Origin of the sequence: Glaciihabitans sp. dw_435 (assembly GCF_018449675.1) — a bacterium.
GTDB lineage: Bacteria > Actinomycetota > Actinomycetes > Actinomycetales > Microbacteriaceae > Glaciihabitans.
Genome location: NZ_JAAVUZ010000004.1, coordinates 1 through 113,216, shown reverse-complemented (window position 1 = coordinate 113,216; position 113,216 = coordinate 1). Strand labels below are relative to the sequence as shown.

General features: G+C 65.9%; 115 protein-coding genes, 2 tRNA genes and 1 riboswitch (1 of these 118 running past the window's edge). Of the genes, 48 read left to right on the top strand and 69 right to left on the bottom strand.

What is annotated here, in order from left to right; genetic code table 11:
- A protein-coding gene (locus HB677_RS07415) for an FAD-binding dehydrogenase (RefSeq protein WP_213815049.1) crosses the window boundary here: on the top strand, positions 1-700 show its final stretch. 959 nt of this gene lie to the left of the window's left edge; only the last 700 of its 1,659 coding nucleotides appear in the window; its start codon lies off the left edge, out of view; it ends in the stop codon at positions 698-700.
- 39 nt (positions 701-739) lie between these two features.
- Here the strand turns inward: HB677_RS07415 and HB677_RS07410 are convergent, their stop codons facing one another.
- Together HB677_RS07410 and HB677_RS07405 are read right to left on the bottom strand one after the other, a co-directional pair.
- Positions 740-2,119 (bottom strand): MFS transporter, encoded by a 1,380-nt coding sequence (locus HB677_RS07410; RefSeq protein WP_255546335.1) that lies wholly within the window; start codon positions 2,117-2,119, stop codon positions 740-742.
- A gap of 32 nt (positions 2,120-2,151) precedes the next feature.
- Positions 2,152-3,075 carry a LysR family transcriptional regulator ArgP gene (locus HB677_RS07405; protein ID WP_213815048.1) on the bottom strand — a complete coding sequence of 308 codons (924 nt, stop codon included), beginning with the start codon at positions 3,073-3,075 and terminating at the stop codon, positions 2,152-2,154.
- A gap of 68 nt (positions 3,076-3,143) precedes the next feature.
- On the opposite strand from HB677_RS07405, the gene HB677_RS07400 reads away from it, so the two are divergent.
- Positions 3,144-3,773, top strand: a complete 630-nt coding sequence (locus HB677_RS07400) for a LysE/ArgO family amino acid transporter (RefSeq protein WP_213815047.1) — start codon at positions 3,144-3,146, stop codon at positions 3,771-3,773.
- A 24-nt stretch (positions 3,774-3,797) separates the two neighbouring features.
- Here HB677_RS07400 and HB677_RS07395 read toward each other — a convergent pair whose 3' ends face one another.
- Positions 3,798-4,475 carry a hypothetical protein gene (locus HB677_RS07395; RefSeq protein WP_213815046.1) on the bottom strand — a complete coding sequence of 226 codons (678 nt, stop codon included), beginning with the start codon at positions 4,473-4,475 and terminating at the stop codon, positions 3,798-3,800.
- Positions 4,476-4,496: 21 nt separating this feature from the next.
- Here HB677_RS07395 and HB677_RS07390 point away from each other — a divergent pair, with 21 nt between their 5' ends.
- The 3 genes from HB677_RS07390 to HB677_RS07380 all read left to right on the top strand — a co-directional run bounded on the left by HB677_RS07390 (position 4,497) and on the right by HB677_RS07380 (position 6,212).
- Positions 4,497-5,366, top strand: a complete 870-nt coding sequence (locus tag HB677_RS07390; RefSeq protein WP_213815045.1) for an acyl-CoA thioesterase II — start codon at positions 4,497-4,499, stop codon at positions 5,364-5,366.
- A complete protein-coding gene (locus tag HB677_RS07385; protein ID WP_213815044.1) occupies positions 5,363-6,016 on the top strand; it encodes a hypothetical protein in 654 nt (217 codons plus the stop codon). The genes HB677_RS07390 and HB677_RS07385 overlap by 4 nt, the downstream gene beginning before the upstream one ends.
- Before the next feature lie 73 nt (positions 6,017-6,089).
- A complete protein-coding gene (locus HB677_RS07380; protein ID WP_213815043.1) occupies positions 6,090-6,212 on the top strand; it encodes a ribosomal protein bL36 in 123 nt (40 codons plus the stop codon).
- A gap of 96 nt (positions 6,213-6,308) precedes the next feature.
- Here the strand turns inward: HB677_RS07380 and HB677_RS07375 are convergent, their stop codons facing one another.
- The 7 genes from HB677_RS07375 to msrA form a co-directional block, all read right to left on the bottom strand.
- Entirely contained in the window at positions 6,309-6,551 is a 243-nt protein-coding gene (locus HB677_RS07375; protein WP_213815042.1) for a hypothetical protein, read from the bottom strand.
- Positions 6,552-6,720: 169 nt separating this feature from the next.
- Complete coding sequence (locus HB677_RS07370) at positions 6,721-7,197, bottom strand: thioesterase family protein (protein ID WP_213815041.1); 477 nt, start codon at positions 7,195-7,197, stop codon at positions 6,721-6,723.
- A 94-nt stretch (positions 7,198-7,291) separates the two neighbouring features.
- On the bottom strand, positions 7,292-8,974 hold the full coding sequence (gene ettA, locus HB677_RS07365; RefSeq protein WP_213815040.1) for an energy-dependent translational throttle protein EttA: 1,683 nt from the start codon (positions 8,972-8,974) through the stop codon (positions 7,292-7,294).
- 2 nt (positions 8,975-8,976) lie between these two features.
- The gene (locus HB677_RS07360) at positions 8,977-9,468 is read right to left on the bottom strand and encodes a hypothetical protein (RefSeq protein ID WP_213815039.1); all 492 of its coding nucleotides are present in this window, start codon (positions 9,466-9,468) and stop codon (positions 8,977-8,979) included.
- A gap of 81 nt (positions 9,469-9,549) precedes the next feature.
- A complete protein-coding gene (locus HB677_RS07355; RefSeq protein ID WP_213815038.1) occupies positions 9,550-10,083 on the bottom strand; it encodes a single-stranded DNA-binding protein in 534 nt (177 codons plus the stop codon).
- 201 nt (positions 10,084-10,284) lie between these two features.
- Positions 10,285-10,500 (bottom strand): methyltransferase, encoded by a 216-nt coding sequence (locus HB677_RS07350; protein ID WP_255546332.1) that lies wholly within the window; start codon positions 10,498-10,500, stop codon positions 10,285-10,287.
- Positions 10,501-10,557: 57 nt separating this feature from the next.
- Positions 10,558-11,085, bottom strand: a complete 528-nt coding sequence (msrA, locus tag HB677_RS07345) for a peptide-methionine (S)-S-oxide reductase MsrA (protein WP_213815037.1) — start codon at positions 11,083-11,085, stop codon at positions 10,558-10,560.
- A gap of 109 nt (positions 11,086-11,194) precedes the next feature.
- On the opposite strand from msrA, the gene HB677_RS07340 reads away from it, so the two are divergent.
- The 4 genes from HB677_RS07340 to HB677_RS07325 all read left to right on the top strand — a co-directional run bounded on the left by HB677_RS07340 (position 11,195) and on the right by HB677_RS07325 (position 14,012).
- Positions 11,195-12,202, top strand: a complete 1,008-nt coding sequence (locus HB677_RS07340; protein ID WP_213815036.1) for an aldo/keto reductase — start codon at positions 11,195-11,197, stop codon at positions 12,200-12,202.
- 97 nt (positions 12,203-12,299) lie between these two features.
- Positions 12,300-12,551 (top strand): hypothetical protein, encoded by a 252-nt coding sequence (locus tag HB677_RS07335; RefSeq protein ID WP_213815035.1) that lies wholly within the window; start codon positions 12,300-12,302, stop codon positions 12,549-12,551.
- 72 nt (positions 12,552-12,623) lie between these two features.
- The gene (locus tag HB677_RS07330; protein WP_213815034.1) at positions 12,624-13,589 is read left to right on the top strand and encodes a hypothetical protein; all 966 of its coding nucleotides are present in this window, start codon (positions 12,624-12,626) and stop codon (positions 13,587-13,589) included.
- A gap of 231 nt (positions 13,590-13,820) precedes the next feature.
- Positions 13,821-14,012, top strand: coding sequence for a hypothetical protein (locus tag HB677_RS07325; RefSeq protein ID WP_213815033.1), 192 nt, complete (start codon positions 13,821-13,823; stop codon positions 14,010-14,012).
- A 23-nt stretch (positions 14,013-14,035) separates the two neighbouring features.
- On the opposite strand, the gene HB677_RS07320 is transcribed toward HB677_RS07325, so the two are convergent.
- From HB677_RS07320 to HB677_RS07295, 6 genes are all read right to left on the bottom strand, one after another.
- A tRNA-Arg gene (locus tag HB677_RS07320) sits at positions 14,036-14,108 on the bottom strand.
- Between the two features lie 23 nt (positions 14,109-14,131).
- On the bottom strand, positions 14,132-14,386 hold the full coding sequence (locus HB677_RS07315) for a DUF1272 domain-containing protein (protein ID WP_255546392.1): 255 nt from the start codon (positions 14,384-14,386) through the stop codon (positions 14,132-14,134).
- Positions 14,387-14,435: 49 nt separating this feature from the next.
- A complete protein-coding gene (locus tag HB677_RS07310; protein ID WP_213815031.1) occupies positions 14,436-15,401 on the bottom strand; it encodes a carboxypeptidase-like regulatory domain-containing protein in 966 nt (321 codons plus the stop codon).
- A 170-nt stretch (positions 15,402-15,571) separates the two neighbouring features.
- Entirely contained in the window at positions 15,572-15,832 is a 261-nt protein-coding gene (locus HB677_RS07305) for a thioredoxin family protein (RefSeq protein WP_213815030.1), read from the bottom strand.
- 37 nt (positions 15,833-15,869) lie between these two features.
- Positions 15,870-16,145, bottom strand: coding sequence for an oligoribonuclease (locus tag HB677_RS07300; RefSeq protein ID WP_213815029.1), 276 nt, complete (start codon positions 16,143-16,145; stop codon positions 15,870-15,872).
- A 38-nt stretch (positions 16,146-16,183) separates the two neighbouring features.
- Positions 16,184-16,396 carry an SCO4848 family membrane protein gene (locus HB677_RS07295; RefSeq protein WP_213815028.1) on the bottom strand — a complete coding sequence of 71 codons (213 nt, stop codon included), beginning with the start codon at positions 16,394-16,396 and terminating at the stop codon, positions 16,184-16,186.
- 39 nt (positions 16,397-16,435) lie between these two features.
- Between HB677_RS07295 and HB677_RS07290 the strand changes: the two genes are divergently transcribed.
- The 3 genes from HB677_RS07290 to HB677_RS07280 all read left to right on the top strand — a co-directional run bounded on the left by HB677_RS07290 (position 16,436) and on the right by HB677_RS07280 (position 17,625).
- On the top strand, positions 16,436-16,864 hold the full coding sequence (locus tag HB677_RS07290; protein WP_213815027.1) for a MarR family transcriptional regulator: 429 nt from the start codon (positions 16,436-16,438) through the stop codon (positions 16,862-16,864).
- A 32-nt stretch (positions 16,865-16,896) separates the two neighbouring features.
- Positions 16,897-17,517: an oligoribonuclease gene (gene orn / locus HB677_RS07285; RefSeq protein ID WP_213815026.1), complete on the top strand. Its 621-nt coding sequence runs from the start codon at positions 16,897-16,899 to the stop codon at positions 17,515-17,517.
- Positions 17,518-17,549: 32 nt separating this feature from the next.
- Positions 17,550-17,625 (top strand) — tRNA-His (locus HB677_RS07280).
- 45 nt (positions 17,626-17,670) lie between these two features.
- Here the strand turns inward: HB677_RS07280 and HB677_RS07275 are convergent.
- Positions 17,671-18,399, bottom strand: coding sequence for an ATP-binding cassette domain-containing protein (locus tag HB677_RS07275; protein WP_213815025.1), 729 nt, complete (start codon positions 18,397-18,399; stop codon positions 17,671-17,673).
- Positions 18,400-18,433: 34 nt separating this feature from the next.
- Here HB677_RS07275 and clpS point away from each other — a divergent pair, with 34 nt between their 5' ends.
- Genes clpS through HB677_RS07260 form a run of 3 tightly spaced genes read left to right on the top strand, consistent with a single transcriptional unit; the run spans position 18,434 to position 19,589 of the window.
- Complete coding sequence (gene clpS, locus HB677_RS07270; protein ID WP_374193796.1) at positions 18,434-18,736, top strand: ATP-dependent Clp protease adapter ClpS; 303 nt, start codon at positions 18,434-18,436, stop codon at positions 18,734-18,736.
- Positions 18,733-19,221 carry a DUF2017 domain-containing protein gene (locus HB677_RS07265; RefSeq protein WP_213815023.1) on the top strand — a complete coding sequence of 163 codons (489 nt, stop codon included), beginning with the start codon at positions 18,733-18,735 and terminating at the stop codon, positions 19,219-19,221. Before clpS ends, HB677_RS07265 begins: the two co-directional genes overlap by 4 nt.
- Positions 19,218-19,589 carry a metallopeptidase family protein gene (locus HB677_RS07260; RefSeq protein ID WP_255546331.1) on the top strand — a complete coding sequence of 124 codons (372 nt, stop codon included), beginning with the start codon at positions 19,218-19,220 and terminating at the stop codon, positions 19,587-19,589. The genes HB677_RS07265 and HB677_RS07260 overlap by 4 nt, the downstream gene beginning before the upstream one ends.
- Before the next feature lie 6 nt (positions 19,590-19,595).
- Here HB677_RS07260 and HB677_RS18815 read toward each other — a convergent pair whose 3' ends face one another.
- The 7 genes from HB677_RS18815 to HB677_RS07225 all read right to left on the bottom strand — a co-directional run bounded on the left by HB677_RS18815 (position 19,596) and on the right by HB677_RS07225 (position 26,074).
- The gene (locus HB677_RS18815) at positions 19,596-20,480 is read right to left on the bottom strand and encodes a rhodanese-like domain-containing protein (protein WP_213815022.1); all 885 of its coding nucleotides are present in this window, start codon (positions 20,478-20,480) and stop codon (positions 19,596-19,598) included.
- A complete protein-coding gene (locus HB677_RS07250; protein ID WP_213815243.1) occupies positions 20,477-21,031 on the bottom strand; it encodes an ATP-binding protein in 555 nt (184 codons plus the stop codon). The genes HB677_RS18815 and HB677_RS07250 overlap by 4 nt, the downstream gene beginning before the upstream one ends.
- Before the next feature lie 5 nt (positions 21,032-21,036).
- Positions 21,037-22,083: an ABC transporter ATP-binding protein gene (locus HB677_RS07245; RefSeq protein ID WP_307852512.1), complete on the bottom strand. Its 1,047-nt coding sequence runs from the start codon at positions 22,081-22,083 to the stop codon at positions 21,037-21,039.
- The gene (locus tag HB677_RS07240) at positions 22,083-23,753 is read right to left on the bottom strand and encodes an ABC transporter permease (protein ID WP_374193794.1); all 1,671 of its coding nucleotides are present in this window, start codon (positions 23,751-23,753) and stop codon (positions 22,083-22,085) included. Before HB677_RS07240 ends, HB677_RS07245 begins: the two co-directional genes overlap by 1 nt.
- A complete protein-coding gene (locus HB677_RS07235; protein WP_307852511.1) occupies positions 23,750-24,865 on the bottom strand; it encodes a thiamine ABC transporter substrate-binding protein in 1,116 nt (371 codons plus the stop codon). Before HB677_RS07235 ends, HB677_RS07240 begins: the two co-directional genes overlap by 4 nt.
- Before the next feature lie 38 nt (positions 24,866-24,903).
- A riboswitch (TPP riboswitch) is annotated at positions 24,904-25,014 on the bottom strand.
- Positions 25,015-25,055: 41 nt separating this feature from the next.
- Positions 25,056-25,499 (bottom strand): nitroreductase family deazaflavin-dependent oxidoreductase, encoded by a 444-nt coding sequence (locus tag HB677_RS07230; RefSeq protein WP_213815021.1) that lies wholly within the window; start codon positions 25,497-25,499, stop codon positions 25,056-25,058.
- A 14-nt stretch (positions 25,500-25,513) separates the two neighbouring features.
- A complete protein-coding gene (locus HB677_RS07225; RefSeq protein WP_213815020.1) occupies positions 25,514-26,074 on the bottom strand; it encodes a DUF1697 domain-containing protein in 561 nt (186 codons plus the stop codon).
- A 174-nt stretch (positions 26,075-26,248) separates the two neighbouring features.
- Here HB677_RS07225 and glgX (HB677_RS07220) point away from each other — a divergent pair, with 174 nt between their 5' ends.
- The 6 genes from glgX (HB677_RS07220) (at position 26,249) to HB677_RS07195 (ending at position 34,104) form a co-directional block, all read left to right on the top strand.
- On the top strand, positions 26,249-28,450 hold the full coding sequence (gene glgX, locus HB677_RS07220; protein ID WP_213815019.1) for a glycogen debranching protein GlgX: 2,202 nt from the start codon (positions 26,249-26,251) through the stop codon (positions 28,448-28,450).
- A gap of 2 nt (positions 28,451-28,452) precedes the next feature.
- Positions 28,453-30,765 carry a malto-oligosyltrehalose synthase gene (gene treY / locus HB677_RS07215; protein ID WP_213815018.1) on the top strand — a complete coding sequence of 771 codons (2,313 nt, stop codon included), beginning with the start codon at positions 28,453-28,455 and terminating at the stop codon, positions 30,763-30,765.
- Positions 30,762-32,516 carry a malto-oligosyltrehalose trehalohydrolase gene (treZ, locus tag HB677_RS07210; protein WP_213815017.1) on the top strand — a complete coding sequence of 585 codons (1,755 nt, stop codon included), beginning with the start codon at positions 30,762-30,764 and terminating at the stop codon, positions 32,514-32,516. Before treY ends, treZ begins: the two co-directional genes overlap by 4 nt.
- Positions 32,517-32,657: 141 nt before the next feature.
- Positions 32,658-32,882, top strand: a complete 225-nt coding sequence (locus tag HB677_RS07205; protein WP_213815016.1) for a hypothetical protein — start codon at positions 32,658-32,660, stop codon at positions 32,880-32,882.
- Positions 32,883-33,200: 318 nt separating this feature from the next.
- Positions 33,201-33,662: an SRPBCC family protein gene (locus HB677_RS07200; RefSeq protein ID WP_213815015.1), complete on the top strand. Its 462-nt coding sequence runs from the start codon at positions 33,201-33,203 to the stop codon at positions 33,660-33,662.
- Positions 33,663-33,828: 166 nt separating this feature from the next.
- Entirely contained in the window at positions 33,829-34,104 is a 276-nt protein-coding gene (locus HB677_RS07195) for an ATP-dependent DNA ligase (protein ID WP_218624553.1), read from the top strand.
- Between the two features lie 47 nt (positions 34,105-34,151).
- Here HB677_RS07195 and HB677_RS07190 read toward each other — a convergent pair whose 3' ends face one another.
- Both HB677_RS07190 and HB677_RS07185 read right to left on the bottom strand, forming a co-directional pair.
- A complete protein-coding gene (locus tag HB677_RS07190) occupies positions 34,152-35,597 on the bottom strand; it encodes an NAD(P)/FAD-dependent oxidoreductase (RefSeq protein ID WP_213815013.1) in 1,446 nt (481 codons plus the stop codon).
- A gap of 58 nt (positions 35,598-35,655) precedes the next feature.
- Entirely contained in the window at positions 35,656-36,555 is a 900-nt protein-coding gene (locus tag HB677_RS07185; protein WP_213815012.1) for an oxygenase MpaB family protein, read from the bottom strand.
- A gap of 114 nt (positions 36,556-36,669) precedes the next feature.
- Between HB677_RS07185 and HB677_RS07180 the strand changes: the two genes are divergently transcribed.
- On the top strand, positions 36,670-37,686 hold the full coding sequence (locus HB677_RS07180) for a magnesium and cobalt transport protein CorA (RefSeq protein ID WP_213815011.1): 1,017 nt from the start codon (positions 36,670-36,672) through the stop codon (positions 37,684-37,686).
- Between the two features lie 34 nt (positions 37,687-37,720).
- Here the strand turns inward: HB677_RS07180 and HB677_RS07175 are convergent, their stop codons facing one another.
- A complete protein-coding gene (locus HB677_RS07175) occupies positions 37,721-38,368 on the bottom strand; it encodes a hypothetical protein (protein WP_213815010.1) in 648 nt (215 codons plus the stop codon).
- Between the two features lie 65 nt (positions 38,369-38,433).
- Complete coding sequence (locus tag HB677_RS07170) at positions 38,434-38,925, bottom strand: DUF427 domain-containing protein (RefSeq protein ID WP_213815009.1); 492 nt, start codon at positions 38,923-38,925, stop codon at positions 38,434-38,436.
- 117 nt (positions 38,926-39,042) lie between these two features.
- Here HB677_RS07170 and HB677_RS07165 point away from each other — a divergent pair, with 117 nt between their 5' ends.
- The 4 genes from HB677_RS07165 to HB677_RS07150 are packed head-to-tail and all read left to right on the top strand — an operon-like array spanning position 39,043 to position 41,221.
- Positions 39,043-39,456: a YtxH domain-containing protein gene (locus tag HB677_RS07165; protein ID WP_213815008.1), complete on the top strand. Its 414-nt coding sequence runs from the start codon at positions 39,043-39,045 to the stop codon at positions 39,454-39,456.
- A 4-nt stretch (positions 39,457-39,460) separates the two neighbouring features.
- The gene (locus HB677_RS07160; protein ID WP_307852510.1) at positions 39,461-39,874 is read left to right on the top strand and encodes a phage holin family protein; all 414 of its coding nucleotides are present in this window, start codon (positions 39,461-39,463) and stop codon (positions 39,872-39,874) included.
- Complete coding sequence (locus tag HB677_RS07155; RefSeq protein ID WP_213815006.1) at positions 39,871-40,149, top strand: DUF3618 domain-containing protein; 279 nt, start codon at positions 39,871-39,873, stop codon at positions 40,147-40,149. Before HB677_RS07160 ends, HB677_RS07155 begins: the two co-directional genes overlap by 4 nt.
- A complete protein-coding gene (locus HB677_RS07150) occupies positions 40,118-41,221 on the top strand; it encodes a YihY/virulence factor BrkB family protein (RefSeq protein WP_213815005.1) in 1,104 nt (367 codons plus the stop codon). The genes HB677_RS07155 and HB677_RS07150 overlap by 32 nt, the downstream gene beginning before the upstream one ends.
- A gap of 26 nt (positions 41,222-41,247) precedes the next feature.
- Here HB677_RS07150 and HB677_RS07145 read toward each other — a convergent pair whose 3' ends face one another.
- From HB677_RS07145 to HB677_RS07120, 6 genes are all read right to left on the bottom strand, one after another.
- Positions 41,248-41,928: an HAD family hydrolase gene (locus HB677_RS07145; protein WP_213815004.1), complete on the bottom strand. Its 681-nt coding sequence runs from the start codon at positions 41,926-41,928 to the stop codon at positions 41,248-41,250.
- Positions 41,929-41,997: 69 nt separating this feature from the next.
- Positions 41,998-42,174 (bottom strand): PspC domain-containing protein, encoded by a 177-nt coding sequence (locus HB677_RS07140; RefSeq protein WP_213815003.1) that lies wholly within the window; start codon positions 42,172-42,174, stop codon positions 41,998-42,000.
- 66 nt (positions 42,175-42,240) lie between these two features.
- Positions 42,241-42,537, bottom strand: coding sequence for a hypothetical protein (locus HB677_RS07135; protein ID WP_213815002.1), 297 nt, complete (start codon positions 42,535-42,537; stop codon positions 42,241-42,243).
- Positions 42,538-42,583: 46 nt separating this feature from the next.
- Positions 42,584-43,432: a DUF3097 domain-containing protein gene (locus HB677_RS07130; protein ID WP_213815001.1), complete on the bottom strand. Its 849-nt coding sequence runs from the start codon at positions 43,430-43,432 to the stop codon at positions 42,584-42,586.
- 62 nt (positions 43,433-43,494) lie between these two features.
- Positions 43,495-43,815: a hypothetical protein gene (locus tag HB677_RS07125; RefSeq protein WP_213815000.1), complete on the bottom strand. Its 321-nt coding sequence runs from the start codon at positions 43,813-43,815 to the stop codon at positions 43,495-43,497.
- 48 nt (positions 43,816-43,863) lie between these two features.
- Positions 43,864-45,672 carry an APC family permease gene (locus HB677_RS07120; RefSeq protein ID WP_213814999.1) on the bottom strand — a complete coding sequence of 603 codons (1,809 nt, stop codon included), beginning with the start codon at positions 45,670-45,672 and terminating at the stop codon, positions 43,864-43,866.
- Positions 45,673-46,462: 790 nt separating this feature from the next.
- On the opposite strand from HB677_RS07120, the gene HB677_RS07115 reads away from it, so the two are divergent.
- Both HB677_RS07115 and HB677_RS07110 read left to right on the top strand, forming a co-directional pair.
- Positions 46,463-46,984, top strand: a complete 522-nt coding sequence (locus HB677_RS07115) for a hypothetical protein (protein ID WP_213814998.1) — start codon at positions 46,463-46,465, stop codon at positions 46,982-46,984.
- Positions 46,985-47,294: 310 nt separating this feature from the next.
- Positions 47,295-48,101: a hypothetical protein gene (locus tag HB677_RS07110; protein ID WP_213814997.1), complete on the top strand. Its 807-nt coding sequence runs from the start codon at positions 47,295-47,297 to the stop codon at positions 48,099-48,101.
- A gap of 3 nt (positions 48,102-48,104) precedes the next feature.
- Here HB677_RS07110 and HB677_RS07105 read toward each other — a convergent pair whose 3' ends face one another.
- The 3 genes from HB677_RS07105 to HB677_RS07095 are packed head-to-tail and all read right to left on the bottom strand — an operon-like array spanning position 48,105 to position 50,499.
- Complete coding sequence (locus HB677_RS07105) at positions 48,105-48,800, bottom strand: response regulator transcription factor (protein ID WP_213814996.1); 696 nt, start codon at positions 48,798-48,800, stop codon at positions 48,105-48,107.
- Complete coding sequence (locus HB677_RS18810; RefSeq protein WP_213814995.1) at positions 48,797-49,942, bottom strand: sensor histidine kinase; 1,146 nt, start codon at positions 49,940-49,942, stop codon at positions 48,797-48,799. The genes HB677_RS07105 and HB677_RS18810 overlap by 4 nt, the downstream gene beginning before the upstream one ends.
- Before the next feature lie 26 nt (positions 49,943-49,968).
- A complete protein-coding gene (locus tag HB677_RS07095; protein ID WP_213814994.1) occupies positions 49,969-50,499 on the bottom strand; it encodes a hypothetical protein in 531 nt (176 codons plus the stop codon).
- Positions 50,500-50,659: 160 nt separating this feature from the next.
- Between HB677_RS07095 and HB677_RS07090 the strand changes: the two genes are divergently transcribed.
- Entirely contained in the window at positions 50,660-52,240 is a 1,581-nt protein-coding gene (locus tag HB677_RS07090) for a sodium:proton antiporter (RefSeq protein ID WP_307852509.1), read from the top strand.
- A gap of 42 nt (positions 52,241-52,282) precedes the next feature.
- Here HB677_RS07090 and HB677_RS07085 read toward each other — a convergent pair whose 3' ends face one another.
- The 4 genes from HB677_RS07085 to HB677_RS07070 form a co-directional block, all read right to left on the bottom strand.
- Complete coding sequence (locus HB677_RS07085) at positions 52,283-53,899, bottom strand: sugar porter family MFS transporter (protein WP_307852508.1); 1,617 nt, start codon at positions 53,897-53,899, stop codon at positions 52,283-52,285.
- A gap of 294 nt (positions 53,900-54,193) precedes the next feature.
- Positions 54,194-55,348, bottom strand: a complete 1,155-nt coding sequence (locus HB677_RS07080) for a ScyD/ScyE family protein (protein WP_213814991.1) — start codon at positions 55,346-55,348, stop codon at positions 54,194-54,196.
- A gap of 248 nt (positions 55,349-55,596) precedes the next feature.
- Positions 55,597-56,724: a winged helix DNA-binding domain-containing protein gene (locus HB677_RS07075; protein ID WP_213814990.1), complete on the bottom strand. Its 1,128-nt coding sequence runs from the start codon at positions 56,722-56,724 to the stop codon at positions 55,597-55,599.
- Positions 56,721-57,503 (bottom strand): alpha/beta fold hydrolase, encoded by a 783-nt coding sequence (locus HB677_RS07070; protein WP_213814989.1) that lies wholly within the window; start codon positions 57,501-57,503, stop codon positions 56,721-56,723. Before HB677_RS07070 ends, HB677_RS07075 begins: the two co-directional genes overlap by 4 nt.
- A gap of 171 nt (positions 57,504-57,674) precedes the next feature.
- On the opposite strand from HB677_RS07070, the gene HB677_RS07065 reads away from it, so the two are divergent.
- Entirely contained in the window at positions 57,675-59,111 is a 1,437-nt protein-coding gene (locus tag HB677_RS07065) for an MDR family MFS transporter (protein ID WP_213815239.1), read from the top strand.
- Between the two features lie 84 nt (positions 59,112-59,195).
- Here the strand turns inward: HB677_RS07065 and HB677_RS07060 are convergent, their stop codons facing one another.
- Entirely contained in the window at positions 59,196-60,029 is an 834-nt protein-coding gene (locus HB677_RS07060) for an aldo/keto reductase (RefSeq protein ID WP_213814988.1), read from the bottom strand.
- Between the two features lie 107 nt (positions 60,030-60,136).
- Positions 60,137-62,056, bottom strand: coding sequence for a prolyl oligopeptidase family serine peptidase (locus tag HB677_RS07055; protein WP_213814987.1), 1,920 nt, complete (start codon positions 62,054-62,056; stop codon positions 60,137-60,139).
- A 50-nt stretch (positions 62,057-62,106) separates the two neighbouring features.
- Between HB677_RS07055 and HB677_RS07050 the strand changes: the two genes are divergently transcribed.
- The 7 genes from HB677_RS07050 (at position 62,107) to HB677_RS07020 (ending at position 66,886) form a co-directional block, all read left to right on the top strand.
- Positions 62,107-62,529 carry a DUF1761 domain-containing protein gene (locus tag HB677_RS07050; RefSeq protein ID WP_213814986.1) on the top strand — a complete coding sequence of 141 codons (423 nt, stop codon included), beginning with the start codon at positions 62,107-62,109 and terminating at the stop codon, positions 62,527-62,529.
- 77 nt (positions 62,530-62,606) lie between these two features.
- Positions 62,607-62,939: a YciI family protein gene (locus HB677_RS07045; protein ID WP_213814985.1), complete on the top strand. Its 333-nt coding sequence runs from the start codon at positions 62,607-62,609 to the stop codon at positions 62,937-62,939.
- Positions 62,940-62,951: 12 nt separating this feature from the next.
- Entirely contained in the window at positions 62,952-63,419 is a 468-nt protein-coding gene (locus tag HB677_RS07040) for an NUDIX domain-containing protein (RefSeq protein WP_213814984.1), read from the top strand.
- Positions 63,420-63,462: 43 nt separating this feature from the next.
- On the top strand, positions 63,463-64,008 hold the full coding sequence (locus HB677_RS07035; protein WP_213814983.1) for a hypothetical protein: 546 nt from the start codon (positions 63,463-63,465) through the stop codon (positions 64,006-64,008).
- A 48-nt stretch (positions 64,009-64,056) separates the two neighbouring features.
- Positions 64,057-64,440, top strand: coding sequence for a YciI family protein (locus tag HB677_RS07030; protein ID WP_213814982.1), 384 nt, complete (start codon positions 64,057-64,059; stop codon positions 64,438-64,440).
- Positions 64,441-64,561: 121 nt separating this feature from the next.
- Positions 64,562-66,028: an MFS transporter gene (locus tag HB677_RS07025; protein ID WP_213814981.1), complete on the top strand. Its 1,467-nt coding sequence runs from the start codon at positions 64,562-64,564 to the stop codon at positions 66,026-66,028.
- A gap of 69 nt (positions 66,029-66,097) precedes the next feature.
- Positions 66,098-66,886 (top strand): alpha/beta fold hydrolase, encoded by a 789-nt coding sequence (locus HB677_RS07020; RefSeq protein ID WP_213814980.1) that lies wholly within the window; start codon positions 66,098-66,100, stop codon positions 66,884-66,886.
- A gap of 18 nt (positions 66,887-66,904) precedes the next feature.
- Here the strand turns inward: HB677_RS07020 and HB677_RS18670 are convergent, their stop codons facing one another.
- From HB677_RS18670 to HB677_RS06990, 6 genes are all read right to left on the bottom strand, one after another.
- The gene (locus HB677_RS18670; RefSeq protein ID WP_213814979.1) at positions 66,905-67,651 is read right to left on the bottom strand and encodes a DUF2510 domain-containing protein; all 747 of its coding nucleotides are present in this window, start codon (positions 67,649-67,651) and stop codon (positions 66,905-66,907) included.
- Between the two features lie 81 nt (positions 67,652-67,732).
- A complete protein-coding gene (locus tag HB677_RS07010) occupies positions 67,733-68,956 on the bottom strand; it encodes an MFS transporter (protein ID WP_213814978.1) in 1,224 nt (407 codons plus the stop codon).
- Positions 68,953-69,597 carry a GntR family transcriptional regulator gene (locus tag HB677_RS07005; RefSeq protein WP_213814977.1) on the bottom strand — a complete coding sequence of 215 codons (645 nt, stop codon included), beginning with the start codon at positions 69,595-69,597 and terminating at the stop codon, positions 68,953-68,955. The genes HB677_RS07010 and HB677_RS07005 overlap by 4 nt, the downstream gene beginning before the upstream one ends.
- 39 nt (positions 69,598-69,636) lie before the next feature.
- Positions 69,637-71,580 (bottom strand): hypothetical protein, encoded by a 1,944-nt coding sequence (locus tag HB677_RS07000; RefSeq protein ID WP_213814976.1) that lies wholly within the window; start codon positions 71,578-71,580, stop codon positions 69,637-69,639.
- A gap of 74 nt (positions 71,581-71,654) precedes the next feature.
- Positions 71,655-73,412 carry a glycoside hydrolase family 15 protein gene (locus HB677_RS06995; protein WP_307852531.1) on the bottom strand — a complete coding sequence of 586 codons (1,758 nt, stop codon included), beginning with the start codon at positions 73,410-73,412 and terminating at the stop codon, positions 71,655-71,657.
- Between the two features lie 62 nt (positions 73,413-73,474).
- Complete coding sequence (locus HB677_RS06990; protein ID WP_213814975.1) at positions 73,475-74,353, bottom strand: SMP-30/gluconolactonase/LRE family protein; 879 nt, start codon at positions 74,351-74,353, stop codon at positions 73,475-73,477.
- A gap of 59 nt (positions 74,354-74,412) precedes the next feature.
- On the opposite strand from HB677_RS06990, the gene HB677_RS06985 reads away from it, so the two are divergent.
- A complete protein-coding gene (locus HB677_RS06985) occupies positions 74,413-75,228 on the top strand; it encodes an SDR family NAD(P)-dependent oxidoreductase (protein WP_255546327.1) in 816 nt (271 codons plus the stop codon).
- Positions 75,229-75,393: 165 nt separating this feature from the next.
- Complete coding sequence (locus HB677_RS06980; protein WP_213814974.1) at positions 75,394-76,254, top strand: hypothetical protein; 861 nt, start codon at positions 75,394-75,396, stop codon at positions 76,252-76,254.
- Here HB677_RS06980 and HB677_RS06975 read toward each other — a convergent pair.
- Together HB677_RS06975 and HB677_RS06970 are read right to left on the bottom strand one after the other, a co-directional pair.
- Positions 76,138-77,709 carry a transporter gene (locus HB677_RS06975; RefSeq protein WP_213814973.1) on the bottom strand — a complete coding sequence of 524 codons (1,572 nt, stop codon included), beginning with the start codon at positions 77,707-77,709 and terminating at the stop codon, positions 76,138-76,140. The genes HB677_RS06980 and HB677_RS06975 overlap by 117 nt on opposite strands.
- Positions 77,691-78,464: an ABC transporter ATP-binding protein gene (locus tag HB677_RS06970; protein ID WP_213814972.1), complete on the bottom strand. Its 774-nt coding sequence runs from the start codon at positions 78,462-78,464 to the stop codon at positions 77,691-77,693. Before HB677_RS06970 ends, HB677_RS06975 begins: the two co-directional genes overlap by 19 nt.
- Before the next feature lie 182 nt (positions 78,465-78,646).
- On the opposite strand from HB677_RS06970, the gene HB677_RS06965 reads away from it, so the two are divergent.
- Positions 78,647-79,453 carry a dienelactone hydrolase family protein gene (locus tag HB677_RS06965; protein WP_213814971.1) on the top strand — a complete coding sequence of 269 codons (807 nt, stop codon included), beginning with the start codon at positions 78,647-78,649 and terminating at the stop codon, positions 79,451-79,453.
- A 69-nt stretch (positions 79,454-79,522) separates the two neighbouring features.
- Positions 79,523-81,427, top strand: a complete 1,905-nt coding sequence (locus tag HB677_RS06960) for a polysaccharide pyruvyl transferase family protein (protein ID WP_213814970.1) — start codon at positions 79,523-79,525, stop codon at positions 81,425-81,427.
- 31 nt (positions 81,428-81,458) lie between these two features.
- On the opposite strand, the gene HB677_RS06955 is transcribed toward HB677_RS06960, so the two are convergent.
- From HB677_RS06955 to ligA, 10 genes are all read right to left on the bottom strand, one after another.
- Entirely contained in the window at positions 81,459-82,076 is a 618-nt protein-coding gene (locus HB677_RS06955) for a DinB family protein (RefSeq protein ID WP_213814969.1), read from the bottom strand.
- A 48-nt stretch (positions 82,077-82,124) separates the two neighbouring features.
- The gene (gene pnuC, locus HB677_RS06950) at positions 82,125-82,811 is read right to left on the bottom strand and encodes a nicotinamide riboside transporter PnuC (RefSeq protein ID WP_213814968.1); all 687 of its coding nucleotides are present in this window, start codon (positions 82,809-82,811) and stop codon (positions 82,125-82,127) included.
- Positions 82,812-82,897: 86 nt separating this feature from the next.
- Complete coding sequence (locus HB677_RS06945) at positions 82,898-84,013, bottom strand: AI-2E family transporter (RefSeq protein ID WP_213814967.1); 1,116 nt, start codon at positions 84,011-84,013, stop codon at positions 82,898-82,900.
- A gap of 43 nt (positions 84,014-84,056) precedes the next feature.
- Positions 84,057-84,353: a hypothetical protein gene (locus HB677_RS06940; RefSeq protein WP_213814966.1), complete on the bottom strand. Its 297-nt coding sequence runs from the start codon at positions 84,351-84,353 to the stop codon at positions 84,057-84,059.
- Positions 84,354-84,356: 3 nt separating this feature from the next.
- Complete coding sequence (locus HB677_RS06935) at positions 84,357-84,632, bottom strand: hypothetical protein (RefSeq protein WP_213814965.1); 276 nt, start codon at positions 84,630-84,632, stop codon at positions 84,357-84,359.
- Between the two features lie 3 nt (positions 84,633-84,635).
- Complete coding sequence (gene gatB / locus HB677_RS06930; protein ID WP_213814964.1) at positions 84,636-86,192, bottom strand: Asp-tRNA(Asn)/Glu-tRNA(Gln) amidotransferase subunit GatB; 1,557 nt, start codon at positions 86,190-86,192, stop codon at positions 84,636-84,638.
- Positions 86,192-87,730, bottom strand: coding sequence for an Asp-tRNA(Asn)/Glu-tRNA(Gln) amidotransferase subunit GatA (gene gatA, locus HB677_RS06925; RefSeq protein WP_213814963.1), 1,539 nt, complete (start codon positions 87,728-87,730; stop codon positions 86,192-86,194). Before gatA ends, gatB begins: the two co-directional genes overlap by 1 nt.
- Positions 87,727-88,026, bottom strand: coding sequence for an Asp-tRNA(Asn)/Glu-tRNA(Gln) amidotransferase subunit GatC (gatC, locus tag HB677_RS06920; protein WP_213814962.1), 300 nt, complete (start codon positions 88,024-88,026; stop codon positions 87,727-87,729). The genes gatA and gatC overlap by 4 nt, the downstream gene beginning before the upstream one ends.
- Positions 88,027-88,609: 583 nt before the next feature.
- On the bottom strand, positions 88,610-89,857 hold the full coding sequence (locus HB677_RS06915; RefSeq protein ID WP_213814961.1) for an alpha/beta hydrolase: 1,248 nt from the start codon (positions 89,855-89,857) through the stop codon (positions 88,610-88,612).
- A 370-nt stretch (positions 89,858-90,227) separates the two neighbouring features.
- Positions 90,228-92,546 carry an NAD-dependent DNA ligase LigA gene (ligA, locus tag HB677_RS06910; RefSeq protein WP_213814960.1) on the bottom strand — a complete coding sequence of 773 codons (2,319 nt, stop codon included), beginning with the start codon at positions 92,544-92,546 and terminating at the stop codon, positions 90,228-90,230.
- 87 nt (positions 92,547-92,633) lie between these two features.
- Here ligA and HB677_RS18365 point away from each other — a divergent pair, with 87 nt between their 5' ends.
- On the top strand, positions 92,634-93,293 hold the full coding sequence (locus HB677_RS18365) for a DUF4870 domain-containing protein (protein WP_255546326.1): 660 nt from the start codon (positions 92,634-92,636) through the stop codon (positions 93,291-93,293).
- 20 nt (positions 93,294-93,313) lie between these two features.
- On the opposite strand, the gene mnmA is transcribed toward HB677_RS18365, so the two are convergent.
- From mnmA to HB677_RS06890, 3 genes are all read right to left on the bottom strand, one after another.
- Positions 93,314-94,462, bottom strand: a complete 1,149-nt coding sequence (gene mnmA, locus HB677_RS06900) for a tRNA 2-thiouridine(34) synthase MnmA (protein ID WP_213814959.1) — start codon at positions 94,460-94,462, stop codon at positions 93,314-93,316.
- 89 nt (positions 94,463-94,551) lie between these two features.
- On the bottom strand, positions 94,552-95,136 hold the full coding sequence (locus HB677_RS06895) for a hypothetical protein (protein ID WP_213814958.1): 585 nt from the start codon (positions 95,134-95,136) through the stop codon (positions 94,552-94,554).
- A gap of 16 nt (positions 95,137-95,152) precedes the next feature.
- Entirely contained in the window at positions 95,153-96,334 is a 1,182-nt protein-coding gene (locus HB677_RS06890) for a cysteine desulfurase family protein (RefSeq protein WP_213814957.1), read from the bottom strand.
- Positions 96,335-96,412: 78 nt separating this feature from the next.
- Between HB677_RS06890 and glgX (HB677_RS06885) the strand changes: the two genes are divergently transcribed.
- Together glgX (HB677_RS06885) and ybaK are read left to right on the top strand one after the other, a co-directional pair.
- Complete coding sequence (gene glgX / locus HB677_RS06885; RefSeq protein ID WP_213814956.1) at positions 96,413-98,461, top strand: glycogen debranching protein GlgX; 2,049 nt, start codon at positions 96,413-96,415, stop codon at positions 98,459-98,461.
- 34 nt (positions 98,462-98,495) lie between these two features.
- Entirely contained in the window at positions 98,496-98,972 is a 477-nt protein-coding gene (gene ybaK, locus HB677_RS06880) for a Cys-tRNA(Pro) deacylase (RefSeq protein ID WP_213814955.1), read from the top strand.
- Between the two features lie 28 nt (positions 98,973-99,000).
- On the opposite strand, the gene HB677_RS06875 is transcribed toward ybaK, so the two are convergent.
- From HB677_RS06875 to glgP, 3 genes are all read right to left on the bottom strand, one after another.
- On the bottom strand, positions 99,001-99,435 hold the full coding sequence (locus HB677_RS06875; protein WP_213814954.1) for a hypothetical protein: 435 nt from the start codon (positions 99,433-99,435) through the stop codon (positions 99,001-99,003).
- Positions 99,436-99,513: 78 nt separating this feature from the next.
- A complete protein-coding gene (locus tag HB677_RS06870; protein ID WP_213814953.1) occupies positions 99,514-100,008 on the bottom strand; it encodes a hypothetical protein in 495 nt (164 codons plus the stop codon).
- A complete protein-coding gene (glgP, locus tag HB677_RS06865; RefSeq protein WP_213814952.1) occupies positions 100,005-102,560 on the bottom strand; it encodes an alpha-glucan family phosphorylase in 2,556 nt (851 codons plus the stop codon). The genes HB677_RS06870 and glgP overlap by 4 nt, the downstream gene beginning before the upstream one ends.
- Positions 102,561-102,643: 83 nt before the next feature.
- Between glgP and HB677_RS06860 the strand changes: the two genes are divergently transcribed.
- Both HB677_RS06860 and glgB read left to right on the top strand, forming a co-directional pair.
- Positions 102,644-104,695, top strand: a complete 2,052-nt coding sequence (locus HB677_RS06860; RefSeq protein WP_374193792.1) for an alpha-1,4-glucan--maltose-1-phosphate maltosyltransferase — start codon at positions 102,644-102,646, stop codon at positions 104,693-104,695.
- Positions 104,695-106,905, top strand: coding sequence for a 1,4-alpha-glucan branching protein GlgB (gene glgB, locus HB677_RS06855; RefSeq protein ID WP_213814951.1), 2,211 nt, complete (start codon positions 104,695-104,697; stop codon positions 106,903-106,905). The genes HB677_RS06860 and glgB overlap by 1 nt, the downstream gene beginning before the upstream one ends.
- Before the next feature lie 76 nt (positions 106,906-106,981).
- Here glgB and HB677_RS06850 read toward each other — a convergent pair whose 3' ends face one another.
- Positions 106,982-107,887, bottom strand: a complete 906-nt coding sequence (locus tag HB677_RS06850) for a co-chaperone YbbN (protein ID WP_213814950.1) — start codon at positions 107,885-107,887, stop codon at positions 106,982-106,984.
- Complete coding sequence (locus HB677_RS06845) at positions 107,884-109,656, bottom strand: hypothetical protein (RefSeq protein WP_213814949.1); 1,773 nt, start codon at positions 109,654-109,656, stop codon at positions 107,884-107,886. Before HB677_RS06845 ends, HB677_RS06850 begins: the two co-directional genes overlap by 4 nt.
- Before the next feature lie 266 nt (positions 109,657-109,922).
- Here HB677_RS06845 and HB677_RS06840 point away from each other — a divergent pair, with 266 nt between their 5' ends.
- Together HB677_RS06840 and HB677_RS06835 are read left to right on the top strand one after the other, a co-directional pair.
- Positions 109,923-112,139, top strand: a complete 2,217-nt coding sequence (locus HB677_RS06840) for a hypothetical protein (RefSeq protein WP_213814948.1) — start codon at positions 109,923-109,925, stop codon at positions 112,137-112,139.
- Positions 112,140-112,171: 32 nt separating this feature from the next.
- Positions 112,172-113,216: AI-2E family transporter (locus HB677_RS06835; RefSeq protein ID WP_213814947.1), on the top strand; the 1,045-nt coding region annotated here is incomplete at its 3' end.

Here is a 113,216-nt window from a genome sequence, read left to right as displayed (position 1 = left end):
CCCGGGGTTCGACACCCTCGGCACCCTCGAGCATCTGCGGCACACCGGGTATGACCACAGCTGGTTCATCCTCACCCAGAAGATCATCGAGAAGGAGTTCGCGCTGTCCGGCAGCGAGCAGAACCCGGACCTCACCGGCAGGGACCTGCGCCTGCTGGCCGCCCGGGTTCGCGCGGGCGCTCCTGGTCCGGTCGAGGCCTTCAAAGACCGCGGTGCCGATTTTGTCGTCGCCGATACCCTCGACGAGCTGTTCGCCGGCATGCAGGGGCTCTCCCCCGAGGTCACCATCGACACCGCCCGCGTGCGCACCGAGATCGAAGCGCACGACAGGGAGATTGCGAACTCGTTCTCCAAGGACGCACAGATCACCGCCGTGCGTCAGGCGCGCACGTACCTCGGCGACAAGATCATCCGCGTAGCCACTCCGCACCGGTTCCTCGACCCGGCGGCCGGCCCGCTGATAGCGGTCAAGCTGCACGTGCTCACCCGCAAGAGCCTCGGAGGCATCGAGACCGATCTCGCTGCGCGCGCGCTCGGCGCCGATGGCGAGCCCATCCCGGGCCTGTACGCCGTGGGTGAGGCGAGCGGCTTCGGCGGCGGAGGCATCCACGGCTATCGCGCGCTCGAAGGCACCTTCCTGGGCGGATGCCTCTTCACCGGACGCACAGCGGGACGATCGGCGGCGGCCCTCGGTGGGTGACGCGCGGGACAGCGGATGCCCCGGGCGGGAGCTTCGGCGCTAGCGGTCGTGAACCCGACCCGCCACGAGAAACGCACTCACACCGAGCAGCGCGGAGAGGATGAAGGATCCCGTATAGGCGACGGTGCCGCCGGCGGAGGTCAGTACCGCAAAGACGGCGCCCGTGGCCGCGAGAGCGAGAGCGGCCCCGATGGAGTCGGCGATGAGGAGGGCCGATGACGTGAAGCCCTGGGCTTCCGGGGACGAGAGGCGAAGCACGCGGCCGCTCTGGCGGGGCGCCAGCATGCCCATGCCGCCGCCGGCCAGCGCCCAGCCGAGAATCGACACCAACGGCGACAAATCCCAGAGCGAGGTCAGCGCAGACGCGACGATCGCCAGCACGACGAGGGAGGACCCCAGCCGCATGCTCCCACGGTCGGACAGGAGATGCGGGTACTTGCCCTGCGCCCAGGACGCCGCCGCCCAGGTCACGCCGGAGGTGGTAAGTGCCAGTCCCGCGAGGGATGGGGACAGCCCGAAGTGACCGGTGAGGAGGTAGGGCAGATACACCTCCGCCGACATGTAGGCGCCCGAGATGAGTCCGCGAACGGCGATCACCACCGGCAGACCCGGCCGGGCGGTGAGGGTGCCCGCCGGAAGAAGCGGTCGCACGGCAACGGCGGCGATCACGAACGACCCCACGACGCACACCCACATGAGCGCCCCGGTCAGCTGAGCCGACATAGAGGCGGCGAGGACAGCGGCGGCGGCCGCCAGTGACCACGCCGTGCGGGAGAGCTGCCAGGGCACGACGGGGCGACCTGGCTGCTCGCCGCTTGCTATCGTGCGCAGCGCCGGCGCCAGCAGGATGACGGCGACGGGAACGAGCGCAGCGACGCCGAGAAAGACCCAGTGCCAGCCGAAGTACTGGGCGACGACACCGGCGATGAATGGACCAACAAGGGCAGGCACCAGCCACGCGGCCGAGAACGCGGCGAAGATCCTCGGGTGCAGTTGTTGCGGGTAGATGCGGGCGACCACGACGTAGAGCGCGACGCTGACGGCTCCCCCGCCGAGGCCGTGGATCAGGCGTCCGACGACGAGGATCTGCATGCTTGTCGCGGTTCCGGCGATGACCAGGCCGACGATGAAGAGCGCACCGGCGGTGAGGACCACGCGCACGGGTCCCGAGCGGTCCGACCAGTTGCCCGCGGCGACCATTCCAACGACGCCGATGGCGAGGGGACCGGCGAATGCCACGGCGTAGAGGGATTGCCCGTTGAGGGCGGCGCTGATGGTGGGCATCACCGTCGTCACCGCGAGCGCCTCAAACGCCGCAAGGAACACCAACGCGATGATGCCGATCGTGACCGGCAGCAGCTGACGCCCGAAGATGGACGACGGCGTCGGGGTGTGCGCGGGTGGGGACGTGGAGAGCATGATCCCTCTCACCCTAGCGGCGGTGACACGCCCTAGAGAGCGAGAAGGCTGCCCCTGGCCGTCTCGTGAACGACCGCGGAGATTTCATCCAGAAGCGGAGAGGGAAGGTTCCATCGCTGCCAGTAGAGCTGGACGTCGACGGGGTCGTCGGGTGCGAGTTCGATCAGCGCCCCGCTGCGGAGTTCGGCGAGGCACTGCTGTTCCGGCAGCAGGGCCCACCCGAGTCCGAGCACCACCGCGCGGGCAAAATCCGAGGAGGTGGGCACGTAGTGCCGCGGCGGTCGCGCGGCAATTCCCATGACCGTTCGCAGGAAGTCGTGCTGCAGTTCGTCCTTGCGGTCGAAGTTGACCACGGGCGCGTCGGCGAACCGGGCCCGGATCTCCGGGGCATCCGTTCGTTTCGGCACGCCGCCAGTCAGCCACCGGTCGGCGAAGGCCGTCGAGCACACCGCGCGATACCGCATGATCCCCAGCGGGGTGGACGTGCAGCCCTGCACCGGCTCCGCGGTCGAGGTGATCGCGGCCATGACCGTTCCCGAGCGCAGGAGGGCCGTCGTGTGCTCCTGGTCGTCCCGCACCAGGTCGAAAACCGCGTCCACGGTGGGAGTCAGCACCGCGAGAGCCTCGAGGAACCAGGTGGCGAGGGAGTCGGCGTTGACGGCCAGGGCTATCGACACGCGTCCGCCCTGGTGGATGCCACGGGCGAGTTCGGTCTCGGTGTCGTGCTCCAGCACCTGCACCTGTCGCGCGAGGCGCAGCACGATGTCGCCCGCGGCGGTGGCGACAACGGGATTAGTTCGCTGCACGAGGATCTGCCCGGCGGCCTGCTCCATCGCCTTCACGCGCTGGGAGATGGCGGACGCCGTCACGCGGAGGCGCCCCGCGGCCGCATCGAAGGTTCCCTCTTCGACGAGCACGAGTAACGTGCGCAGCTGGTCGAGCTGGAATGCCATCATTAGCCTCGCTTAGGTATCGTAAGAAACTGTAGCTGTACTGAACAATGAACGCCTCCTACGGTTGCAGCATGAGCTTCGCGACGACCCTCCTGCCCGCACTCTTCGGGCTGGGCACCGGGCTCTCGCTGATCGTCGCGATCGGCTCCCAGAATGCGTACCTCCTGCGCCTCGGGATCGAAAAGCGCGAACGGTCGATCCTGCCCATGGTGCTGATCTGCGCACTCTCCGACGCGGTGTTGATCGTGGCCGGCGTTCTCGGCATCGGGGCGATCATCTCCGCGGCGCCGATGGCACTCATCGTGATTCGCATCGTCGGATCGGGTTTTCTGCTGGTGTACGGAGTTATCGCGGCGGTCCGTGCCATCCGCCCCGCCGCACTCGTGACGGACACCCCGGCGACAGTGACCACCACCCGCGTGGCGATCACCACCATGATCGCCCTGACCTGGCTCAATCCCCACGTGTACCTGGACACCGTGATCTTCCTCGGCTCCGTCGCGAACCAGCAGGGCGTGGACGAGTGCTGGTGGTGGGCTGCGGGAGCCATCGCCGGTAGCTTCCTGTGGTTCTTTTCGCTCGGTTACGGGGCGAGGCTTCTGCGTCCGTTTTTCGCCCGGCCGGCGTCGTGGCGGGTGCTTGACGTCATCATCGCGCTGGTCATGCTGACCCTTGGCACACGAATGGCGCTGGGGCTCTAGCACCGCAGCAGTGAGGCTCCGTCGTTAGCGGGCGAGCGTCCAGGCGCGGCGCTTGATCAGCACGTGTCCAAGAGGCGTGGTGAGCCGGGTCCACGGACCGGTCTCGAAGATGGCGACGGATGGCACGGACCCGAGGAATCCCAGCGACAGGGCGGCGAACGCGCCACCGGCGGGCACGTGCTCGAGCCCCTCGATCTCGCGACCCCACACCTCGGAGCGCACCCGGTGCACGATCTGTTCACCGGTGCCGGTGGGCACAGCCTCGGCGACCTCCTCGATCCCGGCCTTGGCTACCGTCGCCATTAATTCGGCGCGGGCCGGGGGCAACGTCACCCAGCCGCCACGCGGCGGTGAGATCGCGGCCCAGGTGACGGTGTTGACCTGGAGCGGCAGGGTCACAGTGACCGGCTCCGTGTCATCCGTCACCAATTCTTCGAGGCGGTTGACCCGCTCGAGCAGCGAGCGAACGGGAACAACGGCATCGAAATCGTCGGTATTGAACACCTCGAACGTGCGCAGACCGAGCACCGTGGGCGCCTGGTCGAGCAGTCCGATGGGATAGAACACCGCGACATACACCGCCAGAACACCATTGGCGGCAATCAGGCGCACGGAACCGTCCTCGACGCGCATGGCGCGCCCGAGGAAAACCTGCAGGTCGCGCAGGGAGAGGGCATCTTGGAGAGTGAATGTGGGGCTCATCTGCGATCTAAACTACAGGGCATGAGTGACCCATTGTCGGGACTGCTGGCTGCCCTCGATCTCACCGACACCGGTGCCCGCACCTCCGAAGACATTTTCACCGGTCCGAGCCAGTGGCAACCGCTGGGCAGAGTCTTTGGCGGGCAGGTGCTTGCGCAGTCCCTGTTGGCCGCCATGCGCACGGTTGACGCCGACCGGATCATCCACTCCATGCACGGCTATTTTTTGAGACCCGGGGATGTCACACTGCCGATCACCTTCTCGGTAGACCGGATCCACGACGGCCGCTCGTTTTCCACGCGCCGAACACAGGCGTACCAGAAGGGCGTGCCGATCCTGTCCCTCATCGCCTCGTTCCAGGACGAGGACGAGGGACTCGAGCACCAGACGGCCATGCCCGAGGGAATCCCGGACCCGGAAACGCTGCCGAGTGCTGCCGAATCGTTGGAGGGTGTTGACCACCCGATCGCCCACTACTGGGCTACCGAGCGCGCGTTCGACATGCGACACGTTCCCTCGCCCATCTACTTCAGCGTGGAGGGGGCGCACGTGCCCCACCAGGCCGTGTGGATCAAGGCGATCGGCCCGATGCCCGACGATCCGAATCTGCACCGCGCAGCGCTGGCGTACGCGAGCGACTACTCGATCCTCGAACCCATCATGCGTGCACACGGTGTCGCGTGGGGAACGCCGGGCCTGAAAGCCGCGAGTCTCGACCACGCGATGTGGTGGCACAGGTTTTCCCGAGTTGATGAGTGGATGCTGTACGTGCAGGAGTCTCCGAATGCGAAAGGCGGTCGAGGCCTGTCCCTCGGTCGCATCTATAGCCGTGATGGCGCTCTGATCGCGAGCGTCGCCCAAGAAGGAATGGTCCGGGTACCAAGCGAATGACCGATACACAGCAGTACTCCCCCGCCGATCTCAGCCGCCGCATCGGCATTTTCCAGAGCCACGACGCAAACGGCACCCCCGACGTGCGCCAGTTCACCATGCCGTACACGCCCTTCCCCATGGCGCCGCTCGAGGAGTCTGTCGCACGCCAGATCTTCCCGCTCGCCCCGCGCCCGACGGAATACGAAGGCGTGTACTACTACGGACACCCCGGCATCGGCGCGGGCTGGCTGCGCCTGGAGAACTTCTCGGACGACGAGGTTGCCCGGGTGCATCGTCTCCTCGTCCCCGACGCCTCCGTGGCGCCGACGCTGGCGCTCCCACAGGCAACAACGGCCGCGGCCGCCGCGACTCCGGCAGCACGCTCCCGCGGCGGCAACCCCATTCTTCTCGTCGTGTGGGGCGCGGTCGCGGTCATCGTCGGCATTGCCACGCTTCTGACCACCGTCTCGGAGCTGTCCGTGGGCGTGGGTGCCTGGCGCGCTCTCGCCTGGGTGTTGACGATCATCATCTCGGGCGCGCTGGTCGCGCTCGGCGCCGTGCTGGTGACCCGTGGGATAACCCGACTGACGGGTTCGCAGAGCTCTCGGGATCGCACCCCAGCCCGGGGCATCCACTCTCCCGATGATCTGGGTGGCGCGGGCGTCTGATCAGTCCGTCCAAGGGAATACTGCGCGGCTAACTCCGGTTATAGAGAATAGTTCTCAATACGATTGGATGGCCATGCAGGTTCGCAACTCGCTCCACACGCTCAAGCAGGTTCCCGGTTCCCAGGTGGTGCGCCGCCGTGGACGCACCTTCGTGATCAACCGCCTCAACCCGCGCATGAAGACCCGCCAGGGCTAGTCAGCCTAAAACGCGAGAACGCCCCGCCCTCACAGAGATGAGGGCGGGGCGTTCTTGCGCCGGCGCGGAGCGCGCGGCGTGAAAGCTGTGGGCGAATCAGCGGGCTTCGAACCGGCGATCAGGCGAGCCATAAATGCCGAGGCCGCGCTGGCGGGAATCGCCGTCACCGTCGCGCATCGAGCTCGTGCGACGTCCGTCACCGAAACGGTCATTGAACGGTTCACCGAGGGCGGAGACGCGGGTGATCACCGTGTGGTCGATCTCCTGGGCGGGAACCTCGGGCGTCTTCGGGGCGGGCACGAAGGTGCGCTCGAAACGACGGGCGTGCGATTGCGACATGATCATCCTCAACCAGATTCGAGACCGTCATCGTGAGACGGTCTTCGCTATCCAGTGTCGGTCGAAGTCGCGATTCGGTTATGGACAAATCCGGTCATTGGCCGCAGGAGGCCATATTTTTTACCTCGACCGCGACGGAGTGTCACGAAGCTCCCGCGTTTCGCGCAGGTCAGCCCCGTTTGGTGAAGGTTACAGGTTCCTCGACGTACGGAGCCCACGCGTCACGAAGGTCGGGAGTGATCCGCTGGGGACGACCCGTCGCCGCGGTCACCATCACGAGAGTGGTGGCAGCGCGGGTGAACAGCACGCGAGGGGTGACGCCGATCGGAGAATACAACTCGTAACAGATCTCGAGGCTGGCGCCGCCGATCCTCCCAATCCACATCTCGATGTCGATGGGTTGGCGCATGTACGGAATCGGAGCGAGGTACTCGATCTCCTGGCGGGCAATCAGCCCGATCGATTCGGCACCGGGGCGGGCATCCAGAATCGCCGTTGCCGCTCCCGGAGCGCTACCGGCGTCCGGCCGCCAGAACGCCTGGATGCGGGCCTCCTCGAGAAGACGCAGCATCTCAGCGTTGTTGACGTGTGCGTACGCGTCGAAGTCCGACCATCGCAGCGGTATCTGAATATTGAGTCGCGTCATGCTGCTCCCCTGATCGATGGCGGCACCGACACTCCGCCTGATGTGTCATCCGACGGGGCGCGGCGCCGCACTGGCGTCACGCCCCGTCAGATTGCTAGTCGCGGGTGAGCTTGCGGTAGGTGGAACGGTTCGGCTTGCCGGCATCCGCCCCGAGGCGCTCGATCTTGTTCTCTTCGTAGGATTCGAAGTTGCCCTCGAACCAGTGCCAGTTGGACGGGTTCTCTTCCGTGCCCTCGTACGCGAGGATGTGCGTCGCGATGCGGTCGAGGAACCACCGATCGTGAGTGATGACCACAGCGCAACCGGGGAACTCGAGGAGCGCGTTCTCGAGGCTTCCGAGAGTCTCGACGTCCAGGTCATTGGTCGGTTCGTCGAGCAGGAGCAGGTTTCCGCCCTGCTTCAACGTCAGCGCCAGGTTGAGCCGGTTGCGCTCTCCACCGGAAAGCACGCCCGCCTTCTTTTGCTGGTCGGGACCCTTGAATCCGAACTGTGACACATAGCCGCGCGACGGAATTTCGGTCTTTCCGACCTGGATGTAGTCCTGACCGTCGGAGACGACCTCCCAGAGAGTCTTATTGGGGTCGATGCCGCCACGATCCTGATCGACGTACGAGATGTCGACGGTGTCACCGATTTTCAGGTCCCCGGAATCCAGGGGCTCGAGTCCGGTAATGGTCTTGAACAGCGTGGTCTTTCCCACACCGTTGGGACCGATCACTCCGACGATTCCGTTGCGGGGAAGCGTGAAGCTGAGGCCATTGATCAGGACTCGCTCGTCGAAGCCCTTTTTCAGGTTCTTCGCGTCGATGACCTGAGCTCCGAGACGCGGGCCCACGGGGATTACGAGCTCTTCGAAGTCGAGCTTGCGCGTCTTCTCTGCCTCGTTGACCATCTCTTCGTAGCGCGCCAGGCGAGCCTTCGACTTGACCTGGCGGCCCTTTGCGTTGCTCCGCACCCACTCGAGCTCGGACGACAGACGCTTGGCCAGCTTGGCGTCCTTCTTGCCCTGGACTTCCAGGCGAGCGCCCTTCTTCTCCAGGTAGGTCGAGTAGTTGCCCTCGTACGGGTACAGGTGTCCGCGGTCGACCTCGGCGATCCACTCCGCAACGTGATCAAGGAAGTACCTATCGTGAGTGACTGCCAGCACGGCGCCCGGGTACTTCGCGAGGTGCTGCTCGAGCCAGAGAACACTCTCCGCATCGAGGTGGTTAGTGGGCTCGTCGAGCAGCAAGAGGTCGGGCTTCTGCAGCAGCAATTTGGTGAGCGCGACGCGTCGCTTTTCTCCACCGGACAGGTTTGCCACGGAGTAGTCGCCGGGCGGGGTGCGCAGGGCGTCCATTGCCTGCTCCAGCTGGGAATCGAGGTCCCACGCGTCGGCAGCATCGATTGCTTCCTGCAGAACGCCCATCTCGGCCAGCAGGGCGTCGAAGTCCGCATCGGGCTCGGCCATTGCCAGGGAGATCTCGTTGAAACGATCGACCTTCGCCTTGATCGGGCCGACGCCCTCCTGCACGTTCTCGAGCACGGTCTTGCTCTCGTCGAGCTCCGGCTCCTGCATCAGGATGCCCACGGTGTAGCCGGGGCTCAGTCGTGCTTCGCCGTTGCTGGGAGTATCCAGCCCGGCCATGATCTTGAGGATGGTTGACTTACCGGCGCCGTTGGGGCCGACAATGCCAATTTTCGCCCCCGGGAGGAATGACATAGTCACATCGTCGAGAATGAGCTTGTCGCCCACTGCCTTTCGGGCGCGGACCATCGAGTACACATATTCGGCCATGCCTACCAGTCTATGGCGCGCGTCTTACCGATCAGACAGGTGTTGCTCGCCAGCAGCGGGGCAGCGAATGCGTGGAAATGCACAATCCCGGTCTGACCGACCAGGCAGGTCTTGTTGATTTTGACCGAGAACTCGATGTTGTCGGCGTCCAGGCCCACCGCCGTCTTGTCAGGAGTTACCTCCATGTGGTCCTTCGCAAATCCCAGGCTCGCCAGGTGATCGATGATCGCCTTACCTTTGGCGCTGGGATTCTTGGTGAAATACGAGGACATGACCGACTCGAAGTAAGCAAGGTTGTCGTCCGCGGATCCAAGCGGGTCAAGTGCCAGCGGAGTCGCCGACGCCGAGGGCGTGGCTCCCGCTGACGCTGGGGCGGAAGCACTCGTCGTTGGCGCGGGATCCGGAGTGACGGACGTGCACCCCGACAGCAGCGCGATGGCACCAACGGTGGCGGCAACACTCACACCAAGACGTCCGCCGGATATACCGCGCATGGATTAGACCCTTCCGCAAGGCCGCACATGCGTCCTTCCAAGGGCGATTCTAGAGTGGGATCCGGGACAAACGCTGCACGGTCAGAAGGGACTGTCCTCCCCTCCCGTGGCGTGTGAGAGCTCAGCTGTGGCCGCCGTGGCTTCGCCATCGGGACCTCGCTCCGGGCTGCTCGCGCCCATATCGTCGAATTCATCCGGCTCTGAATCCGTCGAGGGGCCCGACTCTGATGACGCGGGCGGCGCGACCGCCGCAGCGGCTCGGCTTACGCGGGTAAACGTCGTCGTCCCCCAGCTGAGGTCATGGCCAAGGGACTCGGCTTCGACTTCGATGTTGGTCCCAGACTTATCGCCCGCCGACCAATCGCGAATCTTGAGCCTGCCGCTGACAATGACCCGCTCTCCCTTGCGCAAGGACGCAGCGATGTTGGTGGCGAGGTGTCGAAACGCCGTGATGGTGTACCAGTTGGTGTCTCCATCGACCCATGCTCCCGTGGAGCGATCGAACCTTCGGTGGGTTGATGCCAGCCGGAAACTCGCGATGGACAGCTTCTGCGAAGTTTCGATGACGTTGGGGATCGTTGCGACGATACCCGTGATGGTGATGCTGTCTGACATGGGGTCCTCCCTGGATTGTGGTCAACGCGACGAGGTTCGGCGCGGCGCTCGTGCCGGGATGGCCGCGCCGAACCTGTGCCCCTCAGCTTTGGCCCAGGGCGCATAAGAAAACGCCGATCCCCTCCATCGGTGGAGGGGATCGGCGTTGGACGCGGTGGGGAGGACAAGCTCCGGTCACCACACGCGATGACGCTGGCGGGGCTAGTGTTCGGTGAAGTCCGGCCAATCGCTGCCCGGCGGCAACGCCGAGTAGAGGGCGTTCTTCGCCACCTCGATCGTGGGGAAAATCCCTCGAGGCTCCTTGTCACCAAGAAGTCTGAAGGTGTACCCCTCCTCGATGCGATGCACCGAGGCGATGACCCCGGCGGGCCCCGAGGCCACCCAGGTCTGGCTGATTACCGAGTTGTCGCTCATCATTGAGCTCCTTTCCGTTGCACTGACTATTCTGCAACGGAAGGAGCCCACCGACCGGGATTATGACGCGAGAACGTACTCCGCGTAGGACTTACGGATCTTATTGACCTTCGGAAGCGCAACGGCGAGGCAGTACCCCTGGGCGGGGTTCTTGGCGAAGAAGTCCTGGTGGTAGTCCTCGGCCACGTAATACTCGCCCAGCGGTGCGATCTCCGTGACAAGTCCGCCATCCCAGTACTCGGAGGCACGGGCAAGCGCCGCCTCGAACTCAGCCTTTTGCGTGTCATCCGCGTAGAACATGGCCGAACGGTACTGGGTACCGATGTCGTTGCCCTGACGGTTCAGCTGGCGGGGGTCGTGAAGAGTGAAGAACACGTCCAGGATGACCTCGGCGGGGATGACCTCGGGATCGAATGTGACGGCGACGGCCTCGGCATGTCCGGTGCGACCCGTGCACACGGCCTCGTAGCTGGGGTTTACGGTCTGGCCGCCGGTGTAACCCGACACGACATCAGACACGCCCTTGAGCGTGCGATAGACGGCGTCAAGACACCAAAAACAGCCACCGGCGACAACGAATGTTTGCATGGCGAAAGCCTACTTTCATTAGGTGGGGAGGTACCTCAGGTACCTCCTACAAGAACATCAGGCGGCGCCCAGCCATTCCCCGGCGGACGCCCGGCAATAAGCTGTCGATATGCCTTATATCGCCGAAGAAGCCCGATACGAATCTATTGACTACAAGCGCGTGGGAAAGAGTGGGCTGAAGCTGCCCGCTGTCTCTCTTGGGCTCTGGAACAACTTTGGCCACGACCGGCCCCTGGACACCCAGCGGGCGATTCTGCGCCGTGCCTTCGATCTGGGCATCACCCACTTCGACCTGGCGAACAACTACGGCCCTCCCGCCGGATCCGCGGAAACGAACTTCGGCCGCGTGTTCGCGGAGGACTTCCGTCCGTATCGCGACGAAATGATCATCTCCAGCAAGGCTGGCTACGACATGTGGGCGGGGCCCTACGGTGAATGGGGATCGCGCAAGTACATGCTCGCGTCGCTCGACCAGAGCCTTGGCCGCCTTGGCCTGGAGTACGTCGACATCTTCTACTCCCACCGTCCCGACCCGGAAACTCCCATTGAAGAAACGATGGGAGCCTTGGCTACCGCCGTCCAGCAGGGCAAGGCTCTGTACGTGGGTGTCTCGAACTACAGTCCGGAAGAGACGCTGGCCGCCGAGAAGGCTCTCGCCGCACACAACATCCCGCTCACGATCCACCAGCCGCGGTACAACATGTTCGACCGCCACATCGAAAACGGCCTCTTCCCGGTGCTCGATCAGATCGGCGCGGGAAGCATCGTGTTCTCCCCGTTGGCACAGGGCCTCCTCACCGATCGCTACATCGACGGGAACATCCCGTCCGACTCCCGCGTTGCTGAGGGTCGGTGGCTGGGTGCCGAGAAGATCACCGACGTGTACCTCGAGCGTGTGCGCGCGCTCAACTCCATTGCGGCAGATCGTGGCCAAAGCCTCGCGCAGCTGGCTCTGACCTGGGTGCTTCGTCACCCGCAGGTCACGTCGGCCCTGATTGGTGCAAGCAGCGTCGCGCAGCTGGAAAACAACGTCGGAGCACTGTCCAGCGCTCCGCTGACGGCAGACGAAATCGCCGCGATCGAGCCGTTCGCCGTGGACGGTACGAGCCTGCGCTAAATTCCGCCACGAACCGCGGGAAGCGGATGTCGGTGGCTGATTCTAATCTGAGTGTGTCCTTAACCGTTGGGCCGGCTACACACTCGAAAAGAACACCATGACACTCTTGGATTTTCCCGGGACGACAGCTCCCGCGGTTCGCACCGGCATTGCGATGGTGCAGTTGCACAACGACCTGTGGCGGGTCACCCGCACCTCAGGCGAGGTCCTCGGCTACGTCGAAGGATTTATTGAGGGCGGCGACCGTCGCTATCGGGCCAAGCGAATGCTGACGGGAGCGGCCCGCTCACTGCCGCTCGGAGAGTTCTGGGACATCGACGACGCGATCGATTGCTTCCGGTTCAACTGATCTCTGTAGCAGATCACAACACTCGGGTCGAGCTACGCTGCGGTATCCCCGTCCGGGGGTACTGTGCGACTCATGCAGTGGTGGAATGATTTTGTGACCTGGCTCTCCTCCGACGACGGATGGCGCGTGATCTCGGGTGCAATTCTCCCGTTTATCGCGATCGTCGTCGCCGGCCTCATCGCGTCGCTCATCGCACGCGCATCCTCAAAACGCCTTCTCGAGTTCCAGGACCGCGAGCTGAAAGCAGCTGCGGTCATGGCTCTCATTGGTGCCGGTCGCAAGGCGACGGTCTGGAGTTCCCTCGGCGGTGACGAGAAGCAGCGCGTCGACGGCCAGCTCAGCGAGTCGGACATCCGCATTCGACTGCTCCCTGTCAACGGAACGAACGCGGCCGCCGACTGGGCAGCGCACGAACTTGCCACGATGAAGAAGAACTCGGCGAACTTTAGCTTCCAGGCCGAGCAGACCTTCGTCGAGTACCGAGACCGCCTCCTCGAGTGGCAGAACAAGCCGAAGCGTGCCCGCAAGCTCTTCGCCTACGACCTCGAGCAGTGGCGATACGAAGACGCCAATGCCGACAAGACGCTGGTCGAGAAGCAGCAGAAGTGGGCCGCCAACCAGGTCGATGGAGATGCCACTCCGGCGACCGGTGCCACGACCACTGCGATGCCCGTCGCCGACGTGACGCCTGCTTCCGCGCCCGTCCCGGCGGAAGAGACGGAGACAGTTGCCGTTACAAAGCCGGCAACGGCACCGAACCCCCTCACCCCCTCGTGGACGCCCCCGCCCGCGGCAGCGGCGACCGAGACGAGCGAATACACCTCGCCCGTTCCGCAGACAACGTCGGCTTTCGCGATGCCCGCAGCCGAGCCGGAGCGCATGCCCGCCCCGAATTTCCCGGTGCCGCTGGCTCGCCAGGACACCCCGGCTGCGACCACACCTGTGACCGACTTCTCTGACGAGGAATACGCTCCCCCGGTAACCGCGGGAACCGTTCGCCAGCGCACGGATCCGGAAAAGACCGACGACGACAACTAGCCGTCAACCACTGAAATCCCAGTATTCGTCCCGTGCGAAAACTGGGATTTCAGTGGTTAAACCATGCCTATGCGGGTTAAAGTTCCTCATGGGCGGTGACGCGGGTCGGCACTTCTCATGCTCGTCGTCGCTGAGGCCGGCGGAAGGAACCTCGTCCCAGGTCGAGGACCCTGGTGCCAGTCGTCCGAGGCAGCGCTGTGGTCCCCGCCGCTACCTCGAATGGTGAGCCCCATGTCAGATCACGCATTGCTTCTACTCGAAATGGACTACACGACCTACGGTCAGTCCTGCCGCGAGCCCCACATCACGCCGTCGTCGGAGTTGGTGGAGTGCCGGCGCGATCGGGGCCACAGCGCCGACGTCCACGCAACCCGGGCCGGCGCCGGCATCATTGTGTGGGAAATCTCCGCCGAGGCCGCATAACGCGTCCCCGGGACGCCGCTGGGTGCCCCCGGCAGGATTCGAACCTGCGACAAAGAGATTAGAAGGCTCCTGCTCTATCCCCTGAGCTACGGGGGCAATCCGCAGCGCCTGAAAGTCTATTACGCGACGGTAACCACTTCGCGTGTCGACAGGCAGTCCGGGTTGTACACCCGCTCGGTCGACGCGGGATTGGCTGCCATCTTCTCCAGCGCTCGGGTCGGTCGATTGCTCAACGCCCCGCCGCAGTTGGGACAGCGACCCCCGGCGAACCCCGCAGCGCAATCCGCACACCACGTGCACTCAAACGAGCAGATAAGCACGGATGCGTCCTGCGCCGACAGGTCACGGTCGCAGCACTCGCAGTTCGGGCGCATCTCCAGCATGTCGTGTCCTTTCGTCCCCGACAGGCTATCGGCGGAGCGGTCAGATCATGAGGTTAAAGTAGATGACCTTGCGTTCCAAACCAGTGAAGGTGACGGTGACGGCCTTCGAGGGATCAGTCGAGGGACGCGTGTCTTCCCCGGTCTGCCAGTAAGTAACGGGATGACCGTCCGCCGCCCGTCCCGTGACCGAGACCTTGTACGTTCCCGCCGTCAGCTGCTGGTGAAATTCCGAGCCGTCCATCGTGGTCGAGATCACGGCGCCCGTGGTGGTGTTGACGATGGAAACGGGAGCTGCAACGAACGTCGGGTCGGTGGGACGACTCAGCGTCCATACGACTCCGACCATTTCGAACAGGTCGTCGACCACCACGTCAGCGTTGGTGATGAGGGTACGCGGCTTGTCCCCGTACTGGGCCCGCACTGACCACCACCACCCGGTCACCGGATACCCGGGCGCCCGGCTGTACTCCACGAGGAAGTCACTGAGCGGAAGCCCATTCACCGAGTATCTGCCCTGGGCGTCTGCGTGGGTGGTCACCGTCATTTTTACATCGGACCCGGTCGCCACCACGAGCGCTCCGGGTACCGGGTTGCCCGCGTTATCCCGCACGGTTCCGCCGATGGAGCCGCCGAGCCGCATCACCACGACGACCCACGAATGCTTGCCCGCGGTGACGGGAACACCCCAGCGCACGCCCGGCAGGCGGGTCCAGATGCCGGCACCGGCGGGCGCAACGGCCCGAATCATCCAATGATCCCCTGCGGGTGCGTCGTACAGCGTTACCTGGCCGTTGGATGCCGTGCGGCCCGACCTCACCACACCCTTTTCGTTCGTCATGACGACGGATGCCCCGGCCATTGCGAGCTCCTGCTTCGAGGTCGTCATGAGCATGACGGTGACAGTCCCCGTGCTCGTCGTCGCCGCGGACGCCGCGGCGGGAACTCCGATAACGCCGAACAGCGCGATCGCCGCCGTCATCGTGGCAATGCGGTGCGTGAGCCTCATGTGTCCCCCAGCCGTCGACCCTGGCCGGAGTGTCGGTGGTCGACTGGCGTGGGTGGTACGGTCTGTCTACCCATGAACCGGGGACAAGTCAAGCGTCCGCAGCAGAACCAGTACCACGAGCGCACGAGGGGCCCACCGCCGCGACCACTGTGGCCCGGAGCGTGTGACTTTTAGACGGCCTTCGCGAGAGCGACGAGCACCTGGTTGATGGTGGGCACTCCCTCGGCGCGGAACACTTCATCGCCGGAGGCGGAACGCACGATCACGGTGGGAGTCGAACGGATACCATCACGCTCGGCTACCTCGATGAACTGGGCGACATCGCGCTCAACGATTTCGGCACCCGGTACGAGCCGGGACACTTCACCGAGCACGGAGCGGGTTTGAATGCAGGGGTCGCAGAACGACGAGGAGTAGAAATCGAGCTTCACACTCGTCCTAACCGCTGCGACCCCGGGGAGATTCCCGTTAGAGCTCGCCGCGTTCTTCGACGGCCTCGTAGCTGTCGCTGTCCGGGGCGTCCCAGGCGTACGTCACCTGGAGCTGCTCGCCGACGAGCTTGTTGGACACGGTCTTGTAGACCCACTGCTGCTCGTGGCCGTCAACGGCGGCGAGAACAGTCAGTTCGGAGTCGAACGATCCGTCGGTGCTGATACGGGTATCGTCGCGTCCGTCGTAGGGGCCGCCCTGGTAGAAGACGATGTATTCGTCACCGGGAGTGATTGTGGGCGTGTTGTCAGTCATGCCTTTAGTTGTAGCAGACGGGGATGCCACGGACCCGACTAAACGGCTCCCGCGAGGCTCAGGATGCCGAAGACGGCCGAAACGAGGGCGATCAGGAGCGCGACACCGATCAGGATCGCGTGGACCCGCAGAAACGCGGTGGGGCGGCCCGAGGCATCCCGCGCCCGCTCGTCCCTGGAGATGCGGCGAAAGAACTGCGGCCACACGATGACGTTGAAGGCGGCATTGACGAGAAGAAGAATGGCCAGCATTCGGCAAGTTTAGGCACGCGAAGCGCATATGATTTCCGCGTGACGCAGACAGACATCCTCGAGTCCCTTTTGGTATCGAACCATCGCCTCACCCGCATCGCGGCGCAGGGAACGGGCAACGCTACGCCCGCCGCCGTCTGGCGCACGCTGTCGATCCTGCACAACGATGGAGCAATGCGGATTGGCGCGCTCGCTGCCTCCAGTCGTATCAGCCAGCCGGGCATGACCAAGTTGCTCCCCGCCCTCGTCGAAGAAGAACTGGTGCACCGCATCGCCGACGCCGACGACTCGCGGGCCTGGTTGATCGCCATTTCCGACAAGGGCAAGGCGGCCCTCGAGGAATGGCGGGGCTCGCTCGCCGCCTCGCTGCTCCCCGTGTTCGACGATCTCACGCCGGAACAGTGGGCCACGCTGGAAGCTGCAGCCGAGATTTTGCAGTCGCGGCTGGCCTCCGCACACGACGCCTGAGTGCTGTCGGCGCTCCCCGTTAGAATTGCGCAATGGCTGCTTCTGAAGATCGTATGGTGTGGATCGACTGCGAAATGACGGGGCTCGATCTCTCGATCGATGAGCTCGTCGAAGTTGCGGTGGTGATCACCGACTACAACCTCGAACCCGTAGCCGAGGGATTCGACATCGTCATCAAGCCCGACGCCTCCGCGTGGGACAACATGAATGACTTCGTGCGGGCGATGCACACCTCCAGCGGCCTCATCAACGAGGTCCCGAACGGTGTGACGCTGGCCGAGGCCGAGTACGAGATTCTCGAGTACATCCTCAAGTACGTGCCGAACCCGTCGAGCGCGCCGCTCGCCGGCAACACCATCGGTACGGACCGTGCGTTCCTCAACAAGTTCATGCCGCGGGTAGACAACCACCTGCACTACCGCAGCATCGACGTCTCATCGATCAAGGAACTTTCGCGCCACTGGTTCCCCCGCGTCTACTTCAACGCGCCGTCGAAAGACGGTGGCCACCGTGCGCTCGCAGATATTTTGGAATCAATTCGCGAGCTCGCGTACTACCGAAAAGCCGCATTTGTCGCGGATCCCGGCCCCACTTCCGATGAAGTGAAGGCAGTGTCGGCCGAAGTTGTGGCGGAATGGGCCCCGCGTCTGTAATAAGATACTTGGGTTGCCATGTGCGATACATGGTGGTCGTAGCTCAGTTGGCAGAGCGCTGGCTTGTGGAGCCGGATGTCGCGGGTTCGAGCCCCGTCGATCACCCCACACAGAACGGCCCGACTTCGGTCGGGCCGTTCTGCTTTTAACCCCTTAGTCGCCGAGGTGATCGAGGAAGCGCGCGGGAGCCTCCAGGAAGCTCTTCCAGTTCTCCACGAGGCCGAGCTGCTGCCAGTCCTGGCGGCGGAGTCCCCAGGGGCCCACCTCGTAGATGGCCGCGCCCGGCAGCGCGGCGAGTATCGGCGAGTGGGTCGACATGATCACCTGCGAGTCTCCGTCCGCCAGTTTGTTCTCCAGCATTGCCAGCAGGGACAGGCATCCCGAGAACGACAGCGCCGACTCAGGTTCATCCAGCACCCACACCCCCGGACCGCGAAACCTGCTGGCGACGAGCTCGATGAACGATTCGCCGTGGGACATGTCGTGAAACGCAATGTCGCGGTGCGACAGGGGCGGGTTGTTCTCGAGGAACGTGTAGAAGCCGTGCATGGTCTCCGCACGGAGGAAATACCCCCGGGGCGCGGTGCGGGGGTTCCGGGTCAGCTGCAGATGCTGGCCGAGTTCGGATTCCGTCGGCCGGGTGGAATGCTCCGCTCCCAGCGACCCTCCCTCGGGCGACAGTCCGTACGCGATGGCGATGGCCTCGACGAGCGTCGACTTTCCCGAGCCGTTCTCGCCGACGAACACGGTCGCGGCGCCGAGGTCAAGGCCGTGTTCGAGAACGTGGGCGACGGGCGCCAGGGTCGCCGGCCAGGTGCCCCTCGCCAGGGGAAACGCGGCAAACTCGGCGATGCGGTAGATCGGCAACCTGTCAGTACGCATGGGGCCATGCTCTCAGATGTGCGAGGCTTGGAGCGTGGTACAGACGCTCGATCGCACCGATCTCAACGCGGTGGTCGAACAGGGCGAACTCGTTCTCCTCGACCAGCCGTGGGTCACTCTGGTCTGGAACGACCCCGTGAACCTCATGTCGTATGTGTCGTGGGTGTTCCGCAGCTACTTTGGCTTCGACAAGGCCGAGGCCGACCGCCGCATGCTGCTCGTGCACACAGAGGGTCGCGCGGTCGTCGCGACCGGCGTGCGCGAGGAGATGGAGCGCCACGTCGAAGCGATGCACGACTTCGGCTTGTGGGCGACCCTGCAGAAGGCGGACGCGTGAGCGGGTTCAGCCGCAGCCGCAGCGGCGACGTGACCGGAACCTTCAGCGTGGATGAAGCACGAATCATCCGCGACCTCGCCGGACAGATCTCCGGTCTGCTCACCGACCGGGTCACCCACGGCTCGGACCCGGCGCTCGACCGGCTCCTCCCCGATGCCTACCGCGACAACGACGACAACGCCGCCGAATTCCGCCGGTTCACCGAAGATGATCTCGCCGAACGCAAGGTGCGCAACGCGGGCGTGGTGGTGCTGTCGCTGGACGTGGCTCCCAAGCGCAAGCGCGTCAGCATCGAGGTGGATGACCCGGGCGTGCAGTCATGGCTGCGCACTCTCACCGATATCCGCCTGACGCTCGGATCGCGCCTGAACACCGTCGACGAGGCCCCACGAACGCCCCAGGACGAGAACGAGGAGATCATGCTCTCGATCTACGACTGGCTCGGCTACGTGCAGGAAACCCTGATCCGCGCCATCGACGTATGAGTGACGGAACCACACCGATGGACGCCCTCTCAGAAGACGAGTTCGAGAAGCTCGTGATCGCAGAACTCGACGCGCTGCCGGACGACATGGTCGACGGACTCGAGAACCTCATTTTCGTGACCGAGGCCCGACCGGAAAATGGCTCGCTGGACGCCCTCGGGCTCTACGACGGCATCGCGCTCACCGAACGCGACCGCTACGGGTTCGGGGAACTTCCCGACCGCATCATCCTGTACCGGGAACCGCTGCTGGCGATGTGTGCCGACCTGACGGAACTCAGGGATCAGATCCACATCACGCTGGTACACGAGATCGCGCATTTCTATGGCATCGACGACGACCAGCTGCACGAACTGGGCTGGAGCTGACCCGACTCAGGCGGGCGTGACCGACTCAAGCGGCAGGCTCGGATCGGCCGACCATTCCTCGAGCGATCCGTCGTAGATCCTCACGGCGCGAACGCCGATCTCCGCGAGGGTCAGGGCGTTGGCGGCGGCCGAGATCCCGCCACCGCAGTACAGCAGCACCTCGGTGCTGTCATCGCGCACGTTGACGCCCGCCGCGTCGTAGGCGAGCGCGATCTCCACCCGCGACTTCACCCCGCCGTCGGAGGCAAACAGATCACGGCTCGAGACATTCACGCTGCCCGGAATATGGCCACGCCGGGCGTACCGGCTCGCCGCCTCCCCGCTGAACGAGGTGGCCGGCAGGCCGCACACCAGCGGTCGACCGTCGCTCGCGGTGCGCTCGATGAGTTCTTCCTTGCTCACCCAGAAGTCACGGCGGTTGTCCGCCGGCCACGAGGCGACCGCCGCACGCTTCGCGGGCGTCTCGCCGGATTCGACGGGATGTCCCGCCTCCGTCCACGCGCGGATTCCGCCGTCGAGCACGCGGGCGTTGACGCCAATCCACCGCAGCAGGTACCACAGGCGCGCGCCCCAGAGGGTGCCAGTTGAGTCGTAGATCACGACGGACGTGTCCCGCGGGATCCCGAGACGGGCAAGTTCGTCGGCAATGGCCTGCGGGGCCGGGTGCGTGTAGTGCAGGGGCGCTGTGGTGTCACTGAACTGCGTGCTGACGTCGACGTGAAGTGACCCGGGAATGTGGCCCTCCACCCACGACGGGTATCCGCTGTCGATGCGGTAGTCCCCGTCGAATGCGGCAGGGTGCAACACGAGGCTCGCGTCCAGAACGACGGGCGGGGTGCGGCTGGAGAGTGCGTCGGCGAGTTCGGACACGGCGATAAAGGGTGAGGTCACTCCCCCATGCTTGCAGCCGTGATGGCATTCCGCCACCGCGCGGCGGCGGCCGCGACATCCGCCCCATCAATCTCCGCGTCGGCAAGAGAACGCGAGTTTTCGCGGGTGTAGAAGGCGTCTTCCTGCGCTGCCCAGCGATCCCAGTGCGGCGCATACATGGCGCCGTCCCGCTCGAGGGCGCGGCGGCGGCGGGTTGCCGGGTCGAGTTCCACCCAGAGAGCGGATGCCGCGAGCGCGCGATTCGCGACGCTCAGCGCACCGCAGCCTTCGATCACGATCGGCCGTGTGCGGTCGAGCAGGTGCGTCTCGGCGTAGCGGGAACTGGCCCAGTCCCACCGCACCCAGGAGAAGTCGGTGAGGATTCTCTCGTGCACGATGTCACTTGCCGCCTGCAGGCCGTCCCAGCCGGGATAGATGTCGTCGAGTCGCACGAGTTGGGCCTCCGGCCAGAGCGAAACGAGTGCCTGCGCGAACTCGGTCTTCCCCGACCCGGAACGACCGTCGATGAGAACAACGGTGGGGGGATCGACCGGTACGGGTGCCGGGGGCATCGCGGTCACGCGCGGGCCAGCCGGGCCACGCCGGCGAAATCGACCCGCACGGTGACGGTGGTGCCGGTCGGCAGCATCCGATCGTCCCGTCCGGTCGCCGTTACCTCACCCACGCCCTCGATGTGCAACCGCAGGCGCACCCCGGCGACGGCCGTTGTGCTGCTCAGCACGGTTCCCACGATGCCCGAGTCCGCCACGACAAGGGCGCCGGGCCGCAGCGCGATGGGCGTCGTCGAGCTGGGATCCACGATCCGGGCGGCGTAATTATCGAGCACGCTCGTGTACCCGAGGAAACGTGCGATGTCTGCGGTGGCGGGGTTTCGCCAGACGTCCGCCGGCGCCCCGATCTGCAGAAGGCGGCCGGCTCCCATGATGCCGACCCGGTCGGACAGCGCAAACGCCTCGTCCTGATCGTGCGTCACCATGATCGCGGTGGTGCCCGTCGTCGTCAGGATGCGCCGCAGGTCACCGGTGAGGCGGTCGCGAAGCTCCCGGTCCAGCGAGCTCAGTGGCTCGTCCAGCAGCAGCAGTCGCGGTCGGGCGGCCAGCGCCCGGGCGAGAGCGACCCGCTGCTGCTCACCACCGGAGAGGTCCGTGACCCGTCGCTCCCCCGTCCCGGGCAATCCCACGAGATCCAGCAGCTCGGTCACACGCGCGTGGCGTGCCTCCCGGGCGACCCGCGCGATGCGCAACGGGTACGCGATGTTGTCGGCGACGCTGCGATGCAGGAACAACTGGCCGTCCTGAAACATCAGGGCAAAGCCACGCTCGTGCACGGCACGCCGCGTGATGTCAGTACCGTGCCAGGCGACGGTTCCGCCCGCCAGCGTCTCGAGCCCGGCGATCGCCCTCAGCAGGGTCGACTTGCCGCTGCCGGAGGCCCCGAGGATTCCGAGCACCTCTCCGGCGTGCACCTCGAGGGACACGTCATCGACCGCAACGGTCGGCGCGGAGCGGGATGCCGCGGCCTGCGCGAAAACAACCCGCAGGTCCCGCACCAGCAGGGCCACCTCGCCTTCGGCCGGCTCCGTCGCCGTCTTACCCTGGTTCACTAGAACGCTCCTATCGTGCCCACGCGCAGTCTCTCGACCGCGGCGATGATGGCGACTGTCACCGCGGCGAGCACCACGGACGCGGCCAGCGCCATCCCATAGTTGTCCCCACCGGGTAGCCCGATGAGGCGGAAGATCACGACGGGCAGCGTCGGTCTGTCCGGGCGGGACAGAAAACTTGTCGCGCCGAACTCACCAAGGGCTACGGCGAAGGCGAATCCGGATGCCGCGAGCAGGGGTCGCGCCACGATGGCGAGGTCGACGTCCGCCAGCACCCGTCCGGGACCCGCTCCCAGCACGGACGCCGCCTCGCGCATGCGTGGGTCGATACTGCGGAGCACCGGCAGCAGGGTCCGCACGACAAGGGGCACCGCAACAACAGCCTGCGCGATGGGCAGCAGCACCGGTGAGGAGCGAAGGTCGAAGGGCGGATGATTCAGGGTGATGAGGAACCCGAATCCCACCGTCACCGCCGACACACCGAGGGGCAGCATCACGACGGCATCGAACCCGGACAGCGCCCGACGCCACCGCCGTGCCCGGGGACGGCGGGAGAGCACGACGCTCGCGCACAACCCGACCGCGAGGGCGATGAGGGTCGCGGTCAGCGCGGTCGTCAGCGAGTTTCCCAGCGCGGTCCACACCGGGACCGCCAGCGCATTCCTGCTGCCGGTCCCCGCGAGATGACGGTAGTTGTCGAAACTCCAGCCGCCCGGCGTCTGCAGCGACTGGACCACCAGGGTGACAACGGGCAGGGCGAGGAACACGGCAACAAGGATGGTGACAGCAATGGCTCCCGCGTCGGCCCGACGGAGAACCCGGGCGCTGGTGTCGGCGGCAACACGACGCTGCGCGGTGGCAGTACCCCGGGAGGCGCGGCCCGCTACGGCGAGCGCCACGACCACCACCACCAGCTGGGTGACCGACAGCACGCTCGCCGCGCGCAGGTCGAGGAACTGCGTGGTGAGGAGATAGATCTCCGTCTCGATGGTGCCGAAGCGGGCGCCGCCGAGAACCAGAACGACGCCGAATGCGGTGGAGCAGAACAGAAAGACGATGGAGGCGGCGGCGAGGATCGACGGGGCCAGCCGGGGAAGCGTGATCGTCCACCACACGCGCTGGGGTGAGGCGCCGAGCACACGCGCTGCCTCTTCCTGACGGGAGTCGAGGCTCTCCCACGCGCTTCCCACCGTGCGGGTCACCACGGCAACGTTGAAGAACACCAGCGCGAGCATGATTGCGCCGAAGGTGCCGTCGAGCCCGAGCCCGCCGAGCGGACCGCCGGCGCGCAGGAGCGTGCGGAAGGCGACACCGACCACCACGGTGGGCAGCACGAAGGGCACAACGATGAGGGCGCGCAACACCCGGCGTCCGCGGAACCGCAGGCGGTACAGGACGTAGGCGATCGGGACACCCAGCACGCTCGTGATGAGCGCTGCCAGCGATGCCTGCCCGAGGGTGAGTCCGATCAGCCGGAGGGTGCGCGGGCGGGCGAGTACCTCACCGAATCCGGTGAGGTCCAGCGTGCCATCTGGCAGCACTCCCCTGCCCACCATCGCGGCAACGGGCCACAGGAAGAAGATGCCGAGAAAGATCAGGGGCGCGGCGGCGCCGAGCACCACCCAGAAGGCGGTGCCCGGTGCGCGGCGTGCTCGTGGCGTCAGGGTCACGGTGTGGCGATGGCTGCCCACTGCGTGAGCCAGGTCTGGCGGTTCTTGTCGATGTCGGACGGCGAGACGACGTAGGGCTTCGTCGCGATCTTCGCGTACGTCGACCAGCCCTCGGGCAGTGTGGCCTTCGCGTTGACGGGGAAGACGTACATGTTTTCGGGAATGTCGTTCTGCACCGGCACCGAGAAGAGGAAGTCGACGAGCTTCTTGGCGGCGGTCGGGTACTTCGTGCCCGCGATGACACCCGCGTACTCGGTCTGGCGGAAGCAGGTGTCGAGCAGCGCACCGGTCGGCGCAACGTTCGACCCCTTCGGAACCTCGAACGGAGGAGACGATGCATAGGAGACGACCAGCGGGCGGTCCCCCTTGCTCGACGGGCCGGAGAAGTCGACGTAATACGCGTCGTCCCACCCGCCGTCGATCTTCACGCCGTTACCCACCAGCGACTTCCAGTAGCCCTCCCAGCCGGTCTCGCCAAACGCGGCGATTGTCGCGAGCAAAAACGCGAGGCCGGGCGACGACGAGTTGGCGGCCGGCACCACGAAGAGATTCTTGTATTCGGGCTTGATCAGGTCCGCGAGGGTAACCGGCTCCGCGAGACCCTTCTTCGCGAACCATTCGTGGTCGACGTTCACGCACACGTCTCCGTTGTCGATCGGGGTCAGTTCCTCGCGCCCGCTGCCCTTGGGCAGCAGATACTGATCCTCGGCGGCGGTGAGGTCCTTCGAGGAGTACTTCTCCAGCACACCGGCCTCGACGGCTCTGCTGGCGAACGTGTTGTCGATGCCGAACACCACGTCGCCGAGGGGTGAGTCCTTCGTCAGGACCAACTTGTTGACGAGTTCCCCCGCGTCTCCCGCGGCCTGCACCTCGACGGTGATACCCGTCTGCTTGGTGAACTCCTCGAGCGTTCCCTTGCTGAGGTTGAACGAATCATGGGTGACGAGAACGATCGTTGAGGGCGTCTGCTCCGATGCGGTCGACGCGGGCTGCGTCGAACACCCCGCAACGGCGAGGGCGAGCCCCGCCGCGACAACGAGCGCCGTGGCGCGCAGAAGCGGGTGTCCGCGGAACGTTCCACCCGATGACGAGAATTTGTGGCGTGTGTGCACTGGTCGTGCCCTTTCAGTAGTGAAAAGAGGGCACGGGATTGATAAGAGATTTGCCTCCCTGCGCTGGCATGATCCAGATCAGGTTCGACGGTCGAAGCTTGGAGAAGCTTCCTCTCAGCCCGGCTCACCGGACTCCCGTGTTTCATCGCAAGCATAAGCCACCCGCAACGAGGTGGCGCAAGGAGTGCTGTTACTGCTCGCGTTCCAGAATGACGACGGGAATCTCGCGCTCGGTCTTGACCTGGTAGTCCGCATAGTCGGGATACAGGCCGACCAGCTTCTCCCACAGTGCCGGCTTCTCCTCGGGCGTCGCATCCCGCGCCACCGTCCAGAACGATTCGGCACCGACCTGCAACCAGACCCGCGGGTTGCTCTCGAGGTTGAGATACCAGACCGGATGCTTCGGGGCACCGCCGAGCGAGGCGACGATCAGATATCGCCCGTCGTCCTCGGCACAGATCAGACACGTCCTGCGCCACTGACCGGACTTGCTGCCCTGGGTCGTCACGAGCGCCAGTGGAGCTCCGTACCGGAATACGGGCTTTTCTCCGTTGGTCTTGACGTACTGCGCGATCTGGGACGCTACCCAGGTTTCTGAATTGTCGACGATGGGCGACGGGGCGGCTGTGGTCATGCATCCATCCTTGCTCAGGAGTTGAGCAGATCGACGATCTTTGTGACCGTCCGCCAATTTCTGGCGGTCGCGACACGCCCGAGTCGTTCGTGGAACCGCGGCGGCAGGCGGGTCTTCAGCACCCCGTCGGGCAGCCACTGGTAGATGGCCTCGGCACCGAAGACGATGCGCTCCGGAAGCAGTTCGTCGTCGCTCGGGCGGGAGAGAGTGCCTGCGTCCGGCACCTCGTCGACGAAGGTCACGATCAGGCGCGAGTCATCCGTACCCACGTCGAGCAGGGGGTTGGCCGAGGCGATGCGGCGGAAGCGGGCTTCATCAACCACGAGAACCTTCGAGGTGACGCCGGTCGCGGAGACAATGGCGGCTTCCAGGGCTTCGCGCGCCGCGACATCCACCGCCCTGTCGGAATCGAACACGACGTTGCCACTCTGCAGGAGGGTGCGCACGCCCGTGTAGCCGAGGCCCTCGACGAGGGAGCGAAGGTCCGCCATGGCGATGCGGGAGGATGCCCCGACATTGATACCCCTCAGCAGGGCGACGTAGCGGGAGGGGTGAATTTTCGGGGCGGCGGTCACGCACCAAAAGTACCGCGACGAGCGAGTTGAAGTGTCTGCGCGACGACGTCAACCCTCAGGTTGGGTACACGGCGGTTCCATAGGCTACTAGCAGACGCGGACCGCGTCGTGAAGTATCACTGCCCGTTTAACCGTGAACGGTACGGTAAAGCGTCTGCTCCACGAAAGGACTTCATGAACACCTGGCCAGGATCCGCCTACCCCTTGGGTGCCACCTTTGATGGCAACGGAACGAACTTCGCGATCTTCAGCGAAGCGGCGGAAAGGGTCGAACTGTGCTTGTTCGACGATGACGGCGTCGAGACCAGAGTTGAGATCGTCGAAATTGACGCTTTCGTCTGGCACGCCTACCTGCCGCAAGTACAGCCCGGACAGCGCTACGGCTACCGCATTTATGGCGAGTACGACCCCGCTACCGGTAAGCGCGCCAACCCCAACAAGCTCTTGCTCGACCCTTACGCCAAGGCGACGAGCGGCACCATCGACTGGGACCAGTCGTTGTTCGCCTACAACTTCGGTGACCCCGACTCGCGCAACGACGAGGACTCCGCCTCGCACATGATGAAGGGCGTTGTCATCAACCCCTTCTTCGACTGGGCCGGCGACCGCCGCCCGCATATCCCCTACAACGAGAGCGTCATCTACGAAGCTCACGTCAAGGGTCTGACGGAACTGCACCCGGGCATCCCCGAGGAAATCCGTGGAACGTACAGCGCGATCGCGCACCCGCTGATCATCGAACACCTGCAGAAGCTCGGCGTTACCGCCATTGAGCTCATGCCCGTGCACCAGTTTGTCAACGACTCCACCCTTCAGGAGAAGGGGCTGTCCAACTACTGGGGCTACAACACCATCGGATTCCTCGCCCCTCAGAACACCTACGCCTCCAGCGGCGAACTCGGCCAGCAGGTGCAGGAGTTCAAGGGCATGGTGCGGGCACTTCACGTCGCCGGCATCGAGGTCATCCTCGACGTGGTGTACAACCACACCGCTGAGGGAAACCACATGGGCCCGACCCTGTCGTTCCGCGGAATCGACAATGCGGCGTACTACCGCCTCATGGACGACGAGCCCCAGTTCTACATGGACTACACCGGCACGGGAAACTCGTTCAACGTTCGCCACCCGCACTCGCTGCAGCTCATCATGGACTCGCTGCGGTACTGGGTGACCGAGATGCACGTCGACGGATTCCGCTTCGACCTCGCATCGGCGCTCGCCCGTGAGTTCTACGACGTCGACCGACTCTCCACCTTCTTCGAGCTCGTGCAGCAGGACCCGGTGGTCTCGCAGGTCAAGCTCATTGCCGAGCCGTGGGACGTTGGCCCCGGTGGTTACCAGGTCGGCAACTTCCCGCCCCAGTGGACGGAGTGGAACGGTAAGTACCGCGACACCGTCCGCGACTTCTGGCGCGGCGAGCCGTCGACGCTCGGTGAATTCGCCTCGCGCATCACCGGCTCGGCCGACCTCTACGAGCACTCTGGCCGCCGCCCCGTGGCATCCATCAACTTCGTTACCGCCCACGATGGCTTCACCATCAACGACCTGGTGTCGTACAACGAGAAGCACAACGACGCCAACGGTGAAGACAACAACGATGGCGAATCGCACAACCGCTCGTCGAACTTCGGCGTCGAGGGACCGACGGATGACCCGGCGGTACTGGTGCTGCGCGCGCGCCAGCAGCGCAACTTCCTTGCCACACTGCTGATCTCGCAGGGTGTTCCGATGATTCTGCACGGAGACGAGCTCGGCCGCACGCAGCAGGGCAACAACAACACCTACGCACAGGACTCCGAGATCAGTTGGGTGCACTGGGACCACGCGGACCAGCCGCTCATCGAGTTCACGGCCGCCCTCGCGCGACTGCGTAAGGAACATCCCACGTTCCGTCGCAGCCGGTTCTTCGATGGCCGTCCCGTGCGTCGCACCGCGGGTCAGGCAGTGCCGGACATTGTCTGGCTGCAGCCGGATGGCACCGCCATGGAGCCGGAAGACTGGGACTCGGGCTTCGGGCGCGCGATCGGCGTCTTCCTCAACGGAGACGGCATTGGTGGACGCGACCCGCGTGGCGAGCGCATCACCGACCGCCACTTCATCGTGTTGTTCAACGCGGGCGACGAGGCGGTTGACTTCACGCTTCCCGTCGACGAGTACTCACCCGTCTGGGAGATCGTTGTTGACACCGCTGGCGCCACCGCGGATTCCGAACTGCGAGAAGCGGGCTCGGTCGTGCCGGTGCAGGAGAAGTCGATGACGATCCTGCGCGCGCACGTGGCACCCGAGGTTGAGGCGGATCACTCCGTCGCGGCATCGCTGTCTGTCCTGGTTGGTTCCACGGCGGACGACGCGCCCTCAGCCCAGCCGGCGGTGTAACCGTGGGTGTGCCGATCTCGACCTACCGACTGCAAATCCGGGCATCGTTCGATCTGGACGCCGCCGCCGAGGTCACCGACTACCTGCGCAACCTCGGAGCCGACTGGGTCTACCTGTCGCCGCTCCTGGAAGCGTCGGCCGGTTCTGACCACGGTTACGACGTTGTCGACCACTCCCGCGTGGATCCCGCGCGGGGCGGCGGCGACGCGCTCGACCGGTTGTCCGAGACGGCACACGCCGCGGGGCTCGGTGTGCTCATTGACATCGTCCCCAACCACATGGGTGTCGAAATCCCCCGCGAAAACGCCTGGTGGTGGGATCTTCTACGCCTCGGCAAGGAGTCCCGCTACGCGGAAGCATTCGACGTGGACTGGGAATTCGGCGGCGACAAGGTGCGCATTCCCGTCCTCGGCGGAACGCTGGAGGAAGCGGCGGACGCCGGCGACCTCCGCGTCGAGAACAACGAGCTGCGCTACTTCGACCACCGGTTCCCCCTCGCTCCGGGAAGCGCCGACGACGGAGCATCCGCTGCCATCGTTCACTCCCGCCAGCACTACGAGCTCATGAACTGGCGTCGCGCGGACTCCGAGCTGAACTACCGCCGCTTCTTCGCGGTCAACTCGCTTGCCGGCATTCGCGTGGAGATTCCGTGGGTATTCGAGGAGTCCCACGCGGAGATCGTCCGCTGGGTGCGAGAGGGCATCGCCGACGGCCTGCGTGTCGACCATCCCGACGGCCTCGCCGACCCGGGCGGATATCTCGACGCTCTCGCCGAAGCGACGGGGAACACCGAGGTGTGGGTCGAGAAGATTCTCGAGGGCGACGAGCAACTCCCGTCGTACTGGGCGACCGCCGGCACCACCGGTTACGACGCCCTTGCCGACATCGACCGCGTTCTTGTCGACCCGGGCGGACGCGCATCCCTCGACGGGCTCGACGCTCGCCTGCGCGGCCGCGCCCAGCCGCTTGACTGGCACACGCTGATTCACGGGACCAAGCGCGCCATCGCCGACGGCATCCTCAACTCCGAAGTGCTGCGCCTCGAGCGCCTACTTCCCGAGCCGATCGAGCACGCGGCCGATGCGATCGCTGAGCTGCTGGCCTGCTTCCCGGTCTACCGCTCCTACCTCCCGGTCGGCCTCGAGCACCTGGATGCCGCGGCCGCGTTGGCCAAGCAGCACCGGCCCGAGTTGTCCGACACGATCGACGCGCTGCGCCCCCTGCTCGGAGACCCCGCGGAGCCCATCGCCGTGCGATTCCAGCAGACCTCCGGCATGGTGATGGCCAAGGGCGTCGAGGACACCGCGTTCTACCGCTTCAACCGCCTGTCGTCCCTCACCGAGGTGGGCGCCGACCCGGCAGAGTTCTCCATCAACCGCACCGAGTTTCACCGTCGCCAGCTGCTTCGCCAGGCAAGCTTCCCGGCATCCTTGACGACGCTTTCCACCCACGACACCAAGCGTGGCGAGGACACCCGTTCGCGCATTTCGGTGCTGTCGGAGATCCCCGGGCAGTGGGAAAGCACCCTGGAGTCCCTCCGGACACGCGCGCCCCTCGGCGATGGTCCCCTCGAGAACCTCCTGTGGGAAGCGATCGTCGGATCGTGGCCCGCATCGCGCGAACGCTTGCACAACTACGCCGAGAAGGCGGCCCGGGAAGCCGGCAGCTCGACCGGCTGGCTCGATCCCGACGAAGACTTCGAAAAGCGCATGCACGCGCTCGTCGACAGTGTGTTCGACGACCCGGACATCAACGGGATTGTCACCGATTTCGTCTACACCACGGCCCCCGCCGGATGGTCGAACTCGTTGACGGCCAAGCTCATCCAGCTCACGGCCCCGGGCGTCCCCGATGTCTACCAGGGCAGCGAGCTGTGGGAGACGAGCCTCGTCGACCCCGACAACCGCCGCCCGATCGATTTCGACATCCGACGGCTCTATCTGGCCGCCATCGACGCCGGCGCCCTGCCACCCATCGATGAGACAGGTGCCGTCAAGCTTCTCGTCACGTCGCGGGCGTTGCGCCTGCGCCGCGACCACCCCGAGCTGTTCACCCGATACGCCGAGCTGCCCGCCATCGGCGAGGCGGCCGAGCACGCCATCGCATTCGACCGAGGAGGCGCCGTGACGATCGGAACCCGACTTCCGCTGGGATTACGTGACCGGGGAGGCTGGGGCGACACCGCGATAGTTCTTCCCGGACACAGCGTCATTGACGTCCTCACCGGGCGCCAATTCGAGGGCGGCCTGCTGCCGCTCTCCGAGCTGCTGTCCATCTACCCCGTTGCCCTCCTCGCGCCGGTGGTGGCCGAATGAGCGCCGTCATCCCCGCCGTCGGATCCGTCTGGGCTCCGCTAGCCTCCACGGTCGCCCTGCAACTGGCATCCGGCGTGATCCCCATGACCCGCGGCGAGCTCGGATGGTGGCACTCCACCGTCGAACTGCCCGCGGGAACTGACTATGGATTCCTCATCGATGACGACACCACCCCTGTCGCCGATCCCCGTTCACGGCGCCAGCCGTCCGGAGTCCACGGACTCAGCCGGGTGTTCGACTCGTCGGCCTTTGCCTGGTCGGATGCCTCGTGGACGGGTCGCCAGCTGGCGGGAAGCGTCATCTACGAGATGCACCTCGGCACGTTCACGCCGGAAGGCACGCTCGACGCCGCCATCGGCCGCCTCGACCACCTGGTGAGCATTGGTGTGGACTTCATCGAGGTCCTGCCGGTCAACGACTTCAACGGAACCCACAATTGGGGGTATGACGGCGTGCTCTGGTACGCCGTGCACGAGGGATACGGCGGACCGGAGGCCTACCAGCGTTTCGTCGACGCCTGCCACGCCCGCGGCATCGGCGTCATCCAGGACGTGGTCTACAACCACCTCGGCCCCAGCGGAAACTACCTGCCAAAGTTTGGTCCGTACCTCCACGAGGAGAGCGCCAACACCTGGGGATCGTCGGTCAACCTCGACTCCGACCCCGTGCGTGCGTACATCCTCGACAACGTCAGCATGTGGCTGAAGGACTATCACGTCGACGGACTGCGGCTGGACGCCGTCCACGCTCTGGTTGACGACGACAAGCACATCCTGCAGGAGATGGCGGAGGAGACCGAGGCGCTCAGCGCCTTCCTCGGCCGACCCCTTACTCTCATCGCCGAATCCGACATGAACGACCCGAAGCTGATCATGCCGCGGGAGTCCGGCGGCTACGGGCTCACCGCGCAGTGGAGCGATGACTTCCACCACAGCCTGCACGTCGCTCTCACCGGCGAGACCACGGGGTATTACGAGGACTTCGCCTCCCTCGCCGCCCTGGCGAAGGTATCCACCGGTGGATTCTTCCACGACGGCACGTACTCGACCTTCCGCGAACGTAACCACGGACATCCCATCAACCCCGAGGTCCCCACCTGGCGGCTTGTCGCCTTCTCGCAGGACCACGACCAGATCGGCAACCGTGCGATCGGCGACCGCCTGACGGCGACGCTCGACCACGGACAGTTGGCCATCGCGGCGGTGCTCACCCTCGCGGGCCCATTCACTCCCATGTTGTTCATGGGAGAGGAGTGGGGCGCGTCTACCCCCTGGCAATTCTTCACCTCGCACCCCGAGCCGGAGCTCGGCAAGGCAACAGCAGAGGGTCGCATCGCAGAGTTCGAGCGCATGGGCTGGGATCCGGCGGTAGTTCCCGATCCACAGGACCCGGACACGTTCACAAACTCGAAGCTCAACTGGGACGAGTCCGGCAGCGGCGACCACGCCAGGCTGCTCGAAATCTACCGGCAGCTGGCGACGCTGCGACGCACCCATCCGGCATTCACCAACCCGCGCTTTGATGCGCTGACCGCTACCTTCAGTGACGAGTTGCACTGGTTCCGGCTCGACCGCGACGACCTGGTCATCCTGGTGAACTTCGGACCCGACGCCCTGACGCTCCCCGTTGACGAGGGTTCGAGCCGCATTTTTGCGACGGATGACTCGGCGGAACTGATCGGACGGGACGCGTCCCTTCCCGGCCACTCCGCGTTCATTCTCACGCGTCCGGGATCGGCTTCCTCGAGGTAAACAACGCGCCCGGTGGCGGTCTGCTGTCAAGGGGTGCGGCGTATGTTGCCGGGAGGTAACGGGCGTGTTTCAATAACTGTTACCCCCGAAGGTGGGGTGCATGCCCGGCTCCTGAAAAGCCCTGCTGGAAAGGACTCAAAGATGCCTCTACTCCCGCCGCAGGCCCGCGAAACACACCGCGAACCTGACATCGCGCTGGTCACCGACGACGTTTACAGCGTAATGACCGATCGCGAGACTCTCGGATTCATCCACAAGGTGGGCAACGTGTACGTTGCCCTCTCCGGAGATGTCCTGAGTCACGCCGTGGAGATTGGCCAGACCCTCTCCTGGGACAAGGCCGTTCGGATGGTGCGGTTTCACTGATAGCCCCCTGACTGCAGGCCTGATGTCGTGCGTTGAGAGTCGCACGACACCAGGCCTGTTCCATGCCCCGAGCGACACGATATGGCGGATAACATCCACTTTGCCGGATCGCAAGCCCCCGGTAAACGACCAATCGTCGTGTGAAACTGGTGCCAGTGACCCCACCCGATTCCCAGGGCTCACGCCCCGACGGGCTCGGATGGGCTGCGCCGGTCGACCATTCAGTCGCATTGGCGATGCACGAGACCCGGGTGCCCGCGAAAGCCGCACCCGGGTCGACCACACCGTGGTGCCCCGCACGACAATGAGGAGAGGTAAATGGCGCAGGTGACGCACAGCATCGACGTCGATGTTCCCGTTTCTCGGGCGTACAACCAGTGGACGCAGTTCGAGACGTTTCCCCAGTTCCTCGGCTTTGTCGACTCGATCGTCCAGCTCACCGACACACTGACACGATGGAAGGTCACCATCGGCGGGGCCGAGCGCGAGTTCGATGCGGAGATCACCGAACAGCACTCGGATGAGCGCATCGCATGGAAGAGCGTCGGCGGAGACGCCGTACACGCCGGTGTCGTCACGTTTCAGGCGCTCTCACCGGATTCGTCACGGGTCTCGGTTCAGCTCGACTGGGCCGCCGACACGTTCCTGGAGAAGGTGGGAGCCGCCCTTGGCGTCGACGACCACGCCGTCATCCACGACCTCGAGAACTTCAAGCTCTTTATCGAAAATGCCCAAACATCGACCGGCGCATGGCGCGGAGATGTACCAACCAAGCCATAATCGGCGCTCCCCCGGCCAATCGCATTGATACGGCGTCTGCCTAGGTCTAATCTGCCTACAGACGAAGGATCCGCAACCAACCCGGGTTATAGAACGGATGTAAAGTCACGTGGGAAAAATTCTGTACGGCGATTCAGGCGTAGAGATCGTTTTTGACGATCGCGACATGGCACACCTTCAGCTCGTTATCGGCGCAAAGCTGCGTCGCCGCGAGAGCTTCTTTTTTTCATGGAAGGACGACCCGTCCATCGGCGACGGGCGCAGCAGCATCTGGATCGACGCCGCCATCCCCCTGTACTTCAAGTACTACGGGAGCAAGCAGCCCACCATCAACCGTGAATGGCTCGAGTTGCTGACGCTGTCGGCCAACTCCGCCCAGGGCATGCAGTTCATGGATGAGCCGCACGGTAACGGCAACGGCGAAGCACCCAAGCCCAAGTAACGGGCGGGGGGCATCCCCTAGCGCGTCGCCGTCAGCACAGGGCCGTGCTACGGGGCCAGACGTGGCGGAGTGGTGATCCCAAATTCGTGGCGCAGAGCACTCTTCGCGGCGTTCCATCCTGCGAGCCCATGCACACCAGGTCCCGGCGCGGTCGACGATGACGCGAGGTAGACGCCGGGAACGGCGGTCTTCCACGGGTCGATGAATGTCGGCCTGCGGAGCAACTGCACGAGGTCGGTGTCTCCGCTGGCGATATCTCCGCCGATGTAGTTCGGGTTGTAGCGGGCAACATCGACCGATGTTCGACTCGCACTGGCGAGGATCAGGTCGCGGAAGCCCGGCGCAAACCGTTCGATCTGCCGGATCATCGCTTCGGTGCGGTCGACGGTCGAGTTCCGCGGCACGTGGGTGTACGCCCAGAGCACGTGCTTACCCTCCGGCGCCCGCGTGCTGTCAAAGGCGCTCGGTTGGGAGACCAACACGTAAGGTGACTCGGGGTGGCGACCGGCGGCAACCTCGCGCTCTCCTGCCGCCACTTCCGCGCGCGTGCCGCCGACGTGGAGTGTCGCTGTCTCGGCGAGGCGAGGGTCCGTCCAGGGCACGGGTCCGGAGAGCGCAAAGTCGACCTTGGCGACGGCGCTGCCGTAATGGAACCGCTTCATCGTGCGCGCATACCGGGCGGGAACAGCCGCGCCCGCCATGGCGAGAAACGCCCGGGGCGTGGTGTCGAGCAGTACCGCACGGGATGACGGCAGCTGCGCGAGCGTTTCGATCGAGGCATCCGTTTCGATGCGTCCACCGTGGGCGATCAGGTCGTCGGCCATCGCGGTGATGATCGACTGGCTGCCGCCAACGGGGATGGGCCAGCCCTTGGCGTGCGCGTGGGTGGCCAGTACGAGGCCGGCGGCGGCGGACGACAGGCTGGGTAGCCGTCGGATGGCGTGGGCGAGGACTCCGGTAAACAGCGCCGGGGCGAGGTCCTCCCGGAAGCGGGTGTTCCAGTCGGGACTGCCCTGCTCGAGCATGCGAAGCCCGAACCGGGCGAGCAGGATGGGGTGCTCGGGCACCCGCAGCATCGTGGAGCCGGTCGACTCCGCGAGGTCGTTGGCCCGGGCGGCAAGCGGACCGAAGAGCCTCTTCCAGGCCGGTCCGTCGACGCCGAGCTCCGCCGCGGTGCGGTCGATGTCGCGATAGGCGAGGCCCGATCGGCCCCCGTCCAGAGGCTGGGCGTACGAGAGTTCGGGAACCACCATGGGCACCCGGTCGCTCAGTCCGAACGCGCGGAAAAAGGGTGAGGCGAGCGCCATCGGATGCACCGCGGAGCAGACATCGTGCAGGAAGCCCGGGAGCGTCAGTTCCGCGGTTCGGGCGCCACCGCCGATCGCGGAAGCGCGCTCGTAGACGGTGACCGACAGCCCAGCGCGGGCGAGCGTCACCGCGGCGGCCATACCGTTGGGACCGGAACCAACCACGATCGCATCAATGCTTGTCATTGTGTCCAGTATCCCAGTTGCGTGTGGCGACGCGGCGGGCGCGCCGGGGGTTGACGGATCACTCCGCGGTTGTCGCGGCCGCGAGGCGGGCGAGGCGCTTGCGGGCGTAGACCTCGCTGGAGGAGGGGCGGCCCAACAGCAGGCCGAGGAAGAACAGCACGATGCGGGTGGCCGTCCGGGCGGGCCACCACGGGCGCGCGAGGCCCAGCATCCGTCGGTACTCGGGATCGAGGGAGGCAACCGCGCCGGCAAACAGCACGTGATACCCGGGCATGATCGACCGCTTGAGGGGCGGATTGCGGATGAATCGCAGCGCCTCCTTAACCCGGTCGTCCGCGATCAGTGTCGGCCCGAAGGCCGCGAGTTGCGCGCGGAGTTCCGCCTCGGACCGGGGCGGGTCATCCACCCCCATCAGCTGCCCCGCGGTCGCCCACTCCGCCAGGTATTGGTCGGCTCCCCCAGGGATCGAACCGCCCAGTTGCTGCTGGGCGCGCAGGAACGAGTCCGCGAACACCACGTGAACCCAGCGGAGCAGGTCGGGATCGCCCGCCGCATACGGCACCCGTGCGCCCGAGGCATCCACGTAGGTGCCGGCGACACGCGAGTGCATCGTGCGGACCATCGCCGACGAGGCATCCGCCCCCGCACGATCGTCGAACGAGGTGGTCAGTACCCACCTGACCGTTCCGGCGAGTCGGCCCAGCGGGTCCTCGCGATAGCGCGACCAGTCATGAACCCCCGCCATAGCGCCCGGGTGGAGCGTTTGCATGATCAGGGCGCGGATTCCGGCGACCAGCACCGGCCGCCCGCCGTGGACTGCCCACACCGCCGATCCTTCGCCGAAGTAGCCGGGATCGTCGCCGAACTCCATGTCGGCGACCCACGGCGGAGTGCCATCGGGAGTGCCAGAAAATGCGGTGAGCAGGTAGGCCCGTGAGCCAGCTCCGATGCGTGCCATGACCGTCGATCCACCATCCCGGGCGGCGCACAACCGCGGGTCAGGCTGGGCGCGCTCTTCCGCCAGTCTTCCACCGAATTTGACGTGGGAGCTGGGAGAGGCAGGATAAGGGTTATGCCCATCGTCGACAACGCGGTTTATGTCCAAGGCCAGCGCACCGAGAATCCCGAGAACCTCGAGACCACCTACGAATTGCTGCGTGCGCGGCACGGAATGGCGTGGATCGGGATGTACCGGCCCAGTGAGGCCGAGGTGCAGTCCGTTGCGACAGAATTCAACCTTCACCACCTCGCTGTCGAGGATGCCCTCGCCGGCCACCAGCGGCCCAAGCTCGAGCGGTACGGCGACACCCTCTTCATCGTGCTGCGCCCCGCGCGATACCTCGACAAGGAGGAAACGGTGGAGTTCGGCGAGGTGCACATGTTCATCGGTCCCGAATTCGCGATCACGATCCGTCACGCGGAAGCACCGAACCTCGGCGTCGTGCGCAAGCGGCTCGAAACCAACGCCGAGCTGCTCGCCCAGGGCCCGGAGGCAGTGATGTACGCGGTGCTCGACCAGGTCGTCGACGAGTACGGTCCTGTGGTCGCCGGCCTCGAGAACGACATCGACGAGATCGAGGACCAGCTCTTCAGCGAGGACCCCAACGTCTCGCGGCGCATCTACGAGCTGTCCCGTGAGGTCATCGCCTTCCAGCGTGCAACGCAGCCGCTCGTCGGCATGTTGACCGAGATCAAGAACTCGCTGCGGTCCGATGACAGCAAGATCGAGCTGCGCCGCGACGTGCGGGACGTCGAGGACCACGCCATCAAGATCGTCGAGCGCGTCAACAGCTTCCGCGAACTGCTGCAGAATGCGCTCGTCACGCATTCCACCCTTGTCGCGCAGCGTCAGAGCGACGAGACGCGCACGCTCTCGGAGACCAGCCTCGCCCAGGGCGAGCAGGTCAAGCGCATCTCGTCGTGGGCCGCCATTCTCTTCGCCCCGACGCTGGTCGGGACGATCTACGGCATGAACTTCAAGAACATGCCGGAGCTCGACTGGCGATGGGGATACCCGTTCGCCCTGACCCTCATGGTCGCGATGGGCTTCGGGCTGTACGCGGCGTTCAAGCGGCGCGGCTGGCTATAGCGCCAGCTCGCGCCGGGTGGGGCTGGCTGGCTGGCTAGAAGCCGAAGTCGCCGCCACCGCCAAAGTCTCCGCCGCCAAAGTCGCCACCGCCGAAGTCTCCCCCGCCGTAGTCTCCACCAGACGCGCTGACATCGGAGCCCGCGTCGGCTCCCGAGGTGTCGCTGGCCGAGGAGGCATCGGCGCCGGAGTCGGATCCGCTGTCCGAGGAGTCGGAGTCCGAGGCATCCGTCGATCCATCGTTGCCGGTGTCGGGAAGGAAGGCGCTGACGATCGCCGACCCGATCACGTAGCCGGCCACGGTGCCGAGCAGCGAGCTGGCAACCATGCTGCCGAAGCCCATGCCGCCCTGGCCTGCCATCGATCGCTCCATGGTTCCGGGCTGGCGCAGTTCAGACCGTGTCGCGGAACTGGCGAGCGACTTGGCGTCGGAGGCAACAGGCTTGTCGCCCTCGGGGGCATTGTCGGTCAGCTGCTGAAAGAGCAACTCGCGCTGCTCGGGGGTGAGCTTCGAGAAGGCCTCGGTGTGCACCTGCTCGATGGTCTCGGGTGGTGCGGTGCGCAGCAGGTAGCGGTATCGCTCGACAGCAATGTCGTCATCGGTACGGCGTGCAGCTCCCGTGCGGCGGTACTGCGGTTCTGTGTCCTGCTCGGTGCGTCCAAACAGACGATCAAAGAAGCCCATGGGTGTTCCTTCCGGCTGTATTGAAGTTTCGAAGGTACTGGGACCAGCTGTACAGGGACTGAACTTCACCAGCCCCAGGTGCCCGGGGCACCCTTGAACGGCCCCACGATTGCCGCGGTAATCCAGCCGCCGTAGAAGTCACCTTCCTGGGCTGTCACGACCTCTCCCCCCACGGTACAGCGGTCCATGAGACCCGGGTAGACCGCGACCCGGTCGGCGAGCTCTTCGTACCCCGCGGCCGGCGCCGGATAGAACCATGCGGCTCGGTCGGCAGAGCCCACCGACAGGTACAGCGCCTGTCCCTTGAACTCACACACGCTCGACCCCGCCGCCGGTTGCAGCGATCCGTCGATGAAAGCCTCGCGGGGGAGGTAATAGACGGGCGGATGACTCGTCTCTAGCACCCGGACAGCGCGGCTGGTCTCGGCGATGACGCGGCCATCCAGCTCGATGGTCACGCGGGCCTCGACGGGCTCGACCCGGGGCGGGCGCGGATAATCCCACACCGATTCCTGGCCCGGACCCGGCTTTTGCGGACGACTCCGCCGTGATGTCATACCCCACCGTAACCTGCGTAACCACAGCATTCACCCTCATGCAACCCCTAAAGGGGGGCGTCGCGGTGGGGTTAGCTATAACCGTGCCGCCGCCCGCGGCCGACAGGAGGAGTCATCATGAAAGCCAAGGTTACTTTTGTACTCGGAGCCGCTCTCGGTTACGTCGTCGGGACCCGTACGGGCCGCCGTGGATACGAGAAGATCAAGTCACAGGCGAGCGATCTCTGGCAGAGCCCGCGCGTTCAGCGCACCGTGGCCGACGTCGAGGACTTTGCCCGCGAGAAGATCCCCGCAGTGGGCGACGTCGTAGGCAATGTCGTCGGCGGAGCGAAGCACTGGATCGACGACGCCGCGGCCACCACCAGCCACACGGGCTCCCATGCCGCCGCCGATGTGTCGTCACCGTCCAGCGACTCGCCCACGTCTGCCTCCCCGACCCCGTACACGGCGTCTCCGGCCGGCGCGGAAGCCGCCGACGCGGGAACCGACAGCCCCGCATCCGGCGACGAACGACGCGACAACAATGAGTGATCGCGTGACCGACACCCCGGAGGACGACGACGCCAAGGGTCGGCACGGACTCATCGGTCTGCTCCGCCAGATCCCCGATCAGATCACACGGCTCATCCGTGACGAGCTTCGTGCCGCACAGGCGGAGATCGTCGGCAAGCTCAAGGCACTCGGCGTCGGAGCTGGTCTCGTTGCCGGCGGCGCGGTCATCGCCCTGTACGCCCTGGGTGTGCTGGTTGCCACGGCGATCCTCGGCCTTGCCACCGTGCTCGCTCCCTGGCTGTCTGCCCTGATTATCGGAGTGTTGCTGCTGGTCATCGCCGGGCTTCTTGCCTACCTTGGGCTCAAAAAGCTCAAGGCCGGCGCACCTCCGGTGCCCACCGAAACCATCGAGAACGTCAAGGCCGATATCCGCACGGTGAAGGGGGTCGGCAAGTGAGCGACACCACGCCCGCACCGGGAGAGGATGCCGGGATCAACGAGATAAGGCTGGATGCCGATCGCACCCGCGACGAGCTGCGCGACACCCTCGATCAGATCGAGGGCAAGCTGACACCGCAGTATGCGGTGGAGAGTCTCAAGCGGGAGTTTCGGGAGCGCCCCTTTGTCGTCATCGCCGCAGCCATCGGCGTGGTGGGAGCGATCGTCGGGGTGATCGTCCTGGCGGTCCGCTCCGGCGCAGATGACGACGACAGGACAACCGGCCGTGGCTGAGCGCGCGAGCACCCGGGAGGCAACGGCGCCCGATCCGGAGGACGACCGCAAGCCTGACTCCCCCACCGAGATCACCAAGCCGTCGTGGATGTACGTGCTGAAGAAGACGCTGCGCGAGTTCTCGTCTGACCAGTGCACCGACCTGGCTGCGTCCCTGACCTACTACGCGGTGCTGGCGATTTTCCCCGCTCTGTTGGCGTTCGTCTCGCTCCTCGGGATCTTTGGGGACGCGGCGAAGACCACGGACTCGCTCCTCAATCTCGCGCAGGGGCTGGTCCCGGCATCCACTCTCGACAGCCTTCGCGAGCCGATCGAAAACCTGACGAAGTCACCATCGGCCGGAATTACGTTGATCGTCGGTATTCTCGGCGCCCTGTGGTCCGCCTCCGGGTACGTGGGTGCGTTCTCGCGGGCAATGAACCGCATCTACGCAATTCAGGAGGGGCGTCCGTTCTGGAAGCTTCGCCCGGTCACGTTGCTCGTTACCGTTATTGCGATCGTTCTCGCCGTCGTCGCCGCCACGATTCTCGCAATCAGTGGGCCCATTGCCCAGAACGTAGGCGACGCGCTCGGACTCGGTGAGACGGTCCTGGTGGTGTGGAACATTGTTCGGTGGCCGCTGCTGGCGATCCTCGCCGTGGTTATCGTCGCGATTCTGTACTACGCGACGCCGAACGTGAAGCAGCCGAAGTTCCGGTGGATGAGCCTCGGCGCACTCGTCGCGCTTCTCATCTGGGTCGTTGCCTCCGTGGGGTTCGCGTTCTACGTCGCGAACTTCTCCAGCTACAACGCGACGTATGGCTCGATCGGTGGGGTCATCGTCGCCCTGCTGTGGATCTGGATCACCAACAACGCGCTGCTGTTTGGCGCCGAGCTGGACGCGGAGCTCGAACGCGGCCGTGAGTTGCAGGCCGGCATCGCCGCGGAGGAAACCATTCAGCTTCCCCCGCGGGATACCCGGCAGAGCGACAAGAAGGCGGAGCAGAAAGCGAAGGATGTGCGCGCCGGTCGCGCCCTCCGCCGCAGTCGCGGCCGGTCCCAGAAGACCGATGACGACGGCAGCTCGAAGTAAGTGAGTACTCCCTGCCCGCTCGCCGCCTACGCTGTTGTGACCAGCGCGGCGAGCGGGCTGGCGTCCAGCTGAGCAAGCAGGTCGGCGACGTCCGCGTAGACCGCCACAGCGCCGGCCTCCCTCAGTTCCGCCTCCGAGATACCACCGCTTCGCACGCCGATGCACGCCACGCCGGCACGCGCCGAGGCGGCGACGTCCCACACCGTGTCACCGATGAAGAACGCGTGCTGAGACTGGGCCTGTGCGCGTTCGAGCGCCACCGTGACGATGTCGGGGTCGGGCTTGGCAGTTTCGACATCGTCGGCCGACGTCACCCGCGCGATGGACTCCTCGACGTCGAGGGTTTGGCGCAACAACGCGAGCTCCTCCTCGGGCGCGGAGGTCGCGAGCACCACCGTAACGCCACGACGCGCGAGTTCAGTCAGGAGTTCGCGGGCTCCGTCAAACGCTCGCAGACGCTGGCTTGCCTGCATGTAGTAGATGCTGTGGAGGCGGCCCGCCTCGCTCCCGAGCGTGTCGGCGCGGTCGCCAAGAAGTTCCTCGAGCAGCTTGGAGGAGTCCATACCGATGCAGCGATGGATCCGCCACGACTGAACGGCGACACCGAGGTGGGCGAAAGCCCGTGCCCAGGCGTCGATGTGGAGATAGTTCGAGTCGACAAGCGTTCCGTCGATATCGAAGAGGGCAGCTGTTGCGTGTTCAGTCATCGGGCTAGCTAACCGGCCGGGCACGGCAGCGACAAGGGGTTGCAGTGTGGGTGCTTTACCCGCGCCTGGCTACTTCTCGCTGGGGATCAGTATCCACAGCAGGGCGTACGCCAGCAGCTGCGAGCCCGGGATGATGATGGACACGACGAAGAGGACTCGCACCGTTGTGACGTTCCATCCGAAACGGTTGGCGAGTGCGGCGCAGACACCGGCGATGACACGATTGTTCCTGGGGCGAATAAGCATGCGTTCAGCCTGTCAGAGACACCACGCGACGGGTATCGGGGATGACCCTGAGTATCCCCGAGTCGGCTACTGCCCCGGGGCATCCTCGTCCGAAAATTCCACCGGAGGAGCCAGCTGAAGGAAACGCTCGTGGACGAGCGCACTCGAGAAGGGTCCGTCACCGTTGGCGTTGATCTGCGGCTCATCGAACTCGATCGACCAGACGCGGCCGCCGTTCGCCCGGCCCCAGACTCCCTGCACACCGGAGCCGGCCTGGGCGACAACGAACCCGCTGGGCTCGGTGGGCCACAGCGAGGGATCGGTAGCCGAGGCATCCCGAACAAAAACCTGCGCACCGACACCGACGTTGTTCTCGCTCATCATGAGCCCAGTCAACCAGCCGTCATGAGCAATGGCAGTGTCATGGCTGTCAGTCTGCTGGAACCGTTACAAAGTCGATGAGCTGCTCGACGCGGCCAAGCAACACGGGTTCGAGGTCGGCGTAGGAACGCACCCGGCCGAGGATCTGCTTCCAGGCACGCGCGATGTCGGCCTGGTCTTCGTGCGGCCAACCGAACGCTTCGCAGATGCCGTGCTTCCACTCCATGGTGCGCGGGATCGTCGGCCAGGCGGCAATGCCGAGGCTCGACGGTTTCACCGCTTGCCAGATGTCAACGAACGGATGACCCACCACCAGTACATCGGAGCCGAATGGCCCCCGGGCAACGGTGTCGGCGATTCGGCTCTCTTTTGATCCGGCGACCAGGTGGTCAACCAGCACACCCACCCGGCGACCGGGTCCCGGCGCGAACGAGCGGATGATGCCGTCGAGGTCATCGACGCCCTCTAGATATTCGACGACGACGCCTTCGACTCGGAGGTCGTCTCCCCACACGCGCTCGACGAGCTCGGCATCGTGCCGTCCCTCGACAAAGATCCGGCTGGGAAGGGCCACACGGGCGCGGGCGTCGGCCACGGCGAAGGAGCCGGAGGCTGTGCGGGCGGTCGGCGACGAGATCGTGCTGATCTTGGGCATCCGCAGAGCGACCGGTTTGCCGTCGATCATGAATCCGTCGCCCAGAGAGAAGATGCGCACGCGGCCCTTGCGGTCCTCGAGTCGGACGAACCTGCCCTCGAACCCCAGCACCGCGCCGACAAACCCGGTCGCTGTTTCTTCTACGACGAGGTCACGCACCGCCTCGACGATGGCCGGAGGCGTGCGGGGAGCCCGCTTGTTGAATCCAGCGAGTACATCGGAACCGTAGCGATCGTCATCCACCCGCCGAGGTTATCCGACTCCCCCGACGCGGAGGGGTATCCGCGCCGGAGGTAGAGAAGGGACTACTTCTTGAGGGCGCGGATGACCCGGCTGAGGGCACGCCCGCCGACCCAGGTCAGGGGCACGAGCACCCAGAGAAGGGCAATGATATTGGGACGGAAGGCCAGGCCATTGGGACCACCGACATAAGCGCCGATCGGCACGCTGAATCCGCCACCACCCCCGCCGCCGTTCTCGTCGTTGTCGCCGCCGGCACCGAATCCGAACTGCACGACCGCGACGGGTACCAACTCGACTCCGTCCACCGTTACCTTGTCGCCGTAGGCCGCCTTCACGCCGAGCTTGGACACAGTTCCTGCAACATTTTCAATGAGATTCGCCATGATCCCGACACTACGCCCGAACGCTGAGCGCAGACCAGCCTTGACGGATCACAACCGGTGCCGCGGTGCACCATCCTCCGCCCGACCGTCATCCGCGGTTCCATCCCCGGCGTCGGGATCAGCGCCGGGATTGGCGCCGGGTCGAGCTTCGGTCTCGAACACCGGTCGTCCGGTCGCCGCATCGATCGCCTGTCCACCCGGTGGAAGATTGGAGAGGTCAGGTGCGATGACGTCGGGCATGCGACCGGAGTCCGGGAGTCCGAAAGTGGGGACCCTGCCGTGGCCCGGGGCGAGCACCAGATCATCGGACCGTCGCGGGAGGGTCTTTCCCCGGAAAAAATCGGGCTGCCGGATCCACCAGATTCCCATGAGGACCGCGCCGATGAGCAGACCGCCCACACCGACGACGGCCTGCGCCCCGATACCGAAGATGGTGACATTGTTGCCGTCGTCATCGACCAACCAATCGGGCGCCGCGAACTGAATGAGCCCATAAATGAATACGGCAAGCAACGATGCGCCCCCGAGCAGCGGAAACACGCCCCGCATGATCACGTTGCGGAATGACGAGGTGAGCGTCTTGCGGTAATACCACACGCACGCGAAGCCCGTCAGACCGTAGTAGAACGCGATCATGAGGCCGATGGACCCGATCAGCGCCACCAGCAAGCTCACGCTGATGAGCGTGAAGACGAGATAGAACGCGGCGGAGACGATTCCCATGCCGATTGTCGACCACGTCGGGGTGAGAAATCGAGGGTGGATGCGGGCGAAGCGCGCGGGCAGGGCGCGGTACACGGCCATCGACAGTGATGTGCGCGCGGTTGGCAGGATCGTGGTCTGGGTGGAGGCAGACGCCGACGTCAGGATGGACGCGGACAACAGCAACATGAGGATGTGCCCGCCAACGCTCTCTCCGAACAGCTCCGGGCCAATGGCGGAAAACACGTCGTCGGCATTCGCCTCGTTCCCCAGCCCGATCCCCTCCGTGCCCACTCCCGCGAAAGCCACCGCCGCGACGGCAACGAGGGCATACGTCACCAACAGCAGCACGGTGCTGATGATCGCCGCACGTCCGGGCGTCTTCTCGGGATTCGTCGTCTCCTCGTTGACGGACACGGCCGTGTCCCAGCCCCAGTAGATGAAGATCGCGGTCAGCATCGCGGGTGCAATAACGCTGCCGAAGTCGAGCGTGAACGGATTGAACCAGTCGAGGGTCGGCGTCAGCGAATAGCTTTCCGCGCTACCGGAGTACACGCGCACGAGGGCGAACGCCGCGAAGAAGATGAGAACAACCACTTCGATGCTGAGCAGTACGTATTGAAGCCGAGCTGAAATCTCGATGCCGCGGTAACAGATCCACGTCATGACGGCGATCCAGATGAGACCCGCCACCGTCGACCACAGAACGCTGTCGGATAGGCCCGCCACCGACGTCAACCCCAGATCACCCAGAAATGTAAACGAGTACGACCCCGCAACCTGCGCGAGATTCGCCATCACGATGACGTCGGCGACGATGATGCCCCACCCGCCCATCCAGCCGGTGATCGGCCCGAACGCGCGCGTCGCCCACGTGAATGTAGTTCCACAGTCAGGCTCCGCTTTGTTCAGCTCCTGGTAAGCGACTGCGATGAGATACATCGGGATGAAGGCCAACAGCACGATCCCCGGTGCCTTGGTCCCCGCCAGCAACGCGCCCCCGCTGGCCACGATGAAGCCGAGGCTTGCCGCGAGGCTGTACGCAGGGGCGGTGGATGCCACGCCGACAACGATGCTCGACACCAAGCCAAGCGCACCGCCCTTAAGACCCTTGTCTCCACCCGGGGATTGCGTCGAGGTCACTGATGTCGTCACGGCGGGCGCTCCTTTGTTCAGCGTGTAGTGGACACCGATCGGGAGCGGATGTCGACCGCGGGTGACGGTGTCGAGATCTATCCCCGTCAGCGTATTCCGCAACAGCACCCCCGAACAGGGGTCATCAGAGATAGCCTCGATGCAGCAGCTGAACCCGGCTCGCTTTCCACGTCACCGCACCACTTCACGAAGTTGGTTTGTCATGTTGCGAAATTTCGGACTCACTGCACTCCTCGCGTGCGCACTTCTCGTTCCCGCACTATCCGCCAACGCAGTGGCCGACAACGGGTCACACACGCGCTCCATTGACAGCATCACTAGCGCGACTCCGGCGACGCTACGGGCGACATCAACGAAAGATGAAGGCATCAGCACGTTCATGCTTCTCACCGCCCTCGGAGGTGACGGCGCGATTCTCGCCGCCGCGTGCGTTGGGGTGAGAATGACCAATCGTCGCCTCGCGCCTCGCTGACGGCATGAGTGACGTGTTGCCAGCCGTAATGGTGCGGCATCGTGCATGATTTGCAACGCTCTGACTCGGTACCAACACGCGTGTCGCTATATTGAGGAGATATCCCATTACCTCATTTCGCCCGATAATTACAAGCCCTCGCACAATCTAGATTTTGTGCATATCTCGCTTTTCCTAGGTATTACCCCAGTAGTGGGTGTAGCGTTCTGAGTATCCAGATAGGACCCGCGCAATGGCGGAGGATTTGGCCGGTCAAGTGGTGGGAAGACACGGCATTCGCTCAAGTCGCCAACATTTGCAACAAAAAATGGGGATCTCATGCGTACTCTTACGCGCTCTGCAATCGTTCTTTCCGCCGCTGTCGCTCTCGTCGGCGTCAGCGCCGTCCCGGCCATGGCCGTTGACGCTCCCGTCGCCGTTGCCGTCGAAGCTGGTGTACTTTCCATCACCAGCGACGCAATCGTTATGCCTGACGTTGCTCCAGGCGTTGCGTCCGTCTCTGCTGACTTTGGCGTCGCGGTCAGCGACCTGCGCGCCCAGAGCGCCCTTGGCTGGGTCACCTCGGTGTCGATGACCCAGTTCGTTGGCACCACCACCCCGGCAAACGTCATCTCGCCGGCTCTCTCGACCTATGCCGCCACCGGAACCGCCCACACCGGAACGGCGACGATCACCACCGCCGCTGCCATTACTGACCTGACGGTCGCGACTCCGATCCAGACGGCGACTGCCGTCACGGGAAATAACAACACAACGTGGAACGGAAGTCTGAGCGTTGCCGTTCCCGCAGCAGCTCTCGCCGACAACTACACGGCGACGCTGACGCAGTCCGTTCTGTAACAACGTTCACCACCCGCGGGACGACCGATTCATCGGCCGTCCCGCGTTTGCATCTGCACCATTGCGGCGTGCCGCACATTTATAGCAACAGGGGGCGTTCCACGTGCGTTACATCTTTTCTGCCGTTATTGCCGCGCTGGTCGCGGTGGCGCCGCTGGCGGTGGCCGTCTCCGCTTCGGCAGCGACCGATCCTGCCAGCGGCGTTGGAGTGAAACTCACTGATGTCTCGCCAGCCGCTGTGGCCGCAGATCCACGTGCCGCGTCGTACATTGTTGGTTCGGTGGAGCCCGGCGGGTCCACTACGAGCCGCGTGACCGTAACAAATCCTTCGCCGACGCAGCAGACCGTCTTTCTGTACACCGGTGCAGCGCACATAGCCGACGGAACGTTCCAGGGAGAGGCGAATCCGTCCTCCAACGACCTCACGAGCTGGACCCGACTGAGCGATTCAGAAATAGCTCTCCCCGGCGGTGCGAAGAAAACGATCACCGTCACCGTCGCGGTCCCCGCGGACGCCGCGCCCGGTGAGCAGTACGCCGCAGTGTGGGCAGAAATCCGCGGCACCACGTCGAAGGATTCGCCCGTCGTGCAGGCAAGTCGGGCCGGCATCCGCATGTATGTGACAGTCGGCGGGAGCAATGCCGCGGCCACTGATTTCACTGTCACCTCAGTGTCACCGTCGCGCAACGAGGCCGGCGTTCCGAGCGTCACAGCGCTGGTGACCAACACGGGTGGCCGCGCAATCGACGCAACCGGAACCTTGAGGCTGAGCGATGGACCGGGTGGTCTGTCGGCCGGACCGTTCACATTGGCGCGGGCAACCACGGTTGCGCCCGGAGAGTCGGCGAACGCCATCTTCACGCTGGACAAAGCGCTGCCCGACGGGCCATGGACCGCCCACCTTGCCGTAAAGAGTGGGGTCGATGAGCGCACGGCCGACGCCACGTTCACGTTCCCTGCGACGGGCGTGGGAACACCCGTGAAGATCACGACCCCGCCCGACAACAGCCTCATGATCAGCCTGATTGTGGGCGGCGGCGTAGTTGTCCTTGCAGGGGCCGCGGCCGCTGCAGTGCTGTCACGACGGACAGCGGCACGCAAACGCGGACGTGTCTAGGGTTCAGTGCTCGTCTGAGGACAGCACAAGGGCAATGGCCTGCGACCGGTCGCGCAGGGCGAGCTTGGCAAATATTGCGTTGATATAGGTCTTCACCGTGGTAACGCTCACGTACATGCGCTCAGCAATCTCCGGATTACTGAGCCCCTCGGCGATGTGGCCGAGCACCTCCGCCTCGCGGGCGGTGAGGACGGGAAAACGATCATGAACGGATGCCCCGGACACGGCGGGTGCGGCCGAGACGGGTGACCCCGTCACTCCGCCGATCAGCAGTGCCCCCACTTCGGCCGAGAACGTTGTCTGGCCCCGCGCCACGGATCGGATGGCGGCGGAGAGGTCAGCACGACCCGCGTCCTTGGTGAGGTATCCACGCGCTCCCCCGCGCAGGGCTCCAACGATTGACGCATCATCGGCGTAGGTGGTGAGCACGAGCACGGCGGTAGCCGGGAGCTCCGCCACGATGAGGGCGGTCGCCGCGGCACCGTCGAGGCGGGGCATCCGCAAGTCCATCAGCACGACGTCCGGACGGAGTTGGCGCACCAGGCGCACGGCCTCCTCGCCGTCGGCTGCCTCTCCGACGATCTCGATGTCGGGGAGCAGCGACAGAATTGTCACGAGGCCGTCCCGAACGATTGCCTGATCGTCGGCGACGAGCACGCGGATGGTCGGCGAGGGCTGTCCGGCGTGCGCCGCGGTCATGACGTCACCAGCCGCGTATGCACCACGAATCTCCCATCGACGAACGCTGCATCGACGGATGCGCCGTCGAGGGCGGCGACGCGTTCCTTCATTCCGACGAGACCGTGTCCGGCAGGAGCCGCAAGAGGGACGGCGGCGGTGACCGGATTGGACACCTCGAGCTCGACTCGCCGGCGACTCCAGTCCACCCGCACCGCGACGGGAGCGCCGGGCGCGTGCTTGCGCGCGTTGGTCAGGGATTCCTGCAGCGTGCGCCTCAGGGCTTCCGCGACGTCGAAATCGAGCTCGCGATCTGTCCCTGTCACCGAGAAGTCAACGGAACCGCCCAGGGAGAGGTGCGCCGCGAGCAGTTCGTCAATCGTGCGTCGAAACTCGGGGGCCGTGACCGGTTCGCCACGCCGGTCGTCGCGGAGGGCGTCTACCGCCCGGCGTGCCTCAGCCAGACCGGAGGCCGCCATTGCGCGGGCGTTCTTCACCCGCACCGCGGCATCATCGACACGACCCGCCTCCAGCAACGCATCGACAGCGTCGAGTTGCAGTACTAGTCCGCCGAGGCTGTGCGCCAGGACGTCGTGGATGTCCCGGGCCACCGTCTGCCGTTCGGCGAGGGCCGCTCCCCTCGCCTTCTCTTCTTCCACCACGATCCGCTGCTCGAGCAGCTGCAGCGACTGCACCTGCGTCACCCGGATCTGGCGTCGACTGAATCCAGCGATGACGGCGATGGCGAGACCACCCTCCATCGAGACGAGGCCGAGAGGTTGAATATCGACGCTCAGGGCGCCGATGGGGATGACCACCGCCGCGGCGAGCGCGAGCACCACGCCGTGCCACGTCGGGCGATGGGGCATGCCGATCATGGTGAGCACGGCGGCGATCACGGGACCAATGAGGAGCCCCGCGGTCGGGCCGGTGGCGAAAGCACCCGTGACCGCGGACAGGATGATCAGCAGGGCGCTGACGACGGAGCGCTCGCGGGACACAAAGATGAACGCGATCCACGCAACGAGGGAGACGAGGGACACCACGAGCACCCAGACCGGTTCGTCCGTGAACTCGCGAATCAGCCAGTAGCCGACCAGCAGCGCCCCGGCGAGACTCAGCACCTTGCTGAGCATGCCGGGATTGCTTGCCGAGGGGTTCACCGTCCTATCCTCCCGCGTTCCCGTGATCAGGAGTGAATGACTGCCACGCGGGAGGTGCGGGCGGCGAAGACGGCCGTGCGGGAGAATCGGTTAGCGGCAACCATGATGAGGATCACGCCCGTGGAGGCGGCGATCGTCGATCCGACGGCGCCTGCCCAGATGTCGATCCCGACGCGGACCACGATGAACGCGATCCACAGGCCGAGTCCCCAGCCCCCTGTACTGCTTTCCAGCGTCACATCCGTGGTGTCCTTGGGATTCTTCGCGAAGTGCGCAGCCTTTGCCGCAGCAGAGATCGGGCGGAAGCGGGCGATGGACCCCATGAGCGCACCAATCCCCAGGGATACCGCGAGCTCGATCACCAGCAGGGTGATGTCCAGTGTGGTGAGGGCGGCGCTCGTGTCGCTGGACACGGTGATGACTCCGACGACACCGAGGATGAGCGGCATGCGCCACATGCGGGCGACTTCCACGGGACGCCAGGCAAGTTGGCGGATGCCGATCCATCCGACGAGCACGAGGATAACGGCGACATTAATGAGGGTCTGAATGGTCATGGGATCTCTTTCGACGAACGAATGTGAATACCTCAACGTTCGTCGGATGTGCCGGACCGCGGCACCTCCCTGGGGTGGAGTGCCGGGTGGAGATCGTCTCAACTTCGGTACGCTGGGCGGGCCGCCCGGTCCCCGCGGGCGATGCGTGAAGGGAGTCCGCGTGGACCCGGTCAGTTCGATCGTGTGGATCGTTTCGTTCGTCATCGTGACGGTCGCCGTCACCGGCATCGCCGGACGCGCGGGTGTCTCAGCACCCGTCGCGCTCGTGGCCGTCGGGGCGGCTGTTTCGTTTCTGCCGGGCATCCCCCAGATGGTCGTCGAGCCCGAGCTCATCCTCTACGGTCTGCTGCCCCCGCTTCTGTTCGCGGCGGCCATCCGCACTCCCCTCTCGGACATCTTTGCCCGGCGCGACAGCATCCTCGTTCTCGGCGTCGGTCTCGTCGCGTTCACCGTCGTCACCGTCGGTTTCACCATGTGGTGGCTCGTCCCGACGGTGAGCCTCGCGGCAGCCTTCGCCCTTGGCGCCGTGGTCGCCCCCACGGACGCTGTGGCTGTCACCGCCATTGCCGGCCGGTTGCGGCTCCCTCGGCGCGTCGTCACCGTGCTGGAGACCGAGAGCCTCCTCAACGACGCAGCCTCCCTCGTCGCGCTCAACGCCTCCATCGCCGCGATCATCAGCATCGTGAACCCCTGGTCGGTCGTCGGCGACTTCGGCCTCGCCGTCGTGATCGGGGTGGGCGTTGGGCTGCTCGTCGGGTTCGTGCTCTCTGCCATTCGCAAGCGGCTGCGGTCACCCGTTCTCGACACCGGGCTGTCGCTCGTTATCCCGTACATCGCCTTCATCCCCGCCCAGCTCAGCGGTGGATCCGGCGTGCTCGCCGTCGTCGTCGCCGGGCTGTTCCTTGGCCAGCGTTCACCACTGGTGCAGTCCGCGGAGGCGCGCATCGCCGAGTCCATCAACTGGCGCACCATCCGGTTCCTGCTGGAGAATGCGGTCTTCCTCTTCATCGGTCTCAGCCTTTCCGGCATTCTGGTGGGGCTCCGCCAGTCCAATCTCACCTTCTGGCAGATCGTGGGCATTTCCGTCGCCCTGCTCGTGGTTGTCGCGCTGTCCCGATTCCTGTTCGTGTTCGCCAGCAACGCTGCGTACCAGCACGGTCCGCGGTTCCTGCGCGAGAGGTCGTGGGGATGGCGCACGAGTACGGCCATCTCGGCGGCAGGCATTCGCGGGGTGGTCACGCTCGCCGCCGTGTTCCTGCTGCCCGAGGAGACGCCCGAGCGCGAGCTTCTGCAGTTCCTCGCGTTCGTCGTGGTGGCGGGCACCCTTGCCGAAGGACTTGCCCTTCCCTGGATCATCCGTCGCCTGCGCCTGCCTCCGCCCAATTCCGATCAGGAGACCGTCGAGCGCCACCTCCTCATGTCGGAAGCGCAGACTGCAGGGCTCAAACGTCTCGAGGAGGAGCGGGCGGATACGGATGACCCGTCCGTCCTCGACCGCTTGCGGATCGACTCCTCGTTCCTCACCCAGGCCATCGAGAACCCGGCGCCGGGCGACAACGAACCGATCCCCTACACCTACAACCGGCTGCGTCGGATCATGATCGCGGCGGAACGGGAAGCGGTGATCGCGGCCCGCGCCGAGGGCCGGTACCAGGACAGGGCCGTGCGCTCGGTACTGCGCAATATCGACGCGGAAGAAACCGCGCTCCGGGCGAATGCCCCGCGCGAGCAGGAAGAGTAAGCAGGCCGGTCGCCGTCGGCGCTGAGCGGTCGGCGCTGAGCGTCAGCCCTTCGCCGCGCCCTGCGGCTTCGCGGGGGCCGCACCCGTCGCCTTGGCGTCGGCCCGTGCCTTCGCACTGTCCTTGTGGGGTAGCAGCGTGTTCGCCTCCTCCAGGGACATCCCGTTCGTCTCCGGCACAAAACGCATGACAAACAGGAACGACAGGGCGGCGAACAGCGCATAGAGCCCGTAGGTGAGCACGAGCGACACCGCGGCGAGTCCCGGGAACGACACGGTCACCAGGAAGTTGGCGATCCACTGCGCGGCGGCGGCAACGCCAAGCGCGCGTGCCCGGATCTTGGTGGGGAAGATCTCGCCCAGCAGCACCCATACGACCGGACCCCACGAAGCACCGAAACTGATCACGAAGACGTTGGCGGCGATCAGCGCAATCGGTCCCCATGCCCCCGGAAGCTGCGGAGCACCGTCAACGATGTCGGCCTGGCTGAACGCGATCGCCATTGTGGCGAGCGAGATCGTCATGCCTGCGGATCCGAACAGGAGGATCGGGCGTCGGCCCACCCTGTCCACCAACGCAATCGCGATGAACGTCACCGCAATGTTGGTCACGGAGGTGAGGACAGAGATCGTGAACGAGTCCCGCTCCTGGAACCCCACCGAACGCCAGAGGGTGGTCGAGTAGTAGAAGATGACGTTGATGCCGACGAACTGCTGGAACACCGACAGGATGATGCCGATCCACACGATGGGCTTCAGGCCGAATCGGTTGCCTCGGAGAGCACCCTTCTGTGACCCCAGCTTGTCGGCGTTGATGGCGTCCCGCATGTCGCGGATCGCTCTTTCCACGTCCTCCCCGGGCCACAGGCGGGCGAAGATCTTGCGGACCTCGTCGTCTCGCTCCTTGAGCACAAGGAATCGGGGTGATTCGGGCAGGCGCCACGAGATGAGGCCATAGGCGACGGCCGGAACCGCGCCGGCAAGGAACATCCACCTCCACGCTTCCCACCCGAACCAGAACTCGTCGCCGGCGGATCCGGCAGCGTTGGCGAAGAGCGTGTCCGACAGCAGCGCGGCGAAGATACCGATGGTGATGGCCAGCTGCTGGAGGGAGGCGAGCCGCCCGCGCAGCAGGCGGGGTGAGATCTCGGCGATGTAGGCGGGGGCGATGACGGAGGCAATTCCGATGCCGAGGCCACCAATGAGGCGCCAGACGATCAGATCGACGACTCCGAAGGCGAGGCCACACCCGATCGCGCTGGCGAGGAAGAGGATGGCGCCGGTGATCATGGTGGGGATGCGGCCCCACCGGTCGGCCAAACGGCCGGCGAGATAGGCGCCCACGGCGCAGCCGATGAGGGCGCTCGCCACGGCGAACCCGACGAGCGAGGCCGACAGGGCGAACTGTGTCTGGACGGCATCGACCGTGCCGTTGACGACCGAGGAATCGAAGCCGAAGAGAAACCCTCCGACGGCGCCGGCGATGGCGAGCGCGATGACTTTGAAGTTGGTGTGAGGCTTCGTTTCTGACGCCATTGTCTTCTTCTGCCTTCTGGTCGTATCTCGCCCTGGGAGCGAGCGTTCCCCGCCGGTCCGCGAACCCGAACCGCTTTCGATTATTAACCCCGGCAGATTTCTGCGTCCACGGGTTTCCTCGCGCACCGTTGGTGATTAGGGTGCCCGCCGAGCCCCGACCCGACGTGACGTTTCGGCAGGCCCGGGCAGGGCGTAGTCTCATCGACAGAAGCCGTCCAATTTTTTGAGCGAAGGAGTGCCTCATGGCAGACAAATCACCGAAGAAGAATGGCGCCAAGACCGTTGCGGCGAAGTCGCTGAAGGAAAAGCGCGCCGAGAAGAAGGCAAAGCCCGCCCGCTAGTTCGCGAGCGTGGCCAACGCAGAAGTGGCGCCAGACCCGGTGGGTCTGGCGCCACTTTTTCGTTGACACCGGGGAAGGGTTACCGGTGACCCGCCTTCGCCCGGAACGGGAGCACCGTGATCTTGCCGTTGGGCGGTGCAGTCTCGGAGGGAAGCGCGTCGGTGGTGACGTACAGCTTCTTCCCGACCCGTTCGATCGCGGCCGGGGCCGACAGGGCGATGGTCTTCTTTGCCACGTTCTTACCCGGCCAGAAGATCGACACCTGGCCGGTTCCGGCGGAGCCGCCGAAGAGCTCCGCGACGGCGACGGCTCCCGTCGGCAGGACAGCAAGTCCCGTGGCTCCGACGAACCCACGAGCGACAAGCTTGACCGCGCCGGTGTACGGGTTCACCTTGTAGACCCCGCCGCGTGCACCGAGGCTCGCGTCTTCCGGTCCTCCCGGGAGGGACGTCACGTAGAGCCATCCGTTCGCTCCCTGCTCCACGTCGGTCGGCACCGGTTCGAACCGGTACTGGTAGCCGGCGGCGCAGGTGGGCAGTCCCTGGGCGGTGAGCAGCTCCGCGGTGAGAGTGATCGGCGGCTGTGCGGGAAGGACCGCAACCGTGGAGATCGCGCCGTTGTAACCGATCTTAAAGATGGCGTTGGCTCCGGCATCCGCCACATAGATTCCCCGCTTGGTGGCGAGCGATGCGTAGGGGTGGGTGTCAACGGTTCCGGCGTAGGTGGCCGGGGCAGGCGGCGGGAACTGCGCGGCACAGGACGCGGGGAGTCCGATCGCACCGTAGGTGTTTTTCTTGTCGGGATTGACCCTCTGCTCATAGGCGTGAATGTCGGCGAGCTGGGTGGTGACGCCCGCCTTGCTGATCGACTTGAGCACTGCGCGCGAGTGATCCTGGGCGAGCTGGGCGTAGTACACCGCTCCGTTACGGGAGCTGACGGCGCTGATCTCGTCTCCGGGCGCGCTGGCGAGAGTCGTCTTCGTGCCCGTCCGGTCGACCTTGACCAGGGTTCCTCCGAAGTTCTCGGTGACGTAGGCGGTGCCCTTCGACGTGACGTCCAGGCTGAGTGGTGACAACAGGCCGTCGGCGAGGGTGCGGGCGGATCCGACCGAGACCGATGGTGGCGTCGGATGGTGGGAGTGGCCCCGGCCGTTCGCCGACGCCGGTGACGCCACCAGCAGCGTGGAACCCACGAGGGCAACACACGCCGCGGTGGCGATGAGCGGTTTTCTCACGATGATCTCCTTTTGCTAGGCATACTCTGCTCGCGAGATCGGGTCCCGGCGCGGTCGGGATTCTCAGGTGGTGCGGCGCTCAACTCAGGGGTGAAGCGGCATAGACGGGTCGGGCGGCGCGCCATTGCGACGGGGACAAATCTCGCTGCGTCGACGTGCACACCGCCGACAGCCCGACGGTACCTGTCGCTCTCCCTGCAAATCGAGGGGTCGAATCACGCCCCCGTTTGGGGGCAGAATGTGCCGTTTCACCCGGCCGCGTAGCGGGACCACTCCCGAGCCGCACGGTCTAGCGTCGCCGTGTCGCGCGTGCCGAGCGTCTCGAAGACGTCGGTGGTGATCGACCCAGACGGGATGGCTCCCGGGGAGGCACCGGGTGGGCGTCGCCAGGTGCCGACGACCCTGCCCCGGGAAACGATGATCGGAAGGAAGATTCCATTGGTGCCGGGCACCACGCGGTCGAAGTGCTCGGGGGTCAGGGCGAGGGAACGGTCCGTGTAGCCGAGCAGGTACTCGTCGAAACCCGGGAGCAGGTGCACGCGGCCACTCGCACGCGAGGGTGCTGGGCCCGCGGCATCCATTTCGTCCCGGGTCATCCAATAAGTGGTTCCGTCGCAGCTCAGCTCGACGAGATCGTCGAGCGCCGCGGCCAGCCCCGTGCGGGCGTCGGCGAGGGTGAGCTTTGACCACCAGGCGAAGTCAGCGAGGGTCGCCGGTCCGTGTCCCCGGAAATAGCCGAGCGCATAGGAGCGCAAGGCATCGGTGCGCTCACGGGCGGGCTGCCGCGGAATCCAGTCGTCGACCAGCACGAGTGCCTGCTGGTTCTTGTGGGTGGGTCCCCAGCAGATAATCGCGCGATGCGACAGCGCGAATACAATGTGGGAGCCCCGTTGCCCCGCCGTATCGATGCCGGCGCGGCCCAGGGCGGCGAAGAGTTCATCCCGCGACAGTCGCGCTCCCCCACCGAGCTCGGCGCGCGCGACCTCCGTGGCGCGCGTGAGCGTCGTCTCGTCGATTCCCAGGCCGCGAAAGCGGGAGGCTGCCCCCTTCAGCGTGCGCTCGGCGGTGAGGGCGAGGATCCAGCGCAGGTCTTCCGGCGGCAGAAAGTGCAGCGTGCCACGCATGGGCCAGGAGCGGATGACCCGACCTTCGTCCAGCGCGGCGAGAACGTCGCTCTTCGTGGCCCCGGGCGCCCGCAGAGCGACCGCCCACAGTCCCTGCGCGAAGTCCTGCGCCTGCAGCGCAAGGAGGTGCCGCACGACGCCGGCCACATCGAGCGGCGTGCTGGACGGTGACTCGATGCGCTGGGATGCCAGGCGCAGGCGCAGCAGTTCCCGGGGCGTCACCGCGACGGGGTGCGCAGGTTCCAGCGTCATTTCAGAAATTCGACGAGCACCGTTGCGACGGCAGCGTCTTCGACCGCGTGCGTTTGCCCGGTTATCGTGACGCGGCGCGCGCCGGGGATCGCCTCCGTGACGGCCGCCACCGACCGGGCCGCCCACGCGGGGCTGTTGCCGCCATCCATCACGAGGGTGGGGGCTCCGATGCGGGCGAAGCGCTCCCGGGGTACGCGGCCGTCGTTGGTCAGGGCGATTTCGTAGCGAAGGGTGGGGGCAAGCGATGCCATGTCGGGCCAGAACGGTGCCTGGGTCATCCACTCGATCGAGTCCTCGTCGATTCCCATGAATTGCAGAAAGGTCCGGGCCGCCAGGGAGTGATCGCCCCCGTCGAGGGCCGCGAGCACCTCGTCGGCCGTGCGGGTGCCCGGAACCGCCGACGGGTTCTGGGGATCGAACGTGTACGGCGGCTCGAACGCGGCGACCTTCGTGATCGCCACTCCGTGTGCCGCGGCCTCGAGGGCAAGAATCGCCCCGGACGAATGCCCGTAGGCGTGGGCGGACCCGCCGGCGGCCTCGACGACTGCCGCGACATCCTCGATCTCGCGCTCGACCGCGTAGGGCTGCGTGTCTCCGCTGTTTCCGCGACCGCGGCGGTCGACCGTGAAGACCGTGTACTGGGGAGCGAGCACTGACGCGAGCCCGGCGGCGCTCTGGCGGGTGTTGAAGGCGCCTCCCAGCAGCACGAGAGCAGGACCGGTGCCGCTGCGCTCGAAGGCGATGCGGGTTCCATCGGCTGACAACGTCGTCTCGATCATGGCTGAACTCCTTCGGTCGTCCCCCGCTCCTAGGTCGACGGTACTGGACACGCAACAGTGGAATAAAGTCCGCGCGGCGGTTGCTTGATGAAGGTACGCGCGATTGCTCTAACACTCCCGACGGGACACTTACCTTTGTCTGAAACTTCCCCTCTTACCGTGACGCCCGCCATGCCGGGCACCGCAGCGGATGACCCCACCATTGCCAAGCGCAACAAACTGGTCATCAACCTGCTGCTGATTTCGGCCTTTGTCGTCATCCTGAACGAGACCATCATGGGTGTGGCGCTTCCGCACCTCATGCAGGACCTCGACATCACGGCGTCCTCCGCCCAGTGGCTCACCACGGGCTTCATGCTCACCATGGCCGTGGTGATCCCCATCACCGGGTTCTTGCTGCAGCGCTTCAACACCCGCCCGATTTTCATCGCGGCGATGAGCCTATTCAGTCTCGGAACGCTCATCGCGGCTACGGCACCCGGATTTGAGATCCTGCTCGCCGGGCGCGTTGTCCAGGCATCCGGAACCGCCATCATGATGCCGCTGCTCATGACGACGGCCATGACGCTCGTCGCCCCGGCCTCTCGGGGGCGCACGATGGGAAACATCTCCATCGTCATTTCCGTGGCACCTGCCATTGGCCCGACCATCTCGGGCATCATCCTCAGCGCGCTCGACTGGCGCTGGATGTTCATCCTTGTGTTGCCGATTGCCCTCGCGGCGCTTGTGCTCGGCATCATCCGGGTCCCGAACGTCACGACTCCGGTCAGGACGCAGTTCGATGTCTTCTCGGTAATCCTCTCGGCCTTCGGGTTCGGTGGGCTTATCTACGGCCTGAGCAACCTGGCCACCTCGCCCGAGGTCGGCATCGTGCCGCTGCTCGTGGGAGTCGTCGCGCTCGTGGTCTTCGTCCTGCGCCAGGTATCGCTGCAGCGCCGTGACCGCGCGCTTCTTGACCTGCGTACCTTCAAGTCGCCGACCTTCAGCGTCTCGATCGGCATGATGGCCATCAGCATGATGGCGTTGTTCGGCACCCTGATCATCCTGCCGATCTACCTGCAGAACGTTCTCGGTCTTAACGCGCTGAACACCGGCCTGCTCCTGCTTCCCGGTGGCCTGATCACGGGAATCCTGTCGCCGTTCGTCGGTCGCCTGTTCGACCGCTACGGACCCACCACGCTGCTCGTCTCGGGTGCCGTGCTGGTGAGCGCGGACTTCTGGGCCATGACGCGTCTGAGCGAGTCGACTCCGATCGGCCTCGTGCTGGTCGCACACATTGCTCTCAGCATCGGACTTGCTTTGCTCTTCACGCCGCTGTTCACCGCGAGCCTCGGGTCGCTGACTCCGAACCTGTACTCCCACGGCAGCGCCATCCTCGGCACGATCCAGCAACTGGCCGGGGCGCTCGGCACCGCACTCTTCATCGCGGTGATGACCGCGCAGTCCACCACGTTGGCCACGCAGGGAGCATCGGTCGTGCACGCGACGGCCGGAGGCATCCAGCACGCCTTTATGTATGGCGCGATCATTTCGCTGTTCGCCATTCCGGCGGCGTTCTTCATCCGTAAGCCGGCGGTTCCCGCGGGCGAGCTGCCGATGGGTCACTAACCCAGCAGTTCCACCCAGCACCGCGAAAGGGCGGTCACTCCGCGAGGAGTGACCGCCCTTTCTCGCGTCACGCGATTTCCGGACCTACGGAATCCAGTTGAACTCGTCGGGGTTCGGGCCCGTGCGCTCGTTGCGGTTCAGCTCACTGATTGCCGCAACGTCGTCATCGGTCAGCGTGAAGTCGAACAGCGCGAAGTTCTCTTCGATGCGGCTCCGGCTCACCGACTTCGGGAACACGATGTCGCCGCGCTGGATGTGCCAGCGCAGCGTGACCTGGGCCGGTGACTTGCCGATGCGGTCGGCGATCTCGGTGATCGTCGGGTCTGTCAGCACGAGGCCCTGGGCGATGGGCGACCATGCCTCCGTCTCGATGCCGTGCTCGTTGTTAAAGCCGCGAACGTCGTCCTGCGTGAGGTACGGGTGCACCTCGATCTGGTTGACAGCGGGGATGATGTCCGTGTGGTCGAGCAGGCGCTGGATGTGCTGCGGCTGGAAGTTCGAGACACCGATGGCCTTGGCGCGGCCGGAGGCGTAGATCTCCTCCATTGCCTTCCAGGTGTCGACGAAGTCGCCCACCGCCGGCAGCGGCCAGTGGATGAGGAAGAGGTCGATGTACTCGAAGCCGAGGGTATCGAGGGTGGTATCGAAGGCCTTCAGGGCGTCTTCGCGGGCGTGGAAACCGTTGTTGAGCTTGCTGGTGACGAAGACGTCCTCGCGCGCGAGGCCGGATTCGCGCACCGCGTCCCCGACCCCCTTCTCGTTGCCGTACATTTCGGCGGTGTCGATGTGCCGGTAGCCGACCTCGAGAGCTTCGAGGGTCGCGACCTTGGTGTCGGCGGGTGCGATCTGGAAGACGCCGAATCCGAGCTGCGGAATCTCGACGCCGTTGTTCAGGGCGATCGTGGGAATTACTGACATTTCTTGGATCTCCTTGCGATTGGGTACACCGGGTAAAACGGCCCCGCGGTGCGCATCGATTCCCGATTTCGAATATTCGCCGGGGGTTGACACGGGAGCGAAGCAGATCAGGAGAGCATCAACCGCGGGACATCCGCCGGCTCGAAGCCCATCACCTGACCGTAGAACGACAGTTCAGCCTCCGTCGCGCTGACGATGGTCTCCGCACGACGGAAGCCGTGCGACTCGCCCTCGTAGGCGATATAGGCGTGCGGGATGCCCCGAGCCTCGAGCGCATCCCGGAACAGCTCTGCCTGCGACGGTGGCACGATCGGGTCATCGAGTCCCTGCAGCAACAGCACGGGGGTGGTGAGCTTGTGGACGTTGTTCAGGGGCGCCCGGGAATCGTACAGGTCGGCCGCCTCGGGCAGCGGGCCGATGAGCCCGTCGAGGTAGCGGGACTCGAAGTCGTGCGTGTCGAGGGCGAACTGCGTGAGCTCGGCAACACCGAAGTAGGAGGTTCCGGCGGCGAAGACGTCCGACCCGGTGAGCGAGGCGAGTACCGTCCAGCCGCCGGCGGAGCCACCGCGGATGCCCAGCCGGGCGCGATCGGCGACACCCGCGTCTGCCAGCCCGAGGACGGCGGCGATTGTGTCCTCGACATCCACCACTCCCCACTGGCCCTTGAGCCGCTCGCGATACTCGCGACCGTGGCCCGTCGAGCCGCCGTAGTTGATGTCGACAACGCCGATGCCGCGGCTGGTGAAGTACGCAGCCGTGAGGTCTGCGCGCGCGGGCACCCGCGACGTGGGGCCACCGTGCACGAACGCGATGTAGGGCGGCAGTTCGCCCTCGGGTGCCACGAAGTCCGCGTTGCGCGGCGGGTACACGAAGGCGTGCACCTCCCGGGTCGAGCCGAACACGCGTGCCTCGGCGATCGGCAGGTAGCCCGCGTCCGGGAGCGCGTCGACCGCAAGCCGCACGACCTCGAGGTCGCCGGTGTCGAGGTCCAGGATGCGCAGTCCGGTAGCCAGCGTTGAGTTTCCGCCAAACAGCATCACCCGGGATCCCCGGCGAGCGCCGAGGGAGATTGCCGTGAGCGGCAGGTCGAGGGAACGGCTCTCGCCGGTCGTGGTGTCCAGGATCACAAGGCTGTCATCGCCATCGGTGCGCATGGTGAGCAGCCGGCCGTCGTCCAACCGGTGATACCAGATGGAGCCAAGAGTCCACAGGGCGTCACCGTACTCGGCCCGCTCCTCGAGCAGCACGCGGCGGGTGCCGTCGAGGGTGAGCGACTCCAGGTTCCAGAATCCACTGCGATCACTGATCAGCGTCAGGGTGGAGTCATCCGCCCACTGCGGCTGCAGCACGGACTCGGTCGTCGACCCGGCGAGCGTGCGCTGGTCGCGTCCCACTCCGTCGACGAGGTCCGCAACGCGCAGTTCGGTGCCGTCCCACGGCATTTGCGGGTGCTCCCAGGCTATCCAGGCGATGCGGGACCCATCCGGCGAGAACCGCGGGTAGGCAAGGAAGTGGGATCCAGAGACGATGGAGCGGATGCCACGGGCGTCGTGCACCGCGGATCCATCCAGCGGCACCGCCACGATGTCGCGGCTGATGCTTCCGTCGGTGTGGGTCTCCCGCACGGCGATCACCTCGTCCCCGCGAATGGATAACTCGGCGAACCGGTATCTCCCGTCGGCCGGGGTGATCGCGACGGGGGTGCTCTCGCCCCGGTCAAGGCGGTACAGACGTTGGTCGGTGAATTCGGCGAAGATCAGCGCAGAGTCATCCGTCACCGTCCACGCGCCGCCACCGTACTCGTGCACCCGCGTTCGTGCGTTCCACGGAGCGGGAAGAATGTCGACGGGTTCGCCGTTGTCTCCGGCCGTGCGGACGGCGAGACGGCCGCCCTCGCCGGGCCGCAGCTCGAGCCACCAAACTGCATCGCCGACCCAGGTACCGCCGCTCACCGGGTGGCCGCTTGCGGCGAGATCGAGGGCGGAGATCGGGGAACGCCACGATCCGTACGGTGCGGTAGTCGTCATGCGTTCTATTCTGCTCGTAAGAAAACTGTCACGCGCAACGAAGGGCGATCATGGTTCCGGACATCAACTACTGGGCGGTTATCCTCGCGACGCTCTCCAGCATGATCGTGGGCTCGGTCTGGTACACCCCCAGGGTCTTCGGCAAATACTGGATGAAAGCCGCGGGCGTGACCCCGTCGGGCAACGCCTCCGATGCGGTCAGGCCCATCCTCATCACTGTCGTCGTGAGCTTCATCACGGCCTGGGTGCTGGCCGGCGCCGCCGATATCTCGTGGAGCTTCTACGACGGCAGCTTTTTCTGGAACGCGGTCGTGACCACCATCATCCTGTGGGCGGGTTTCACCGCCGCCCGGTTCATCACCCACGACGCCTTCGACGGTCGCCCCGCGGGGCTGACGGTGCTCAACGTCGCCCACGAGTTCGTCACGCTCGTCATCATGGCGATCATCATCGGGGTGTGGCCGCCGGCGTGAACCGGCGCACATCCCGGTAGTACTGCGGCCTAGGCCTCGTTATGGACAACGTATACATTGGGCGCAGGGAGGTAACAATGTTGTTCCTACTGCTGGTGCACTCTGCCCCCGACGGTGAAGAACTTGACGATCCGCGCGGGGCGACCGAGGCGTGGGTGAGCGACGTGGAATCCGCGGGCGCACGCATCGTGGGCGAGAGGCTCGTTCCGTCGGATGAGGCCATGACGCTGACAATTCGCGGGGGCGAGGAGTTCGTCGTGTCCGGGCCCGCCGATGGTCGCGACGACACCATCGTCGGCTTCGACGTGCTCGAGTGCGCGTCGCTCGACGAAGCGCTCGACGCGATCATGACGCACCCGATGGCGGTGATGGGCAGGCTCGAAATTCGCGCGGGCATGCCGTTTGACTGACAGTATCGAGGGATGGCCCCCATCCGTAGTGCCGGACTCCTGCTGTACAGATTCGCCCCCTCGGGCGGGCTTGAGGTGTGGATCGCCCACATGGGCGGCCCGTTCTGGGCGAAGAAGGACGACCACGCGTGGTCCATCCCCAAGGGCGAGTTCACTGACGACGAAGAACCCCTCACCGCCGCCCTGCGTGAGTTTGCCGAAGAGATCGGCACTCCCCCACCCCACGCCGACTATGCGCTGCTCGGCGAGTTCCGCCAATCGTCCGGCAAGATCGTGACGGCATTCATCGCCGAAACAGACTTCGACGTGCAGACCATCACCAGCAACACCTTCGAGATGGAGTGGCCGCCCCGCTCGGGACGACTGCAGCAATTTCCCGAAGTGGATGCCGCGGCCTGGGCGCCGCTCGAGGTCGCCCGGGTCAAGCTCGTGAAGGGCCAGGCACCGCTGTTGACCGCGCTCGAGGAGTATCTGCGCTGACCACTCCCGCGCCTGCGCTCACCAGGCGATCTAGGCTGGATGCATGAGCAGCGCGAGCAGCACAACGGTCGTCTTTATCGGTAGGAATCCTGCACCGACGCTCGGCCGCCTCAACCGGCTGACCAACGTGCGCGCCGCTTCCCTCGCCGAAATGACGGACGGCGATGCCGGCCAGTGGATCAACCAGTCACAGTCCCCCTACGTGGTGCACGACCGCGACCCTCTCGCCCACGTCGCCCACGCGTGGGTCGAGTTCTTCGACGACCAGACCACCCTCGGCACCCTCGACTTCGAGATCGAGCGCGCCCTGCAGTCGCTTAGCGCCGGTGGGGCGTCGCTGCCCGATTACTACATCATTGACGCGCCCGAGGAGCTGTCCCCGACGTGGAAGCACTGGTGGCTCGGCGTGCTGCCCGACGCGGCGCCCACGCGCGTGATCCCCTGGGATGACGGCGCCACCCCGCTGGCCCGCCTGCTCGGGCATCTCCCCACCGGCCGGTCGTGGCCCGATCCGGGGCCCTGGCTCCATCGCGTCGCCCGGCAGGTCCCCGACCGCGTTGGCCTCGGCGAAATAGTTCCGGAAACCTGACACCGCGGTGTCGATTGGGCTCTGGCTGGTACAAGAAAGGACACCCCCATGCAGTACTCACTCCTCCTCCACAATGCTGAGCCGCAAGACGTCGAGGGAGGCATCTCCGACGAAGCCATGCAGTCGATGCAGATTGCCTTCGCCGACTACGTGCGGGAACTGGATGCCGCGGGCGTGCTGCTCTTCGCGAGCATCCTGCAGCCCGTGGCCGCGTCCACGACGGTGACCCTGCGGGATCGATCGTTGCGCATCCAGGACGGACCGTTCGCCGACACCAGGGAAAAGCTCGCCGGTACCTTCGAGATCGACGTCATCGACCTCGACGCCGCGCTTGCCTGGGCCGAGAAGTGCCCGGGCGCGCATTACGGCACCGTCGAGGTACGCCCCGCGGCCCTCATCGTGCGGAATGGACAGTGGTTCCCCGCGGCGTAACCGAATCCGCGGGAGCGACGGCGGAGCGCGCGGCACTGGCCGCCCACCGCGCATACCTCATAAACCGGGTCACCGAGCTGCGCTAGGTAACTCCGTCGGGTGCCGATAGTTTGGCCAGACGATGACTGAATCCGCCGGGACATCCACTTCCTCCGCCGACCGCGCACGATGGCAGGCGTTCGCCGTCGCCGTAAGCGTCGCCGCCCTCACGATCCTCGACCTGTCGAAGGTGAATGTCGGGCTGCCCTCCATCGAGAAGTCGCTGGAAGCAGGACCGAGCGACCTCCAACTGATCGTCGCGGGGTATGCGCTCGCGTTTGGCCTGTCGCTCGTTCCGTCGGGGCGACTCGGCGACGTCTACGGCCGCAAGATCATGTTCATCATCGGGCTGAGCGGGTTCACCGCGGCGAGCCTGCTCTGTGCGGTCGCCCCGACCATTCAGATCCTCGTGCTCGGCCGGATCCTGCAGGGCATCGCGGCGGGCGTGCAGATGCCCCAGGTGCTCGGTCTCGTGCAGGAGCTCTTCCAGGGTGCGGCCCGGGGACGGGCGTTCGGTCTGTTCGGCGCCACGATTGGTGTGTCGACGGCCTTCGCCCCTACCCTTGGCGGACTGTTGATCTTGCTCGGCGGACCGGTCGACGGCTGGCGGCTGCTGTTCTGGATGAACATCCCGCTGGGCGCGCTCGCGCTGTTCTTCGCGGTGCGGCTGCTGCCGAAACGCACGCGTGCCCGGGCAGACACGAACCTGGACCTGTTCGGGGTGCTGTTGCTGGGCATTGCCACGTTCAGCCTGCTCTATCCCTTTGTCACCACGACGGGGCGGCCGACCGACAGCAACCTGCGCTGGCTGTGGCTGGTCGGCTTCGCCGTGGCCGGGGCCCTGTTCGTGTGGTGGGAGCTCGCCTACCAACGGAGGGGCAAGTCGCCGGTCGTGCACTTCAACCTGTTCCGCACGTCGTCCTACCGCAACGGCGTGCTGCTTGCCACCGCCTACTTCGGTGCGCTTCCCGCGATCTTCCTGCTCAGCACGCTGTACCTGCAGGAGGGCCTCGGGCTCGAGCCGGTGTTCGCGGGACTCGTCAGCATCCCGTTTGCGCTGACCTCGGCGGTGACCGCGTGGATCGGCGGCCGACTGGTCGCGAAATATGGGCGCGCCCTCGTCGTGACGGGACTCGCGATCGTGATCGTCGGCTACACCCTCGATCTGACGCTCGCCATCACCCTCCCCGCAGAACTCGCGCCCTACGGGATGGGCGCGGCCCTGCTGATCGCGGGGGTCGGCGGAGGGTTTGTGATCTCCCCCAACCAGACGCTCACGCTCGCCGAAATCCCGGTATCCGAGGGAGGTGTCGCAGGTTCCATGGCCCAGCTCGGACAGCGCGTCGGCACCGCGGTCGGCACCGCCGCCGCGTCATCCACCTTTTTCGCGGCGATCCTTCGCGAGACCGCAACCGAGACTCCCCTCACCGCGTTTCACGACGGTTTTCGCGACGGCGTGCTGATCGCCATCGGGCTGATGGTGGTGGCGCTCGCGCTGGGAATCTTCGACCTCATCGCCCGCCGCCGGCACGCCATTACGGTCGACTGACCAGCGGATCAGACCCTTCGCGCCCAGCGTGGACATGGTCGTCGGGGCAATCGTGGTCGAATAGTACCGATGCTTACGCCAGAAGCGCCGCCCGCGCGCGCCGTTATTTCCCCCGACAACACGAAGATCGCCACCTACGAGTGGGGCGATCCCGAGGCACCCACCGTGCTGGCGGTGCATGGATTCGCCTCCAGCGCGCTGGTGAACTTTCATGCGACGGGATGGGTGCGCGACCTCACTCGGGCCGGGTTCCATGTCATCGCGATCGACCAGCGCGGCCACGGCGCGAGCGACAAGCCGCACGGCAGCAGCGCCTACACGATGGAGTTGCTGGTCACCGACGTACTGACGGTGCTCGACACCTACATGCTCGACGAGGTCGACTACGTCGGGTACTCACTGGGCGCCCGCGTCGGCTGGCAGGCGGCCCGGGCGATGCCCAACCGGATCTCCCGCGCGGTGCTCGGCGGCATTCCCGATGGCGACCCCCTCACGCGTTTTCGCGTCGACCAGGCCAAAGCGTTCGTGCGCGATCACACGCCGGTCGAGGACCGGCTCACCGCCGGGTATCTCACCATGGCCGGCGCGATCCCCGGCAACGACATCGAAGCGCTCGTCGCCCTGGTAGAGGGCATGCGCGGAGGTTCACAGCCGAGCGCCGACAACGCGCCATCGCAGCAGGTGCTGTTCGCGACCGGGAGTGAGGACGGCATTCTCGAGGCATCCCGCGCCCTCGCCCTCGCGGCGCCCAACGCCACCTTCTTCGAGATTCCTGGACGTCACCACTTCAACGCGCCGACATCGCGTGCGTTCCGCGATGCCGCCGTCGACTTCCTCGGGGCTGCCCGCGCGCTCTGACCGGTACGGCGTGAGGCGCTAGTCGTCAGTCGAGGTCTGGTCGTCGATGAGCCACGCGCCGTCAGTCAGGATGAGGTCGTACGTCCAGTGCGTGGTCTGTGGCTCGGGCATGCTCGAGTCCACCTCGGTCGTGGTCACGACGGCGGTGGGCACAGTACCCGCCCCGGTGATCTCCGCGCCATCGATGGCAACGCTGTACAGGTACGTTCCGTCGACGGTGTACGACGACGCGACGTCCAGCCAGGCCTCGCACGTGAACGCGCTGTCACCGAGGGAATCCCGGAAATCCGGCGTCGTCACCGCCGTGAGCTCGTCGCAATCCTCGTCGGCGTAGGCCCGGTCGAATGCCGTCACCGCCGCCGCTGCTCCCGTCGGGTCTGTGGGCGATGCCGATGGGAGGACGGTTCCGGCCCCCTGCGACGAGGATTCGAGGGAGTTACCAGCGTCCACCACCCGTCCGACAGCCCACGCGATGGCAACCACGGCGCCGATGATGATCACGAGCAGCGCAACGCCGCCGGCGACCCATGGCCACACCAGGCGCTTGCGTGCGGGGGCGTAGGGCGCGAGGGGCACGGCAGGCGGCGGTGCGAGAGGCGGCGCGACGAACGCCGGCGCGGCGGGGACCGGGGCCTGGATCGGGGTGGGTGCAGCAACCGCAGACGGACGCGGCGAGACATCCGCTGTCCAGGTCGTACCGTCCCACCAGCGCAGCATGGCGGAGCCGTCGGGAGCGTCATACCATCCGGGCACTGGGGTCGTCATCGTCAATCCTCTGCTTGGTGTGTGCTCATCCTATTGAGGCGCGGCGGGCGCTCCGGACAACGGCGACGGCGAGTGGATGCCTCAGCCGGCCGCACCCGGAAGGTGCTTGCGGTTGGACACGACCACCAGCAGGCAGCCGATGACCGCACACGCCGCGAGCGCGACGAGCAACACGACGGTGGTGAACGGCGGCGTGATCGCCGACAGGATGGCCGGGGTGAGGAATCCGACGTACGAGATCGCGTAAAACAACCCGGTGAGACCGGCGAGATCCTTCGGGGTCGCAATGCGCTGCACCTCGAGCAGGGACGACAGCAGGCCGATGCCGAACCCGGCGCCGAGCACGAACGCGGCGACGATACCGAGCGCGAGCGACTGGGTCGCATCGACGAAGGCCGCTCCGAGCAGGCCGATCACGATCAGGCCGAAGCCGATGAGCAGTGAGCGGGCGCTGGAGACCGAATCCAGCCGCTTGGCGACGGGCTGAATGAGGGCGGAGGTTCCGAGCATGATCACGCAGAGCAGGGTGGCGTACGCGACTCCGAAGCCCTCCGACGGCGCAGACAGCAGCACGGGCACGTAGCCGTATCCGATCGAGGCAGCCACGAACAGCCAGGGCGCGATGACGACCACGACACGGATGAACCGCTTGTGGGACGCCGCGGGGATGCGGAACTGCTCGCGGAGGCTTCCCTGCACGCCACCGGACACGCTCGTCTCGGGGACCCGCAGCACGAGCCAGAGCAGCGGTAGCGCGAGCGCCACGTTGATGAGGAAGGGGAGGAACTCGCCGAACGGCGTCCACTGGGCGATCGCGCCGGCGACCAGCGCACCCGACCCGGATCCGAGCGTGAAGGCCAGGGACGCCCTGCGGGCTCCGGCGCCAAAGTCGGCGGCCCTGTCGTGGGGCGCCTGGGAGACCTCCTTCATCCAGCTGGTTCCCACGGCCATGGCGACTCCGACGGCGATGCCCGCGAGAAATCGGCCAAGGTACAGCGGGCCGGAGCCCAGCGAGCTGAACGCCAGCGATCCGCTCGCGCAGATGGCGGCGACAACACCCACCAGCATCAGCGGACGCCGGCCGTACCTGTCGGACAGCGCGCCGGCGAGCAGCAGGCTCGGCGCAAGCCCGAGCACGTAGATACCCAGGAACGCGTTGACCACGAGCGACGAGTAGTGCTGCTCGGACTTGTACAGCAGCAACAGCGGGGTGAACTGGTTGCCGCTCCACGACAGCACGAAGATCAGCGCGAAAACCGTCACCCAGGGGCGCGCGAACCCGGTCGTGCGGGCCGTGTCACTCACAGCACACCGTCGAAGCGGTTGACGTGCGCCGACAGCACGGCGACAAAGCCGTCAAGGTCGGATGCCTCGAGCCGGGCGAACATCGCGGAGTGCTCGTCCAATACCGGCCCGTACTCCTCGCGGGTGCGCATGAGGTGATTGCGGAGCCGCTGCTGGCGGTCCCGCAGCTGACCGAAGAGGTGGAGGGCGATCGCGTTGTTGCCGGCGGCGATGATCTGGGCGTGGAACTCGTCATCCGCGGCAAGGAAGGCGTCCGAGTCATCCCGGTCGATCGCTGTCCGCTGTTCATCGAGCAGAGCCTTCAACCGCGCGACGGTCGTGGCAGTCGGCCCTCCCTCGGCGGCGATGCGGGCGGCAGCCGACCGTTCGATCGCCTCGCGCATTTCGAGAACGTCCTGCGCCTCGCGGGGAGAGATCGGAGCGACGACGGCCCCCTTGCGGGATGAGAGCACGATCAACTGCTCCGCGGCGAGGCGGAGGAATGCCTCGTGCACCGGGGTCCTGCTGATGTTCAGCGCTTCGCAGATCTGTCCCTCGCTGATGAGCTGCCCGCCCGGAAGGTCGCCGCGCACGATCAGGGCCTTGGTGTGGAGGTAGGCGCGTTCGGCGCTGGAGGTCGTGGGTGTATCTGTCACAATCATTGATGATACTCCTTGCATGCATGGATGCATGCAAGCCCGTTAGCGGTGCCCGACCACCCGTGTCGGTAGTTTCTGAGGTACAACGAAGGGGATCATTCCCGCGTTCACCGCGAGAAGTATCATCACCGTTGCCACTCCCGCGGCCGTTCCGAGCCCGATCGGAACGGCGGCGTTCCCCGGCCAGAGCGCTGTCGCCGCCACGACGGTCGTGACCCCGGCGCCCCCGACGTATACGAGCTGAATGAGCAACTCGACGGTGTAATGCCAGCGGGACTGAGTGGCCGACGGGCGGCTCCACAGGACGGTGTCCTCAGCCCAGTTGGTGACGGTCAGACTGATCCAGATCAGCAGCGCCGCCAGCAGCGCGATGGCGAGCAGCGTGCCAAGGGTTGTGAGCCGGGCGGGATCCTCCGACGCGACGATGACACCGAGATCGACTCGAGAACCGACTCCCAGGAAGCTCAGCGCAGCATTGATGCCATCCACAACGAGGCGCGCCGCCCACACGACCGCGGCCGTGAACCAACCGAACGTCGGCACGAGAATCCCGACGATGAGGGCGGCAATGAGCATGACGCCACGCGCCCGCCGGATCCCGACGAAGCGACGGACCGACTGCGAGCCCTCCTCGTCCGGAACCCGCGGGAAGTCATCGCCCAGCAGCACGCGGGCGATGGGTTCGATGACCTGCAGCGTGTTCATTGCGTACGACTGGTGGTCAGTGAACGGCAGGCTCGTGTTGTGCACGGCGTGCTCCTCGGGCCCGGGCGTGTGCGCCGCGGCGTTCTGCACGTACGAGCCTCGCCACCGCCGGAATCGCTGGGGAAGGCTGTCCCCGATCGGACCGGCCGCGAAGGGATCCCAGATCGCCCAGTAGTTGTTCCAGCGGATGTCGCGCGCGAAGCGTGCCCAATTGGCGACCGGTGCGTACTCGGCGGTCGGGCGACTCATCGCCCAGCTGGACGTGCCCAGCAGCGTGATGGCGGCGCCGACCGTGAACAGCCTCGTGATGCGACTCCCCTGCAGGTCGATCTCGCCGAACAACGACTTCGCCGAGATCGCCGCACCCTGCGAGTGCGCGAGCACCATCACCTCCCCGGAGTCGCGGTCGACCATGGTGGATGCCTCGGCCAGCCTGTCCCGCAGCACCACCCGCATCGCGGCCGAGCGCAGCGGCCGCTCGCGGAACGTTCCCACGTCGCCGACGAAGTCGACGAGGGAGTCGATGGGTTGCTGGATCCATTTCTTCACCAGCGGGATCAGCAGCAGCGGGCTCAACAGCGGAAGGATCGCGGACACGATGATTCCCACCACCACCAACCCGATCCCCAGCCCCAGCGCGAGGAGCGCCCCGACGACTGTCGCGATCAGCGCCTGGAGAAAGCCGAGCACCCGTGCCACCGGGGTCGGCGGGCGACGATGTGCCTCACGCGCACGATGGCGGGAGATCATCGCGCGACCGAATCCCGCGAAGGGAACGAGCACCATTGTTCGTCCGAACTGCCGGAACATGCGGATGATCGTGCGCCAGAGGAACGGCAGTCCCCAGGTGAAGACATCGCCGCGCGACATCGGCACGAACGACTGGGACCACCGGGCTTCGATCAGCGCGATGCGCCGCTGCCGCACGGTGCCATCCGGTGCCCGCCAGCGTGCATCGGCGATGACCCGGGCCGTGGATTCGCCCGTGAGGCGCGAGTCCACGATGGTGACGCCTGTTGTGGCATCCGCCCGCACGTCGCCGACCGTCGCTGCGGAGGAACGTCCCGCCCATTTCGCGAGCCAGTCGATGCGGCCGAGGATGGGCTCCGCCCACTCGAGCAGAGTCTCCCCGGTGATCTGGTGGCCCATGCCGTGCACCACCACAAGGGCAACATCGGCGGGGCGGTCGTCCGCCGCAGTGGTGGTGCTGACGCCCAGCGTGCGCGCGATAACCGCGCCGACACCGGACGGGCGTGATGAGGCGGAACCGACTATGCGCATGACGGGGAGTCCTTTCGGGTGCCCCTATTCAGCGCGTGGGGCGCCCGCCCGCACAAGCCCCGAATTCGTCGTGCCTAGCCGAGCTCCTCGATCGTAATGGCCGCGTTGATCAGCGCGAGGTGGCTGAGCGCCTGCGGCAGATTGCCGAGGAATTCATGGGTGGTGGCATCCATCTGTTCGGCGTAGAGGCCGACGTCGTTGGCGAGGCCGACGAGTTCGTCCATGCGCGCCTTCGCCTCGTCGGTGCGGCCAACGCACGCGAGCGCACCGGCGACCCAGAAAGCACAGGCGACAAAGGTGCCTTCCTCCTCCTCCATGCCGGAGTAGCGGTACACCAGCGGCCCACGACCCAGCTCGGCATCGATGGCGTCAATGGTGGCGGCCATACGCGGGCCACGGTCGAATCCGCTGCCCGCGTGCAGCAGCACCGACGCGTCGAGCTTCTCGCTGCCCGGGTACATGACGTAGCTCTGGCGGGCCTCCGACCAACCGTTCGTCTCCACCCATTCGCGGATGCGATCCCGCTCGGCCGCCCAGCGCACACCGTCCGACGGAAGCTGCCCGACCTCGGCGAGGTGCGCCGCGCAGTCGAGGGCCTGCCAGCAGCCGAGTTTGGACGAGGTGTAGTGCTGGGTCTCCTCGAGTTCCCACATTCCGGCATCCCGAAGGTGCCAGCTGTCGCAGGCGCGGTCGGCAATCGATGAGAGCAGTCGTGCCGTGTCGGCGTCGAGCACGTTGCCGTCGTCGACGTACGCCCGGACGACGTCGAAGAGGTCACCGTAGACACCCAGCTGCAGCTGGCCCTGTGCGGCGTTGCCGAGAACCACCTCGCCGATGTCACGCCATCCGGGTACCTCGGGGTTGCTTACCTCGTTCGGCACTCCGCCGTCGAGAGCGTAGAAGATGCTCAGTTCGGGGCCGTTGGCGCGAATCGTCTTCAGCATCCACGAGACGGCCGCGTGCGTCTCTTCGCGGAGCCCGAACCGGATGAGCGCGCGCACCGTGTAGGCGAGGTCCCGCACCCAGGCGAAGCGGTAGTCCCAGTTCTTTCCCTCGGTCCAGCTCTCCGGCAGCGAGGTCGTGGCCGCCGCAGCGATCGAACCGGTGGGGCTGTAGATCAGTAGCTTCAGGGCCAGCGCGCTGCGGAGCACGGCGTCGGCCCACTGCCCCTCGTACGAGAACTCCTTCGACCACGACTTCCAGTTGTCGACGGTGCGATCGATGCCCCGGTCCACGATGTCGGCATCGACCAAGCGCAGCGGTTCGCGCTCTGTCGCGGTCAGCACGAGCTCGTGGCGCGACTCCTCGGACGTCGTGAATGCTCCGGTCATCGCGGTGCCGGACGGGGTGGATGCCCCGTGGTTGAAGCCAGCGACGCCCAGCAGGAACCCGTCGACCCGGATGACCGGTCCGTGCAGGGTGTCCTCAATCCAGGGCGAGGCGGTTCCGAGGAGAGTGCCCGGGGTCACGCTCCACTCCATCTCGACGGAACCGGATACCCCGTCGACGCGGCGCGCAAGCTCCGCCCACGGCAGACGCCCGGCAACACCGGTGACCAGAGCATCGGTCATCCGCACCCTCCCCGTGGCAGTGGTGAAGGTGGTTTGCAGCACGTTCGTGCCTGTCACGTACCGGCGGCGGGTCGTGTACTCCCCCAGGGGACGCAGGCGAATATCCCCGCCGTCTGCGGCATCGAGAATCGCGGCGAACACCGGGGGCGAATCGAGGTTGGGAACGGGGAACCAGTCGACTGTTCCATCGCTGGCGATGAGGGCGACCGTGCGGCCGTCACCGATCGCGGCGTAGGAGCGCAGGTCCGCGTATCCGTCCACGCGGTGGGCGGGTCCCCCATCGGCGTCGGCAGCTGCACCCGCACCCGATGTCACAGCGGCGCTCACGCGCCGAACGTTCGTGCTGGACGGCCGTGGGTGGAGGTGTCGATCGCGAAGATGGCGCCGGACAGCGGATGATCCACCAGCTGTTCCTCGTCGAGATTCTCGCGAGCGGACGCGATGAACAGCGTGGACATATCGGGACCCCCAAAGGCAACGGACGTGATGTTGGGCGCGGGAAGGTCGACCACCAGATCCTGCGTTCCGTCGGGAGCGTACCTGATCACCCTGCCACCACCGTAGATGCCGCCCCAGAGGTATCCCTCGGCGTCGATGGTCAGTCCGTCGTGCGACTCTCCCGCGTGGAACACGCTCACCGGGCCGAGCACGCCCGAGGCGGAGTAGGGCGCACGGTAGATGGTCTCCACGGACGTGTCGGTGAAGTACATCTCGTCGTCGTTCAGGCTCCACTCGAACCCGTTGGCCACGCCGAAGCCACCCACGAGAACGCGTGCGGCGTCGTCCCCGTCGGCCAGTGAGTAGATCGCCCCGTCGGGATCGTCCGAGGTGAGATTCATCGAGCCGGTGATCCAGCGTCCGAACGGGTCACACTTGCCCTCGTTGAGACGCAGACCGTCGCGCACGTGCTCGATGGGCGCGAGAGTGGTGACCTCGCCCGAGTCATCCGCTCGCACGATCCGATCCCCGAGACTTGCCACAAAACCGCCCGTTGTCGCCGGCGCAAAGGACGCGAGGGGCGCCGGGAGCGACAGCACGGTGTCGGCCGAACCATCGTCAGCACCGGCGAACGGCGAGCGGTGCAGCAGCCCCGCGGTGATGTCGCACCAGAGCACGTCGCCACCCGGTGACCACACGATGCTCTCGCCCAGAATGGCCCTTGCATCTCGAAACACCCGGGGCAACCCCCGCACAACAGACATCCAAACAGCTTACGTTCGTTGAGCCCCCGTTCTCTGGGCGCAGTGTCACGAAGACAGTTATGGAAAGGCAGATTATGGATCTCGGAATCGTCGGCAAGAAGGCTCTCATCAGCGGCGCGGACTCGGGCATCGGCTGGGAAACCGCCCGTCTTCTGCTGGCCGAGGGCGCCACCGTCGTGATCACCGACAAGGACCAGGACTCTCTCGACGCCGCGGCCGCCAAGCTCGATGCCGCGGAGGGAAAGCTGTTCGCGTTCGCCGCCGACATCACCCAGGTCGACTCGATCGCGGCCATGCACGAGAAGACCGTCGCCGCCGTCGGCGACATCGACATCCTCGTGCAGTCGGCCGGCATCACCGGTGCGCAGGGACTCTTCCACGAGATCGATGACGCGGGCTGGACGAACACCATCGAGGTCGACCTGCTGGGCCCGGTCCGCCTGGTCAGCGCCTTCCTCCCCTCGCTGCGCACGGGCGGCTGGGGCCGCATCGTGTTCGTCGCCTCAGAGGACGCCGTGCAGCCGTACGACGACGAGATTCCCTACTGCTCCGCCAAGGCAGGCGTTCTCGCCCTGATGAAGGGCCTCTCGCGCAGCTACGCGAAGGAGGGCCTGCTCGTGAACGCGGTGTCGCCCGCCTTCATCCACACACCCATGACGGACGCGATGATGGAGAAGCGTGCCGACAAGCTGGGAACGAGCGTGGATGACGCGATCGAAAGCTTCCTCGACGAGGAACGCCCCTACATGGAACTGAAGCGACGCGGCGAGCCCGACGAGGTTGCCAACGTCATCGCGTTCCTCTGCTCGGAGGCCGCCAGCTTCGTCAACGGATCCAACTACCGCGTGGACTCGGGATCCGTCGCCACCATCTGATCCTCACCCTCCCCAACGACGTGTGTGCTGCACCCCGGTCGGTGCAGCACACATTTCGTTTCTTGGCTAGGGTCAGGGGTTTTGCCGACCGGTGCGTAGGTTCGGAACGAACGCTGCTCTCGCCGCACCCGTGGCGCCCTCTCGCAGCAGGATGGTCGCACCCGCATGGCTCTCGCCACACCGCGCACGGTAGCCCGAAACGCCGCACGCCTGACAGGCCTCATCGAATTCATTTTCCGGCGCACCGACCGGTCCGGTGACATCTTTCCCGCCGACGCCAGCGTCGGAATCGTGGACGGCCTGGACCCGGAGCGCGTGTTTGTGTTCGGCGAATCCAATGCGGTCGGCCTCGGCGTGCTCACCCACGAGCTGGGGTTTGTCGGCCAGTTCTCCCGCAAGCGCGCGGCCAGTGTGCGGCGCGGCGCCTACTGGTCCGCGGCCCCTGTTCCCGGACATCGCATCGCCGGAGCTCCCGCCTTCGTCACGGAGAATGTCGCCTCCCTGGCCGATGCCAACGTCGTGATCGTGATGCTCGGCATCACCGACACGCTCATGTTGACGAAGCGCGCATCGTGGACCCAGCACATGACCGAGTTGGTGGACGGCCTGCTGGCCGTGGTCCCCGCGCGAGCCCGGATCCTCCTCACCGAGATCCCGCCCATGGACAACGCGGGCAGCATTTCTCCGATGGCACGCCTCGCCGCCGGACACCAGGCGCGCATGTTCAACGCCGCAACACGGCGTATCGTCGCCGACCGGCCTCAGACCCTGACGGTGCGGTTTCCCCAGGAACTGAGACAAAAGCTCTGGGTACCGGAGTCCCGCGAGACGTCGTACGCCCACATGTATGCGGTCTGGGCGCGCGCCGCCGTCGAGACTCTCGCCGCCGACGACGCGTTCACCGCCCGCCTACTTCTGAGCCTGCAGCTGGGCGAGGAGCTCCGGCCCGCGGCGGTCGAGAATAGCGCCGCCCCAGCGAATACCAATGACAAGCAGGGCGCCCCCAAACACCGCGCCCACGAGTAGCGCGAGCCACCCGAACAGCGCGTTTCCCGTCACGAAACCGATGACGGCCAGCACCACCTCGGGGAGGGCAAGCACGGCGAGCCCGCCCCACGTCGCGAAGGTCGTCAGCGCGAGGGTGAACCCGCCCCCGGGCCGTGCCTTGAACGGACTCTCACCCGGGGCGGGCACGGCGAACACCAGGCGTCCGGAGATCACCGACGACAGGGCGAGCCCGCTGAGGAAGGTTCCGACCGAGACCCCGAGCAACCCCGGCAGGATGCGCCACGCGTCGGTGAACCAGACCGAGGCGATGCACAGGATGAGGGTGATCGGGAGGCCGAACACCGTGAGGGCGACCACCCGGCCCAGCCGGTCGGCGACGCCGCTCACACCCTTTTCCAGGTGCAGCGCGTACGCCGTGTTGTCGTACGACACGTCCGTGTAAATCGACAGGGCGAGCAACAGGGCGACGATCGGCCCCGTCGCGTTGAGCAGTGCATTCGAGCCAAAGCTACCGGAGTAGAAGAACAACAAAAGCGGCAACACCGGCACGATGATGAGCGACTGCGCATAGCGTGGGTCCCGCAGCCAGTAGGTGAGCGCACGGGCGGCAACGGCTCCCCACGGGGTCGCCGGGAAGACGCCGAACAGCCCGATGGTGCGCACCCCTGCCTTCACCGCCGCGGAGTGCGGGGGCGTTTCGAGAGCGCGGGCCAGGGACATCCGCCACAGCACCGCAAGGATGCCGACCGTCACGATGCCGATGAGGAACTGCACCACGGCAGCACCGTAGCTCCCCTCGGCAATGCTGGCGGGGACGGCCCAGATCGCGCCGAGGGGCGTCCAGCCAATGACGGTGGCGATGTCGGGAAGGGCGTCGGCCGCGGATGACAGGACCGAGCTCAACCCGATGAGGATGGGGCCGAGCAAAATGAGCGGAATGAAGATCAGCACGCCCTTCGCCTCACGGAAGCGTCGGCCGGAGCCGAGGTTCGTGGCGAGAGCGGCGACGAGCCGGGACCCGATGACACAGGTGAGCACCGCGATGGCCGCGCAGATGAGGGCGGCGATGGCGGCGGGAGCGGAGTTGCGCCACGTCACGATGGTCGCGAGTGACGCGACGGAAGTGACGATGCCGGGCACGCCGAGGACACCGCTGACCGTGAGGCCCACGACGAGCGTGTTGAGCGGTATGGGAAATGTCACCAGCCGGGCCGTGTCGACGGTCTGGTCGATCCCCGCCGTGACGATCGGGATCAGCCACCACCCCAGGATGACCGCCGCCCCGCCCAGGGTGACGACGGTGCGGGCGACCTCGAGGGAGCCAAAGCTGAGGGCCACCAGCCCGGCCACCACGGCCGCGAGAATCCCCAGTCCGTAGAGAGCACCGATGACAACGGCGACGATCTGCCACGGGCTCTTCTTCAGCGAGTTCGCGAGGATCAGAAAGCGCAGCCTTACGAGATGCGCAACCATTCCGGCCCCTTCCCCTGGCGGCGTCCCCCGACGAGCTCGACAAAGCGGTCCTCGAGGGTGGAGCCATCCCGCACCTCGTCGGTGGTGCCGGATGCCAGCACGCGCCCCTGCGCGATGACGGCGACGTGGTCACACATGCGCTGCACCAGGTCCATGGCGTGGCTCGACACGATGACGGTGCCGCCGGAGGCGACAAACCCGTCGAGAATGTCGCGAATATTGGCGGATGACACGGGGTCGACCGACTCGAACGGCTCGTCGAGCACCAGCAGGCGCGGCGCGTGGATGAGTGCACACGCGAGAGCGATCTTCTTTGTCATGCCGGCGGAGTAGTCCACGACGAGGGTTCCTCCCGCGCTCTCCAGGTCGAGCACCTGCAGCAGGTCCGCCGTGCGTTCGGCGACGACCTCCCGGCTCATTCCGCTGAGCAGTCCGGCATAGGTCACCAGTTGTGTGCCCGTCAGGCGGTCGAAGAGACGAACTCCATCGCTGAGCACCCCCACGAGTCGCTTGGCCTGCAGCAGGTTGTGCCAGACGTCCACGCCGTGGATGGAGATGTCTCCGGCGTCCGGTCGCAGCAGTCCGGTCGCCATCGAGAGGGTTGTGGTCTTGCCGGCACCATTCGGCCCGACGAGGCCATAAAACGAGCCGGACGGCACGACAAGACTGAGATTGTCGACCGCGACTTTCTCGCCGAACCGACGAACGAGGCCACGAATTTCGAGGGCCGGGGGTAGTGACACGGACTCGGGCATGGGCCTGCTTTCGGTCGCTGGTGAGCCAAGAAAAAGGGCGACCAGTCGGGTGAGCGACCGTTGCCCATTCCTTCCAGCCTAGGTGAGGTCGGCTGTCGTCAAAAGAGAAATTGTCACACTCGCGGCCGCAGTGCGGTCGACCCGGGCGCTGGTGAGTAGGGTGAGCCCATGGGAGAGACACGGTGAGCGGCGCACCCACGAGTGACCTGACCGGCTGGGTGGCATCGCCGTTTACCGGGGCGGGCCTCACCTATGACTGCTTCGAGAAGGGCAGCGGGCCCGGGGTCGTGCTGATCCCCGAGGTGCCGGGGATTACCCCCGCCGTGCTGGGCCTCGCCGATCACCTCGTTGCCGAGGGATTCACTGTCGTCATCCCCTCGCCGTTCGGTGTGCCGGGACAGGCGGCCTCAGTTGGCTACACGGTGCGGGTTCTCTCCAGGCTCTGCGTGTCATCCGAATTCCGCGCCTTTACCGCGAACGCCCACCGTCCCATCACTGACTACCTGCGGGCGGTGGCGGCGGACCTTGCCGCGCGAACTCCCGGTCCCGGTGTCGGTGTGATCGGCATGTGTTTCACGGGCGGATTCGCCCTGGCGACCGCGGTGGACGACGCCGTGCTCGCACCGGTAATGAGCCAGCCTTCCGTGCCATTCCCGCTCGGACGCGCGCGCCAGATCGACGCGGGTGTTACCACCGCGGAGCTCGATCGCATCGCCGAACGCACGCGGGACGATGGCTTGTGCGTGCTGGGAATGCGCTTCAGCGAGGATGCGTCGAGCCCGCGGCTGCGATTCGACTCCCTCAAGACGCGGTTGGGCGACGCGTTTGAGGTCATCGAACTTGACTCATCGCCGGGGAATCCGGGCGGTTTTGCGAAGACTGCACACTCAGTGCTGACCAACGAAGTCCGGGAGGAACCGGGGCATCCTGCCCTCGCCGCCCGGCAGCGCGTTGTCGAGTTTCTGCGGGAGCGCATCTCGGCGAATTAGGGGTGCGGAACGCAGGTACGCTACTGATGTTTGTGTGCCCGTTCGGGCACTGTTCCCGATTGGTTTCCTGTGCTCACTGTTGTAATTCCCTGGCGCGCCCAGCCCTCGCGCCAAGCCGCCTTCGACGCCACTGTGCAGTGGTACCGAAGCAATTTCAGTGAGGTGGAAATCCGCACCATCGACTCGGCGGACGAGGTCTTCAATCTCGCGCAGTGCCGCAACATCGGCATCCGCTCCATCGACAACCCGGGCGAGGTCGTCGTCATCAACGATGCCGACACCATCCCGCAGATTGGGCCCCTGCGCGAGGCGATCGCGGCGGCGGCAACATCGGGCGTGGTCCACCTCCCGTACACGGAATACCACTGGCTGGGGGCTGCTGGTACCGCGCAATACGCCGCCGGCACCGACCTCGCCGACTGCGAGTTCGAGCTCGTGCGCGGCGCCTGCTCGGGCGTGTACGTGACCACCCCTGCCACTTGGTGGAGCCATGGTGGGCAGGACGAACGCTTCCGCGGCTGGGGGTTCGAAGACGCCGCATGGAATGTCGCCCACACCACCCTGCTGGGCGAGGAGCCGCGCCGTCACGTTGGCAGCGTTTTCGCGTTGCACCACGAGCCACAGGCCCGCGAGGGCGACCAGTACGACGCGAATGCCGCCCTCATGGACCAGTACCGTGCCGCCGGGCTCGACGCCGATGCCATGCGCGAGTTCCTCTTCCCCGCACCAGGGGATACCGCTCCCCGCCACATCGTCGCGATCGGTGACATTGGTGTCGCCGATGACATCGTGCACATCGGCGATGAGGCGATGTTCCACGAGATGATCACGCAGCTGCGCCAGCGCGGCGTGACCACCATCATCGGCATCTCCTCGCACCCGTTCGAGAGCGCCGAGCGTTACGGCATCTCGTCCATCGACCGCATCGGCTTCTTCACCGACCCGGAGCGCTCGCGCGAACCGGCCGAGGAACGCATGCGCCTCGTGATCCGCACGGCCAAGGGAGAACGCGACTTGCTGGCAGCGGATGACCCGGCCCACGCCGTGATCGACGCGATCCGCGAGTCCGACGGGGTCGCGGTCGCGGGCGGCGGCAACATCGCCTCCACCTGGCCGACCCACATCTTCGAGCGCGCGACGCTCACCCAGATCGCGCGAATCTTCGACAAGCCCGTCGTGATCAGCGGCCAGACCATCGGTCCGTTCCTCACGCCCGAGGACGAAACCATTGTCGCCGCAATGCTCAACTCCGCGACGCTGGTCGGGCTCCGCGAGCAGCCCTCCTACGACTATTCTGCGCGGCTCGGCGTCTCCCCCGCGCTGATTAACAAGACGGTGGATGACGCGAGCTTCCTGGGCATCGACGCGCCAGTCAGCACGACCCTGCCCGATGTCCCCTACTGTGTGGTCACGATGGCGGCCCACCTGGGCGGCATCGACCCCGAGCTCTTCGACCAGCGCATGGCGGAGTTGCTCGATGGCATCGCGACCGACTTCAATCTCGACATCAGGTTCTTCGCGCACTTCGGATCAACGCGTTCCGACGTCGCCCACGGCGACACCGTCGTGCACAACCGGATCATGGCGAGGATGACATCCGACCGCGCCGCCATCTTCGCGACCACCGACTCGGTCACCGCGGCCCAGCTGGCCCGGGGTGCCGCCCTGTCGGTCAGCAGTCGCTACCACCCCGCCGTGTTCGCCGTCTCCGCCGGTGTCCCGACCATCGGCATCGCGGTCGACGACTACACCACCACCAAGCTGACGGGGGCGCTGGGCAACTACGGCCAGAACGCCGTGCTGCCCATCGCCGACCTCATCGCTGGTGCGGGCCCCGCCCTCGCGCAGCGTGTGTGGAACGACCGGGCATCAATCCGCGAGAACGGCGCCGCCACGGCTGCCGCGCACCGCGTGGGCTCTGCGACCTGGTGGGACCGCATCGCCCGAACTCTCGGCGCAAGCGTCGGGGCGTAGACGACCTCGCACCCGTGCGGTGCGCCGGACGTCAGCGGTGCATGTCCCGGTACAGGTCCCGCAGCAGCGCGATCTCCGCCCCGTGGTGCAGAACCTCCTGATTGACCCACCAGACGACGTCCAGGAACACCTCTTCGGCGTCACTGCCGTAGGGATAGGTGCTGTATCCGACGGTGTCGAGCGCCGCGTCATCCGCTCTCAGCAGCGCCTCACGCCACGCGTCCACGCCCTCAACGAACGAAGCGATGCCACCGGCAGCGTCGCCCCGGAACGCGTAGCTGGCGCGGTCGAAGGTGTGCGTCCCGCCGCTGTGGTCGCCGCGACCAGCCAGCATGTCGCTCAGATGGCTGAGGCGCCACGCGATCGTCGTGAACGGTGGCGGCCACGGTGCACTGGGCGCACCGTCGCGACCCCACTCGCCGGATCCCACGAGCACGACCGCTCCCCGACCCCACTCTCCGTCGCGACGGCGCAGTGACCAGCAGCCGTCGACCGGCTCCCAGAGATACTCGTCGTCGGTCATGGGCGGGACCGGGATGGATGCCCCGTCTCCGCTGTTACCGGAGGGGCCGGTCATCCGCTGCAGCAGCCTCTCGCTTGCCCACTCGAACTCGGCACGGAGCGGGGCAAGCCGCGTCGGTACATCCATGCACGGACGCTACCATCGCCGCCGGTCGCGAGCGACGGGTCCGTCGGATTAGTTCTGAAGCGTCGGATCGGGGAACAGCACCGCGACGGCCGGCTTCGCGAGCCGCCGCGCCCGCGCCCATACGAAGAACCCGACGAGCGTGAATACCCCGTAGAACACGTACATGAATGCCGACGCGTAGTACCCGGCGCTGAGCAGCAATGGCACTCCGACGACGTCCACCGCAACCCAGATCAACCAGAACTCGACCCAGCCCTTTGCCATGCCGTAGGTAGCCAGGAGTGATCCGACGAAGACCCAGGCGTCGGACCATACCGGCTCATAGGAGCCGAGAGCGCGGAAGATCGGGGTCAGGATCGCTGTGCCGCCCACCAGCGCGATGATCAGGATAATTCGGGTGCGCAGGCCCGCCCATACGGGCACGACCGCCGCTCCCCCGCCGGTGCTGCTGCGCTTCCACGCGTACCAGCCATAGATCGATACGACGATGAACATGATCTGACGGCCCGCCTGGCCGAGCAGGTTGACCGGGTTCGGGGTGCCGAAGACAGCGCCAAGGAACACGGTGAAGAGCAGAACGTTGCCGATGATTCCGACGGGCCAGGCCCACACCTTGCGACGCATCCCGCCGAGGGCGCTGAGCAGACCGAACACGTTGCCGATGATTTCGCGCCACAGCACGTGCTGATCGCCGATCACCAATTGCGCCTCGAACAACCACCGCAGAACGCTCATGTCGCTAATTTCTTCCTGTCATCCTCCCTAACGTGGAAGGACCCGCTGGAATTCCGCGGCGCCCGAGTGCGGCGCCGCGGACGCGGTCATGCGCTCGGAGCGGGCTTCAGCTTCTTAGCTTTCTTCGCCGGAATCTCTTCCGGGTGGTTCCAGATCTTGATGATTGCCCACGCGACCGCCGCAATCGGAACCGACAACACGGCACCGATGATGCCGCCGAGGATGGTTCCGGCTGTCAACGCCAGCAGGACTACGAGCGGGTGGAGCTTGAGCGACTGCGCCATGACGACCGGCTGCAGGAAGTTGCCCTCCAACTGGTTCACCGCGATCACGATGATCACGACGATGAGGGCCGAGACCGGTCCGTTGGCCACGAGGGCCACGAGCGCCGCGAGAATCCCCGCAACCGTCGCACCGATCAACGGGATGAATGCCGAAACGAACACGATGACCGCCAGCGGAAGTGCGAGCGGGACGCCGATGATTGCGATGCCGATGCCGATTGCCGCGGCATCCACCAGCGCCACCGTCGCCGTTCCGCGAACGTAGCCACCCAGCGTGCGCACCGCGGTGTGACCGATGCGTTCTCCGCGGGCGTGGTGGACGGCGTGGAAGGGACGGAGGAAGAACGCCCAGATGCGGTCGCCGTCCTTGAGGAAGAAGAACAGGATCACGACGAGCAACGCGACGCTCGTGGCGAGTTCGCCGACGACGGAGACTCCGGCGATGGCGCCCGACCCGAACTGGCTGCTGGTGAGGAAGCCCACGACGGTGTCACGCAGCGAGTCGATCTGTGTCTGGTCAATCGAGAACGGACCGTTCTTCGCAAACTCGACGAGCTGGTCGATGCCATCGGACGCCGAGCTCGCGAGGTCATCCCACTGGTCGCGGACGGCGAAGACGATGAGGGTGATGAGGCCACCGAACACCGCGAGGCTCACGAGAAGGGTGACCCAGGTCGCCCAGATCGCGGCGAAGCCGTGCCGTCGGAGGAACTTGATGACGGGGCTGAACGCCGAGGCAAGAATGAGCGCGATGAGCACGGGGATAACAACGAGCTTCAGCTGAACGAGTGCGAAGATCGCGATGGCGGCGAGGATCAACACGACGATGATCTGACCGCTGCGAATTCCGAGAACGCCGAGGCGATCGGTGAAGAGCTCCCGCAGTGACGGTCGGGGCGAGGGTGGAGGCATAGACATGGTCTAAACCTTATTGGTCAGAAAAAGTCACGCCGGGAGGTTGCTAATCGGGAAGTGATCCGGCATCGTCCTTGCCGTCATCGGCCGACGGTCGCTTTCGCACTGCGCTGACCGAGAGGATGCCCCATGCCGCAGTGATGACGACGCCCACACCCGTGAGAATCCAGCCGGTAGTGATGCCCTGCTGCGGCGGCGAGTAGGTCTCCCCCGAGAGTGGCGCGTACGCGGTCCAACCGGACGGTGCTGTGTAGCCGCGGATGAGCAGGATGATCCCGACGATGAGCAGCGCGACGCCGAGGATACCGAGTCCCCAGCGCCGCACCACATCGATCAGGAGCATGAGCTATACGCCAACTGATCCCGTGCGCCGCGCCCGCTGCGTGACGTACAGCCAGGCCGCAACGGTGAGGGCGCCGACACTGGTGAGCATCCAGGCAACCGCGAGTTGCGGAACCTCTGCGGGGTTGTACTGGCGCGGGGGTGTGTAGTTCGTCCATCCAAACATGGGCTCAACGAAGAGGTTCGGGAGGCCGACCACGAGCAGGATGATCCCCACTGCGAGCAGCGCGACGCCGAGGACAACGAGTCCCCAGCGTCGCACCACCTCGATCAGGAGCATGAGCTACTCGGCGACGGTTGCGGTTGCCCGCTCGAGTACGAGTTCACGGACGCGCGCGGCATCCGCTGAGCCCTTCATGGCCTTCATCACTGCCCCGATGACGGCGCCGGCGGCCTGAACCTTGCCGTCGCGAATCTTCTCGAGAACGTCGGGCTGGGCCGCGAGTGCCTCGTCGATGGCGGCGATCAGCGCACCGTCGTCGGAGACGACCTTGAGTCCACGTGACTCGACGACCTCGTGCGGCGCGCCTTCGCCCGCGATGACGCCCTCGAGCACCTGGCGAGCCAGGCGGTCGGTGAGGTCACCGGCCTCGATGAGCGCGATCAGTTCGGAGACGTGCAACGGCGAGATCAGCGATGCGGGGTCCGCCCCGGCGATGTTGGCAAGACGGGCGATCTCGCCGGTCCACCACTTGCGGGCGGACTGGGCGGATGCACCCTCAGCGACGGTCTCCTCGATCTCGACCAGAAGGCCCGAGTTACGGACGTCCTGGAACTCGAGGTCGGTGAAGCTCCACGCTGCCTGCAGGCGACGTCGACGCACGGCGGGCTGCTCCGGCAGGGCGAGACGCAACTTCTCGATCAGCTCTGCCCCGGGAACGACCGGCAGCAGGTCGGGCTCCGGGAAGTAACGGTAGTCGTCGGCGTCGCTCTTGGGACGTCCAGCGGATGTCACGCCGGTATCTTCATGCCAGTGGCGGGTCTCCTGCAGGATAGTTCCACCCTTCGCGAGGATCGCGGCCTGGCGCTGGATCTCGTAGCGAATGGCCCGCTCCACGCTGCGCAGCGAGTTGACGTTCTTCGTCTCAGTGCGGGTACCCAGCGGCATGGGCTCGCCCGCGGCGATCGAGGCGGCGACGTCGGCGCGTGACCGCAGCGAGATGTTGGCGTCGCAGCGCAGGTTGCCCCGCTCCATCTTTGCCTCGGAAATTCCCAGCGACACGACAATGTCACGGATGGCCGACACGTAGGCCTTGGCCAGCTCCGGGGCATCCCGATCCGCACCAATGATCATGTGGGTGACGATCTCGACGAGCGGCACGCCCGCGCGGTTGTAGTCGACAAGAGAGTAGTCGGCACCCTGAATACGACCGGTCGCACCACCCACGTGGGTGAGCTTGCCGGCGTCTTCTTCCATGTGGGCACGTTCGATCGGGATCTGGAACTTGCGTCCGTCCGCGAGTTCGACCTCGACGTTGCCCTCGTAGGCGATCGGCTCATCGAATTGGCTGATCTGGTAGTTCTTCGGGGTGTCGGGGTAGAAGTAGTTCTTGCGGGCGAAGCGGCTCGACTCGGCGATCGAGCAGCCGAGCGCGAGGCCCAGGCTGATCGAGTACTTGATCGCCTCTTCGTTGACGACGGGCAGCGAGCCCGGGAGACCGAGGTCGACGGGCGTCGTCATCGTGTTCGGGGCGCCCTGGTCCACGCCGCCGGCGGCGGGGTTCGGCGCGTCGGAGAACATCTTCGTCTTGGTGTTGAGTTCGACGTGCACCTCGAAGCCGAGCACCGGCTCGAACAGTTCGAGGGCCTTGTCGTAGTCCATCAGTTCTGCTTTAGCCATCAGACGGCTCCCTCTGTTGCTGCAAACATTTCGCCGGGGGCGAGGTCCGGTGCCTGGCTGAGCAGGGTGTGACCCCACTTCTCCTCGAGCAGGCGCTCGAGCGTCGCGCCCAGCGTGTACAAGCGGTCATCGGCGCGCTGGGGTGCCATGATCTGGATTCCGACGGGCAGGCCGTCCTCCGGGGCGAGTCCGATCGGCAGCCCCATACCGGGCACGCCGGCAAGGTTCGCCGGGATCGTGGTGATGTCGTTGATGTACATCGCCAGCGGGTCGTTGAGCTTTTCACCCAACTTGAACGCCGTGGTCGGAGCCGCGGGGCTCACCAGAACGTCGACCTGCGAGAACGCGGCGTTGAAGTCGCGCTGGATGAGCGTGCGTACCTTCTGTGCGCTGCCGTAGTACTCGTCGTAGTACCCGGCGCTCAGCGCGTAGGTACCGAGGATGATGCGGCGCTTGACCTCGGGCCCGAACCCCACACCACGCGTCGCGGCCATCACGTCTTCGACGGTGCCACCACCCGGCGGGTTGACGCGGAGTCCGAAGCGAACGGAGTCGAACTTGGCGAGGTTGCTGGATGCCTCGGCAGGAAGAATCAGGTAGTAGGCGGCGACCGCGTACTCGAAGTTCGGAGCGCTGACCTCGATAATTTCGGCACCGTTGGCGGCGAGAAGATCGAGGGCCTCGTGGAACCGCTGCGTGACGCCGGACTGGAAGCCCGGGGCATCCAGTTCCTTGACGACACCAATGCGCAGGCCCTTGAGCGACTCTGCCTTCGCGCCGGCTCGAGCGGCCGCGGCGAACGACGGCCACGCGTCCTTGAGCGAGGTCGAGTCGCGCGGGTCATGACCGCCGATAATGTCGTGCACGAGAGCGGAGTCGAGAACCGTGCGCGAGACCGGGCCGACCTGGTCAAGCGAGCTCGCCAGCGCGATCGCGCCGTACCGCGAGACCGAGCCGTAGGTGGGCTTGACGCCAACCGAACCGGTAACGGCGGCGGGCTGACGGATCGAGCCGCCGGTGTCCGAACCGAGCGCGATGGGCGCCTCAAAGGCGGCGACGGCCGCGGCGGAGCCACCACCGGATCCACCCGGGATACGGTCGAGGTCCCACGGGTTGTGGGTCGGTCCGTAGGCGGAGTGCTCGGTGGAGGACCCCATAGCGAACTCGTCCATGTTGGTCTTGCCGAGGGGAATGAGGTTCGCCGCGCGCAGGCGGGCAACGACCGTCGCGTCGTACGGAGGAATCCAGCCCTCAAGAATCTTGCTGCCCGCGGTCGACGGCATCTCGAGCGTGGCGAGCACGTCCTTAATGGCGATCGGGACGCCGGCCAGCTCGCCGAGCGTCTCGCCGGCGGCGCGCTTCGCGTCGACCTCTGCCGCGGTTTCCAGCGCCTTGGCGTTGATGTGCAGGAACGCGTGGATGTCACCGTCGACAGCCGCGATGCGGTCGAGGTGCGCCTTGGTGACCTCGACAGAGGACACCTCGCCGCTCGCGAGCTTCTCGCTCAGCTCTGCGGCGGAAAGCTTGATCAAACTCACTGTTCTTCTCCCAGGATTGCGCTCACCTTGAAGCGGGTGCCGTCGTGATCGGGCGCGCCCGAGAGAGCCTGCTCCGGTGTGAGAGTCTCGCCCGGGACATCCGGTCGGAACACATTGGACAGGGCTACAGGATGACTCGTCGCGGGCACGTCGGCCGTGGCGACCTCGTTGACCTTGGCGACGTTATCGACAATGGCGCCGAGCTCCCCCGCGAGGGTCTCGATCTCTTCCGGCGTCAGGGCAATTCGCGAAAGATTCGCGAGGTGCGCGACGACATCGGTCGTAATTTCAGACATGCGACTCCGTGCATTCGTTGGCGCCAGTGAAGGCTGCGGGATACCGGTCAAGTCTATTCGGTGCGGCGACACCGGGCTCCCGAGCAGCAAACTCGTGCCTCGTTCGCGGGGCAGACAGATTTGTGCTCGGACGATCCCACAACTGAAAGCGTCGTTTTGCGACGAGATTCGTGTGGATCCACCGTTGTTTTGCCCTTAACGAAGGGCGATTCTTGATTAGTGCACTTTTGGGCCTTCGATGGCCGAGGGTGCTCGTGAGGATTCCGAACCTCGTTCTTGACGAGGCTCCGGTTGCACGGATGTGGATTCGTTCCGGGATGACGACTAACTCCCGGGATGAATCTCCATCGTGCCTCGCTCCTCTTCTGCTGGCCCGGGGCTAGATCGGGCCGCGTCTTCCGGCCTAGGGTCGATCGCATGAGCGATCCCACCACACCCCAGCCGACAGAACCGCCTACCGCTCCCCCGCTGCCGCCGGATGCTCCAACGCCTCCAACGCCCGGCCCGGATGTATTTCCGGAGCCGACGGACGTCTGACGCTTGCAATTGCGCCTGGTACCGGGACGGTGGCGGGGCTACCCAGTTATTTCGCGTCCGCGAGGGTGATCGACGAGTCGGATGCGGAGCCCGTCATCACGAGGCCGTCCTGGTCGATGCCGATCAGGGCCATATTGCGCACGGACGACGACCCCTTGTCGAAGTAGCCGTTGTGCCCAAACGATTCGGACAGAGATGCGCCGGTAATGGGGTCGACGGCGCCGGAGACATCCAGCTTCTTCGCACCGTACTCCGGCGCACTCGGCTCGCTGCCAAAGAAGGAGCTGTTCGGCACCGGGTCCCACGCGGCGGCACCGACGTACATATTGCGATTGCGCACGTTCAGCTCATCCACCGACTGCGCGGCGCTTCCGGGCGAGCCCACCACCACAAGCGCATCGACGTCGAAGTCGTATTCCGTCAGTGCCATCAGCGCCGCCGTCGATCCGTAGGAGTGCGCGATGATCGTGACGTAGGGCTCATTCGCGCTGCGCACCGACTGCAGTCCCTCGATCGCATCTGCCAGGGCGTCGCGCCCCTTGTAGGCAAGGTCGAGTGCGCCCACGTTCGTGAGGTTCGGCGTCTCGTACCCCATCCACGACACGACGGCCACCGACTTGCCCGCCTCGGACGGGTCATCCTTCGCAATTCGGGAGAGCCAGGTGACCTGTTCCTTGTAGACCCGCTCGGCGTCATCGGTCCAGTCGTGAATCTGCCCGTCGACCGTGAAGAACATTCCCGGAACCATGTACGTCACGTAATCGGCCGTCGCCAGATCGCCGAGCACGACCGATGCCCGACCTGCGCCGGTCGGATCAACGGACAGCAGGCTGCGCGGGATCGACTTCGATCCTTCCTTCAGCGTGCTCTTGACCTCGCCCAGCATGTGAATCTGGCGCTCCGACTCATCCACGATCGCCCGGCCGGGGGCCGAAGCGATGCGCGCCTGCAGCGAATCCATCGACTGGTCCAGCCAGACACGGTTCGCGGCATTGCGGGCGGAGGCGGGAATGCCATCGAGGTTGCCAACGAGCCGTGGGGCGGAAGTCAGGGCCGCCGTCTGCGCGGTGGTGTCGAGCGTGTTCCACCACCCCGACACTTCGCTCGGCACCGGGGGTGAGGCCAACAGAGTGGAGACGGTTTTCGGGTGGGCTCCGAGGAAGCTCGCAAGGGAATCGGCCGGAAGCAATGACAACTGCTGCAAGAACGGCATGCCGGTCAGGTGCACGAGTTCGGCGCTGCTGACCTGTGCGGGCACACCCCCGCTGACGGTCGGCGACAGAGCTCCGGTCACGGAGGTCGCGACCGTACCTCCGGATCCCCCTCCACCGAGCGCGCCCGTGGCGAAGATTGAGGCCGGGCCCGGCAGCAGAGCGGAGGTCGCGACGGTCGAATGAGTGTTTTCAGGTACCACAAAGGCCTCGGCGACTGGACCCATCGCCACCGAGGTAATAAATGCTGCGGCGTCAAACAGCAACTTCGGGTATTCCCCTCGTTTTTGCCGACTACGCGGTCCCCCATCGGTACGAAGCCGGCAGCATAACTCTATTGGGCGGCGACCGCCCGATGTCAGGAAACTAAGTAAAGAACACGTTAAGAAAACGCTGCGTTTTGTGCCCCGAATACCGACCCAAAACCTCAGGGTGCTGGGATTGACCCGGTGGTCACTCCGCGGGGTCCGCCGCTGGCTCCTCCGCCGTCACGTCACCGAGCGCGGCGGGGCCGCCCTCCACCAGTAGCTTGAACTGGGCGGCGTCGATGATCCTCAGGCCGAGTTCCTCTGCCTTGCCCAGTTTCGACCCTGCTCCCGGACCCGCCGCAACAAAGTCGGTCTTCTTGCTGACGCTCGACGCTGCCTTGCCGCCGGCGGCAATGATTGCCTCCTGCGCGCCTTCACGGCTGTACCCCTCGAGGCTTCCGGTGGCGACCACCGTGATTCCCACCAGCACTCCGTCGGCTGCGGCCGCTGCCCCGGGTCCCGGGTGGCCAGGCGTGACGAACTGCACACCCGCCGCACGCCACCGCTCGATGATCTCCTGGTGCCAGTCGACCTGGAACCACTCGAGCAGCGCATCGGCAATGATCGGACCGACGCCCTCGACCGCGGCGAGCTCGTCGCGGGTGGACTCCCGGATCAGGTCGAGCGAGCCGAAGTAGTTGGCAAGCGCGCGGGCGGCCACGGGCCCGACGTGCCGGATGTTCAGCGCAACAAGGATGCGCGCGAGCGGGCTCGTCTTCGCCTTCTCAAGGTTGGCGATCAGGTCGATCGCCGCCTTCGACGGCACGTAGTTTTCGTCTCCCGCGAAGGGCTCGGCGTCGGCGTCAAAGGCGGGGTCGGTCTTTTTGCGCAGACGCTGGAACGGTGTGACTTCTTTCGGCACGGGAGTGCCGGGTTCTCCGGAGGCGTCGGCCGGGGCATCCGTCAGCTTGATTTCCCCCGTCTCGTTGTCGCGGACGATGACGCGAATCGGGAAGATGTCACGCACTGTCAGCTCGAACAACCCCGCCTCGGTGACCAGCGGCGGAATCTCGGGAACCACCGGCTGCGTGAGTGCAGCCGCCGTTACCTCGCCGAGAACCTCGATGTCGAGTGCTCCGCGGCTGCCGATGTGCTCGACACGTCCGCGAACCTGGGCCGGGCAGCTGCGTGCGTTCGGGCACCGCAGGTCAATGTCGCCCTCCTTGGCGGGGGCAAGCGGGGTGCCGCACTCCGGGCAGTTGGTGGGCATCACGAACTCGCGCTCGGTGCCGTCACGCAGCTCGACCACCGGGCCGAGCACCTCGGGGATGACCTCTCCCGCCTTACGCAACACCACGGTGTCACCGATGAGGACGCCCTTGGCCTTGACCACGTCCTGGTTGTGGAGGGTCGCCTGGCGCACAACACTGCCCGCGACTCGCACGGGCTCCATGACGGCGAACGGGGTAGCCCGGCCGGTGCGACCGACGCTGACGACGATGTCGAGAAGCTTGGTGTTGACCTGCTCCGGCGGGTATTTGTAGGCGATTGCCCAGCGGGGTGCGCGGCTGGTAGCGCCGAGCTCTTCGTGCAGGGCGAGTTCGTCGACCTTGATCACGATGCCGTCGATCTCGTGAACGACGCTGTCGCGGTGCCCGCCGTAGTACTCGATGAACTTCGCCGCCTCCTCCTTGGTGTGCTTCACCTCGAAGTACTCGCTGGTCGGCAGGCCCCAGCCCTTCAGCAGTTCGTAGATCTCACTCTGTGAGCTCACGGGCGGGTTCGGCCATGCCCCGATGCCGTGTACCAGCATGCGGAGCTTCGAGAGGCGCTTCTTCATCTGCGCGCGCTTGTCCGCGGACTTGCCCTCGGACTTCTGGCGGAGGCTTCCGGCGGCCGCATTGCGCGCGTTGGCGAAGATGCGGTCACCCGAGGCCACCTGCTCGGCGTTGAGTTCGGCGAACGCCGCGACGGGAATGAAGACCTCGCCGCGCACCTCGACCAGCGGCGGGTGTCCGGTGCCGGCAAGCTTTTGTGGAATGGATGCCACGAGCCTGATGTTTTCGCTGACGTCCTCGCCCACGACTCCGTCGCCACGGGTCGCCGCGCTCACGAGCACGCCGTTCTCGTACCGCAGGTTAATCGCGAGCCCATCGATCTTGAGTTCGCACAGGTAGTCGACGGTTCGGCCAGAGTCCCGCTCCACCTTGGTTGCCCATGCCTCGAACTCTTCGATCGAGAAGACGTTATCGAGACTCAGCATTCGTTCCGCGTGGGTCACCGGATCGAACAGGGCTGCCCGGGCCGCACCTACCGTTTGCGTGGGGCTGTCCTGGCTCTGCAATTCGGGGAAGAGCCGCTCCAATTCTTCGAGACGATGCATCATCGCGTCGTACTCTTCATCGGAGGCGACGGCGGCGTCCTGGCCGTAGTAGGCATCCCGGAGGTCGAGGATGCGCGCCGTGAGGGTCTGCGCTTCGCCCTGGGCGGCGGTCAATTCATCGATCGTGTATGTGTCAGCCACCCGACCAGCATAGGCAGTGCCACCGACGTACCAGAGTGGGGTTGACGCACCCCCGAGGGCGAAAAAACCTCACTGCTAGCCTCAGTCATGACCGATAACGGAACCACCCCCGTCCAGCCGGACCCGTCAGCCCCCGTCTCTGCGCCTCCGGTCGCTCCTCCCGTGGTGCCGCCAGCCGGCGCGGAGCAGCCGCCGTACCCGGCAGCATCGCCCTCTGCCACCGGCGATCCGGCCGCGCCCGGCCAATACCCCGCACCCGGACAGTACGCCCCACCCGGCCAGTACCCCGCACCGGGACAATATCCGGCGCCCGGCCAGTATGGAGCCCCGCAATACGGGGCGCCGCAGTACGGCGCACCCGGACAGTACGCGCCCCCGGTGCCGACCGGCGCGCAGAGCTATGCCCTCGGCTTTATCTCGTACTTCCCGATCCCGTTCATCGGACTCCTCGTGGGCGCCATCGTGATGGCGGCGACCTTCCCCGGGTCGCAAAAGAAGGGCGGCCTTGCCGCCGAGAACGGACGTCGCGCCGCCAACTGGGGACTGACGGTCATTACCGTCATGGTCGTGCTCATTCTGTGGGTGGTTCTGCTTGCCACCGTGATCCGCACGCAGAGCCCGTTCATCCCGATCATGATCTACCTGGCGCTGGGTGTAGCCCACCTCGTGGTGATCATCATGGGCCTGGTCAAGGCGAACGCCGGCAAGGTCTTCGACAACAAGCTCGCCATCCCCTACCTGCGTTAGCGCAGGATCGGAGTTCTCGTCTAGACGAGCTGCGCGGTCGGTGCCGGAACGGCACTGACCGTGCGGGCGATGGTGCACTGCCCGAGCACGCGGGTTCCGACATATACGACCGCGGTCTGACCGGGAGCGACACCGTTGAGCGGCGTGGTCGGACGGATCACGAGCTCGCCACCCGCGACGAACGCGATGGCGGCGACGGGGTCGGCGTGGGCACGGATCTGTACCTCGCAGGCAAACTCGGTGATCGAGTCATCCGCCCCGTACGACGCAATGCCTGACTCGACGGGGCCAAGTCCGGCCCACGAGTACGAGAAACCTGCGACCTCGGCGAGGTCCAGCGCCTCCTTGGGACCGACCACGACAGTGTTGGTCTTCGGCTGCACCTCGAGAACGAAGCGCGGCTTTCCGTCATCGGCGGGATAGCCGATGCTCAGTCCCTTGCGCTGCCCGACAGTGAACGCATGCGCACCCTCGTGCGTACCGAGTACGGCTCCGCTGCGGTCAAGGATCTGGCCCTGCTCGGCGCCGACCTTGTCTTTCAGCCAGCCGCGGGTGTCGCCGTCGGGGATGAAACAGATGTCGTGGGAGTCCGGCTTGTTCGCAACGCTGAAACCACGCGCGGCAGCCTCGGCGCGCACCTCGGCCTTCGACGGCGTGGATCCGAGCGGGAACATCGAGTGCGCGAGCTGCTGTGTGTTGAGCACGCCCAGCACGTAGGACTGGTCCTTGGCCCAGGTGGCGGCGCGGTGCAGCTCCTTGTTGCCGGCCTCGTCCGTACGGATGTCGGCGTAGTGCCCGGTCGCGACGGCGTCGAAACCGAGCGCGAGGGCCTTCTCGAGCAGAGCGGCGAACTTGATGCGCTCGTTGCAGCGCATGCAAGGGTTCGGGGTGCGGCCGGCCGAGTATTCGGCGATGAAGTCGTCGACGACGTCCTGCTTGAAGCGCTCGGAGAAGTCCCACACGTAGTACGGGATGCCGATGATGTTTGCTGCGCGCTGCGCGTCCATCGAGTCTTCGATCGTGCAGCAGCCGCGGGACCCGGTGCGGAGGGTTCCCGGCATCCGGCTCAGGGCGAGATGTACGCCGACCACGTCGTGCCCGGCGTCCACGGCACGAGCCGCCGCCACCGCGGAATCGACTCCACCACTCATTGCTGCAAGAACACGCATGGCCTCCAGTGTACGGTGCGTGGGAATCGGTCGGCTGGGCAGCGTCGGACGAGTGGATGACCCGACCCCGGGTCATCCGCAATCTGCGCCTAACCCGGGAGGGTGGGACTCGCCACCTGCAGCGTCACGACCGACTGCTTGGCCACAGACGTGTCGCCGCCGACGATGACGAACCACGACTTCGCCGAGTCCTCGTCGCTCGACATCGCGACGAAGAAGTTGCCGTCGGTGTCCGAGGTCTGCCGCTCGATCCAGCCGGCGCCCTGCAGCTTCGTGACGATGAGACGGGCCTGCGCGATCGGATCGTTGGTCGCGACGAGCGTGATCGTGCGCAGCACCCCGTAGTACTGCCCCGCCGTCTCGGTCGCCGTCACCACCTGCGAGTGGTCGTCGACGTACAGGATGTTTGCCAGCGGGATGAGCGCCTGAATCGCCCCGGCAACCCGCACGGTTTCCTTCTCATTCGCCGCGGCGGTGAAGGGCGACGGGTACACCGGATGCAGCGGTGACGAGAGGTCGACCGGAATCGACGAAGCGGTGGACGTCGCGGTCGGCGTCGCTGTGCCGGAGGTGGATGTCCCGTCCGCCGTGCATCCGGCGAGCGCCACGGCAATTCCGACCGACGCAACAAGCACCCCGGCCCGAACGACACCACGACGCCGCGGAGCGATCACGGATGCCCGCCCGCGGCTAAACACCCATGCCCACAACGCGGTCGGACAGCCCCGCGCGGCTCGCACCACTCACCGCGGCGGGAAGCGCCGCGACGAACGCATCAACCTCGGCCTCGGTGGTCTCGTGTCCCACGGTCATCCGTAACGCTCCCCGCGCATCGGCCTCGCTAAGCCCCATCGCCAGGAGCACGTGGGATGCCTCGGGCACACCGGCCTGGCAGGCGGACCCGGTCGATACCGAGAACCCGGCGACGTCGAGCAGGAAGAGCAGCGAGTCGCCCTCGCAGCCGGGGAAGGTGAAGTGCGCGTTTCCGGACAGCCTCTGAACGGGGTCTCCACGAAGAATGGCGGTCGGCACCGCTGCCTGCACCCCGTCGATGAGCCTGTCGCGCAGCATCGCGAGAGCCGTCGCACGTGCCTGAATGTTCGTGGTCGCCTCGCGAGCGGCGACACCGAAGGCAACCGCGCCGGCGGCGTCCTGGGTGCCCGAGCGTCCGCGCTGCTGATTGCCCCCGTGAATCAGGGGAACGATCGTGGCGCTCCGGGCGATCAGCAGGGCGCCGACGCCGACCGGTCCGCCGATCTTGTGCGCGGAGACGCTGAGCGCAGCGACCCCCAGCGCGTGGAAGTCGATGGGCAGGTAGCCGTAGGCGGCAACGGCGTCGAGGTGCACCGGTACCCCGCGGGATGCGGCGAGCGCCGCGACATCCGCTATCGGTTGAATGGTGCCGACCTCGTTATTGGCAAGCAGAATGCTCAGGACCGCAACGTCGTCGCCCAGCGCCGCCTCGAGGGCGACCAGATCGATGCGACCGAACTCGTCGATGGCCACCTCTTCGACGATGGCTCCCTCATACCGGGCGAGCCATTCCGCCGCGTCGATGGTGGCGTGGTGCTCCCCCGCGGCAATCAACACGCGGGGACGCGGATGCACCGGGGCGGGGTTCTGCGCCCAGTAGAGCCCCTTAATGCCCAGATTGATCGACTCGGTGCCGCCGGAGGTGAAGGTGACTTCGACCGCATCGGCGCCGAGGGACACGGCGACCTGCTCGCGGGCCTCCTCGAGCATGCGCTTGGAGTTCTGCCCCTGGCTGTGGATCGACGACGGGTTACCGACAAGCGTGAGCGCTGCCGTATACGCCTCGAGCACCTCGCGCGTCATGGGCGAGGTCGCCGCATGATCGAGATAGATGGCCATGGTGGGGTGTCCTTCGGTATTGCGGGGTTCACGCGGCTCGTAACATAGCCGACTCGCGTGTTAACTACTCTAGATCGCATGCCTGCATCCGATCCGCTGCGTAACCTCGGCGTCAGAATGACCTCCCGTGGCGGTGAAGCGCGTGTGTGGTCCGAGCACGCGACCGCGATGGAATTGTGCCTCTTTGACGAACGGGATGCCGCGTGGCTCGGGAACTCCGTTCCCATGACGCGCGAACCCTCCGGCGTCTGGGTCGGGCGATCCAAGCTTCTGGTGCCCGGCATGCGCTACTCGATCCGCGCGACCGGCCCCACCGGACCCACCCACGCCTTCGATCCCTCCCGCAACCTCATCGATCCGTACGCGCGGGGACTTGCGCGAACGACGTCCGGTGAGTGGCGCTCGTACGTGCAGGATGACGCGTTCGACTGGGGCGACGTCGTCAAACCGAAGATCCCGCTCGACCACACGGTGCTGTACGAGACGCACGTTCGCGGCCTGACCCGGGCCAACCCCTCCGTTCCCGAGGAGCTGCGCGGCACGTACGCGGGCCTCGCGCACGAGAGCACCATCGCGTACCTCAAGGACCTCGGGGTAACGACGGTCGAGCTGCTGCCGATCCATCAGTCGGTGAGCGAGCAGCGCCTGATCAAGCAGGGGCTCGTCAACTACTGGGGCTACAACACCCTCAACTTCTTCACCCCGCAGTCGAGTTACGCCTCGCGGGCCGCGCAGGTGGGCGGCACCGGTGCCGTGTTGCGCGAGTTCAAGGGCATGGTGCGGCTGCTGCACGAGGCCGGGCTCGAGGTCGTGCTCGACGTCGTCTACAACCACACGGCAGAGGAGGGCCCCGGCGGCCCCACCACGTCGCTGCGCGGTTTGGACAACGCGTCGTACTACCGCCAGATGGACGACGGCGACTACATCGACGTCACCGGGTGCGGAAACACCGTGAACTTCGCCCTACCCGCGGCGCAGCGGCTCGTGCTGGACAGCCTCCGGTACTGGGCTAACGAGGTGCAGATCGATGGGTTCCGTTTCGATCTCGCCGCCACGCTCGGACGCGATGAAAACGTTGACTTCGACCCGGAGCATCCGCTTCTCGACGCCATTTTGCACGACCCCGCACTGGAGGGCGTGAAGATGATCGCCGAGCCCTGGGATGTGGGCATGGGCGGGTGGCAGGTCGGTAACTTCCCGGATGGGTTCCAGGAGTGGAACGACGGCTACCGCGACCGCGCACGCGATTTCTGGCTCACCGACGTCGCCGCAGCGCGGCACCATGGCTCCGCAGCGCAGGGCATCGGCGGCTTTGCGCGGCGGCTCGCCGGGTCCGCCCACGTGTTCTCCGAGAAGCGCGGGCCGCTGGCCTCCGTCAACTTCATCACCGCGCACGACGGCTTCACCATGGCCGACCTGACCGCCTACAACCAGAAGCACAACCTGGGCAACGGTGAGAACAACAGGGACGGCACCGACAACAACCACTCGTTCAACCACGGCGTAGAGGGTCCAACGTCGGACACCGACGTGCTGCACTCGCGCCGGAAGGCGATCCGCAACCTGCTCGGAACGCTGCTGCTGTCGGCGGGTGTGCCCATGCTCACGGCCGGCGACGAGTATGGCCGCAGCCAGCGCGGAAACAACAACGCCTACTGCCTGGACAGCGAGCTGACCTGGCTCAGCTGGGGCAAGCGCGAACCGTGGCAGGAGGATCTCTGGAAGGTTGCGCAGCGGCTGCTGCGACTCCGGCACGAGAACCCGGCGCTCCGGCCCGTGCGGTTCGGTCGGTTCGGCGAGACGGTCCCGTCGTCCAACCAGATGGACTGGTACAACACCGAGGGCCTGTCGATGAGCGACCGCGACTGGAACTCCCCCACGGCCCGCACGCTCCAGTACGTCGCCGCCTCGACCCCCGAGGTCGAGGAGTTCAACCGCATCCTGCTCATCGTGCACGGCATGGAGGACGACATCACCGTCACCCTCCCGGAACACGCCGACGTGACCGGCTACACCCTGCTGTGGGACTCGGCCACGGACGATCTCTCGTCGGCGGAGCTCGAGCACGGTCCGGGGAGCGAACTGCTCATGTCGGGCACGTCGATGCGCCTGTTCCGCGCGCACTGACGCGCTTTCGCGCACCTCGTGGAAAGCTAGGGTCATGGCTCTCGGAACCCCCGCCACCGTGGCACTGACCACCGCGGGCATCTCGTTCACCCCGCACGCATACGAGCACGACGCCGCCAACCGCAACTTCGGCGAGGAGGCGGCGTCCGCGCTGGGGCTCGACCCCGAGCAGGTCTTCAAGACCCTTCTCGCCGATGTCGATGGCCGCCTTGTCGTCGCGATCGTGCCGGTGACGGGCAAGCTCGACCTGGGTGCGCTCGCCGCCGCCATCGGCGGTAAGCGCGCGGGAATGGCAGACCCGAAGGTCGCCGAACGCAAGACGGGCTACGTCGTGGGCGGGATAAGCCCGATCGGCCAGAAGACCCGGCTGACAACGGTTCTCGACGAGACCGCTGAGCTGTTCGACACGGTGTTCGTCTCAGGTGGGAGGCGGGGCTTCGACATAGAAATCGCGCCCGCCGACCTCACTGAGGTGACGGGCGCGATCATCGCCGCCATCGCGCGGGATTAGAGCAGCGCGGCCGGCGAGAACATGCTGCTTACTTGCAGACGGTACCGAGGTCGGTGAACGTCGTCTGCAGCGAGGTGGAGCTCGCGGTCAGCTTGGTGGCATCGGCCGAGGCGGGGTCGGTGGCGTAGGACTTGATGTCTGCGGCGAACGCCTTGAGCGAGTCATCCGCTGCCGTCGCCGACTTCTTGACCTTCGCGTTGGTGACCTTGTCGAGGTTGGCCGAGAACGCGGTCGACAGCTTGTCGATGGCCGCGGATGCCGCGGTCGGGTCGCTCGCGAGGGTGGAGAGGCTGCTGGAGAGGTCGGAGGAGATCTCGCTCATTCCCGTCTGCAATTCCTTACACGCGTCCGCCTGGCTCTGCGACGCGGGAGCGGAGCTTCCGCTCGAGCACCCGGTGAGAAGAACCGCGGCAAGGGCGATTCCGCCGAGCAACGAGCCGGTGGTCATGCGTGTAATAGCCAATGTGTTTCTCCCTGTGAGTTTCTTAAGTGCAAGAAATGTCACCTTAGCAGGGGGTAGAACGCACGGATTAACGCAGCATTAACCGCAGACGTCCTGTAACGCGGTGAAAGCAGTCTGCACACCGACGGCGCTCGTGGACAGCGTCAGGGCCGTCGAGTCGGGCGACTGCGCCGCGTACTTGTCGACCTCTGTCGCCAGGTCACCGAGGGCGGTGACGGCCGTCTGTGCAAGGGGTCCCACGGTGTCATTGGTCACGGTGCGTGCGTTGGCCGCGTACTGGTCGACGACCTTATGAATCGAGACGGATGCCCCGGCCGGATCGCTCGACAGGTTGTTGATGCCGTCCGCCAGCTGGGTCTGCAGCGATCCCATTCCCACCTCGAGCGCGGCGCAGGCCTGCGCCTCCGTCTGAACGGCCGCCGTGGGCAACGCTTCTGGTGGGATCGTGGCCGACGCGCTCGGCGTCGAGGGCGAACCGCTGTCCGCGGGAGTGCACCCGACGAGGGACACCGCGATGACCGCTGCGCACCCCGCCGCGGCGAACCACGCCCGCGCGGTCGCCGGACGACTCAATGGGCGACCGCGATCAGACCAAGCTCCGCGGGGGTCGCGAGCAGGTCACTGGAGGGAACCACCCGCACGTTGTAGCCGAAACTGCCCGGGCGCTGCAACGTGACCGTACCCGTAAACACCGCCGGCTGCCCCGGCTCGCGGGACGCAAAGGTCAGGGACTGGCGCTGGATGCCCGCGAGTCGGTCGCCCTCCTTGGCGCGACCGTACACGACCTCCACCTTGATGTCTTCGGGGTTCAGTCTGCCGAGTTCGACAAGGGCTCGCACGTGCAGCGAGTCGCCCACCTGGGGAACCGCGTCAACGCCGCCGGACTCGACGTGGGTGACCTGCACACTCGGCCAGGCGGCGCGCACGCGTTCCTTCCACTCCGACAGGTCCCGCGCCGGCTGGTACGAGTCGGCGCTGATGGCGTGCTCCGCGTGGGCCGCGGGGATGTACAGACGGTTGACGTACTCCTGCACCATCCGGTCTGCGCTGAGCGGCTGCGACAGGGTCGAGAGGGTGTGGCGAATCGATGCAACCCAGCGGGTCGGCACGTCGTCCTCGTTGCGGTCGTAGAACCGCGGGGCGATCTGGTGCTCGATGAGGTCGTACATGGCATCGGCTTCGAGCTTGTCGCGCTCGGCACCGTCACCGGCGCTGTCGGCGGTCGGGATGGCCCAGCCGTTTTCCTTGTCGTAGAACTCTGCCCACCACCCATCGAGAATCGACAGGTTGAGCGACCCGTTCAGCGCGGCCTTCATTCCGCTGGTGCCGCAGGCTTCGAGCGGTCGCAGCGGGTTGTTGAGCCAGACGTCCGTTCCCGGGTACAGCAGCTGCGCCATGGCGATGTCATAGTTCGGCAGGAAGACGATGCGATGACGCACGTCGACACCGGATGCGAACTCGACGAGCTTCTGGATCAGCGCCTTGCCCTCGTCGTCGGCGGGGTGGGACTTGCCGGCGATCACGATCTGGATGGGACGGGTCGGGTGCAGCAGCAGCGAGCGCAGCCGGTCCTCGTCGTGCAGCATGAGGGTGAGTCGCTTGTAGGTTGGAACGCGGCGAGCGAAGCCGATCGTGAGGATCGACGGATCCAACAGGGTGTTGATGTAGGCGGGGTCCCCGACGCCCGGGTTCTCTTCCTGCCAGGCCGCCGACACGCGGTTGCGCGCGTCGGTCACGAGCTGCTGACGCATGTCGCCGCGGACGCGCCACAGGTCGGCGTCGGTGACGGACGGGGAGTTCCAGTCGGCGGTGGTCGTCTCGGTCGTGCCGAGCCGGTCGGAGGCCAGCTCCAGCAGCAGAGGATCGGTCCACGTCGGCGCGTGAACGCCGTTCGTCACCGAGGTGATGGGCACATCGTCCTGGTCGAAGTCGGGCCAAAGCTTGCCGAACATGCCGCGCGACACGTCGCCGTGCAGCTTCGAGACACCGTTGGCGCGCTGCCCAAGGCGCAGGCCCATGACTGCCATGTTGAACGTGTCCGGCGTTCCGCCCGCGTAGTTCTCCGCGCCGAGCGTCAGGACCTCGTCGAGCGCGACGCCCGGAAGCAGGTCTGTGGAGAAGTACCGGGTGATGAGGGAGGCTTCGAACCTGTCGATTCCCGCGGGAACCGGGGTGTGCGTCGTGAACACCGTTCCGGCACGCACGACCTGCAGTGCCTCGTCGAAGGAAAGTCCGGCGCCGATCAGATCGCTGATGCGCTCCAGCCCGAGGAACCCCGCGTGTCCCTCGTTGGTGTGGAATACCTCCGGAACCGGCGCCGAGGTCAGTTCCGTGAATGCCTTGATCGCACGAACTCCGCCGATGCCAAGGAGCAGCTCCTGCAGCAGGCGATGCTCTCCCCCGCCGCCGTACAGACGGTCGGTGACCGAGCGCAGGGTCTCCTCGTTCTCGGGGATGTCCGTGTCCAGCAGCAGCAGTTTGATTCGGCCGACCGCGACCACCCAGATGCGCGCGGACAGTGCGCGGCCCTCGGGAAGGGCGAGCGTGACGATGACCGCGGTGCCGTCGGGGTTGCGCAGGACGCTGAGCGGAAGACCATCGGGATCGAGCACCGGATAGGTCTCCTGCTGCCACCCTTCGCGGGAAATGGCCTGGCGGAAGTATCCCGCTCGATAGAAGAGGCCCACTCCGATGATGGGGACACCCAGGTCGGACGCACTCTTCAGGTGGTCACCGGCGAGGATTCCCAGGCCGCCCGAGTATTGCGGAAGAGCGGCGGCGATGCCGAACTCCGGCGAGAAATACGCGATCGACTCCGGGGCATCCGTCAACGACTGGTACCACCGTGGATTGTGGAGATAGGCGTGAAGGTCATCACGCAGGGAGTTCGCGCGATCCACGAAGCCCTGGTCGGAGGCGAGCTCCTGAAGTCGCGCAGGCTCCACCGCGCCGAGAAGGCCGACAGGATCGTGCCCGATCTCGTCCCATACCGCGGGTTCGATCGACGCGAAGAGCTGTCGCGTGGGATGGTGCCATGACCATCGCAGGTTAGTAGCAAGTTCCTCAAGCGATGTCAACGCCTCGGGAAGTACGGTGTGCACTGTAAATCGTCGGATTGCCTTCACCCTTGCAAGACTATGCGAGCAACATGGGCCTGGGGCAAATCTAACCTGAACGTTCACGCGGGTTTTAGCGGTACGGTCGGATTGTGGCCAAACTCGATGACGGCGTAGCCGCCGTACAAACAAAAAGCGCAACCAACAACTCTTACGAGCCTCGAATCGGCAGAATACCGATCCGACATCTTCTTCCGCAGCAGCCGGAGAACCGCTGGCCCGCCAAGGCGTATGCCGGCGAGGTCATTCCTTTTAAGGCGACAGTGTTCCGCGAAGGACACGACCTTCTCGGCGTCGACCTGCTGCTCGTCGACCCCGAGGGTGCCGAGAGCCGGCACCGCATGCGTCCCGTGGAGCCCGGTACGGACCGCTGGCAGGCGGACGTGCAGGTGCCCGAGGCCGGCGAATGGCGTTACACGATTCGCGCCTACAGCGACGACTGGGCCAGCTGGTTGCACAACGCAGAAATCAAGGTGCCCGCCGGCATGGATGTGGAACTGATGTTCCGCATGGGAGTCGACCTCCTCAAGCGTGCCAGCGGCGAAACCAAGCCGACCCCGGCAATCCTCAAGGACACCATCCGGGTGTTCAAGGACCAAAAGCTCACGCCCGCAGTGCGCCTGAGCGCGGCGACGGACGCGCGACTGATCGCGCTCCTCGAAGTCACTCCCATTGCGAGCCTCGTGACCGACAGCGACCAGCTCGTGCTGCGCGTCGAGCGCACCCGCGCGGGAGTCGGTAGCTGGTACGAGTTCTTCCCCCGCAGCGAAGGTGCCCGCAAGGACAAGGACGGCCAGTGGGAGTCGGGCACGTTCCGCACCGCCGCCGCGCGGCTGCCCGCGATCGCCCAGATGGGCTTCGACGTGGTGTACCTGCCGCCGATTCATCCGATCGGAAAGACCTTCCGCAAGGGCCCGAACAACTCGCTCGACCCCGCCCCGGGAGATCCCGGATCGCCCTGGGCCATCGGCAGCGCGGCGGGCGGCCACGACGCCATCCACCCGGAGCTCGGCACCATCGACGACTTCTCCGCCTTCCTCGAGAGCGCGCGTAAGCACAACCTTGAGATCGCCATCGACCTGGCGCTGCAGTGCTCGCCGGACCACCCGTGGGTCAAGGAGCACCCGGAATGGTTCACGTCGCTGCCCGACGGAAGCATCGCGTATGCGGAAAACCCGCCGAAGAAGTACCAGGACATCTACCCGATCAACTTCGACAACGATCCCATCGGCCTGCGCGAAGAGATACTCCGCATCGTCAGGTACTGGATCGGCGTCGGTGTCCACATCTTCCGCGTGGATAACCCGCACACCAAGCCGCTCCAGTTCTGGGAATGGCTGATCCACGAGATCAACATCGAGTTCCCCGACGTGATCTTCCTCGCGGAGGCGTTCACCCGCCCCGCAATGATGCAGTCCCTCGGCGCCGTCGGATTCCAGCAGTCCTACACGTACTTCACGTGGCGCAACACGAAGGTCGAGCTCGAGGAGTTCTTCTCGAGCCTGAGTCACGAGACGAGCGACTTCATGCGCCCGAACCTCTTCGTAAACACCCCCGACATTCTCACCGAGTACCTCCAGTTCGGTGGCCCCGCCGCGTACAAGATCCGCGCAGCACTCGCCGCGACGGCAGCCCCCACCTGGGGTGTGTACTCCGGATACGAGCTGTTCGAAGACGTGGCACGTCCCGGCAGCGAGGAGAACATCGACAACGAGAAGTTCGAGTTCAAGCCACGCGACTACGCCAAGGCCGAGAAGATGGGTGCATCGCTCGCGCCCTACCTCGCGAAGCTGAACAAGATCCGCGCGGGTCATCCCGCCCTCCGTCAGCTGCGCAACCTCGAGGTGCACTGGAGCGACGACGACTCGATGCTCGTCTACTCGAAGTTCCTTCCGGCGCAGTTCACCCGGCCGGGCAAGCCCGACGGCATCATCGTCGTGGCGAACGTCGACCCGCACTCGGTGCGGGAGACCACCGTGCATCTTGACCTGACGAAGCTCGGTCTCGAGCCCGGCAGCACCTTCGATGTCAAAGACCTGATCACCGACCAACGATTCACCTGGGGCACCGACAACTACGTCAGACTCGACGCGTTTACGGAGCCCGTCCACATTCTCGCTATCGACTACACGAAAGGCAGCTGATGGCTCAGACGCACGCGTTCCCGGAACTGCATCCCGGCCTCGTCACCTCCCTCGTCAGCGGGAGCCACCCGCGCCCGCACGAGACGCTCGGACAGCACCCCGTTGAGGGAGGCTTCGTCATCCGTGCCGTGCGCCCGCTCGCGTGGAGCGTCACTGCCGTGCAGGCAGACGGCACCCGCATCAAGCTCGCACACCTCTCCGAAGGCCTGTGGCAGGGCTTCGCCGCCGGACCGGGGCAGGCGTACACGCTCGAGACCAGCTACGACAACGGACCCGCCTGGGTGATGGATGACCCGTACCGCTTCGTCCCCTCGGTGGGAGAGGTTGACCTCTACCTCTGGGGCGAGGGCCGCCACGAACAGATCTGGAACGTGCTGGGCGCTCACTACCGTCCGCACGAGGGGGTCGAGGGCACCTCGTTCAGCGTCTGGGCTCCGCACGCCATCGCGGTGCGCGTGCTCGGTGACTTCAACAGCTGGGACGGCGTGCTCTACCCGATGCGCCGGCTCGACAACAACGGCGTGTGGGAGCTGTTCGTTCCGGGGCTCACGCCCGGCAACACCTACAAGTTCGAGCTGCAGACCGCCACCGGTGAGTGGGTTCGCCGCGCGGACCCCATGGCCCGCCACACCGAGCACCCGCCGGCAACGGCCTCCGTGGTCGCCGAGACGCACCACGTGTGGGACGACGCCGCCTGGCTCGCCACCCGCGGCGCGACCGACGTGCTCAACTCCCCGATGAGCGTCTACGAAATGCACGTCGGGTCGTGGCGTCCGGGACTCGGATACCGTGACCTCGCTGACCAGCTGATCGAGTACCTGACCGAGACGGGGTTCACCCACGTCGAGTTCATGCCGCTGGCCGAGCACCCCTTCGGCGGATCCTGGGGCTACCAGGTCACGGGCTACTACGCGCCCACCAGCCGCTTCGGCTCCCCCGACGACCTCAAGTACCTCATCGACCGTCTGCACCGCGCCGGCTTCGGCGTGATCATGGACTGGGTGCCCGGCCACTTTCCCAAGGACGAGTGGGCGCTCGCCAAGTTCGACGGCCAGCCGCTGTACGAGCACTCCGACCCGCGCCGCGGTGAGCAGCCCGACTGGGGCACGCTCATCTTCAACTTCGGTGACTCCCAGGTGCGCAACTTCCTGGTGGCCAACGCGTTGTACTGGCTGGAGGAGTTCCACATCGACGGACTTCGCGTCGACGCCGTGGCATCCATGCTGTACCTGGACTACTCCCGTGAGGGCGACGACTGGCTGCCCAACAAGTACGGCGGACGCGAGAACCTCGAGGCCATCAGCTTCCTGCAGGAGGTCAACGCCACCGCGTACAAGCGCAACCCCGGCATCGTGATGATCGCCGAGGAGTCGACGTCGTGGGGCGGAGTCACCGCTCCCACCGAGAACGAGGGCCTCGGGTTCGGCGTCAAGTGGAACATGGGCTGGATGCACGACTCGCTCAAGTACATGCAGTTCGACCCGATGTACCGCTCGCACCACCACAACGACATCACCTTCAGCTTCCTCTATGCGTTCAGCGAGAACTTCCTGCTGCCGATCAGCCACGACGAGGTCGTGCACGGCAAGGGATCGCTGCTGGCGAAGATGCCCGGTGACCAGTGGCAGAAGCTCGCGAACGTGCGGGCCTACCTCGCGTTTATGTGGGCACACCCCGGCAAGCAGCTGCTGTTCATGGGCAGCGAGTTCGGTCAGCCGTCGGAGTGGAGCGAGCAGCGCGGACTCGACTGGTGGATTCTCGACCAGCCCGTGCACCAGGGTCTGCTCAAGCTCGTGTCGCAGCTCAACACCGTCTACAAGGCCGAGGGCGCCCTCTGGAGCCAGGACAACAGCGCTGCCGGGTTCGAGTGGCTCGAGGGCGGCGACGCGGCGAACAACGTCATCTCCTTCCTACGTTGGGATACCGATGGCCAGCCGATCGCCGTGCTGATGAACTTCAGCGGCACCCCCGTCAACTACCGGTCCGGACTCCCCTTCGCCGGCACCTGGGACGAATTGCTCAACACCGATGCGGCCGAATACGGCGGCTCGGGTGTTGGCAACTTCGGCTCGGTCGAAGCGACGGATGAGCCGTGGGCCGGTCGTCCCGCGTCCGCACAGCTCACGCTTCCGCCGCTGGCCGGACTCTGGCTGAAGCTGCGCAAGGATGAGCCCGCGGCACTGACGTCGGGGATTGACCCCGCCATCTAGCCACATCACTCCTGCACGGCAAAGGGCCCCTCGTCGAGTGACGAGGGGCCCTTTTCGTGTGCTGCCTTACGGTGAGCTAGTACAGAAGCGCCGTGAGGCGGCGGCGAGCTGCAATGACGCGCGGGTCATCCGCTCCCGTAATTTCGAAGAATTCAAGCAGGCGCGTGCGTACGGCGTTCTTGCCGTCAGCGTCGAGGCTCGGGAAGAGCGTCAGCAGCCGGTCAAAGGCGTCGTCGAGGTGTCCACCGCTGACGTCGAGGTCGGCGACGGCCAGTTGCGCGTCGACGTCGGACGGGGCGGATGCCGCGGCGGCACGAATTTCGTCGAAGCTAGCGCCGTCCAACCGGTGCAGGAGCGACACCTGCGCGAGGCCGGCGACGGCGAGGGTGTCACGCGGGTTCTGCGCGATGGCCGTTTTGTACTCGCCGATGGCTGCCTCGTAGTCACCGGCAGCGATGGCGTCGTAGGCCTCCTGGTGGTGCGGGGGCAGGGGCTCCTCGACGGGCTCGGGAGTCGGCACGCTGTCCCCCATGGGAACGGTGCCTGTGACGTTGTTTTGTGCGGCGAGTTCCAGAACCTGGTCGAGGACCGTCCGCACCTCGGCATCGGGGTATTCGCCGACATACAGCTGGATGGGGCGTCCGCCGACGACCGCGGCAACCGTCGGAACCTGCTGCACGTTGAACGCCTGCACGAGCTGCGGGTTCGAGGTGCCCTCGATGGTAGCCAGTACCAGTCGTCCCCCGTACTGCTCGATGAGCGGTCCGAGCGTTGACTCGACGCCCTGGCCGTAAAACTCCACGACGACCGGCACGGTGTTCGACAGCTCGAGAACCTGGGTGAACGTGGCGTCGGTGGCGGACAGCACAACCGTGGAGCTACCGGCGGGCGGTGCTACCGGCGCCGGACGCGGGTTAACGAGGGACGAGAGGTCGACCGCGCCACGGAGGCTGGCCGGTGAGAGAGGAGGAACGTTGGTCACTTCTTCTTGTACTCCTTGGCTGAGATCAAACCCTGGGTGAAACCGAGCAAAACTATCTTGCTCGGTTCTTCGGCAGACGGTACGTAGAACAACAGTTGATCGCTGTACGTCGTGACGATGCCCTTGGTGGACTTGGCCTTGCCCAGCAGTGACGCGACGGCGCCCTTGGAACTGATGGCGGCGCCGCTCGACACGGGGGTCACCGTCTCGGTCTCATTCAACTGCACCGTGACCAGCGCACCGGAGTTGTTCGTTGCCAGCGCAATGACGTCGCCGGTGCCAGGAGAGTTGGTGAACGTGATCTTCGCGGTCTTGGGAAGAGCCTTCTTCGTGGCCTGCTTCGCCGCGAGTCCCACGGCCGTGCGCAGCTCGTCACCGGCAGCCTGGAACGATGCGTAGGACGTGGACGCCTTGTCCTTCATGAGGATGTCACCATAGGCGGCGGCAATCTTGCCCGGCTCCATCTGCGGGAACTTGTTGTCGAGACCGAGCTGGGCGGCACCCACGTTGGCCGCGGCGACCCCCGGGATTACTGCGTCGGCCGCCAGCGGCGTTGCGTACTCGACCTTGTAATTCGAGCGGGCGTCGGCCTGCACCAGCATGAGGGCCATCGGGGCGACCGTGGTGTCGGTCTCGTCCTGTACAACGACGAAGACCGAGCGCGGCCAGGTGTCCGTCTGCTGCGGCAGACTCAGCTTGATCGGGCCCGGAAGGATCGCGGTGGCACCCGGGAGCTTGGAGTTGGCCTTACGCACGGTGTAATTGGCCAGACGCAGTTCGAGCGCCGGTCCGGTCATCCGCGTCGCAATCAATTTCTTGTCGAGGTCGCTGTCGGACTTCGCCGTGACGGTGCTGATGTCGCGCACGATCGAAACGATCTGCGCCTCGGTGACGGCAGGCGGCAGCACGACAGTGGTGGGTGTTTCGGTGGCAGTTGCGGTCGGCGTGGCCGCCGCCTTGCCGGTCAGCGCGGGGAGGATGTCCGTGGTGCAGCCCGTGAGCGCGAGCGCGCCAACGAGAAGAACGGGCACAACGGCGATCGACCGACGGGTCGCCCGGCGTCCCTTGGGAGCGGCGATCGCCTTGGCGTTGGCCTTCTTGGGCTTGTAGCGGGGCTGCCGCGGCAACTTGGGCATCTTGGGCTGCTTCGGCGGCGTGCGTCGCGGACCGCGGGAGTTGCGCATGTGGGTCAGCGCCCAGATGAGCAGGCCGAGGCCGAGGAGCAACAGTGCGGCACCGGCCGCCAGAAGCGGACCCGACCACGGGGTCGAGTTGTCGAGGGGCCAGCGGATGGTGACGTCAGCCGGGGCCGCGTCCACACCGTTCGACACGGCGATGACGGAAACGTCGTCGGGGAGGTTTGCACGGAACTGCAGGCTGTCGACCGCGTTGTATTCCTTCAGCCACAGGTCGGAACCGGCGAGGGTCGGGACCTCGGTGGCATCGCCCTCCACCACCTTCGACACCAGCTTGCCGGTCTTCTCATCGAAGGTGACGTGGTTGTAGGTGGTCGTACCAACCCAGCCGAGCACGTCGGTGGTGCGCCCGTAGGCGGCGCTGATCTTGGTGGCACCGGACAGCGTCACCGTCTGGCCCTGCGGGTGTGCGCCGAGCGCTGATCCGTCGATGACGGTCACCGCGGCGGGGCTCGCCTGGCTGGTCTTCGCGACGACCTCATCGGGTCCCGCAAAGATGGTGCGCTGGCCGATCCCAATTCCCATGAGGACGGCAGCGAGCACAAAACTAATGATGGCGAGTACAAATCGCACGGATTACTCCTTTCGTGCTGCCCTGCCCAGTAAGTGGTGTTAGCACCCTCCGCCGGAATTCACTCGGCCGCTCGCACCGGGGCGAGAGGAGGGATCTATCGGAGAACTCTTCCGTAGATAGCAGCATCAAAGACGTTCAAGAATAGCCGACGGGCCGTGGTACCACCTAACGTCGGCACTGGGAATGCTCTGACAACACGTTTAGTGTCGCGCAACCTCCCGTCGCTAAACTCGTCAGAGTTTTACTGGATATAGAGGAGAACCCCGTGGCTGCAGACGACGCAGATTTCGGAATCGAGCTTCGCGGCTACAAAAAGGACGAGGTCAACAAGGCCGTCCAGGACCTTCGGCGTGAGCTGATCAAGGCCAACGCCGACCGCGCGGAAGCGGCCAAAGAGGTCAGGCGCCTCAGCGCTGTGGCCGAAGACCTGCAGGCCGAGCTCGACGAAGCCGGTACTCCCACCTACTCCGGTCTCGGCACAAAGCTCGAGACGACCCTGCGCATGGCGGAGGAGCAGTCCACCCGTCTGATCAGCCAGGCGGACATCGACGCCGAGAAGCTGCGCAGCCAGGTGCAGGGCGAAGTGTCGCGCCTGGTTCAGGATGCCTCGGAGTCCGCCGATCGCGTGCTGTCCGATGCCACCGCGGCCGCCGCCGCCGCGCGTGAGTCCGCCCGCGCGGAGGCCGAGGACACCGTCGCCCGCGCGACCGCCGAAGCTGAACTCCTCATCAACGAGGCGGTTCGTGAGGCCGCCGCTATCCGCGGTGCCGTCGCCACCGAAGCCGCGGAGATCCGGACGACCACCAAGCGCGAGACATCCGCCATCCGCGCAGCCGGCGAACGCGAGGTCGCCGAACTGAGCGCCGTCGCCGCGCGCGAGGCCAGCGAGGCGCGGGATGCCGCCGCCATTCTCGCTCGCGATACCGAGCAGGGCCGCTCGGACTACGAAAACGAAAACGCCCGGCTGCGCGGCGATCTTGCCCGTGACATCGAGCAGGGCCGCACCGATCTCACCCGCGAGCTGGAGACCACCCGCGCGGCCCTCGCCCTGGAAGTGGAGACGGCCCGCGCCCAGATCGCGCAGGAACTGGCAACGGGTCGCGAGCAGCTGGCAAACGAGTCCGAGGCCGCCCGCGCCCAGATCGCCAACGATGCGGACACCGCCCGCGCGTTGTTCGAGAACGAGATGGCCACCCGCCGGGCTGAGCTCGACAACGAGATCGACACCCGCCGGGCCGCGCTGGACACCGAGATCTCCGTGCGCACGACAGACGCCGACAATGACATCGTCGCGCGCCGGGCGGAGCTCGAGCACGAGATCGTCACCCGCCAGACGGAGCTCCACAACGAGACGGTGACCCGCCGTACCGAGCTGCTCAACGAGATCACCCTCGGACGCACGGAACTCGAAAACGAGACGACGACCGCGCGCACCGAGCTGGACAACGAGATCACCAGCGCCCGGACGGCGTTGGAAAACGAGATCACGTCTGCCCGCACGGAGCTCGACAACGAGGTCACCACGGCACGCACCGAACTCGATATCGAGATCACCACCGCGAAGTCCGAACTGGCGAACGACGTCACCACCGCCCGCACCGAGCTTGAGAATGAGATCGTCTCCCGGCGCGACGCGCTCGAGGCGGAGCTGCTGGCCGGACGCACCGCGCTGGAGAACGAACTCGCCGCGGGCCGGGCCGCCCTCGCCGCGGAGATCGCCGAAGCACGGATCATCCTCGACTCCCAGTCTGTCGAAGCTGCCTCTGTTATTGCCGCCGAGGCCGCGGGCATTCGTGCCGTGGTCGCCGCGGAGTCCGCGCAGCAGCGCACCGAACTGGCCGACGACCTGGCAACGGCGCGTGCCGCGCTCGATGTCGAGATCACCGAGGCCCGAAGCGCCCTGGTACACGATGTCGATAAGGAGCGAGCGGATGTCGCGCGCGACGTCGAGCGCCAGCGTGCGGAACTGGCGCAGGAGGCAGAAACCGTGCGGGCACGCCTCGCGTTCGAAACCGACGAGACGCTGACCACCCTCGCCCGCGACGCCGAGCAGGCCCGGGTCGACCTCGATGTCGAGCTGAAGGCCCGTCGCGACGAAGCAGAGAAGGATCTGCTCGCCAAGCACCAGGAAGCCACCGCCCAGATGCAGAAGTACCTGGACGAGGCAACCGCGCAGCTCACCGAGGCAACCCGCCGCGCGGCCGAGAAGCGCGCAGAGGCGGACGCCGCCGAAGCCAGCGCCAAGCTGGAGCTGACAACTGCCCGCGACCGCGCGAACGCCACGGCGACCGAGGTGCTCGAAAACGGCGAAGCACGTGCCAAGGCGATGATCGCCGATGCTGAGGCTCGCACGGCAAAGCTCGTCGAGGAAGCGGAAGACCGACTTTCCCAGATTCGTATCGAGCGCGAGGCCGTGGCTGGCTACTTCGAGAGCCTGCGCGGGGTATTGTCACAGGCAGAGAAGGTCAGTAACCAGGACTAGTCCCCCCGTATATACCGCCGCGAGAGGCACCGTTGAAGATTTCAAATTCGTTCCAGCTGGGTTTATTCGGCGGGCTGGGCGTCATTGTTGCCATCGGTATTGGTTCCGCCATCGGGAACCTGGCCACCATCCTCACCTATGTGGGAGCGGCGATCTTCATCGCGCTTGGACTCGATCCGCTGGTGTCGTTCCTGGAGAAGCGTAAGTGGCCGCGCGCGGTTGCCATCCTCACCGTTCTGGTGGGCGTCCTCGCCGTGTTCGCGGGTCTGGTCTTCGCAATCATTCCCGTGGTGTCCGAGCAGGTGTCCAACCTGGTCAAGCAGCTGCAGGACATCGTCCCCACCGTCTTCACGCCGACGTTCGCCAAGGACCTGCAGTCGTCTGTGCCGTGGCTCCCCGTGGACGACCTGCTCGATCAGCTCGACTCGTTCGTCAAGGGCCTGGACGTCCTCAGCATCGGTACGGGCATCCTGTCCGCCGGCGTCAGCATCTTCAACGGCCTGTTCGGCGTCGTCATCGTGCTGATCCTCACCCTGTACTTTGTCGCATCACTCGCCAGCATCAAGCGTGGCCTGTACCAGCTGGTGCCGGCCTCGAAGCGTGAGAAGTTCGTCGACATCGCCGAGCAGATCACGCGGGCCGTCGGTCGCTTCGTCATGGGCCAGGCCGCACTCGCCCTCGTCAACGGTGTGCTGAGCTTCATCGTCCTCACGTTCATCTTCCACGTGAAGTATTCGGCACTGCTTGCCTTCATCGCCCTGATCGGATCGCTGATTCCGCTGGTCGGAACCATCTCCGCCTCGGTCGTCATTTCCCTGAGCGTGCTGCTGTTCCAGGGCCCCGGATGGCAGGTCATCGCGGTCGCGATCTATTACCTGATCTACATGCAGGTCGAGGCATACGTGATCAACCCCCGCATCATGAACCAGGCAGTTCAGGTGCCCGGTGTGGTCGTGGTCATCGCGGCTCTCGCCGGTGGAACCCTGCTCGGGGTTCTCGGAGCCCTCGTCGCCATTCCGGTCGCCGCGGCCGTGCTGCTGATCTTCAAGCAGATCGTGATCCCGAAACAGAACACGA

Bases quoted from the DNA above. Each gene is read 5' to 3' on its own strand.
- HB677_RS07410 (WP_255546335.1), bottom strand. From the start codon at position 2,119: ATGCTCTCCACGTCCCCACCCGCGCACACCCCGACGCCGTCGTCCATC.
- HB677_RS07405 (WP_213815048.1), bottom strand. From the start codon at position 3,075: ATGATGGCATTCCAGCTCGACCAGCTGCGCACGTTACTCGTGCTCGTC.
- HB677_RS07400 (WP_213815047.1), top strand. From the start codon at position 3,144: ATGAGCTTCGCGACGACCCTCCTGCCCGCACTCTTCGGGCTGGGCACC.
- HB677_RS07395 (WP_213815046.1), bottom strand. From the start codon at position 4,475: ATGAGCCCCACATTCACTCTCCAAGATGCCCTCTCCCTGCGCGACCTG.
- HB677_RS07390 (WP_213815045.1), top strand. From the start codon at position 4,497: ATGAGTGACCCATTGTCGGGACTGCTGGCTGCCCTCGATCTCACCGAC.
- HB677_RS07385 (WP_213815044.1), top strand. From the start codon at position 5,363: ATGACCGATACACAGCAGTACTCCCCCGCCGATCTCAGCCGCCGCATC.
- HB677_RS07380 (WP_213815043.1), top strand. From the start codon at position 6,090: ATGCAGGTTCGCAACTCGCTCCACACGCTCAAGCAGGTTCCCGGTTCC.
- HB677_RS07375 (WP_213815042.1), bottom strand. From the start codon at position 6,551: ATGTCGCAATCGCACGCCCGTCGTTTCGAGCGCACCTTCGTGCCCGCC.
- HB677_RS07370 (WP_213815041.1), bottom strand. From the start codon at position 7,197: ATGACGCGACTCAATATTCAGATACCGCTGCGATGGTCGGACTTCGAC.
- ettA (WP_213815040.1), bottom strand. From the start codon at position 8,974: ATGGCCGAATATGTGTACTCGATGGTCCGCGCCCGAAAGGCAGTGGGC.
- HB677_RS07360 (WP_213815039.1), bottom strand. From the start codon at position 9,468: ATGCGCGGTATATCCGGCGGACGTCTTGGTGTGAGTGTTGCCGCCACC.
- HB677_RS07355 (WP_213815038.1), bottom strand. From the start codon at position 10,083: ATGTCAGACAGCATCACCATCACGGGTATCGTCGCAACGATCCCCAAC.
- HB677_RS07350 (WP_255546332.1), bottom strand. From the start codon at position 10,500: ATGATGAGCGACAACTCGGTAATCAGCCAGACCTGGGTGGCCTCGGGG.
- msrA (WP_213815037.1), bottom strand. From the start codon at position 11,085: ATGCAAACATTCGTTGTCGCCGGTGGCTGTTTTTGGTGTCTTGACGCC.
- HB677_RS07340 (WP_213815036.1), top strand. From the start codon at position 11,195: ATGCCTTATATCGCCGAAGAAGCCCGATACGAATCTATTGACTACAAG.
- HB677_RS07335 (WP_213815035.1), top strand. From the start codon at position 12,300: ATGACACTCTTGGATTTTCCCGGGACGACAGCTCCCGCGGTTCGCACC.
- HB677_RS07330 (WP_213815034.1), top strand. From the start codon at position 12,624: ATGCAGTGGTGGAATGATTTTGTGACCTGGCTCTCCTCCGACGACGGA.
- HB677_RS07325 (WP_213815033.1), top strand. From the start codon at position 13,821: ATGTCAGATCACGCATTGCTTCTACTCGAAATGGACTACACGACCTAC.
- HB677_RS07315 (WP_255546392.1), bottom strand. From the start codon at position 14,386: ATGCGCCCGAACTGCGAGTGCTGCGACCGTGACCTGTCGGCGCAGGAC.
- HB677_RS07310 (WP_213815031.1), bottom strand. From the start codon at position 15,401: ATGAGGCTCACGCACCGCATTGCCACGATGACGGCGGCGATCGCGCTG.
- HB677_RS07300 (WP_213815029.1), bottom strand. From the start codon at position 16,145: ATGACTGACAACACGCCCACAATCACTCCCGGTGACGAATACATCGTC.
- HB677_RS07295 (WP_213815028.1), bottom strand. From the start codon at position 16,396: ATGCTGGCCATTCTTCTTCTCGTCAATGCCGCCTTCAACGTCATCGTG.
- orn (WP_213815026.1), top strand. From the start codon at position 16,897: ATGGCTGCTTCTGAAGATCGTATGGTGTGGATCGACTGCGAAATGACG.
- HB677_RS07275 (WP_213815025.1), bottom strand. From the start codon at position 18,399: ATGCGTACTGACAGGTTGCCGATCTACCGCATCGCCGAGTTTGCCGCG.
- HB677_RS07260 (WP_255546331.1), top strand. From the start codon at position 19,218: ATGAGTGACGGAACCACACCGATGGACGCCCTCTCAGAAGACGAGTTC.
- HB677_RS07250 (WP_213815243.1), bottom strand. From the start codon at position 21,031: ATGCCCCCGGCACCCGTACCGGTCGATCCCCCCACCGTTGTTCTCATC.
- HB677_RS07230 (WP_213815021.1), bottom strand. From the start codon at position 25,499: ATGACCACAGCCGCCCCGTCGCCCATCGTCGACAATTCAGAAACCTGG.
- glgX (WP_213815019.1), top strand. From the start codon at position 26,249: ATGAACACCTGGCCAGGATCCGCCTACCCCTTGGGTGCCACCTTTGAT.
- treZ (WP_213815017.1), top strand. From the start codon at position 30,762: ATGAGCGCCGTCATCCCCGCCGTCGGATCCGTCTGGGCTCCGCTAGCC.
- HB677_RS07205 (WP_213815016.1), top strand. From the start codon at position 32,658: ATGCCTCTACTCCCGCCGCAGGCCCGCGAAACACACCGCGAACCTGAC.
- HB677_RS07200 (WP_213815015.1), top strand. From the start codon at position 33,201: ATGGCGCAGGTGACGCACAGCATCGACGTCGATGTTCCCGTTTCTCGG.
- HB677_RS07195 (WP_218624553.1), top strand. From the start codon at position 33,829: ATGGCACACCTTCAGCTCGTTATCGGCGCAAAGCTGCGTCGCCGCGAG.
- HB677_RS07190 (WP_213815013.1), bottom strand. From the start codon at position 35,597: ATGACAAGCATTGATGCGATCGTGGTTGGTTCCGGTCCCAACGGTATG.
- HB677_RS07185 (WP_213815012.1), bottom strand. From the start codon at position 36,555: ATGGCACGCATCGGAGCTGGCTCACGGGCCTACCTGCTCACCGCATTT.
- HB677_RS07180 (WP_213815011.1), top strand. From the start codon at position 36,670: ATGCCCATCGTCGACAACGCGGTTTATGTCCAAGGCCAGCGCACCGAG.
- HB677_RS07175 (WP_213815010.1), bottom strand. From the start codon at position 38,368: ATGGGCTTCTTTGATCGTCTGTTTGGACGCACCGAGCAGGACACAGAA.
- HB677_RS07170 (WP_213815009.1), bottom strand. From the start codon at position 38,925: ATGACATCACGGCGGAGTCGTCCGCAAAAGCCGGGTCCGGGCCAGGAA.
- HB677_RS07165 (WP_213815008.1), top strand. From the start codon at position 39,043: ATGAAAGCCAAGGTTACTTTTGTACTCGGAGCCGCTCTCGGTTACGTC.
- HB677_RS07150 (WP_213815005.1), top strand. From the start codon at position 40,118: ATGACGACGACAGGACAACCGGCCGTGGCTGAGCGCGCGAGCACCCGG.
- HB677_RS07145 (WP_213815004.1), bottom strand. From the start codon at position 41,928: ATGACTGAACACGCAACAGCTGCCCTCTTCGATATCGACGGAACGCTT.
- HB677_RS07140 (WP_213815003.1), bottom strand. From the start codon at position 42,174: ATGCTTATTCGCCCCAGGAACAATCGTGTCATCGCCGGTGTCTGCGCC.
- HB677_RS07135 (WP_213815002.1), bottom strand. From the start codon at position 42,537: ATGATGAGCGAGAACAACGTCGGTGTCGGTGCGCAGGTTTTTGTTCGG.
- HB677_RS07125 (WP_213815000.1), bottom strand. From the start codon at position 43,815: ATGGCGAATCTCATTGAAAATGTTGCAGGAACTGTGTCCAAGCTCGGC.
- HB677_RS07115 (WP_213814998.1), top strand. From the start codon at position 46,463: ATGCGTACTCTTACGCGCTCTGCAATCGTTCTTTCCGCCGCTGTCGCT.
- HB677_RS07105 (WP_213814996.1), bottom strand. From the start codon at position 48,800: ATGACCGCGGCGCACGCCGGACAGCCCTCGCCGACCATCCGCGTGCTC.
- HB677_RS07095 (WP_213814994.1), bottom strand. From the start codon at position 50,499: ATGACCATTCAGACCCTCATTAATGTCGCCGTTATCCTCGTGCTCGTC.
- HB677_RS07075 (WP_213814990.1), bottom strand. From the start codon at position 56,724: ATGACGCTGGAACCTGCGCACCCCGTCGCGGTGACGCCCCGGGAACTG.
- HB677_RS07070 (WP_213814989.1), bottom strand. From the start codon at position 57,503: ATGATCGAGACGACGTTGTCAGCCGATGGAACCCGCATCGCCTTCGAG.
- HB677_RS07065 (WP_213815239.1), top strand. From the start codon at position 57,675: ATGCCGGGCACCGCAGCGGATGACCCCACCATTGCCAAGCGCAACAAA.
- HB677_RS07060 (WP_213814988.1), bottom strand. From the start codon at position 60,029: ATGTCAGTAATTCCCACGATCGCCCTGAACAACGGCGTCGAGATTCCG.
- HB677_RS07055 (WP_213814987.1), bottom strand. From the start codon at position 62,056: ATGACGACTACCGCACCGTACGGATCGTGGCGTTCCCCGATCTCCGCC.
- HB677_RS07050 (WP_213814986.1), top strand. From the start codon at position 62,107: ATGGTTCCGGACATCAACTACTGGGCGGTTATCCTCGCGACGCTCTCC.
- HB677_RS07045 (WP_213814985.1), top strand. From the start codon at position 62,607: ATGTTGTTCCTACTGCTGGTGCACTCTGCCCCCGACGGTGAAGAACTT.
- HB677_RS07040 (WP_213814984.1), top strand. From the start codon at position 62,952: ATGGCCCCCATCCGTAGTGCCGGACTCCTGCTGTACAGATTCGCCCCC.
- HB677_RS07035 (WP_213814983.1), top strand. From the start codon at position 63,463: ATGAGCAGCGCGAGCAGCACAACGGTCGTCTTTATCGGTAGGAATCCT.
- HB677_RS07030 (WP_213814982.1), top strand. From the start codon at position 64,057: ATGCAGTACTCACTCCTCCTCCACAATGCTGAGCCGCAAGACGTCGAG.
- HB677_RS07025 (WP_213814981.1), top strand. From the start codon at position 64,562: ATGACTGAATCCGCCGGGACATCCACTTCCTCCGCCGACCGCGCACGA.
- HB677_RS07020 (WP_213814980.1), top strand. From the start codon at position 66,098: ATGCTTACGCCAGAAGCGCCGCCCGCGCGCGCCGTTATTTCCCCCGAC.
- HB677_RS18670 (WP_213814979.1), bottom strand. From the start codon at position 67,651: ATGACGACCCCAGTGCCCGGATGGTATGACGCTCCCGACGGCTCCGCC.
- HB677_RS07005 (WP_213814977.1), bottom strand. From the start codon at position 69,597: ATGATTGTGACAGATACACCCACGACCTCCAGCGCCGAACGCGCCTAC.
- HB677_RS07000 (WP_213814976.1), bottom strand. From the start codon at position 71,580: ATGCGCATAGTCGGTTCCGCCTCATCACGCCCGTCCGGTGTCGGCGCG.
- HB677_RS06990 (WP_213814975.1), bottom strand. From the start codon at position 74,353: ATGTCTGTTGTGCGGGGGTTGCCCCGGGTGTTTCGAGATGCAAGGGCC.
- HB677_RS06985 (WP_255546327.1), top strand. From the start codon at position 74,413: ATGGAAAGGCAGATTATGGATCTCGGAATCGTCGGCAAGAAGGCTCTC.
- HB677_RS06980 (WP_213814974.1), top strand. From the start codon at position 75,394: ATGGCTCTCGCCACACCGCGCACGGTAGCCCGAAACGCCGCACGCCTG.
- HB677_RS06975 (WP_213814973.1), bottom strand. From the start codon at position 77,709: ATGGTTGCGCATCTCGTAAGGCTGCGCTTTCTGATCCTCGCGAACTCG.
- HB677_RS06970 (WP_213814972.1), bottom strand. From the start codon at position 78,464: ATGCCCGAGTCCGTGTCACTACCCCCGGCCCTCGAAATTCGTGGCCTC.
- HB677_RS06955 (WP_213814969.1), bottom strand. From the start codon at position 82,076: ATGGATGTACCGACGCGGCTTGCCCCGCTCCGTGCCGAGTTCGAGTGG.
- pnuC (WP_213814968.1), bottom strand. From the start codon at position 82,811: ATGAGCGTTCTGCGGTGGTTGTTCGAGGCGCAATTGGTGATCGGCGAT.
- HB677_RS06945 (WP_213814967.1), bottom strand. From the start codon at position 84,013: ATGTCTATGCCTCCACCCTCGCCCCGACCGTCACTGCGGGAGCTCTTC.
- HB677_RS06940 (WP_213814966.1), bottom strand. From the start codon at position 84,353: ATGCTCCTGATCGATGTGGTGCGGCGCTGGGGACTCGGTATCCTCGGC.
- HB677_RS06935 (WP_213814965.1), bottom strand. From the start codon at position 84,632: ATGCTCCTGATCGAGGTGGTGCGACGCTGGGGACTCGTTGTCCTCGGC.
- gatB (WP_213814964.1), bottom strand. From the start codon at position 86,192: ATGGCTAAAGCAGAACTGATGGACTACGACAAGGCCCTCGAACTGTTC.
- gatC (WP_213814962.1), bottom strand. From the start codon at position 88,026: ATGTCTGAAATTACGACCGATGTCGTCGCGCACCTCGCGAATCTTTCG.
- HB677_RS18365 (WP_255546326.1), top strand. From the start codon at position 92,634: ATGACCGATAACGGAACCACCCCCGTCCAGCCGGACCCGTCAGCCCCC.
- mnmA (WP_213814959.1), bottom strand. From the start codon at position 94,462: ATGCGTGTTCTTGCAGCAATGAGTGGTGGAGTCGATTCCGCGGTGGCG.
- HB677_RS06890 (WP_213814957.1), bottom strand. From the start codon at position 96,334: ATGGCCATCTATCTCGATCATGCGGCGACCTCGCCCATGACGCGCGAG.
- glgX (WP_213814956.1), top strand. From the start codon at position 96,413: ATGCCTGCATCCGATCCGCTGCGTAACCTCGGCGTCAGAATGACCTCC.
- ybaK (WP_213814955.1), top strand. From the start codon at position 98,496: ATGGCTCTCGGAACCCCCGCCACCGTGGCACTGACCACCGCGGGCATC.
- glgB (WP_213814951.1), top strand. From the start codon at position 104,695: ATGGCTCAGACGCACGCGTTCCCGGAACTGCATCCCGGCCTCGTCACC.